Raw genomic sequence first — 112,921 nt, forward strand, 5'->3', positions numbered from 1 at the left:
TTGCCAAGGCCATGGCCCTGGGCGCGGACGCCGTCGCCATCGGCACCGCCGCGCTGATCGCGCTCGGCGACAACGACCCCCGCTACGCCGCCGAATACGCCGCCCTGGGCTCCGCGGCCGGTTTCTACGACGACTTCCAGGACGGCCGCGACCCCGCCGGCATCACCACCCAGGACCCGTCGCTTGCTTCACGGCTGGACCCGGTGGCCGCGGGACGCCGGCTGGCCAACTACCTCCGCGTGCTCACGATGGAAGCCCAGACCATCGCCCGGGCCTGCGGAAAATCGCACCTGCACAACCTGGAACCCGAGGACCTGGTGGCGCTCACCATCGAGGCTTCCGCCATGGCCCGGGTGCCGCTGGCCGGCACCAACTGGATCCCCGGAGCCCAGGGGAGCTTCTGATGACGGACCCGTCCGACTACGTGGTGGTGGGCGCGGGCCTTGCCGGCGCCGCCACCGCCTGGCAGCTGGCGTCCCGCGGCCACCAGGTCACGCTCCTGGAACGCGACGTCCCGGCCGCACATGACGGCAGTTCCCACGGCTCGGCACGCATCTTCCGCTACGCCTACCCGGACCTGTTCTACACCCGTGCCGTCCTGGAAGCGAAGGCACTCTGGGACGGACTCGCCGCCGAGGCCGGCACCGTACTGATCACCCCCGCCGGAGCGGTGGACTATGGCCAGAAGCGGAATCCGGCGCAGCTCGCGGAGGTACTCGGCGCCGCCGGAATCGACCACGAACTGCTGACCGCCGCCGACGCCCGGAACCGCTGGCCGCACATCGCGTTCGACACCGAGGTGCTTTGGCACCCCGGCGCCGGCGTGATCGACGCCGAAACCTCCGTGAACGTGATGGTGGACCTCGCCGTCCGCAACGGTGCCCGGGTCCTCACCGGCTGGAACGTGGCCGGCGTGGAAAACCACGGCACCGGCTACCGCGTGCGCTCGGCGGCCGGCAGGACCATCGACGCCGGCAACATCGTGGTCAGCGCCGGGGGCTGGTTGCCGCAGATGCTGGACTCGCTGCCGCTTCCGGCGGCCTTCCTGGCGGGACTGCCCGAATTCACCGTGCGGCAGGAGCAGGCCTTCCACTTCCGGTACAGGGATGACGACGGCGGCACGGGCGCGGGTGCCCCCGCCTGGCCCACCTTCATCCACAAAGCCTCCGGCATCCAGGCCTACGGGCTGCCCGGCGGGCGGGACGCCGGCTTTGCCGGGCAGAAAGTGGCCGAGTACAACGGCGGCCCGCGCATCCCGTCGGCAGCAGCCCAGACCGGCGCGGTGGACCCGGCCAACCGCGCCCGCGTAACGGAGTACGTCCGCCGCTACCTGCCTGGCCTGGACCCGGAACCGTACGCCGAAACCACCTGCCTGTTCACCAACACCCCCACCGAGGACTTCCTCATTGACCGGGCGGACAACCTCACCGTCGTCTCACCCTGCTCGGGCCACGGGGCAAAATTCGCGCCGGTGATCGGACAGTGGGCCGCGGATCTGGCCACCGGTGCCGGGTCAATTCCGGACCGTTTCCGGAGTGCATCCTCCCCGGCGCTGACCACGTAGAACGGAACATCGTGAGCCTTTTCCGAACAACAACTGAACCAGCCGTCCCCGCCGAAACCAGCGCACCCACCGTTACCGGGCTCCTGCAGGATATCTCCACCATCGGCCGGGACAACACCCGCGGCGGCTACTCCCGCCCTGTGTTCTCCACCGCCGAGACCGACCTGCGGGCCTGGTTCATCGAGCAGGCCGGCCGGCGCGGCCTCGATGTCCAAACCGACCACAACGGGATCATCTGGGCCTGGTGGGACACCGCAACAGGGGTGCGGGAGGACGCCGTCGCCACCGGCAGCCACCTCGATTCCGTTCCCGGCGGCGGTGCGTACGACGGGCCCCTGGGGGTTGCCTCGGCGCTGGTCGCCGTCGACCTTCTCAAAGCCCGGAACTTCCGGCCCCGGCGGCCGCTGGTGATCGCCGTCTTCCCGGAAGAGGAGGGGTCGCGGTTCGGTGTTGCCTGCCTCGGCTCACGGCTCCTTACCGGCCAACTGGACGCCACCAAAGCCCGCAACCTCAAGGACCCGGCCGGCAACACCTATGCCGAGGTGGCCGCCGCGAACGGCCAGGACCCCCGGTTCATCGGAGCGGACCACTCGGCCCTTCAGCGGCTCGGAATGTTCGTCGAGCTGCATGTGGAGCAGGGGAGGGGGCTGATCGACCTCCACCAGCCCGTGGCCATCGGATCATCCATCCTGGGGCATGGCCGCTGGAAGCTGGGCATCACGGGGGAGGGGAACCATGCCGGCACCACGCTCATGGCGGACCGCAAGGACCCCATGGTTGCCGCCGCCAAGGTGATGGTTTCCATCCGGGATACGGCCCGCAAATACCGGGACGCCCGGGCCACCGTGGGCAGGGTGCAGCCCGTCCCCGGCGGCACCAACGTCATCGCGTCCCGGGTGGACCTGTGGATCGACGTCCGCCACCCGGAGGACTCGGTCACCGCCGCACTGGTGGAGGCGATCGGACAGAACGCCCAGGTCCTCGCCGCGGAAGAAGGCTGCACAGCCAGCCTGGGTACGGAGTCGCTGAGTCCCACGGTGCATTTCGACGGCGGCCTCCGGGACCGGCTGCAGCAGCTCCTGCCTGCCGCCCCGGTGCTGGACACCGGCGCCGGCCACGACGCCGGTGTGCTGGCCGCACACCTGCCCACAGCCATGCTGTTTGTCCGCAACCCCACTGGCGTTTCGCATTCGCCGGACGAACTGGTCGACGACCGAGACGCCGAAGCCGGCGCACTTGCCCTGGCGGACTCCCTTGCCGGACTGCTGGGCGAGGCAGCGTGACCGGCCAGGACCGTCGTCGTACGCCGGGCCTCCCGCCGCCCGCCTAAGATGGCAAACATGACCGAAGAGGCCGGGGACCAGGCAGCCGAACAGCCCGCAGAGGACGTTGCCGGCCGGCTGGAGCAGGTCATCGCGGCGCAGGTCCGGCACTACCGCACGTCGGCCGGATTGTCGTCGGCCGAGCTCGCAGCCCGGACCGGCCTGTCCAAGGCCATGATCTCCCGGGTGGAAACCGCCACCACCTCCTGCTCCCTCACCACCTTGCAGCGGCTGGCCGACGGACTGAAGGTTCCCGTCACTGCTTTGTTCCGGGGCGCGGACACCGACCGGGACGCCACCTTCACCAAGAGCGGCCAGGGCAGCCTCACCGTCCGCAGCGGCACCCAGCACGGCCACGAATACCGCGTCCTGGGCACGTTGAAGGGCCGCAGCGACGCCATCGAACCCACGCTGGTGACCCTCACGGACGCTTCCGACGTCTTTCCCCTGTTCCAGCACCCGGGCACGGAGTTCATCTACATGCTCTCCGGCCGGATGGTCTACGGCCACGGGTCCTATGAGTACGTGATGGAGGCCGGGGACTCGCTGCTCCTGGACGGTGAAGGCCCACACGGCCCGCTGGAGTTGCTGGACCTTCCCATTCAGTTCCTGGCGGTCTCCGCCAAATAGCGCCGCCCGTGACGGGTGGCTCCTGCAGTAGCTTCCTGCGTGCTGCGTGACCCCTGAAACTCGCCTGTGGATGACCGAAACGATCATTTAACACACCGGAAACCCACCCGGGAATTGCCGCCATACAGTTGGAATCAGACGGCAACAGCCGCCCCACCCGCTGAACGTGGTTTCTCCGGCCACGTCCCTCCGCAGAGCGGCTCTGACGGCAAACGACCGTTCTCTCTTCGCATCACGAAAGGGGTTTCCCATGGATTCGGGAAATGTCGCTTGGATTTTGGCCAGCTCGGCGCTGGTGTGCATGATGATCCCCGCCCTGGCCCTGTTTTACGGGGGCATGGTGGGGTCGCGCCGCATTCTCAACATGATGATGATGTGCTTCGGCGGCGCCAGCCTGGTGGCCGTCCTCTGGGCCCTGTTCGGCTACTCGATGGCCTTCGGCAACTCCGTGGGCGGCCTGGGCCTGATCGGTGACGTCACCGAATTCCCCGGCATGGGGCAACTGCTGGCCAAGGATGATTCCGCGTCCATCCCCGTCATCCTGTTCGCAGCGTTCCAGCTGTTCTTCGCCTGCGTCACCACCGCACTGGTTGCCGGAGCCGCCGCCGGGCGGATGAAGTTCGGCGCCTGGATGGTGTTCGCCGGCATCTGGGCCACTGTGGTCTACTTCCCCATCGCGCACTGGGTGTTCGCGTTCGACTCTGCGGACGGCAGCACGGTGGGCGGCTGGATCGCCAACGGGATCAAGGCCATCGACTTCGCCGGCGGCACCGCGGTGCACATGAACGCCGGCGCTGCCGCCCTGGCCCTGGCCCTGGTCCTGGGCAAGAGCTCCGGCTGGCCGAAAATGGAACACACGAAGCCGCACAGCCGCCCCTTGGTCCTGGTGGGCGCAGGCCTGCTGTGGGTGGGCTGGTTCGGCTTCAACGCAGGCTCCGCGCTCGCCGCCGGCCAGTCCGCGGCCGTGGTCTTCCTCAACACCGCCGTCGCCGCCTCCGCCGGCCTGCTTGCCTGGGCCCTCGTGGAGCGGGTCCGCCACGGCGCCGCCACCAGCATGGGCGCCGCCTCGGGCCTGATCGCCGCGCTGGTGGCTATCACCCCGGCCTGTGGCGCCGTCAGCCCGCTGGGCGCCCTGGCCATCGGCGCCATCGCCGGGGCCGTCTGCTCGCTGGCCATCGAATGGAAGTTCCGCCTCGGCTTCGACGATTCGCTCGACGTCGTGGGCGTCCACCTGGTCGGCGGCATCCTGGGCACCCTGCTGATCGGCCTCTTCGCCACCGACAAGGCCCCGAACGGCGTCAGCGGCCTGTTCTACGGCGGCGGCTTCGACCTGCTCGGCGTCCAGGCGATCGCCACCGTCAGCGTCCTGGCCTACTCCTTCGGGATCACCTGGCTCCTGGCCAAGATCCTGGACAAGGCCATGGGTGGCCTGCGCATCAAGCCCGAGGACGAATTGCGCGGCATCGACCTCGCAGCCCACTCCGAGCTCGCCTACCTTACGGATGAGGACCCGGTGGAACTGGGCTCGCCGCAGCGGGTGTAACCGCCGCAACGCACCGGGCGCCCGCCTGCTGGGGGCGGCGCCCGGTGGACGCTTCCGCGTCGCGGGTCCCAGCGCACGAGTCAGGGCCAAACCTTGGACCGGTGCCGGCAGCCGCCGGCTTATAGTTCCAGGGTTTGGCCCTTCGGCGTGCCTACTGTTCCGTGCAGGCCAGGATGCCGCCGCGCACTTCGAGCACCGCGGCACGGACGTGGCTGAGGCGCGTGCGCGGGTCCGGCGCCATGGTGCCGATGTCCTCACCGTCCCAGCAGGGATGCGTGAAGTAGACAAGCAGCGCACGGTCCGCGCCGCCGTCGCCCGCGTCCCCGCCCAGCGGCACCACGTCCGCGTGGCGTCCGACGACGGCCCGTCCGTCCCAGGACTCCGGCGCCGTGAGGATCAGCCCGCCCAGGTGCTCCTGCCGGGTCCAGTTTCCGGTGCCGTCCACCGAGCGATATACCGCCTGGCCGCGCCATTCGTCCACGATCATCCAGTACCAGCCGCCCAGCACGAAGACCTTGGGGCCTTCGTGCGGCCGGCCCGGGATGGCCACCCCTTCAAGGACCCACGACGACGGATCATCCGGGGTGTCGCTGACCGCGCTGAAGGTATTGGAGCCGCGGGTTTCGTCCTTGTACCAGAGCCGGTACCGGCCGTCCCCGCACCCGGCGACGGCGGCGTCAATGACCCGCGGTGAATCCAGGTCCACAGCGCCCAGGTACTCCCATTTCTCCAGGTCAGGGCTGGCGAACTGCACGATTTCCGCTTTTCCGGTCCAGTCCGTCCGCCGCCCGCCCAGCACCGTCAGGTACATGATCCACCGGTTGCCGATGCGGACGACGTCGGGGGCCCAGAGGGTTGCCGGGATTTCCGTTCCGGGCGGGATGAGCCCCTCAGCGGTGCCCTGGTAGCGCCAGGTGGCGCCGCCGTCGGACGACCTCGCAACACCGATGCCGGTCCCGTGAACCCACTCGACGCCTGTCAGTCCGGGCGCTGTGGCGCGCCGCTGGGTGTAGAAGAGGACCCACTCGCCGTTGAGGTGGTCGGCCACGAGGATGGGGTCCGTGGGGCCGTCCCACACCGGATCACGGTACGGGAGGGTGAAGGCGTCCGCGCGCAGGGGCGGGGCTTCCGGGGCAACGGTTTCCTGGGCGGCCTGCTGCTGGTGCACGGTTTTCTCCAACGTTGTAGTTTTGCGGTGGAGTCCATCATATGCGTCGCGAAACCGGGCGCTACTCCTTGAACAACCCCGCCAGGTCCTCCGCCGTGATGGCGCCGCCGGCCAGGGCATCGCCCTCCATCACGTCCGCGAACAGCTGGGACTTCCGGGTCTTCAGGGCCATGACTTTCTCTTCGATGGTGTCCTTGGCCACCAGCCGGTACACCATCACGTTCCGCGCCTGCCCGATCCGGTGCGTCCGGTCCACGGCCTGCGCCTCGGAGGCCGGGTTCCACCAAGGATCGAGGAGGAAGACGTAGTCCGCCTCGGTGAGGTTGAGCCCGAAGCCGCCGGCCTTGAGCGAAATCAGGAACACCGGCGCGCTGCCGTTCTTGAATTCGCTGACCACGTCGGCGCGGTTCCGGGTGCCGCCATCGAGGTAGCAGTACTCGATCCCTTCCTCGTCCAGCCGCTCCCGGACCTTGCCCAGGAATCCGGTGAACTGGCTGAAGATCAGGGCCCTGTGCCCCTCTGCCACGAGGTCCTCGAGCTGCTCGAAGAGGACATCCAGCTTCGAGGACCGCACCGCGGACAAGGCAGGATCCACCAGTGAGACGTCCAGGCTGAGCTGCCGCAGCAGCGTCAGCGACTGGAAGATGGTGAACCTGTTCTTGTTGACGTCCTCGATCAGCCCCAAAATCTTCTGCCGCTCGCGCTGCAGGTGCGTCTGGTAGACCTTCTGGTGCCTCGGGTTCAGCACCACTTCCAGGATCTGTTCCTGCTTGGGCGGCAGGTCCTTGATCACCTGGTCCTTGGTGCGCCGCATCATCAGCGGCCGGACCCGCCGCCGGAGCTTCTCCAGCTGCGCTTTGTCGCCGTTCTTTTCCACCGGCTTCTGGTAGTACTCCGCGAAGCGCTTGGGGCTGGAGAACAGGCCGGGCGCCACGATGGACGTCAACGCCCAGAACTCCATCAGGTTGTTCTCCAGCGGGGTGCCGGTGATGGCCAGCTTGAAGACCGCCGGCAGCTTCCGGGCGCACTGGTAGGCCTTGGACTGGTGGTTCTTCACGAACTGCGCCTCGTCCAGGACCAGCCCTGCCCAGGACCGGGAGGCGTAGGCCTCGTAGTCGATGCGGAACAAGGCGTAGGAGGTGATGACGACGTCGGCCCCGCCCAGGGCCTCCGCCACGTCCTGGCCGCTCTTCCCGAACGTCTCGCCCACCGTGCGCACGGTCAGGCCGGGCGCGAAGCGGGCGGCTTCGAGCGCCCAGTTGCCCACCACGCTGGTGGGTGCCACCACCAGGAAGGGCGCGACGCCGGCGGGTTGGGTTCCAGGGCCGGCGGCAGCTCCGCCGTCGTGCCGGTCTCCGGACGGCTGCTCCCCGGACGTAAGCCCATGGTCCTTGGCAGCGCACATCAGTGCCAGGGCCTGCACGGTCTTGCCCAAGCCCATATCGTCGGCCAGGACGCCTCCCAGCCCGTGCTTGTACAGGAAGCTGAGCCAGTTGTAGCCTTCCAGCTGGTAGGGGCGCAGCTCGGCGTTCAGGGACGCCGGCAGCGGCAAACCGTCCACCCCGCCCTCCAGGAGCCCGCCCACGGCCGAGCGCCAGGCGGCGGCCTGCTGGTCCACGATGCCCAGCTGCGCCAGTTCGTCCCAGAGCCCTGCCTGGAAGCGGCTGATCTGCAGCGGCGCATCCTTGTTGTCCTGCAGCGAACGGGCCTCCTCGATCAGTGCCCGCAGCTGGTGCAGTTCCGGCAGGTCGAGCGAGAAGTAGGCGCCGCTGGGCAGCAGCATCTTGGTCTGGCCGGAGGCGAGCGCGGAGAACACTGCTGCGAAGGAGACGGGCTGGCCTTCCAGGGAGATCTGGATGCCGAGGTCGAACCAGTCCCGCTGTTCGGTGGCCTTGGTGGAGATCGACACCACCGGTGCTTCCTCCGCTTCGCGGTAGTCGGCGATCTCGCCCACGGTTTCCACGTCCACGTCCGGGGCTTCCCGCAGCCTGGGCAGCACCTCTTCGGTGAACGCCAGCGTATCCAGGCCCTTGAGTTCCACCGACGCCGCCAGGCGCGGAGTGCCCCAGCCGCCGGTGGCGGACTCGCCCAGGGCGGCCACGGTGTCCCAAGGTTGGCCGATTCCTTCCAGGATGCGGGACTCGGCGGTGTCGTCCCGGTAACCCTGATCGCCGGGATGCCGCCACAGGGGCTGCGCCGTGACCAGTTTTCCGGTGCGGTAGTGCCACTCCCAGTGCAGCCGCACCCGGTGGTCCGCCCCGTAATTGGCCAGCAGGGACAGGGTGGGGACGGCCAGCTCGGGGAGCTCCACGGACTCGTCCCGCGCCGTGACCCGGGCGGCCTGCTTGAGTTTCGGGTAGAAACCCGTGAGGAACCGCGATTCGTCCTTGGCGGGAATATGGAGGGTGCTGCCGGCCGTGACGAATGCCAGGAGCTCTTCGCTCAGCCCGTTCTCCAGCGGCGCCAGCGTTATGGCGCCGTCCGGATCCGGGACGCCCGGCAGTGCGGCCTCACCGGAGGTGAAGAAGAGGCCGTGCGCGGGCCGGCCGATGGTGCCTACCGCTGCCGGATCAACCTCTTCCCCCGCCACGGTGATGGTGGGCGACAACTCCAGCCCGGCGTCGGACACTGGATTTCCGGAGCCGCCGGGATCCGCCGGCGCCCCGAACCTGCTCAGGGAAAGCCCGACGGCGGCGGGGTCCTCCGCGACCCGGACCGGCTCAGCGCCGCGCGAGTGGACCAGGGCCAGCCCGATCTTGCGGGCATCGGAAAGCAGGCCCCACAGGTTCTTCCCGGCATAGGAGTTCAGGCCCAGCCACAGGCCGGAAGAATTGTGCATCCGGCTGGCGGACGGCGAGTGCCCGGCCAGGAACTCCTGCATCCATTCCACGTGCGCGTGGTTCGATTCGCGCCGGAAGTTCAGGTAGCTCAGCGTGTTCCAGGAAACGTCCCCGCGGATCCACTTGCCCTTGGCCCCCATGATGACGGGCCGGACTTTGAGCTGGCGCACGCCGCGCACCGGGTCGCGGCGGCCGGTGTAGGAGAAATGCGGCGGCGGCTCTTCAACCTCGAACTGCAGCGCCAGGGGAACACCGCTGGTCGAAGGCGCGGCGCCGGGCTGGGAAATCAGCGGGCTGAGGGCCTGCTCCCAGTCCGAGAGGGCCGCGGAGGGGGCGCGGGAGACCTGCGTGGCCGTGGACGGGGCCAACAGCTGCATCCGGATGGCCGGGTTGTCCTCCGCCGCGAAGAGCAAGGCAGCCACATGCTTGCAGTCCTTGCGCACGGGGCAGCTGCAGACGCCAACGGTGCAGCTCCAGCCGCCCGCCTTGCGGACCAGCTTGGCGGTAGTGGAATACGGAACTTCCGCGCCGCCCCGGACCTTGCCCAGCATGAGCCCGGTACCGGCGTCGAACGACATGCCCGAAACCCTGCTGGCCATGGCATACGCCAGCCCGGCCGCGAGGGAACGGTCGTTGATGGCGGGTGTCTGTATTGCCAGTGCCGCACTTTCGTCCGGTTGGGATGGCATGGTGCGCGCTACTTTCGGCAGGCCACGGCGGAGCCGGGTCCGGTGGGTGGTTATCTGATCCATCTTAGTTCTCCCGGCAGCAGGCCCATGTCCCGCGCTCTTTCTTGGGCCGCCTCGAAAACTTCGCTTGACGTTCACTTCCTCCTCAATGCTGCCGTGAACTGGCCCCCGTAGCGTGAACAGCGTCCGGAGCACCACCACCCCAGCAGCGAGGAATTCCATGATCACCACGCCCCAGCCCGTCGTCCTGACCAGCAGCAGCATTGAAGCGAGCGATGAGGAAGCGGTCCAGGCCAACGTCACCGTCATCGACGCCATGCATACGGCCCTGCTCCGCACCGAGGAAATGGCGCCGGTGGCTGTCCGCAGCTACTACGTCGATTTCTACCTGACGCAGGCGCTGGAAGGCGGCTTCGCGCAATACGCCTTCCTGGCGCTCGACCGCACCGCCATGGACACGCTCATCCGCGAGGGCATGGCGGGCATGGGGGCCACCGCGCACCTGGAACTGTTCAACCGCGCCGTCGAATGCTACGACGCGCTGTCCGGGGAGGAAACGGAGCTCTACCTCGACGGCAGCGTCGATGACAGCGGCGATGTCCCCGACGCCGTCCTCCGGATGGAGGAGCTGGACGGCGAATTCGAGGAGCTGCTGGAGCAGGAGAACATCACGGCGCTCAACGCCGGCTGGCTCCGCCGCCAGGCAGACCTCGTGGTGCTCGACGACGAGGAGGTGGGGCCATACATCCAGGGCCTGGTTGCGCACACCCCGGACCTGCCGGAACGCCGCGCCCAAGCCGATGCCGAAGCCCTCGAGGACGCGCCGGACTTCGAAGTGATCATCCGCGAACTGTGCGACATTGCCGGCGTCGAGCTCACGAAGATCACCATGGGCGACCCCAACTACATTCACGACGGCGAAAAGACCCTGGCGTGGCACTTCAGCACCGACAACGGCGACTTCCTCATGGTGGAAGAGGAGGACGAGGCTTTCATGATCAATCCCGAGACCCAGGAGATCGTGGCCGCCGTGGAATTCGAGGACGCAGACCTGGTGGAGGCCTAGCAGCGCGGGTGGCCGCTCCGTTCCCGGCGCGGCCACCCGGGGAGGCCGGAAATAAAAAAGCAGACACCCGTAACCTCCGCCACGTCCCCGGCGATGTAGTCACTGATGGGTCCGCCCGCCGGGCCCAATCGGACGTGTTGTCTAGGTTTGGAGAAGTTAAATGTCTGTGTTCACCGTGCTCGCCACCAGCAAAGTCGCCGCCGGAGTCCTGGCTGCAGGAACCCTGGCCGTTGGCGGAACCGGCGCCGCCGCCATCTCGGGCGTCCTGCCCGCCCAGGCCCAGCAGACGGCCCATGAAGTCTTCGGCGCACCGGCCCCCAAGCTCGGCGCCGACGCCGCGGCCAACGGCCAGGCCACCCCGGCGCCCGCCGCCACCGCCGCCGTTTCCGACGCCCTGAAGACCGCTGACGCTTCCGCGGACGCCGGTGCCAAGGCCACCGGCACCGCTGCGGCCGGAGACGAAAAGGTCTCCGCCACCACCACCGCCTCCGCCGACGCCAAGACCGCTGTAGACGCTGCCGGTCCGGCTGCCCTGGGCCTCTGCACCGCCTTCGCCAATGGCGGACTGAACGCGTCCTCGACGGCGTTCTCCTCGCTGTCCATCGCCGCCAAGGGTGACGCGAACATCAAGAGCTACTGCGCTGACGTCGTGGCCAAGGCCGACGTTGCCGCCAAGGCTGCTGCCGCAGCCAAGGGTTCGGCCTCGGTTGAGGCTGAAAAGCCCGCGGTTCCGTCCGTGCCCGCCGTGCCCGCTGTCCCTGCTGTTCCGGGCGCCGAAGGCAACACCACCGTGCCCGCCGTTCCGGCCGTTCCGGCAGTGGGTGGCAACACCGCCCACGCCCCTTCAGTTTCGGTCCGCTAAGGCAGTTGGCTAGTCTGGACTGCGGCTGCGGCCGCAGTCCGGGCACCCGGGCGGGGTGCGCATGCTTGGGACAGCACCCCTGAACCACCCGCAACAAGGCAGCCGGAAGACCACGGAAACTGGCAGTCCAGACCGCAAACCGGGAAAGCCGCGAACCGGATCCCGGGATGGAGGAGCCGCTGGTGCTAGACACTTTGGCCCAAGAAGAGGCCGACATATTCGACAACGCAGCCGGAACGGATCCGGCCGCGTTGTTCGCTGCTGCCTACAGAACCTTTGCGGGGCCGGTGCAGGGCTACCTCAAAGCACGCGGACTTGATGACCCCGAAGCCGTCACCCAGGACGTCTTCATGGCGTTCTATCCCAGGATCGGCAACCTCACCGGCGGGCTGCAGGGCGCCAAGTCGCTGATCTTTTCCATTGCCCACGCCCGCATGGTGGACCACTACCGCCGGCTGGAGCGGCGCCCCCAGCTGACACCGTACGACCCCCAGCACGACGGCCGGACAACCCCGTCCGCGGAGGACCACGCCGTTGAACTGACCGGCGGAGCCGCCGCCATGCTGGAAGGACTCAGCGAAGAACACCAGGAGGTCCTGGCCCTTCGCGTCGTGGCTGACCTGTCCATCGAACAGGTGGCCGCCATCATGGGCAAGAGCGCCGGAGCCATCAAGCAGCTCCAGCGCCGCGCCCTGCAGAACCTTAAGGCCCAAACGCTCAAGAGAAACCAGGCGAATCATGAGTGACACCGCAGGACCCCGCAACGACGGGGTGGTTGACGAACTCCTGCTGGAGGCAGGCCTCGACGACGACGGCCAGCTCCGTGACGCCCTGCTCGACCTGCGTTCGCTGGCAGCCGGGACCCCGGAGCCTTCAGCCGGAATCGCCGCCCTGATGGCCGGCGCGGCAACCGCCGCCCCGGCCACCACCGTGCTTCACGCCGTGGCCCCGGCAACGGCGGCGCTTCCTGCGGCCAAACCGGCAGATGAACTGGCCGCCCGCCGCAGGGCCAAGCGCCGTATTACGCTCACCACGCTCTCCGTTGCCGCGTCCCTCGCGGCCGGCGGCGCGGTCGCCGCCGCCTCCGACCAGGGATTCCGTGATTCGTTCAGCCAGCTGAACCAGGCAGTCACCTCCTTCGTGACCGGTTCCACCGCCGCACCCGCTGGCACCAAGGGCGGGGAAGTGCCGGTGCCTGGCCCCGCGCCGACCCGGCCCGCGGCCGCCAGCCCGGAGGCCGTTCCAGCGGCACCTGCAACCGCTCCGGCACCCGCCGGCGGGGCGTCGTCGTCGGCTGCCTCGCGGCCGGGCAGCACCCCCAGCCACGGATCGTCCGCGTCCCCGGCCCCGAAGCCGGCCGGGGTGCCGGCGGAGCCGTCACTGCCCACGGAGGTCCCCGGGGACGTCAGGAAGGGCCTGGAGCAGACACCGAAACTCCCCGTCCCCGTCCCCACCGGGGTCCCGCTTCCCGGCAAAGCCACAGACGCTCCCCTGAAGTAAGCCGGACTGCCGTCGAAGGCCAATCAGTAGGCCTGCCCCGCCGCCTTGGCCATGGCACCTGACGGATCGGACAGGAACCACACGCCGCCGACGCCCTGGCCGAGGGTGTCTCCGGGTTTGGTGTCCTTGGCGAAGTAGTACAGGGGCATGCCGTTCAAGGTCACCTGCTTCTTTCCGTCCGCGCCCGTGATGGTCCCCAGCTTGCCGGTGACCCCCTCCGCGGTGGGCGTCCCGGATGTGGTGGTCAGCGGCGGCCACTGGACGGCGCAGGAGCCGGTGCACGCGCTGGTGCCGGAATCCTTGGTGTCCTTCGTGAAGAGGTAGAGGCTCATTCCCTTTCCGTCCACCACAATGCTGCCCGCGGCTGAGGAGGACGCCGTCTTAAGCTCGACGGCGGCCCCGGCCGGCGAGGATGATGCGGAGGACGAAGGCGAGGAGGCGGAGGACGCGGAAGCCGCGGTGCCTGTTGCCGGGCTGGTGGCAGCCGGCGCGGTGCCGGAGCTGCTGCCGCAGCCGCTGAGGGCTGCGGCGAGGGCCAGGATGGCGAGGCCCGGCCCGAGATGGTGCTTCATGGTGTGCTCCCTTGGCTGGTTCTTTCCTTGGTAGGGCCCGGCGTCGGATCACCGGACGCTAACCCCTACGACGCCTTCGGGTGAAGAATGGTTCACACGCTGCGCGCGATTGAACCTTTTCCGCCCCGCGGGCGTCGTAACAGCCGGAAGCGCAGGGTTTCGGCGACAAGCCAGGTGACGGGAGGGTGGGATGCCGCTCGATGACGGCGTGGTGGAGGCAATCTACCGCGAACACGGCAGCGCCCTGCGCCGCTTCGTGCTCAGCGCAATCCGGGATCCGCAGCTGGCGGAGGACGTGGTCCAGGAAACTGTGCTCCGCGTCTGGCAGCACGCCCCGGACATCAACGGCAGCTTCCGCAGCTACCTGTACCGCACAGCCAGGAACGTCATGATCGACAACTATCGCCGGAGCCAACGCCGGCCGGCTGAGGCCCTCGGAAGCGGCCTCGCAGATCCCGTCGAGGTGGTGGGACGCGTCGACGACATGCTTAACAGAGTGTTGATGGAGGAAGCGCTGTTGAGGCTGAGCAAGGAACACCGTGAGGTCCTGGTGGCCCTGCACTACCGCCGGTTCACGGTCAACGAGGCGGCCGCCCAGCTCAATATCCCCAGCGGCACGGTCAAGTCCCGCGCGTACTACGGGCTCCGGGCCCTGCGCACCATCCTGGACGAGATGGGGGTGGAACGGTGAGCGCCAACCCGCACCACCTGCTCGGCGCCTACGTCCTGGGCGGGCTCGATCCCCAGGATGTCGCCGTCTTCGAAAGCCACCTCCAGGACTGCGCTGCCTGCCGCAAGGAGCTGGCATCGCTGGAAAAGGTGCCTGTGCTCCTGGACGCCCTTCCCGTCCCTGACGCCCTGGCGCTCACCGCGGTACCCGGTGGGCGCGAGGATGCCGGAAGCAACGTTCCCGCCCGCCTTTTCGAGGAACTGTCCCGCCGGCGTCGGAATGTACGACGGCGGTGGGTGGCTTTGGCGGGCGCCGTTGCGGCCGCGTGCCTGGCAGTGGGCCTTGCGGTGGGGCCCTTGCTGGTCAGGCCGCCGCAGCCGGATGCCACTTACTCCGTGGCTTCCGGGGACGGGCTGCAGGTCCACATCGACATGGCGCGCAAAGCCTGGGGGACCGAGCTCGCCGTGAGCGGCAGCAGCTTGCCCGCGGACGGGACGCTTTCGCTGTGGGTCCGCGACCGCGCCGGGGGCGAGGACCGTGCCTGCGCCTGGTCGGCCACCCCCACGGGGAAGGTCAAGGTCACCGGGGCAACGCCCATCCAGCTGGCCAGCATCTCCAGCGTGGAACTGCGCGACGGCGCCCAGCACGCGGTGGCGGTGATTACGGTTCCGTAGGCCCACCCTGCCCGGCGTTCATCGCCCGGAACTCTGCCACCAGCGCCTCGTCCTCGCAGGCGCGGGCGAAAGCCTCGATCCGCCGTTCGATCTCGTACCCGAGCAGCCGGCTGCCGATCCGCTCCATTGCTGCCCGGAGGACGGCCGGCCGGCAGGAAAAGGTGTACTTCCAGACCGCCCGTGTGCCGCCGTCGTCCGCGGTGAAGCGCCAGCCGCCGCCGAAATTATCGAAGAACCACGGACCGGACACCATGGTCATCCCGACGCTGCGCGGCGGCGCGAACGAGACATACTGGCTGACCATGGACAGGCCCAGCCGCGACCTTGTGCGGGTCCGGACGCCTTTTCCGGGAGCCCGGGCGCCGTCCAGGAACCCCTGCGCGGAAATGAAGGGATCCCACTTCAGCCGGAAGGTCCCGGTGGTTTGGGAGAAGGCAAAGGCAGTATCCGGGTCGATGCGGATGAAACGTTCGGCTCGTACCTGGGGCATGCCCCAACCCTAGCCACCCGCACCGCCGTTTACTTGCTCATTTTTGCCATCCGGGCGCGCATTACCATGTACGCGCCGTAGCAAATCAGTCCCGCCCCCACCGCGGCGAGGAGGTACGGACCCAGAGGCTGGTCGCGGAGGGCGCGCAGGCCACCATCGAGGCCCGTGGAGTCCTCCGGGTGCTGTTTCACGGTGGCCACGACGATCAGCAGGCCGGCGAGCAGCAGCACCGTTCCCTTCGCCAGGTAGCCGGTCACACCCAACGCGGTGACCGCCGTCCTGGCCGGGCCGGGAGCGGGCATCCGCAGCTGTTTCTGGAAGGACTTCTTGGGTCCCCTGATGCCGTACACCACGCCCGTGACCGCCACCGCCACGCCGATCAGCACCAGCAACGCCACACCGCCGGGCGCCACCATCATGGAAACGGTGAAGTCGCTGGTGGCCTTGCGGTTGTCGCCGCCGGAGCCGGTGCCGGTGACGAAGTGCCACAACGTCAGGGCCAGCACGGCGTAGACGATGGCCTGCAGGACGGCTTTGGCCTTGTTCTTCGCTTTGGTCTTGGTGGGCTGGTGGTTGAAGTCGAAGATCGCATCGCTGGTCTGCCACAACGACAGGGCGGCGCACGCGGCGAAGCTGCCCCACAGCAGGAAGGGGCCAACGGGCATGGTGGCCAACTCGGCCACGGCCCCACTGAAATCGGCGCTGCCGGTACCGCCCACGGCGAGCCGGATGGCAATCGCCCCCACCAGCAGGTGCAGGATGCCGCTGACCGCGAAACCCAGCCGGGCAAGAATTTCCAGGACACGCGAATTCGTGACGTCTTCGGCCTTGTCAACGGCCTGCTGCAATTCTTTTTTGATCGTCGTTCCTTTGGCCAAGCGCGGTGGTGCGCTGGTGTGCGTGCCCTTCTTACAAGGGCAATCGTGCCACGCCCGCCCGGTCCGGAACAGCCGGCCCCGCAAGCGTCCGCCGGCCGCCGCACGGCCCACCCGTTGCTCCCGAGTACGGGGATGGGGAGGGATCCCCATCGCCGGGCCCGGCCACCTGTGCAACCATAAGGACCAGCGATTCACACGCACTGCACACTTTCCGGGGGAAACCATGACTTTTTACGGCGCTGACGTCAGCCAGTTGCGGGCTCTGGCCAAGGCAGCGGACCAGGCGGCGTCTCTTTTGAGCAGCCGGGCCGGCACCCTGCACAGCCAGATCCAGTCCGCTCCGTGGAAGGGACGGGACGGTGAGCGCTTCCGCCAGGAGTGGAGCGGGAGCCACCGGCCCAGCCTGGACAAGGTGGTGGCCAGCCTGCGGGAGAACTCAAAGGTCCTGATGCGGCAGGCCGACGAGCAGGAAAAAGCCTCCACCGCGGCTTCCGGCGGTTCCGGGACCAGCACCTGGGACCGGCTGACCTCGCTGGCCGCCCAGGCCCGGGAGTGGCTGAAGGAGAAGGCGGAGGCGGCCAGGGCGGCAGCCGAGCACCGCCAGGAACTCGAAGCCGGGCTGGAGCGCATGGTCAACGCCAGCCCGGAAGAGCAGGCCAAGTGGTGGGACAGCCTGTCAGCGGCAGACCGTAAATACCTGATAGAAGGCGAAGGCAGCGACGGGCCCTTCGCCGAGGACCTGATGCGCATGGACGGCGGCATCCCGGCCGCAGCCCAGCAGTTGGCCAAGCAGCACCTCCAGGAGCTTGCCAAGGCGGATATCCCGATCTACTCGGAGACGGGCAAGGCCTCCATCGAGGCCCGGGTGGCCTGGGTCCACGGCGGCGCCGAAGTGGGCACCGAAGTGGTGGAGAACGCCGACGGTTCCGCCACCATGAAGGTGTACGGAAACATGGGCCTGGGCGTGAACGACACCACCGGCACGGCAGGAGCCACCCTGACCGGGGAAGTATCCCGTGAGTACACGTTCGCCAGCGTGGAGGAAGCCATGGCGGCCCGTGAGCAAATGTACAAGGACCTGCCGCCGGACAGCATCGGCGATATCAAGGACGTGGCCGGAAACCCGCCCGGCTACATCCTGGACACCATCAACGATGCCGCCCACGACAACGGCTCCACCGGCCAGACGGACAAGGCCAAGGGAACGTTCTCGCTGGAGGCCTCGGGCGAATCCGGCCCGGCGTCCGGCTCGGCGAAGCTCGACCTCGCGTACGAGCGCAACCTGACGGACGGAACGTCAACGGCCAGCGGCGAGGTCTCGGCACAGGGCAAGCTCAACCTGGACGGCCGTGTCTTCGAGGCCTCCGGCAAGGGGGGCCTGCAGGTCAATATGGACAAGGGCAACAACATCGATTCGGTGTCCGTCTCCATGGACGGGACCGTGGCCCAGGGCGTCACCGAAGGCGTGGACGGGAAGGCCGCCAAGTTCGACTCGACCGTGACCGCGGGTACCCAGGGAACGGTCAAGATCAACGTGGATTACTCCCCGGAAAACCGGCCCGTCATCGACAGCTACCTTCGCAACGTTGCCCTCGGCAATGAGGCCGGTGCTGCCCGGGACGCCGCCAGGTTGTACGAGGCCGGCTCCGCCACCGTCCAGGTGAACTCCGTGGTCACCGCCACCAACGAGGCGGGGTTCGACGTGAAGCTCGGCGAGGTGGAAGTGAAGACCGAGAACCAGGCCACCACCAACGTCTCCACGTACTATAAAGTCCCCAACGACACCAAGCTCGAGAGGCTCTGAAACCATGTCAGTGCACATCGAATCCCCGCTGGGCTTCACCGCAGACTTCCCCGAGCACACCCAGGTCCTGGACGACTCCACCGCCGGGCCCAACAGCGAGCAGTACGGCCTGCTGGGCGGCGTCCTGGTCACCGTGATCAAGGACGACACCTCCGTCCAGGATGCGCCGCAGGCCAACGGCTGGGCCCACCTGATGTCCGACTTCTACCGCGAGGAGCGCGGCGGCACCCTGCTGGCCGAGGGCGAGCTGAACCTCCCCGGCAAGTCCGCGTATGGCGTGGTGGTGGGTTATGACGACGCCGAAGGGGCGGCCAAGGTGGCAGCCACGGTAGGCGTGTGGGAGGGCGGCCGGTTCATCGGCGTGGTGGTCATCTGGCCGTACCTGAACGCTGAGGCGGAGCCCCGGCTGGACATGCTCAAGGAGATCGTGGCCGCCATTAACGTGGGATAACGCGCCCGCGCTGCAGCAGCCGGGAGGGCCTTGCCGTTCGGCGTGTCAGCGGCGGCGGTAGCAAAGATCGAAGATCAGCCGGCCGGCCTCGTGGGCCTTCGCCTCGAAGCTGGTCCGGATCCTGCCTTCGAACCGTGGCGCCCAGCCGCCGGTTTCGTCCACACCTTCATTGGGACCGGTGTGCCCGGTGCTTACGGGCGCCCGTCCCTCCCTGACCGGTGCACCGCCCACCAGTGATTCGACGCCGGACTGCCACACCTGGGTGAGCGGGCTTTCAGGTCCGCGGCGCTCGCCGGTGTGCAGGTTTTCGAAGTCCGCCGAGCCGGCCATGACGTCCCGGACGTGGATGGCGTAATTGGACCAGTCGGTGGCGATCCGGAACAGGCCGCCTGGTTTCAACGCCTTTGCCGCCAGGGCGGCGAACTCTGGCTGGATGAGGCGGCGCTTGTGGTGCCGCGACTTGTGCCACGGGTCCGGGAAGAAGACCCACAGTTCGCTGACGGAGCCTGCGGGAAGCATGGTGGCCAAAACCTCCGGGGCGTTGGCCTCCACCACGCGGACGTTGGTCAGGCCGCGGCTGTTGATCTTGATGATGGTGTTGGCGAGCCCGGGCGTGTAGACCTCGACGGCCAGGAAGTTCGTGTCCGGGTTCTGTTCTGCCGCGTGGCAGATGGCATCGCCCAGTCCGGACCCGATCTCGACGACCAGCGGGGCCTCGCGGCCAAACTCGGCTGCTGCGTCGAAGGTGTAGTCGGGGTGGACCGAGGTGTTGGCCACGTGCCGGGGAACGTCCACGGCCCACCGCTCCGCATGCTCGGCCCAGGCGGCCTGGCGGCGGCCCTGCAACCGGGTGCCGCGGCGCACGAAACTGACCGGCCGGCCGCCGTAGGTACCGAAGGAGGCTTGGGTTCCGGGCGTGACGGGCCTGGGGACATGCGGCTGCTGGGGGTTTTCAGGGGATTCGCTCATCCCTTCCAGAATAGCGCCGCGAAGGGAACGGCGGTCAGGGCATCATTCGGGCAGCCCGGCGCAGCGCGCTCCTGCAAGAATGGGCGGATGACGGACGCAACGAATGCCGACGCAAGGAAGCAACGGCGAGGGGCTGTCTCCGAAGAAAGCCAAAGACGTCCCAGGACGGGCAGCAGCCTGGTGGATCCGGGTACTTTGGTGGACGCGGAGGTTGACGAACTTCCCGCGCCCGGGCCCACCCGTGTGGGCGGCCGCCGCGACTTGGCTTATCTGGGTGTGTGCCTGGTGCTGATCGGCTTGAACCTGCGGAGTGTCTTTTCCAGCCTGTCTGCTGTGTTGCCGGAGGTGACCGCGCAGGCGGGGCTGCCTGGCTGGTCCGTGGTGGTGTTAACCACGGTTCCGGTGACGTTGCTGGGTGTCTTTGCCCCGGTGGCCCCGGTTTTGGCGCGCCGGTTTGGTGCTGAGCGGGTGCTGTTGGGGGCCATGGCCTTGCTGACGGCGGGCTTGTTGTTGCGGCCTGTGGACGCCGGGGCTGGGATGGGTGGGGCCGGGCATTTGCCTGCGCTCCTGGCCGGCACGGCGGCGTGCGGTGTGGCGATCGCGTTGTGCAACGTGCTCCTGCCGGGCCTGGTGAAGCGGGACTTCCCGCACCGCCTGGGCCTCATGGGCGGCCTGTACACCACCGCCATCTGCGCGTCCGCGGCGCTCGGGGCCGGGTTCACCTACCCGGTCTACACGGCGACGGGGGAGTGGACCAGGGCGCTGTGGGTCTGGGCGGTGCCGGCCGCCGTCGTGCTCCTGCTGTTCCTGCCCGTTGCCGTGCGGCAGGGGACGGTCCGGCACCAGGTGGTCAGGGACGGGGTGAACGTGTGGCGGTCGCCGGTGGCGTGGCAGGTGACGATCTTCATGGTGCTGCAGGCCATGATGTCCTTCAGCGGTTTTGCGTGGCTGGCGCCCATCCTCCGGGAAAGAGGCGTTGACGGGGCCACGGCTGGATTGATCGTTGCCGTGTGCATCGTGCTGCAGATGCTGGGGTCCCTGTTCGCCCCTGCGCTGGCCGCGCGGTTCCGCGACCAGCGGGCCATCAATACCGTGGTGGCGTTGATGACCGGGAGCGGGTTCGTGTTGAGCATTGTGGGCCCGCTGGATCTGGTCTGGGTCTGGGCGGGGCTGCTGGGACTGGGCCAGGGAAGCCTGACCGCCTGTGCGCTGACCCTGATCATGCTCCGGACCCGGGACGGGCACACCGCCGCGCACCTGTCGGGCATGATGCAGGGCGTTGGCTACGGGGTGGGTTCCACCGGAACGCTCCTGGTGGGTCAACTCCACCAGGCCACCGGGTCCTTCGTTCCCGCCGGCGTCCTGTTCACGGTGGTGGGCCTGCTCGCGGCCGTCTTCGGCTACCGCTCCGGCCGAAACCGGTATGTGGGCGAGGAAACGTAATGCAGGACCCCACGCTTCCGGCCGTCCACCATGCCACCGGAATCTTCCGGCCACCGTATTTCTGGGTGACAGTGGGCACCTGCGCCCTGGTGTTCCTGGCCGCCTTCGAATCCCTCGCCGTAACCACCATCATGCCGCTGGTCAGCAGGGAACTGAACGGCGGAAACCTCTATGCGCTGGCCTTCGCAGGGCCCCTGGCCACCGGTGTCATCGGCATGGTGGGCGCCGGCAACTGGTCCGACAGGCGCGGGCCCGCCCTGCCGCTGTATGCCTCCGTAGCGCTGTTCGTGGCCGGCCTGCTGGTCGCGGGCACCTCGGTTTCCATGCCCATGCTGGTCTCGGGCCGCCTGGTCCAGGGCTTCGGCGGGGGCGCCCTCACCGTGGCCCTCTACGTCCTGGTGGCGCGGTTCTACCCGGGCACCCTGCATCCCCGGATTTTCGCGGCGTTTTCGGCCGCCTGGGTGGTGCCCTCACTCGTGGGGCCCGTCGCGGCCGGTGTGGTGGCGCAGGTCTTCAGCTGGCACTGGGTGTTCCTGGGCGTGGTGGGGCTGGTCATTCCGGCGCTCGCGATGATCGTGCCGGTCCTGCGCGGACTGGACCCGCCGGAACCAGCCGGCGGAGCGGAAGGAAACCTCCCGCCGTGGGCTCCGGCCAGGCTCGGCTGGGCGGCGCTGGCAGCCCTTGCCGTCCTGGGGCTCAACCTCTCCGCCGGCCTCAGCATCCCCGCCTTCCCGCCCGCCAAGGCACTCCTGGCCGTTGCCGCCGTCGTCCTTGCCCTGGCAGCGGTCCGGCCGCTGGTGCCCGCCGGGACCCTTAGGGCACGGCGGGGACTGCCCAGCGTGATCCTGTCCCGCGGCCTCGCCTCGGCGGCCTTCTTCGGGGCGGAGGTCTACCTTCCCTACCTGCTGATCGACCAGTTCGGCTTCCCGCCCACCTTGGCCGGTGTCACCCTCACCGGCGGGGCGCTGGCGTGGGCCGGTGCCGCGGCGGTCCAGGGCCGCATGGGCCCGCGGCTGGAGCACCGGAGGGCTGTGCGGGTGGGCTCGTTGATGGTGCTCGCTGCCATCCTCCTGGCCCTGGCCACGGCGGGACTGCACTGGCCGGCCGCCGTCGCCATCGCCGGGTGGGTGCTGGCCGGCGGCGGGATGGGCCTGCTCTACCCCCGGCTGAGCGTGATGACACTGGCACTGTCCAGCAAGGACAACGAGGGCTTCAACAGCTCCGCCATGTCAATCGCCGACTCGCTGGGCGGGGCTCTTTCGCTCGCCGCCACCGGGATAGTCTTCGCGGCATTTACCACGGCGGTCCAGTCCTTTGCCGGCGTCTTCGCCTTCACCGCGGCCCTCGGGCTGGCCGCGGTGCTGGTGGCGCCGCGGGTCACCGGCAGGCAAGGTGCGGCGGGCTAGGGAAGGCGGGTGGCGCGCAGGACGACGTCGGCAATGGTCGCCTCCTGCCCGTCCGGCCCGGTGACAGGACGCGCCCGGCTGGTGAGGACCTCCAGCTGCCAGCCGGGGCCGCCCAGGGCCAGTTCACGGACCAGCTGGTCTCCGGTGTAGAACAAGTCCAGGTGCTGGTGGTGGTCGTTGCCCCATGGCGGCAGCCGGTCCGGGTGGTGGCCCACCACCAGCAGGGTCCCGCCGGGTTTGACGGCAGCGGCGGCTGCGCGCAGCGGGACCCGCCAGTCGAGTTCCCGGGAGTGCAGGAACTGTGAGGTCACGAGGTCGTAGGAACCCTCGGGCTGCCACGTCGTGAGGTCCGCTTGGTGCCACGTGATCCGGCTGCGGATGTCCCCGCTGGATGTGTTCACGCTTTCGCGTGCCAGCTCGGCCAGTTCGTGCGAGTGGGCCCGTTCCAGCGCCACGGCGGAAACATCGACGGCGGTGACGGACCAGCCTTGCCGGGCAAGCCAGATGGCGTCGGCGCCCTCGCCGCACCCGAGTTCCAGTGCCTTGCCGGGGCGCAGGCCGCCGGCCTCATGGACCAGTTGGGGGTTCGGCTTTCCGCTCCAGAGCCGGGCTTTGCTCCGGTACCGCTCGTCCCAAACCGCCCCGGGATCGACGCCGCTGCCCGCTTCCGGCGCCCCGCCGGCGTCGTGCGCGTGCTGCCGGTGCGCTTCCTCCTGGCGCGTGTCCTGGCCCTGCCCCGGGTGTTCACTCATGCTCCAACACTGCCCCGCCATGTCCCCGTTGGCAACGCCGCGGACGGCCGCCCGGTCTCGGGATGCTAGACTGGAGGAACTTGATGTGCAGTGATGCCGCCTGCTCCGGATCTGGAGTTCCTTCCAGGGAGTGGGCTTTCTTCATGTGAGAGGCACATCCTGCGTCGATGAACGCGTTCCATTTGGTCCCGGCCGGCTGTCCCTATGTGCAGCGCCCGGTTGATCACCTGACTTTTCTTCGGCGAAACCCCTGGGCCAACCGGCACCGGGGGCCGATATCCGCCCGGATACCGCCAGAAAGACCGTAAAAAACTACATGACTACTTTTGCTGCCCTCGGTACTCCCAAGGCCCTTGCAGACACCCTCACCGCGCAGGGAATCGTTGAACCGTTCCCCATCCAGGTGAAGACCCTCCCGGACACCTTGTCCGGCCGTGACGTCCTTGGCCGTGGCCGGACCGGATCCGGTAAAACCATTGCTTTCGCTATCCCGCTTGTAGCAAGACTCGCTGAGCGGGAAGCCAAGTACTTCCGCAAGCCCGGCCGCCCCATGGGCCTGGTCCTGGCACCCACCCGTGAACTGGCGACCCAGATCAACGCCACCATCGAGCCGCTGGCCAAGGCCGCCGGTTTGAACACCACCGTGATCTACGGCGGCATCTCCCAGGCCCGGCAGGAGAAGGCGCTGCGCGCCGGTGTCGACATCGTCATCGCCTGCCCCGGCCGCCTGGAGGACCTGATCCGCCAGCGCATCCTTACCCTCGAAGGCGTGGAGATCACGGTCCTGGACGAGGCCGACCACATGGCGGACCTCGGCTTCCTGCCCGTGGTCAAGAAGCTCATGGACATGACCCCCAGCCAGGGCCAGCGCCTGCTGTTCTCCGCCACCCTGGATAACGGCGTGGACAAGATCGTCCAGCGCTACCTGTCCAACCCGCTCACCCACTCGGTGGACGACCCCCAGGCGGCCGTGACCACCATGGAGCACCACGTGCTGGTGGTCAACGACCAGACCGTCAAGAAGCAGCTGATCGTTGAGCTCGCTTCGGGTGCCGGCCGCCGCGTCCTGTTCATGCGGACCAAGCACCATGCCCGCAAGCTGGCCAAGACCCTTACCGACGCCGGGATCCCCGCCGTGGACCTGCACGGCAACCTGTCGCAGAATGCCCGTGACCGCAACCTCGCCGAGTTCTCCAACGGCGACGTCCGCGTCCTGGTGGCCACCGACGTCGCCGCCCGCGGTGTGCACGTCGATGACGTCGAGCTGGTGATCCACGTGGATCTGCCCACCGAGCACAAGGCGTACCTGCACCGTTCCGGCCGCACCGCGCGCGCCGGCTCCGACGGTACCGTGGTCACCCTGACCCTGCCGGAGCAGCAGTCCGACGTGAAGAAGCTCATGAAGGCCGCCGGCGTGGACGTCAGCTTCGAGCGCGTCACCGCCAGCTCGCCGATCGTGGCCGAGCTTGTTGGCGATATCGCCGAAAAGGTCGATCCCCGCACCCGCGCCGCACTGCTGGCGGCCAAGGCCCCCAAGCAGGGCGCCGGAACCTCCACCGGTGCCAACGCCGAGCGCAAGCGTGCACGCCGCCAGGCTGCCCCGAGTGCCGGTGGCCGTGGTGGCCGCGGTGGACGTGGCAAGGTTTCGGCCGAGCCCGCCCGCAGCGACGCCCCCCGTGCTGAGCGCCGCGCAGCAGCCTTCGAAGGCCGGACCGAAGCCCGCGCCGCCTTCGACCGGAACGCGGAGCAGAACGAGGACCGCGCTGTGGCAGCTGCGGCTGCCCGCCGCAATGCCCGCGGCCGCGGCACCGCCTCAACCCACCGCAACGACGTTCCCGCAGCAGGTGGCCGCTCATCGGCCGGCCGCGGTTCCGACGGCCGTGCAGCGGAGGGCCGCGGGGATTCCCGGATCACCCGCAGTGATGCCCCGCGCGGCGGCTCCGGCCGCCCGGCCTCAGGCGGACGCCCCGCGTCCGGCGGGGGCCAGCGCAGCGGGCGCCCGGCAACCGGCCAGCGTGCAGCGGCAGGTTCGTCCGGCCAGCGTTCTTCAGGCACCGGCGGCAGCAAGGCCGTCTGGTCCTCCAACACCGGCGGAACCTCAGGCGGATCCTACGGCTCCGGCAGCGGTGGCAACGGCGGCTCGGGCCGTCCCGCCCGCAGCGGCCCCCGCCGCGCATCGGCTCCGGCGTCGAACGAGCGCCGCGGCCGCTAGAAGCGCTCCTTAAAGTACAGCGGTGGTTGAGCTTGTCGGTTCCGACAGGCTCAACCACCGCTGTGTTTAACCCGAATCGCCGCCTGGTTTTACCAGCCGCGGGCACGCCATTCGTCCAAGTGCGGACGTTCGGCACCAAGCGTCGTCGGCTTGCCGTGGCCGGGGTGCACGACGGCGGAGTCCGGGTAGGCGTCGAACAACCGCTCCGTGACGTCGGACAGGAGCTGGGCGAACCGTTCCGGGTCCTTCTCCGTGTTGCCCACCCCGCCGGGGAACAGCGAGTCGCCTGAGAAGATGTGCGCCGGTCCTTCCGGGTCCTGGTACACAAAGGCGATCGAGCCCGGCGTGTGGCCCCGCAGGTGCACGGCGGTGACGTCGAAGCCGTCGAAATTCCCGACGTCCCCGTGGCTTAGCCGGACGTCCACCGGAACCGGCAACGCATCGGCGTCGTCCGCTCCCGCCGCTGTCCTGGCCCCGGTGGCGTCCACCAGTTCCTTCAGCGCCCGCACGTGGTCCCAGTGCTGGTGCGTGGTGGCGATCAGGGCCAGCCGCGGAGCCGCGGCTGTGTCCGCGGCGCCGTCCGCGAGCAACTGCCGGATGGCCGGAAGGTCGTCAGCGGCGTCAATGAGCAGCTGCGCGCCGCTTTCCTTGGCGGTCAGCAGGTACACGTTGTTGTCCATTGCGCTGACGGAGATGCTGCGGATGGTGACGGCCGGCAGGTCGTAGAGAAGTGAGTCCATGGCTTCAGTCTAGGGACGGGCTACAGGCCCAGCGGCAAGGCAGTGGAGTAGACCTGCTTGGACGGCGGGCCGGCCAGGATTTCGTGCAGCGCGTTTTTTCCTTCGGGTGTAGTGCGCCAGGCGGCGTAGTCGTCGTGGTCCTGCGTGGTGGCCCAGGTTTCCACGACCAGGATGTGGCAGGGGTCCGCGTCATCCACCAGCGCCTCGATGCCCTGGTTACCAGGCCACGCGCGGGTGGCCGCGAGCGTTTCGGACAAGTACTTTGCGGCGTCGTTGCGGCGGGCGGGGTCGATCCGGACTTCGAAGTGGACGATGGCAGGCATGAGGCTCCTTGGCATGGGCGTGGCACGGCCGGCTGACCAGTACCCACTGCGTGCAACACGGCTGCGGACCGCTTTCTTCCCGCCCTTGCCGGACCCAAATCCCGGTGTGACCTGCGGCTGCATCCGCCGTGAGGAGATTCATAAAAGTGGGCCTTCTGCGGTTCCGGTTGTTAGCGTCGGAAGTCAAGCCAGACTCTTTGCGACGCCGGCTGAGTGCTTTTCCCCAGTCAGTACCAAGCACGTGGAACCGGCGTCCGGACCGCAGCCTCAAAACTGAAATGGGATCCAATGAGCCAAAAAGCAGCACCCCCCATGGGCACCGCGGGGCGTGAAACATCGGAACAGAGGCCGCCGGCGGTGGCCGGAACAGGCAGCCCGGAGGCCAGGACCCGGGTCAACAAAACTGTCTTCCTCGGCTCCGCCATCGGCGTGGTGGGCATCGCGCTCTGGGCGATTCTTGCCAAGGACAACGCCGACGCCGTCATCGGGTCCATGGTGGGCTGGGTGTCCACCAACATGGGCTGGTACTACTTCCTGATCGTCACCGCCGTGGTCATCTTCGTCCTGGTCGCCGCACTGTCCCGGGTGGGCAAGACCAAGCTCGGGCCGGACCACTCCAAGCCACAGTTCGGGATGTTCACCTGGGCGGCCATGCTGTTCGCGGCAGGCATCGGCATCGACCTGATGTTCTTTTCCGTGTCCGAACCCGTCAGCCAGTACCTTGCCCCGCCGCAGGGCGAAGGGGGTACCGCGGAAGCCGCCCGCCAGGCGCTGGTGTGGACGCTGTTCCACTACGGCATCACCGGCTGGGCCCTGTACGCCCTGATGGGGCTCGCCCTGGGCTACTTCTCCTACCGCCACAACCTGCCGCTGAGCATCCGCTCCGCGCTCTACCCCATCTTCGGCAAGAAGATCGAGGGGCCCATGGGGCACGCGGTGGATATCGCCGCCCTGCTCGGCACCATCTTCGGCATCGCCACATCCCTGGGCATCGGCGTCGTCCAGTTGAACTACGGGCTGAACTTCATGTTCGGCATTCCGGAGAACCTGGCCGTGCAGATCGGGCTGATCGTGCTGTCCGTGGTGATGGCAACGGTCTCCGTGGTGTCCGGCGTCGAAAAGGGCATCCGGCGGCTCTCGGAACTGAACGTCATCCTGGCGGTGGCGCTGATGCTGTTCGTGCTGGTAACCGGGAAGACCAGCTTCCTGCTGGACGGGATCGTCCAGAACGTCGGCGACGTCATGAGCCGGTTCCCGGGCATGACTTTGGATACCTTCGCCTATGACCGTCCCACCGACTGGATGAACGCCTGGACCCTGTTCTTTTGGGCGTGGTGGATCGCCTGGGCCCCGTTCGTTGGCTTGTTCCTGGCCCGGATCTCCCGTGGCCGCACCATCAGGCAGTTCGTCCTGGGCACCATGACCGTTCCGTTCATCTTCATCGTGCTGTGGATCTCCATCTTCGGAAACTCCAGCCTCGACCTGATTATGAACGGCAACGCAGCGTTCGGCGAGGCGGCCATGAGCCACCCGGAGCGCGGCTTCTACAGCCTGCTGGAGCAGTTTCCGGCCGTCCCGGTTACCGCCGCCGTGGCCACGTTCACGGGCCTGCTGTTCTATGTGACCTCCGCCGATTCCGGCGCCCTGGTCATGTCCAACTTCACCTCGCACCTGAAGGACGCGGACTCGGACGGTCCCGAGTGGATGCGCGTGTTCTGGGCCGTGGCCACCGGCTTGCTGACCCTGGCCATGCTGACCGTTGGCGGCGTGACCACGCTGCAGAACGCCACGATCGTCATGGGGCTGCCGCTGTCCCTGCTGCTGGTGCTGATCATGCTGGGCCTGTACAAGGCCCTCCGCGTGGAGAACTCGCTCAACGACAGCTACCGGGCGAGCCTGCCCGGCATCATTACCGGCCGGGCGGCGGACCAGCGTGCCGGCCGGACCTGGCGGCAGCGGCTGGTCCGGGCCATGAACTATCCCGGCCGCAAGCAGACCATCCGGTTCGCCGAAACCGTGGCCATTCCGGCGCTGGAGGAAGTGGAAGCGGAGCTGCGCGAGCAGGGCGCCGAAACAACCCTGGCCATCACCACGGTGGAGGCCTGCGGGATTCCGAGCATCGACCTGCAGCTGGCCATGGGGGAGGAACGGGCGTTCAAATACCAGATCTACCCGGTCCGGTACGAGACCCCCAGCTACGCCACCCGCCGGGCGGATCCGGATGACCACTACTACCGGATGGAAGTGTTCGCACAGGAGGGAAGCCACGGCTACGACCTCATGGGCTACACCAGGGAACAGGTCATCACGGATGTCTTGGACCACTACGAACAGCACCTCGAATTCCTGCACCTGAACCGTGCAGCGCCCGGAATCACCCTCCTCGTGGAGGACCAGGTGGCAAAAGACAATTGGGAATCCGACTTCGACATGCAGGAGGAAACTAAGTGAGCACGTCAACGCTTTTCATCGGCGGCAGTTGGGTTGCAGCGTCCGACGGCGGCACCCGGGACATCCACTGCCCCGCGGACGGGCAGCTGGTCGGGACCGTTGCGGAAGCAACAGCAGGGGACGCCGAGCGCGCCGTGCACGCGGCCAGGACGGCGTTCGACGCCGGGGAATGGGCAGGCACCTCGGCACTGGAGCGGGGCTCGTTCCTGCTGGGGGTCGCCGCCAGGCTGCGGGAACGGAAGGATGACTTCGCCCGCGCCGAGACGCTGGACACCGGCAAGCGACTGGTGGAAAGCGAAATCGATATGGACGACATCGCCAACTGCTTTGAGTACTTCGGCAAGCTGGCCGGCCAGGACTCCGGACGGGTGGTGGACGCGGGCAGCCGCACCGTGGTCAGCCGGATCGAATACGAGCCCGTGGGCGTGTGCTCGCTGATCGCGCCGTGGAACTACCCGCTGCTCCAGGCCGCCTGGAAAATTGCGCCCGCCCTGGCCGCCGGCTGCAGCTTCGTCCTCAAACCCAGCGAACTGACGCCGCACACCTCCATCCTGATGATGGAAGTCCTGCAGGAACTGGGCCTGCCCGCCGGCGTCGCGAACCTTGTCCTGGGCGACGGCAAGATCGTGGGGCCCGTCCTCTCCGGCCACCCTGAGGTTGACCTGGTCTCCTTCACCGGCGGCCTGGAGACCGGGAAAGCCATCGCGGCCTCGGCAGCCGCCACCGTCAAGAAGGTGGCGCTGGAACTGGGCGGCAAGAACCCGAACATCATCTTCGCGGACGCCGACTTCGACGCCGCCCTGGACAACGCGCTCAACGCCGCGTTCGTGCACTCCGGGCAGGTCTGCTCCGCCGGTGCACGCCTGGTGGTTGAGGAGTCCATTGCGGAGAAGTTCGTGGCCGAACTGGTCCGCCGGGCCGAAAAGATCCGGCTGGGTGGTCCGTTCGATCCCGACGCCGAGACCGGCCCGCTGATCTCTGCCGCGCACCGGGACAAGGTCACCGCCTACGTGGAGAAGGGCATCGCCGAAGGCGCCCGGCTGCGGTGCGGCGGCGCCTGGGGCGGCGGGGAGCTCGAAAAGGGCTTCTACTACCTGCCCACCGTCCTGGACCAGGTCAAGAGCGGCATGTCCGTGGTGGTTGACGAGGCGTTCGGGCCGGTGGTCACGGTGGAAACCTTCAACACCGAGGCGGAGGCCATCAAGATCGGCAACGACACCCACTACGGCCTGGCCGGTGCCGTCTGGTCCCAGGATGCCGGGAAGGCCCAGCGGGTTGCCCGGGCGCTGCGCCACGGAACCATCTGGATCAACGATTTCCACCCCTACCTGCCGCAGGCGGAGTGGGGCGGCTTCGGCCAGTCGGGCGTGGGCCGCGAACTGGGCCCCACTGGCCTGGCCGAATACCAGGAAGCCAAGCACGTCTACCAGAACATCGATCCGCAGGTCACCGGCTGGTTCAGCGACCATGCCGCCGCTGCAGAGGGGAAGTAGGACACATGGCAAGCGAAGCAAAGACAGAGTTCGACTACATCGTGATCGGCGGCGGTTCCGCTGGCGCCGCCGTGGCATCCCGCCTGAGCGAGGACCCGTCGGTGGACGTTGCCCTGGTGGAAGCCGGCCCGGATGACCGCAACATTCCCGAGATCCTGCAGCTGGACCGCTGGATGGAGCTGCTGGAATCCGGCTACGACTGGGACTACCCCATCGAGGAGCAGGAGAACGGCAACTCCTTCATGCGGCATGCCCGCGCCAAGGTGATGGGCGGGTGTTCCAGCCACAACTCCTGCATTGCGTTCTGGGCGCCCCGGGAAGACATTGACGAGTGGGAGAAGAAGTTCGGCGCCGCCGGCTGGAACTCCGAGACGGCCTACCGGCTGTACAAGCAGCTGGAAACCAACGAGGACGCCGGCCCGGACGCGCCGCACCACGGCGACAGCGGCCCCGTCCACCTCATGAACGTTCCGGCCACGGACCCCACCGGCCGCGCCATGCTGGAAGCCTGCGAACAGGCGGGCATCCCCAAGGCACACTTCAACACCGGCGACACCGTGATCAACGGCGCGGGCTTCTTCCAGATCAACCGCCGCGCCGACGGCACCCGGTCCTCCAGCTCGGTGTCCTACATCCACCCGATCATGGACCGGAAGAACTTCACCCTGCTGACCGGTCTGCGCGCCAAGGAACTGACGTTTGACGGGACCAACCGCTGCACCGGCGTGGCCGTGGTGGACAACGCCTTCGCCAAAACACACCAGCTCACCGCAAGGTCCGAAGTGATCGTCTCCACCGGCGCCATCGATTCGCCCAAGCTGCTTCTGCTGTCCGGGATCGGCCCGGCCGCGCAGCTGGAAGAGTTCGGCATCCCCGTTCGCGTTGATTCCCCCGGCGTGGGCGAGCACCTGCAGGACCACCCCGAGGGCGTCATCCAGTGGGAGGCCAAGCAGCCCATGACCAAGACGTCCACCCAGTGGTGGGAGGCCGGTATCTTCACCACCACCGAAGAGGGCCTGGACCGGCCGGACCTGATGTTCCACTACGGGTCGGTTCCGTTCGACATGCACACCCTGCGCCAGGGCTTCCCCACCACGGAGAACGGCTTCTGCCTGACCCCCAACGTCACCCACGCCCGATCCCGCGGCACGGTGAAGCTGCGCAGCAAGGACTTCCGGGACAAGCCCAAGGTGGATCCGCGCTACTTCACCGATCCGGAGGGCCACGACATGCGCGTCATGACCGCGGGAATCCGCAAGGCCCGCGAGATCGCCGCGCAGCCTGCACTCGCCGACTGGGTGGGCACCGAGCTGTACCCGGGCGACGCCATCCAGACCGACGAGGAGATCGCCGACTACATCCGCAAGACCCACAACACCGTGTACCACCCCGCGGGGACGGTGCGGATGGGAGCGGCCGACGACGACATGTCGCCGTTGGATCCCCAGTTGCGGGTCAAGGGCGTCACCGGCCTCCGGGTGGCCGATGCGTCCGTGATGCCCGAGCTGACCACCGTGAACCCGAACATCACCACGATGATGATCGGCGAACGCTGCGCGGAGTTGGTCCGCGCGGCACGCACCGCCTGATCCACACGGCCTGGCCAAAAGGGCGGCTCCCTCCGGGGGAGCCGCCCTTTGCCGTATCCGGCCGGCCGGCTATTCGCGCCCTTCGGACACCCAGGTGGGGTTCGCGGACCGGGACCCGACGACGGCGTCCGACGCCGCGGCAAGGACGGCCAGGTGGGCCGGGGTAAGGTCCAGGCCCAGGGCGCCAAGGTTCTCGTCGATCCGGGCCGCCTTCCGGGTCCCGGGGATGGGGACGACGGGCAGGCCAAGCTGCTTGCCTTGGGCGAAGAGCCACGCCAAGGCAACCTGCGCCGGCGTGGCATTCAACTGTTCCGCGACGGACCGGACGGTGTCCACCACTGCCTGGTTGGCGCTTGCGGCATCGGGGGCGAAGCGCGGGATATTCCGGCGGAAATCCTTCTCGCCCAGGCTTGACGTATCCACGGTGCCGGTGAGGAAGCCGCGGCCCAGCGGGGAGTAGGGGACAAAGCCCACACCCAGCTCTGCTGCGGCAGGAACCACGTTGCGTTCCACATCCCGGCTCCAGATGGACCACTCGCTCTGGACTGCGGAGATCGGGTGGACGGCGGAGGCGTCCCGGAGTTCCTGCGCCGTCACCTCGGAGAGGCCCAAGTGCTTGACCTTGCCCTGCTGCACCAGCTCCGCCATGGCGCCCACGGTTTCCTCGATGGGGACCCTGACGTCGCGGCGGTGCATGTAGTAAAGGTCGATGACGTCGGTGCCCAGCCGCTGCAGGCTGCGGTCCACAGCCTGGCGTACGTATTCCGCGTCGCCCCGGATGTCCGTGTAGCCGTCCGCGGGGGTGCCCACCAGCGCGAACTTGGTGGCCAGCTGGATCTCGGCCCGCCGCTCCTTGAGGAGCTGGGAGATCAGCTCCTCGTTGCTGCCTCCGCCGTAAATGTCCGCGGTGTCGATGAAGCTGACACCGGCATCGACGGCGTGGTGCAGCGTCCGGAGCGCCTCAGCGGGGTCAACGTCGCCGTAGACCGGGGTGAGGGCCATGCCGCCGAAGCCCAGGGGGCTGACGGCCAGGCCGTCGCCGAGCTGGACCGGGTGGCCGTGGTCAGTGGGGGTGTGTGCCATGGGTGCTCCTGTTCGGTTCCTGCAGTGTGGAGTGGTGGTCGTTTACAGCCAGGGGATGATCCGGTCGGCCGCCTGCCGGCCGGCCTGGATCAGCCGAGCGTTTGCTTCATCGGGTCCGGTGGCCCAGGCCAGGGCGGCCGCACGGTCCATGCCGAATGACACGTGCCGGTCCACCAGCCGCTGCAGGCGGAGTGCGGGCGGAGTTTCAAGGAACCATACTTCGTCCAGCTGCGCCCGCACCTCCTTCCACGGCTCCTGCCCGGCCAGCAGGTAGTTGCCCTCGGTGATGACCAGCGGGACGTCCGCGGGCACCGCAATCGAGGCAGCCACCGGCTCGTCCAGGGTGCGGCGGAACTCCGGTGCGTACACTACGGCCTCGTCCCGGCGCGCCAACCGGCGCAGCAGCGAAAGGTAGCCGCCGCCGTCGAACGTATCAATGGCGCCTTTGCGCTCCCGCAGCGGCGTCCCCTCGATGATCGCGTTGCCCAGGTGGAAGCCGTCCATCGGGACCACCACCGCCGTGCCGGGGCTGAACTGCTCCTGCAGCCACGCGGCAAACGTGGACTTCCCGGATCCCGGCGCGCCGGCGATGCCCAGGATGGTGCGCGTCTCCGGGGCCAGCCTGCGCCGGAGCGCATCGACTGCCTGCACGATCTCGGGGGAGTCCATGGCAAGAGCCTAGTCACTGCTGCGCGCGGCCGCCTGGTCCTTCGCGGGAAGCGCCTTCAGGCCGGCGGCACAACCCACGATGCCGGCAATGAACAGGAGCTTCAGGACGCTGAAGGGCTCCACGCCCGTGATCATCGCCCAGCCGACCGTCAATGAAGCACCGATGCCCACCCAGACCGCGTAGGCCGTGCCAAGTGGAATGCTCCGGATGGCCATGCCCAGGCCCAGCATGCTCAGGGCCGCCGTGACGGCGAAAACGACGGTGGGGAGGGGCTTGCTGAAGCCCTCGGACAAGCCCAGGGCGGTGGCCCAGACAGCCTCCAGGACGGCGGAGGCCAGAAGGACCAGCCAGGGAACTGAGCGTTTCACGGTTACGCCACCACCTTCAGGCCGACCACGCACGCGGCGATGCCGGTGAGCAGCGCCAGCCGGGCCGCCGTCGGGCGTTCAACCCTGGTGGTCATGGCGTAGGCGGAGGTCAGGACCACGCCGACCCCTACCCAGACGGCGTAGGCCGTTCCGGTGGGGATGGACTGCATGGCGATGGCGAGGCCGCCGGTGCTCGCCGCGACGGCCAGCAGGAACACGGCCGCGGGCGCGATGCGGCGGCGGCCGGAAACCTGGGCGGACCGGTGCAGGGCGGCTGCCCAGACGGCCTCGAGGGCGCCGGAAAGAAGAAGGATTATCCACGACATGACCAGATCCTTTGGCCAGTCTTGTCGCGTGCCGGGTACTGAACCGTCGTCCGGAGGCTCTGGTGCGGAGCCTTGGATTCCAGCGTAGCAACGCACGACGCCGGGGGGCCAGTGATGGTGCCCAACCTCACCATGCGGGGGAGGGGGGCTTTACCCGGCGGGCTCCAGCGGGTCGACCGACACCACTGCCAGGAAGCCCCGGCCCAGGATCTCCGGGCTGTTGTCGTCCGAACCGGCCACGGCGTCGTAACGGCCCAGTTCCACCGGGTTGGTGTCCGCCTGCCCGCTGCCGCCTTCACTCACCACAGCCTGGCCCTGCAGCAGCACCGCCAGTTGGCCATCGAACACCGGATGCGCCCGCTTCTTGGACAGCTCGATGATGGAGGTGTACCCCTTGTATGCCGCGGCGCGGGTGATGACGTTCAGGTCGCGGATGTCTCCGGTGGGCAGTGACCCTGTCGTGGCCGCGCCGCCGTCGAACCGGAAGGGACGGTATTTCTCCAACGGCTGCTCTGCTCCGTCCACCGTGAGCAGCAGCAGTTCACCCTCGATCACGGTCAGGACCCGTTCCATGCCGGGGAACGCGGAGAAGTCACCTGCCTTGGTGACGTCCGCGATGCTCACCCGCCAATCCCAGCCGGCGTCGGACGAGCCCTGGCGCGCGATTTCCCTCGTCACCCCGCCCCCGTTGCGCCATGGTTCGGCCTTGAGCCCTGCGAAGCGGATGATCTGCATCCGCCCAGCCTAGTTCCCAAGCCCGGCAGGTTCAGGGTCCGGCGTCGCAGGTTGCGTCCCGTCCTGCTAATCTCCTCCGGGGGGTCATCACGAAAACAGCCTGAAGGAGCCGGGAATGTTCGTCAAAGTGTGTGGTCTCAGTACGCCCGAATCGGTCCGCGCGGCGGTGGAAGCAGGGGCCGACGCCGTAGGTTTCGTGCTCACCGCCAGCCCCCGGGTGGTCTCGCCCTCCCAGGCCGCCTCCCTCTTGTCGGAGGTGCCCGCTGGAGTTCGCCCGATGGGCGTGTTCCGCGACGAACCCGTGGTGGACGCCGTCGCCATTGCCCGGGCGGCGGGCCTTGAATGGATCCAGCTGCACGGGAACCGTTCCCGGGCGGACGTGGCAACGGTGCATAATGCCGGCATGAAGCTGGTCCGGGCCATCACCATGGGTGCCTCCGACGATGAATTCGAAGACTGGGGCGAGGACCTGCTCCTGATCGATGCGGCGGCGCCGGGCTCCGGCGAGTCCTGGGACTACGCCTCCGTGGCGGCGTTGCCGGTGCTGCAGGGCCGGGACTGGCTGCTTGCCGGCGGCCTGGACGCGGCCAACGTTGGCCAGGCCTCGGCCGCTGCCCAGGCCTGGGGCGTGGACGTCTCCTCGGGCGTCGAAGCGACCCGCGGCGTGAAGGACCTGGCGAAGATCCGCGCCTTCGTGCAGGCCGCCAAGGCAACCGCCGCCGTGTAGTCGCCCGGCTCAGGGCAAGATCAGGGGAGTCCCCTACCTTTTTGCCGGAGGTCCGGGGGCAGAATGGGTGCATGAAGACACTTCTGAACGTTATCTGGCTGGTTTTTGGCGGCTTCTGGCTTGCCCTGGGCTATTTCCTCGCGGGCGTGGTCTGCTGCCTGCTGATCGTCACCATCCCCTGGGGCATCGCGTCCTTCCGGATCGCTGCCTACACGCTCTGGCCCTTCGGCCGGATGGTGGTTGACCGGCCCGGCGGCAACGGTGTCTTCTCGCTGCTGGGCAACGTGATCTGGCTGCTCGTTGCCGGCATCTGGATCGCCATCGGCCATGTGCTCACGGCGTTCGCCATGGCGGTGACCATCGTGGGCATCCCGCTGGCCATCGCCAACCTCAAGCTGATCCCGGTGTCCCTGATGCCGCTGGGCAAGCAGATCGTGCCGTCGAGCAGGCCGTTTGCCAGCAACTACCGCTGAGGGTCAGTGCGCCGGCGCCAGGAGCCGGAACGCCCCGTCCCGCAGGATGGCCACGGACCCGCTGTCGTCCAGTTCGGCCGCGATGTCCACGTCCTCCGTGTAGCCGGCACCTGTCAGTTCGCGGCCGCTGGAACACCGTAACAGCACCTCGCGCAGCCGCGGCTCGGCGGCTTCGAAAACGGCCATCGCCGCCACGGCTTCCGGCGCATAGCCGTGCCTGCCGTCGCCGGCTTCGTAGCCGCCCTTCCCGGCGGCCGCCAGCCCTGCGATGAAAGCCCCGGCCCCGATCTGGTCTTCGACGGCGGCCCGAAGGGTACGGTCATGCCACCGCTCGCCGGCCGCAACCACCGCCACCACCGCGTCGCCGGGAAGGTTGGCCGTAACCCAGTCCGCCGTGGCCGCGGCGTTGCGGAGGCACACCGCGGCCACCAGTGGAACCTCTCCCGCCAGCTCGTGGCACAGTTCAGAGCCGTTGGGGGATGGCAGGACAATCCGGTCCAGCGTTGCTGCGCTGCGCAGGCTTGCCGGGGAGAGGCTCAGCCCACCGCCGTCGCGGGGGCCTGCCAGCTGGGCGTGGTGATGGGCGGCGAAGTCTTCGGCCCGGGTATCGCGCCACGGAAAGGGGAAGACCTCCGCGTTCCGGTCCAGCGCCACGCTGACGCAGGTGCTGAAGGACAGGACGTCCACCACCACCGCGATGTCCGCACCCGGGGCCACGGTCCTGGCGCCGTTCAGTCCCCAGTCAAGCCGAACCTCGAACGGGAGCTGCCGGTGCGCGGCGTTCGCTGAGTGCGTGTGCCGCGGCGTGGAACGGGGAGCGTTCATGCCAGTTCGCCTTTCAGGTTGCGGTGCGCGGCGTCCAGCCACAGTTCCTTGGCGCGGCGGTGGCGGAAGAGCGGGTCCAGTTCCAACAGGTGACGCACGACGGCGGCCCGGCCGGCAGCGAAGTCGGCGTCACCGACGTGCGCGTAGTCCTTCCTGACGGCCGCGACGTAGCGGGCGTACTCCTCCGGTTCCCCGCCCAGGACGGACAGGTCCGCGTCGCTCAGGAGGGCGCCGTCGTCGTCACCGGGTTCGGGCCGGTGGTCCGATGTCACCAGGACCAGCCGGACCACCTCTGCCACGTCCGCCTCCGGCAGGCCGGCCGCGGTGAGCCGGTCCTCGGCCAGCCGGGCGGATTCTTCCTCGTCCTGTCCCGCCGTGCCCCGGTACACGGCGTCGTGGAACCACGCTGCCAGCAGCACGGTCCGTGGTGCCCCAGCCGGCTCGGTAAGCAGGTCCAGTGCTTCCAGGACGGAGAGCAGGTGGGTGCAGCCATGGTAGTGGCGGTGGGGTTCGCTCCAGCGGTCCAGCAGGTCCAGGAAGAGGGCATCGTGCCCGGGCATGATGGCTTCCCAGCGGTTCAGCAGCGGAACTTTCAGCGATTTGTTCCGCCGGCGTGCCGGTATCCGCAGCCCGCTGGCGATCAGCTTGCGGACCAGGAGCCTGGCTTCGACCGGGACGGCCCCCGCCGCGACCAGCTCATCGAAGCGGCGCTCCGGCACGTCGTAGTGGTCGCCGTCGAACGCCCGCTCAGGGATTTCCGCTGCGGCAGCGAACGCGTGCAGCTCGTCCAGCGACGTATCGGACACCAGGTGGGAGAAGTGCGTACCGTGAGCAGGCCACAATGGCGGGTCGATGTAGATGGCCATGGAAGGAGTCTAGTGCTGCCACTGGGCGGTCTCCTGGCGGCCCGGCGGTCCAGTTCCTGCCAGCCCGGCGCTCCAGTCGCATTCCTCATTTGCGCAGTAAAGACGTCCCGACGGTTGCATTTGCGGATTAGGATTGCCGCATGGCCCTTATCCGCGTTTCAGAAGCCGCCCGATTCCTGGGCGTGAGCGACGACACCATCCGCCGGTGGACCGATCACGGAACACTGACGCCGTTCCGCGACGAGTCCGGCCGGCTGGCCGTCGACGGGCTGGAGCTCGCCACGCATGCCCGGAAGCTGGCCCAGCTCCCGGATGATCCGCAACGCGGCGGCAGTTCGGCCCGAAACCGGTTCGTCGGCCTCGTCACGAACGTCGTCGCCGACAAGGTCATGGCCCAGGTGGAGCTGCAGTGCGGGCCTTTCCGGGTGGTGTCCCTCATGAGCAGCGAAGCCGTGCGCGATCTTGGGCTGGAGCCCGGTGCCGTCGCCACCGCCGTGGTCAAGGCAACAACAGTCATCATCGAATCCCCGAAAGGCCGGGCCACCGCATGAGCAGGCAAGCTGTCCGCCCCGCCGGGTCCACCGTCCGGGCTGCCGTCCTCCCGCTGGCGGTACTCTTACTGGCCGTCCTCTCCGGCTGCGCGCCGGCAGGCGGACCGGCCGCGGGCACCACTTCCGCTGCGGGCGCAGGCTCCGGTGCGCCAACAGGAACCATCACGGTCTTCGCGGCAGCCTCCCTCAAGGCCACCTTCACCGAACTGGCGCACACCTTCGAAGCAGGGAACCCCGGAACCACAGTCACGTTGAGCTTCGCGGGATCCTCGGACCTTGCCGGCCAGATCAACCAGGGCGCACCCGCGGACGTCTTTGCCTCGGCGGACACGGCCAACATGAAGAAGCTGCAGGACGCCGGCCTGGTCGACGGCACACCCCGCAACTTCGCCACCAACACCCTGGCCATCGCGGTTCCACCGGGCAATCCGGCCGGCATTTCGGCGCTGAAGGACCTGGCGCGGCCGGGCGTCAAGCTGGTGGTCTGCGCCAAGCAGGTCCCGTGCGGGGCCGCGGCGGCAAAGGTGGCGGGCACGGCAGGGATTTCGCTGGCTCCCGTCAGCGAGGAAAATGCCGTCACCGACGTTCTGGGCAAGGTCGCCTCCGGGGAGGCCGACGCGGGCCTGGTGTACGGCACGGACGTCCGGGCGACCGGCGCCAAGGTGGCGGGCATCGAATTTCCGGAGTCGCAGGGCGCCGTGAATACCTACCCCATCGCCGGCATGGCCAGTGGCCGGAACACGGCGGCCGCGCAGGCCTTCATTGCGCTGGTGACCGGCGCGGAAGGGCAAAAGGTCCTGGCCGGGGCGGGATTTGGACCCGGTGGACAATAGAGGTCTTCCTCAGCGGACCTCGCTGAGGGAGGCATACACGAAAGGTACCAAAGTGGTGGGGCAAGGCTATTCCGGCGTTCCCGGCTGGGTCCGCGCACTGGCTGTTGTTGCCGCCGTCGTCGTGCTGCTCCCGCTGCTCGCCATGGTGCTGCGGGTGGACTGGACCCGGTTTATTCCGCTCGTGACCTCGGACTCGTCCCTGACGGCGCTGGGACTGAGCCTGCGGACCTCCGCGGCCAGCACGCTGCTGTGCATTGTGCTGGGTGTCCCGTTGGCGCTGGTCCTCGCCCGGGATTCTTTCCGGCTGCAGGGGCTGCTGCGTTCGCTGGTGCTCCTGCCGCTGGTGCTTCCGCCCGTGGTGGGCGGCATCGCGCTGCTTTATACGTTCGGCCGCCAGGGCCTGCTGGGGCGGGCCTTCGACATGCTGGGCCTGCAGATTGCTTTCTCCACCACCGCCGTGGTCCTGGCCCAGACGTTCGTGGCGCTGCCCTTCCTGGTGGTCAGCCTGGAGGGGGCCGTGCGCACCTCAGGCTCCCGCTATGAGGCCGTGGCCGCCACCCTCGGCGCGCGCCCGGGCACCGTCTTCCGGCGGGTCACGCTTCCCCTGGTCCTGCCCGGCCTCGCTTCAGGCGCTGTCCTCTCGTTCGCCCGCAGCCTGGGTGAGTTCGGTGCCACACTGACGTTTGCAGGCAGCCTGCAGGGGGTGACCCGCACCCTGCCGCTGGAAATCTACCTGCAGCGGGAAACAGACCCGGACGCGGCCGTCGCCCTGTCGCTGGTGCTGGTGGCCGTCGCCGTGGCGGTGGTGGCGCTCGCGTACCGCCGGCCCGCAGCGCGCAGTGGAGCAGGAAAACGGCCGACGACGCCGGTACCGGCAGGAGGGAACAGCAAGTGACGTTGTCCTTCCAGGCAGCCGTGGCCGGGCGTGGATTCGACGTGTCCCTGACGGTGGGGCCCGGTGAAACCGTCGCCGTGATGGGGCCCAACGGCGCCGGGAAGTCCACCCTGCTCTCCAGTATTGCCGGGCTGTTGCGGCCGGACAGCGGCAGGGCGGAACTCAACGGAAAGACCCTGTTCGACCTCGACGGCGGCAACCGCACCTGGGTGCCGCCGCACCATCGCGGAACCGCCCTGCTCGCCCAGGAACCCTTGCTCTTTCCGCACCTGAGCGCGGTGGACAATGTCTCTTTTGGGTCCCGCAGTGCCGGCATTCCCAAACGGGAAGCCCGGCAGCGTGCCCTGGGCTGGCTGGCTGACGTTGAAGCTGAAGCCCTGGCCGGTCGCCGCCCCGCCGAACTCTCCGGCGGCCAGGCCCAGCGCGTTGCCGTGGCACGCGCGCTTGCCGCGGATCCCTCGCTCCTCCTGCTGGACGAGCCCCTCGCTGCCCTCGACATCCACTCAGCCCCGTTGTTGCGTCGACTGTTCAAGCGCGTCCTCGCGGGGCGGCAGGCCATCATCGTCACCCATGATGTCCTTGATGCGCTGATCCTCGCGGACAGGGTGGTCATCCTGGAGGACGGCAGGATTGCCGAGGACGGTCCAACCCGGGAGGTGCTGGAACGCCCGCGCAGTGCCTTTGCGGCCGGCCTGGCCGGGCTGAACTTCGTCCCCGGAACGTTGGACGGGGCCGCCGTGCGCACGGAGGAAGGCCTGCGGATCGCCGGCCATGGCGGGGATCCGGAAGCCGACGGGCAGCAGGCGGCGCCCGGAAAGCCGGGCGCGCAGCCGGCGGCGCCCGGGCAGCCGGGCAGGTCCGGGGAACCCGCCCCGGTGGCCGGGTCCGGGAGCCCCGGGGTGGCCGTGTTCCCGCCGTCGGCCGTTTCCGTGTTCCTCACCGACGCGCACGGCAGCCCCCGCAATTCCTTCGCCGTTACCATCAGCGACCTTGAGCCGCACGGCGACCAGATCCGCGTCCGGGCCGGAGGCCTGGCAGCCGACATTACGCCGGCCGCGTCCGCGGACCTGGGCCTGGTGCCGGGGCTGGCCGTGCACTTCGTGGTCAAAGCAGCCGCAGTTTCCGTCTACGGGACCTAGCGCGGTGTGGCGGGACCTCCGGCTCTGGACAGCGGTTTCGCCGTGGGCAAACATGGCTTAAGAACCTCGTCCTAAAAAGTTGAGCGTAGTACACTCAACTTAGTTATCAAGCCCCCGAAAGGAGCCCTCTTTGGACGTCAAATTCACCACCAAGAGCCAGGAGGCTCTTTCCGCTGCGGCAATGAATGCCTCCACCGCCGGCAACCCCCAAGTGGAGCCGGCCCACCTGCTCAAGGCGCTGATGGACCAGCGGGAGGGTGTCGCCGTCGCGCTCCTCCGCGCCACCGGCGCCGATCCCGATGCCGTCAGCGTCCAGGCCAGCAGCGCCATCAAGGCCCTGCCCGCGACGTCGGGGGGCTCCAGCCAGCAGGCGCAGCTGAGCCGGCCCGCCCTGCAGGCCATCCAGAACGCGAAAGAGGAAGCGGACCGGCTGGGCGACAGCTTCGTGTCCACCGAGGTGCTGCTGCTGGGCCTCTCGGCCGGCAACGACGCCGCCGCCCGGCTGCTCCGGGACGCCGGTGCGTCCCGTGAGGCGCTCCTTGCGGCTTTGCCCGGGGTCCGGGGGGACCGCAAGGTGGACAGCCCCGACCCCGAAAACACCTTCCAGGCGCTCGAAAAATACGGAACGGACCTCACTGCCATGGCCCGGGCCGGGAAGCTTGACCCGGTGATTGGCCGCGACTCCGAGATCCGGCGCGTGGTCCAGGTCTTGTCCCGGCGGACCAAGAACAACCCGGTACTGATCGGCGAACCCGGCGTCGGAAAGACTGCAGTGGTGGAAGGGCTGGCCCAGCGGATGGTGGCGGGCGATGTCCCCGAAAGCCTGCGCGGCAAGACGCTCATCTCCCTGGACCTCGGGTCCATGGTGGCCGGGGCGAAGTACCGTGGTGAGTTCGAGGAGCGGCTCAAGGCGGTCCTTGAGGAGATCAAGGGCTCCGACGGCCAGATCGTCACCTTCATCGACGAGATCCACACGGTGGTGGGCGCCGGCGCTACCGGCGATTCCTCCATGGATGCGGGCAACATGCTCAAGCCCATGCTGGCCCGTGGCGAGCTGCGCCTGATCGGCGCCACCACGCTGGACGAATACCGCGAAAACATCGAAAAGGATGCCGCCCTGGAACGCCGCTTCCAGCAGGTCTACGTCGGCGAACCCAGCGTGGAGGACACCATTGGCATCCTTCGCGGTCTCAAGGAACGCTACGAGGCGCACCACAAGGTGTCCATCGCGGACTCCGCCCTGGTGGCCGCGGCCACCCTGTCCAACCGCTACATTTCGGGCCGCCAGCTGCCGGACAAGGCAATCGACCTGGTGGATGAAGCCGCGTCCCGGCTGCGCATGGAGATCGACTCCGCTCCGGAGGAAATCGACCAGCTGCGTCGCCAGGTGGACCGGCTCACCATGGAGGAGCTTGCGCTGGAGGGCGAGACCGACGCCGCTTCGGTGGAACGGCTGGCAGCGCTCCGTGCCGACAAGGCGGACAAGGAGGAGGAACTCTCGGCGCTGAACGCGCGATGGGAGGCCGAGAAGGCCGGGCTCAACCGGGTGGGCGACCTGAAGGCCAAGCTGGACGAGTTGCGCTCCGCAGCGGACAAGGCCCAGCGTGAGGGTGACCTGGAGACCGCATCGCGGATCCTGTACGGGGAAATTCCTGCGCTTGAACGCGAGCTGAACGCCGCTGCCGAGGCGGAGGCAGCCGTGACGGACAAACCGGCTCAGATGGTGGCTGAGGAAGTGACGGCGGAGGACATCGCCGAAGTCATCTCGGCGTGGACCGGCATTCCCGCCGGCCGGATGCTGCAGGGCGAAAGCCAGAAGCTGCTCCACATGGAGCAGGAGCTGGGCAGGCGGCTGATCGGCCAGTCCAAAGCCGTGGCTGCCGTCTCCGACGCCGTCCGCCGCGCCCGCGCCGGAATCAGCGACCCCAACCGCCCCACCGGCTCCTTCCTGTTCCTCGGCCCCACCGGCGTGGGCAAGACCGAACTCGCCAAGGCCCTGGCGGACTTCCTGTTCGACGACGAACGCGCCATGGTGCGCATCGACATGTCCGAGTACGGCGAGAAGCACAGCGTGGCCCGGCTGGTCGGGGCGCCTCCGGGCTACGTCGGCTACGAGGAAGGCGGGCAGCTCACCGAGGCGGTCCGCCGCCGCCCGTACTCCGTGGTGCTGCTGGACGAGGTGGAGAAGGCGCACCCCGAGGTGTTCGACATCCTCCTGCAGGTGCTCGACGACGGCCGCCTCACCGACGGCCAGGGCCGCACCGTGGACTTCCGGAACGTCATCCTGGTGCTGACCTCCAACCTGGGCAGCCAGTTCCTGGTGGACCAGACCCTGGACCCCGAAGCCAAGCGCCATGCCGTCATGGCCACCGTCAACGCGTCCTTCAAGCCCGAGTTCCTTAACCGGCTCGACGAAGTGGTCCTGTTCGACGCCCTCACGGTGGAGGAGTTGGCGCACATCGTGGAGTTGCACGTGGCCGAACTGGGCCGCCGTCTCTACGAACGCCGGCTCACCCTCGAGGTCACCGACGGCGCCAAGGCGTGGCTGGCCCTGTCCGGCTACGATCCGGCGTACGGTGCCCGCCCGCTGCGCCGGCTGGTGCAGCGCGAGATCGGCGACCGGCTGGCCAAGGCCATCCTGGCCGGGGATATCAGCGACGGCGACACCGTCCTGGTTGATACCGCGGCGGACCTTGGCGAACTGACCGAGGGCGCCGTGGACACGCTGACAGGCGCCCCCAGCTCGGGTTTGTCCGTTCGGCGGAAAGACTAGCGGCCAAACTCACGCCCCAGGCGTGCTGCCCGGACGGACGGACCGTCAGGGCAGCACGCTGGCGGTGATCACGTTGCCGGAATCGGCCGTGACGTAGCAGTCCACCCGGCGGTCGCCCGAATCCCAGCTGGTGCTGCTGGGGAAGCTGCGCTGGTAGTTGAGGTGGAACTGGTTGGCTGCCGGACCGAGGGTGGCCGCCTGGCATGCCTCCAGGGCCTTGGCTTTCAGTGGATCAGCCCCCGGGTAGGCGGCTCCGGCGGGGTAGCGGTATGTTGCCACCAGCTGTGCCGAATGGCCGGTATCGCAGGCGACGACGGTGGACGCCAGGGCTTCCGGATCGAAGTCCTTGAAGCAGTCGCCCACCGCATAAGCGGCAGGTGCCACCCCGTTGCGTGGAAGCGGCTGGGGAGTGGCCGGCGCGGTGGCGGTGGTCTCCAGCATTCCGGGCGCGTCGGCCGCGGACTTCTCCGCGCCGGAGGATGAGTTCAACCACACGGCAAGCCATGTCAGTGAGCCGGCGACGGCCGCGATCACGACGATGAGGAACACCTTCCAGGAGGCGGCCCTGTTGGCTGCCCGTCGCTGCGGGGGATCCGGGACCCGCTGGGACCAGGTCACAGCTTCCGGGGCGGGCGCCGAACCGCTGCCCCCGCGTGGGACCGCCGGCAGGCTGCCGGTGCGCGGCGGCGAGGCAGGCTTGGGTGGGATGTCCTGGTGGTTCACGGGTGCGCATCCTCCTGGGTTTGTGTGCCGCGGCTCGCCAACGGCCGGGCGAAACAGCCACTTCTTAAGTGACTCTAGCGAAGAAAAATCCCGTGTTCCTGCGGCTCGAAGTGCATCATGGTACCCCACGCCCCGTCCCGGGGCCCTGGGCGGCAAGCAGGGGCAGCCGAAAGCATGTAATCTAGGTGTACGACAAATTGACCAAACATTCCGGGGCCTCACCGATCGCCAAGGTGACCACCTCCGGTCCAAGTACAAAAGGGGGTCACGCCATGGGGCGCGGCCGTCAAAAGGCAAAAGCTACCAAGCAGGCTCGGGACATCAAGTACTACTCCCCGAACACTGATTACTCGGCACTTCAGCGTGAGCTGACGGGCCCAGGCAGTCGTTCAACGAGCCATTACTCGAATGAACCGGTCGAGCCGGACTATTCGGCTTATGTGGATAAGTACGCGGATGATTTGGATGACGATGACGACGAGGTTGACAGCCGTCGCATCGGCTAGTTGTCGTAAAGCCGCCGTGCCCCCCGGTTTTCCAGGCCGTACCGCAGCTACGCGCTAACAAGCTCCGCAGGTGCCTTCCCGCAGCGTTGGGATGGCACAGGACCTCCTTTTTAGTACCCGTTTTCGGGTGACCGCTGACACGAGGAAGCCCGCTGCTTTCCGGGATGCCCGGTGGCAGCGGGCTTTCCCGCGTTGGTACCCTGACCGGATGACTGTTCGGACGACTTACGCCAATGGCGAGCCATGCTGGGCGGATTTGCAGACCCCCGATGTCGCCGCCGCCAAGGACTTCTACGCCAGGGTGTTCGGCTGGACCTACCAGGACTTTCCTACTCCGGACGGCCGCAGTTACGCGCAGGCCTTCATGAACGGCCGGTTGGTCGCCACCATCGCGCCGCAGGGCCCGCTGCAGCCGCCCGGCACGCCGGCCCGGTGGAACATCTATTTCGCGGCGTCGGACGCCACAACGCTCCTTGACGATGCCGCTTTTGCCGGCGGGACCGTCGAGTTCGGGCCGGAGCAGGTGGGCGCTACCGGCGTGCTGGCGTTCCTCGCCCCGCCCGGCGGCGGCACCACCGGGATCTGGCAGGCCGGAACCCATTACGGGAGCCATCTCTTCAACGAGCCGGGGGCGCTGGCCTGGGCCGAACTGTCCACGCCCGGGCCGCAGGCCGCGGTCGGCTTCTTCCAGCAGCTGTTCGGGCACGAGGTCACCGAATATCCCCAGGACGACGGCGGCAGCTACAGTACGCTGCTTGTCGACGGTGCCGAGGTGGCCGGCGTCGTTCCTGCCGAAGAAGGCTGGGACGCAGCCTGGCAGGTCTACTTTGGCGCCGCGGACGTCCGTGCTGCGGCGGCGGCAACGGTCCAGGCCGGGGGAGAAATCATCGTTGAGCCGGACGAGCATGCCGCTGACGGTTCACTGACCACCATCCGGGACCCGCAGGGCGGCATCCTCAGCCTCATCCAGGTCAGTTAAGACCATTGGGGTCCCCACCGTGCGGTGCGGGACCCCAATGGTTGGTGGCTCTAGGCGTAGGCGTTGACCATGCGGACGGCGCCGCCATCCACGCCCTTGGCGCCCTGGACGTAATCGGGGCCGGACTTGGAAATGGCATCCGAGTCCTCCGTGACCGCGCCCATGATCCAGGACGGCAGGCCCCGGTCGTTCAGGCGCGCCACTGCGGCGTCGGCGGCGTCGGGGGACACGATGGCCACCATCCCCACGCCGAGGTTCAGGGTGCGCTCGAGGTCGGGCAGCGGGACATTTCCCAGTTCGGACACGAGCTTGAAGATCGCGGGCAGTTCCCAGGTGGCGCGGTCCACCGTTGCCACCAGGCCCTGCGGGAGGACCCGGGCCAGGTTGGCGGCCAGGCCGCCGCCGGTGACGTGGCTGAAGCCGTGGACGGCGGCGCCGGCGCTGACCGGGAAGGTGCGGGCCAGGTCCAGGCAATCGGCTGCGTAGACGCGGGTGGGCTCAAGGAGTTCCTCGCCCAGCGTGCGCCCCAGTTCGGATACCTGGCGGTCCAGTGCCCAGCCGGCGTGGTTGATGACGCGGCGGACCAGCGAGTAGCCGTTTGAGTGCAGGCCGGAGGAGGCCATGCCGATCACCACGTCGCCGGCGCGGACGCGGTCCGGGCCGAGGAGGGCGTCGGCTTCCACGACGCCGGTGGCGGCGCCGGCGACGTCGTATTCATGTTCGCCCAGCAGGCCCGGGTGCTCGGCGGTCTCGCCGCCCACCAGGGCAGTGCCGGCCACGGAGCAGGCTGCGGCGATGCCGCGCACGATGTCCGCGATGCGTTCGGGGACCACCTTGCCGCAGGCGATGTAGTCGGTCATGTACAGCGGCTCGGCGCCGACCACCACGATGTCGTCCACCACCATGCCTACCAGGTCGAAGCCGATGGTGTCGTGGATGTCCATGGCCTGGGCGATGGCCACCTTGGTGCCGACGCCGTCCGTGGAGGTGGCCAGCAGCGGCTTCTTGTAGGTCAGGAGCCTGGAGACGTCATAGAGGCCGGCGAAGCCGCCCACCCCGCCGATCACCGAGGAGTTGTGGGTTGCCTTGACGGCATCCTTCATGAGCTCGACGGCGCGGTCCCCGGCTTCAACGTCCACGCCGGCGGAGGCGTAGGTGATGCCGGAGTTTTCTGCGGCGGTGTTGGCGGAAGTCATACGGAGTCCTTCTTGTCGGCGCTGGTGGCGGCGTGTACGTCGGGCACGAGGTCGGCTTCGGTCAGCAGGTTTTCGAATTCGGCGTCCGGTCCGGGATCGCAGCCGGTGGCGCCGGCTTTCTCAGCCGGGTCCTCCGCGGCATCAACGGCCAGGGCGGCCGTCTCGCCGGGAAGCGCGGCCGGGGACGGCTTGAGGCCGCCAAGGTCGGTGCGCTCCAGCAGGTTCTTGCCCAGCTTGTCGGCGTCCGGCAGCTTGATGGGGTACTTGCCGGTGAAGCAGGCGGTGCAGAGCCGTTCGCGGGGCTGCCGGGTGGCCCCGATCATGCCGTCCTCGGAGATGTAGGCCAGTGAGTCCGCACCGATGGCCTGGGAGATTTCCTCGATGGTGGCGCCGTTGGCGATGAGCTCCGCGCGTGAGGCGAAATCGATGCCGTAGAAGCAGGGCCACTGCACCGGCGGGGAGGAGATTTTGACGTGGACGGCTGCGGCGCCGGCTTCCCGGAGCATCCGCACAATGGCGCGCTGGGTGTTGCCGCGGACGATCGAGTCATCCACCACCACAACCCGCTTGCCGCGGATCACGGACTCGAGGGCGTTGAGCTTGAGGCGGATGCCGAGCTGGCGCAGGGTCTGCGACGGCTGGATGAACGTGCGGCCCACGTAGGAGTTCTTGACGAAACCGTGCGCAAAGGGGATGCCGGATTCCTCGGCGTAGCCGACGGCGGCGGGGGTACCGGATTCCGGTACGGGAATGACGATGTCCGCCTGCTGCGTGTTTTCCCGGGCCAGCTGGCGGCCCATCTCCACGCGGGACTCGTAGACGGAGCGGCCGGCGATGGCGGCGTCCGGGCGGGCGAGGTAGACGTACTCGAAAACGCAACCGGCCGGCGTCGGCTCCGCGAACCGCTTGGACCGCACGCCGTCCTCGTCGATGGCAATGAACTCGCCCGGCTCGATCTCCCGGATGAAGCTGGCGCCGACGGTGGCCAGGGCGGACTGCTCGGAGGCCACCACCCAGCCGCGCTCCAGCCGGCCGAGGACCAGCGGACGGATCCCGTAGGTGTCGCGTGCGGCGTAGAGGGTTCCTTCGTCCATGAAGACGAAGCAGAAGCCGCCCTTGATCTTGGGCAGGAGTTCCGTGGCGGTTTCTTCGAGGGTCTTGCCCGGCTCGCCTTCAAGCAAAGCGGTGACCAGGGCGGTGTCGGAGGTGTTGCCCTGCTTCATTTCGCCGGTGAGCTGGCCGCCGTTGCGTTCGTTGATCATGGCGTTGAGCTCGGCGGTGTTGGTCAGGTTGCCGTTGTGTGCCAGGGCAACCGTGCCGGTGGAGGTGGCTCCGAGGGTGGGCTGCGCGTTGGCCCAGTGGCTGGCGCCGGTGGTGGAGTAGCGGCAGTGGCCCACGGCCAGATGCCCCGTCAGGGTGTTCAGGGTGGTCTCGTCGAAGACCTGGGAGACGAGTCCCATGTCCTTGTAGACGTTGATCCGTTTGCCGTCGCTGGTGGCTATGCCAGCCGACTCCTGACCGCGGTGCTGCAGTGCATACAGCCCGTAATAGGTAAGTTTTGCTACTTCTTCGCCTGGTGCCCAAACGCCGAAGACGCCGCAAGCGTCCTGCGGGCCTTTTTCGCCGGGGAGAAGATCATGGGAAAGTTTTCCATCGCCGCGTGCCACTGATCGATTATCGCACGATATGGGGTACGACTTTTCCGGCTGCCCGATTGTGACCTGCTAGGCCTGGGGGTCGGTATCCGGTTCGGAATCCGGCACGGCTTCCACCACTGCCCGCTGCTGGCGCTTCACGCTGCGGCGGTCCAGCACGAGCGCCAGCCCGGCGCCCAGGATGGCCCCTGCGGCCGCGAACATCACCAGGAAGAAACCGAACACCGCCCCGGGGTCGAAGGTGGTGTCCCCCGGCACCCCGTACGCCACCACCGCGGCAGCGACGGCTCCCAGCAGCGCCCCGACCACCAGGAAGGGAACGTACTTGGGTGCCCGGCGGACGGTAACCTCGCGCCGCTCGGCGGGGGTTTCTTCAAAAGACATGCCATCCAGCCTACTGCCCACTGTTTTGCTCCGGGAAACGGGTATCTGGGGATGCCTGGCGCTCCCGGCCCGGAGAGGCGGGAGTGGCACACTGGTAGGCAACTGCTCGGAGACTGATATATCTATTGACATGGAGTCTTGTCGCTGCCATATTCTGCTGTAGGCACTATGTGCATTCTGTTGTTTATTATGCAACTCATTGCGCTTCGAACGCTGAGGCGCCGTGGTCCCCGGTCCGGGCCTGTCAGTTAGATTGGCAGTTGGTGCCGACTCACGGGTCCGGGCGGATCCAGGAAAGGAACACAAGAACCATGGTTCACAAAGTTCAAGCAGTTGTTGTCCGGGAGAAGAACGCCCCTGTGTCGTTGGAGACCATCCTGGTCCCGGATCCCGGGCCGGGGGAGGCGCTGGTGGACATCCTGACCTGCGGTGTCTGCCACACGGATCTGCACTACAAGCAGGGCGGTATCGGTGATGACTTCCCTTACCTGCTCGGGCACGAGGCCACCGGGGTTGTCAGTGCCGTTGGCCCCGATGTGACCCAGGTGGCCCCGGGCGACCGGGTGATCCTGAACTGGCGCGCGGTCTGTGGGGAGTGCCGTGCGTGTGCCAAGGGCCAGCCGCAATACTGCTTCAATACGCACAACGCCACGCAGAAGATGACCCTTGAGGACGGCACCGAGCTTTCGCCTGCCCTGGGCATCGGTGCTTTCGCGGAAAAGACCCTGGTGGCAGCCGGGCAGTGCACCAAGGTGGACCCGGAGGGTGATGCTGCCGCGGTGGGCCTGCTGGGCTGCGGCGTGATGGCAGGCATCGGTGCCGCGATCAACACCGGAGAGGTCAAGCGTGGCGAGTCCGTGGCAGTGATTGGCTGCGGCGGCGTGGGGATCGCCGCGATCGCGGGCGCGAAGCTCGCGGGGGCGACGACGATCATCGCCGTGGACATCGACGACAACAAGATCGACATGGCCAAGTCCCTCGGCGCCACCCACGGGGTCAACTCCAAGCAGGAGGACGCCGTGGAAGCCATCCGGGCCCTCACCGGAGGCAACGGGGCGGACGTGGTGATAGACGCCGTCGGCCGGCCCGAAACGTACAAGCAGGCCTTCTACGCCCGCGACCTTGCCGGCCGCGTGGTGCTGGTGGGTGTTCCGACGCCGGAGATGACGCTTGAACTGCCGCTGCTGGACGTCTTTGGCCGCGGCGGCTCGCTGAAGTCCTCCTGGTACGGCGACTGCCTGCCCTCCCGCGACTTCCCCATGCTCGTCTCGCACTACAAGCAGGGCAACCTGGACCTGGACGCGTTCGTGTCCGAGCGCATCACGATCGACCAGGTGGAAGAGGCCTTCGAGCGGATGCATGGGGGCAAGGTGCTGCGCTCCGTCGTCGAGGTCCAGCCTGCCGGGGCGTCCGCATGAGCGTCACCATCGAGAACCTGGTCACCTCGGGAACTTTTTCGCTCGACGGCGGCACCTGGGACGTTGACAACAACGTCTGGATCGTGGGCAATGACGAGGAATGCATCATCATCGATGCGCCGCACGACGCAGCGGCGATCATCAACCAGGTCCGCAGCCGGAAGGTGAAGGCCATCCTGCTCACCCACGCGCACAACGACCACATCGGTGCCGCGCGTGAGGTGGCGGACGCCTTGGAGGCACCGATCCTGCTGAATCAGGAGGACCTGGTGCTTTGGGAGCAGGTATACCCGGACGCGAAACCGGACCGCTACCACTCCGACGGTGACGTGTTCGAGGTGGGCGGGGCGGCCCTGCGTGCGATCCACACTCCGGGACACTCGCCCGGGTCCACTTGCTTCTACCTGGAAAGCGAGGGAACGGTGTTCACCGGCGACACCCTGTTCAACGGCGGCCCGGGTGCCACCGGGCGGTCCTACAGCGACTACCCCACCATCCTGGCGTCCATCCGTGAACGGCTGCTGACACTGCCCGCCGACACTGTGGTCCGCACCGGCCATGGGGACAACACCACCATCGCCGCCGAGCAGGAAACGCTGGCGAAGGTGACGCAGTAACCAGAAGTCAAGAAAGCGCCCGGCGGAGGCGCGCTGGGAGGACCCGGCGCGCCTCCGCCGGCGATCCATCAGCACAAGCCGGTTAGGAAGTTGGAACGATGAAGTTCGGCAAGCAGCCCGCCCCCGTTGCGGACATCAATGAGGACGATCTTTCGGTCCACAAACCCAAAACGGAGGCGGCCGGGGTCAAGGCCGTCATGGTTGCGCTCGAGCGTGCGGTGGCGCAGGCGGGTGTGACCCGGACGGCGCAGTCGCTGCTGCGGCTGAACCAGCGGGGCGGTTTCGACTGCCCCGGCTGCGCGTGGCCGGAATCGGACAAGAAGCGAAAAGCAGCCGAGTTCTGCGAGAACGGCGCCAAGGCGGTGGCCGAGGAGAACACCTTGCGTACAGTCGGCGCGGAGTTCTGGGCCCAACACTCCATCGCCGAACTCTCGGAGAAGACCGAGTACTGGCTGGGCAACCAGGGCCGGTTGAGCGAACCGGTGGTGATCCGCGAAGGGGAGACGCATTACTCGCCGATCTCATGGGCTGACGCGTTCGAGCTGATCGGTGAACACCTCCGGGCGACCACCCCGGAGCGCAGCGTCTTCTACACCTCCGGCCGCACCGCGAATGAGACCGCATTCCTGTACCAGCTCTTCGCACGGTCCCTGGGCACCAACAACCTCCCCGACTGCTCCAACATGTGCCACGAGTCCTCCGGCTCGGCTTTGAACCCGACCATCGGCATTGGCAAGGGCACGGTCTCCCTGGATGACATCCACGACGCCGAACTGATCTTCGTGGTGGGCCAGAACCCCGGCACCAACCATCCACGGATGCTGTCCGCGTTGAAGGAGTGCAAGGACAAGGGCGGCAAGGTGGTGGCCGTGAACCCGCTGCCCGAGGCCGGCCTGTTCAACTTCAAGGACCCGCAGACCGTTTCCGGGGTGGTGGGCGGCGGGACGCCGTTGGCCGATGAGTACTTGCAGATCAAGGTGGGCGGGGACTTGGCGCTGTTCCAGGCGCTCGGCCACCTGCTGCTGGAGGCCGAGGCAGCCAACCCGGGGACCGTCGTCGACCATTCCTTTATTGCCGCCCAGACGGACGGGTTCGATGCCTACCGCGACGCCCGGCGCACCTTGGACTGGGATGAAACCGAGAAGGCCACCGGCCTCACCCGGGGCCAGATTGAGAAGGTCGCGGCGATGCTGGTGGCGTCCAAGGCCTCGATCTTCTGCTGGGCGCTGGGCGTGACGCAGCAGCCGCATTCGGTGGACACCATCAAGGAAATGGTCAACGTCCTGCTGCTGCAGGGCAACTTCGGCAAGCCCGGCGCCGGCGCCTGCCCGGTCCGCGGACACTCGAATGTCCAGGGCGACCGGACCATGGGCATCTGGGAGAAACCCAAGGAGTGGCTCCTGCAGGCCTTGGACGCCGAGTTCGGCATCACGTCTCCGCGGCACCACGGCTACGACGCCGTGGAGTCGATGGAGGCATTCGAACGGAACGAGGTGGACGTATTCGTGTCCATGGGCGGAAACTTCTCGCTCGCCTGCTCTGACACCGAGGCGCTGGAAGCGGGCATGCAGCGGATCGGGCTGACCGTGCACATCAGCACCAAACCCAACCGCTCGCACGTGGTGCACGGCCGCACGTCACTGATCCTGCCCACCCTGGGCCGCACCGACAAGGACGACAAGCATCCCAACGGCGCACAGTTCCTCTCCGTGGAGGACTCGATGTCCGTGGTCCACTCCACCCAAGGCCGCCTCACCCCAGTCTCCGAGCACCTGCTGGCTGAGCCCGTCATCGTGGCACGGATGGCGGAGGCCACCTTTGGCCCGGACCACCCAGTGGACTGGAAGGCAATGGCCGAGGACTATGACGTGATCCGCGACCACATCGCCCGGGTCCTGCCCGGCTTCGAGGACTTCAACGCGCGGGTGCGGAGCAAGAACGGCTTCGTGCTGCCCAACCCGCCCCGCGACACCCGCTCCTTCGCCACCGACATCGGCCGCGGCCGGTTCACCGTCAGCCCGCTGGAATACCTCACCCCGCCGCCGGGGCACCTGGTGCTGCAGACCATCCGCAGCCACGACCAGTACAACACCACGTTCTACGGCCTGGACGACCGCTACCGCGGCATCTCCGGCGGCCGCCGCGTGATCCTCATCCACCCTGAGGACCTCGCCGAGCAAGGATTCCAGGGCCGGGAACTCGTGGACGTCGTCAGCACCTTCCAGGGCGTGGACCGCCGGGCAGACAAGTTCCGGCTGGTGGCCTATCCCACCGCCAAGGGCTGCGCGGCCGCGTACTTCCCCGAAGCGAACGCGCTGGTCCACAAAGAAAACGTGGCCCGCGTATCCAACACCCCCGGCTTCAAGGCCATGTTCGTCAGGTTCGAGCCGCACCGGGGAGAGCCTGCGGTTGCCGGGGAATCTGCAGGGGAGCTGGCCGGAACGCACGCCTAGCCCCACCGGATGGGTAAGGTGCGCCGGTGCGGGCAATGACGACGGCGGCAGTCCGGCAGGTGCCGGGTGCCGCCGTCGCCGTTCCCCACACAGGTTTTTATGCCGGGTGGTTCCCGTCGGGACCGGCTTTCGGGTCAAGGTCCTTGCCACGAGCGATCGCGGTGAGCCGGTTCCACCCCGCCAGGGCCTGGTCCGCGGGAAGAAACGCGGAGAGCCAGGCCATCCCGTCCTGGTCCGCCCGGAATTCTACCCGCCGATCTGACACCCCCTCGACGTGGCGTTTCTCGATGCTCTCGGCGTGGTGGCGTTCCCGCCAGGTCCGGGCCTTGGCTTTGAACCGGTGCGCCGGCAACCGCCCCACCGGTCATCCCCGCACCGGGTCCGGGGCGTCATGGTCCAGGAAGTGGGCTTCCAACCCGGCCGCCCCCGCGGCATCAAGGTACGCGTCTCATCCGCCATCACCACCGCATGCTGCCACGACAGGGTCCCGGCCTGCAGCCCTTCCAATGTCCTCGGCAATGAGGTAACTACGCCGTGCGAGGCCGTCAGGAACGACGACACGGCGCGCGGACCCAGGGCCAAACACACCCGATCTCCGCCGCGACCGCCATCTCCTGCGCCTGCACCGGCGCATCCGGCCCCGCAACCATGTCGGCCATGCTTTTTCGTCATATCCGAAATTGATTGACAGTGAGCGTGGCTGGAGTCACACTGTTGCATATGGTGATCGTTGTTGCGTTAGGCGCTTCAGTTTTATTCCGGAGTTGTCGCTTCTGTTGCTGATGAACCTCCCCACATTCGTTGACAGAACGTCTTGAACACCCCTTGTGCCCCACCTGCACCGTATCCACCCACAAATCGCCCCATGCCCAGCCCTATCGGGAGGAAACACATGACTACCTCAGTGAATGCGCCCCTCAGCGCACGCGGAAAGCTCGCCTCAACATTGCCTGCCGAGCAGCTGGCCGAAATTACCGAGTTGTTTGCTTTGCGGCGCACCGGCTACTCCCTTGATGCCCCGTTCTACACTGACCCGACAATCTTCAAGCTCGACATGGAAGCCATCTTCGGCCAGCACTGGATCTTTGCCGGCAGCGTTGCCGAGTTGCCGGAGCCGGGCGACTACATCACGGTCGACTACGGACCCTACTCCCTGATCGTGCTGCGCACCGACGAGGGCGGCGTCAATGTCCTGCACAACGTCTGCCGCCACCGCGGTGCCCGCGTCCTGACCGAAGCCGCCGGTTCCACCGGAAACCTGGTCTGCGGCTACCACTCCTGGACGTATTCCCCCGAGGGCAACCTGATCCACGCATCCGCCCCCGGCGAAGCCAAGTTCGACAAGAACTGCTTTGCCCTCAAGCGCGCCCACAGCCGGGAGGTTGCCGGGCTCATCTTCGTCTGCATTGCTGACGAGCCACCCGCAGACTTCGACGAAACCGCCAAGATTTTCGAGCCCTACCTCGCGCCCCACGACCTGTCCAAGACCAAGATTGCCTACCAGCAGAACATCATCGAAGAGGGCAACTGGAAGCTCGTCATGGAGAACAACCGTGAGTGCTACCACTGCGACGGCCACCCGGAACTCGCCTGCTCGCTCTTCCCCACGTGGGGCCTGACCGAGGGACTGATCCCGGCCCACCTGGAAGAGGTCTGGGACCGCAACAAGGAAGCCCAGTCCTCCCTCGAGGAGCGGTGCCGCCGCTACGGCCTGCCCTACGAGGTGGTGGAGGAACTCGACACCCGCATTGCCGGTATCCGCATCTCGCGCGAATCCCTGGACGGCGAAGGCGAATCGTTCTCCGCAGACGGCCGCAGGCTCTCGAAGAAGCTGCTCGGCGACCTTCGGGACTTCCGCCTGGGCCGCTGCTCGATGCACCTGCAGCCCAACAGCTGGTTCCACTTCCTGGGTGACCACGTCATCACGTTCGGGGTTTTCCCCATCAACGAGCACCAGTCCTTGGTCCGCACCACCTGGCTGGTGGCTGACGACGCCGAGGAAGGCGTTGACTACGACCTCGAAAAGCTCACCTACACCTGGAAGCAGACCAACCTGCAGGACAAGGCGTTTGTTGAGCTGTGCCAGCAGGGTGCTGCCAGCCCCGCGTACGAGCCCGGCCCTTACATGAAGAGCGAATACCAGGTGGAGGCCTTCATCAATTGGTACGTCCAGCGCGTGCAGGAGCACTTGGCATGATTGACGTCCTCACTCAGGCGCCGGTCCGGGAACCGCAGCGCATCCGCGGCCTTGAAATGCCGTGGAACCGGGTGATGGGCAGCATGGAAGGCCCGGCCAGTGCAGCCAAGGCGCTGGGCCCGTGGCATCCGCAGGAGTTCATGGCCGAATGCGTCGAAACCGTTCCCGAAGCGGGCGGCATGATGACCTTCGTCTTCCGCCGTTGTGACGGTGCGCCCCTGGCGTTCCGCGCGGGCCAGTACGTGAATATCGCTTTCCCCGTGAACGGCGAGGACCAGGAACCGGTGGACCGCAGCTACTCGCTGTCCAGTTCACCCACGGAACCGTGGACTTTCAGCGTCACCGTCAAGCGCGACCCGGGCGGACTGGTTTCCCCGTGGGTGCACGGGAACGTCAGGCCCGGAACTGTCCTGGACATGCTGGGACCTGTCGGGGCATTCCACCTGCCTGACGCCGATCGGCGGGCACGGTACCTCTTCCTGGCCGCCGGCGCAGGCATCACCCCCATCATGTCGATGCTGCGCACCATCCACTCGTTGCCCGGAACCGCCGATGTGGTGGTGCTTTACCACGGCGCGGAAGCCGGCGGCTTCGCCTTCCACCGGGAATTGGCCTACATCGCGTCGGTGGACTCGCGCGTCAAGGTCTTCTACGCCCTGGGCGACCGCGGCAGGCCCGAGGACTGGGAGGGCTTCACCGGACGGCTGACGGCGGCCATGATCGACGAGGTGGCGCCGGACGCCAACGGCCGGCAGGTGTACGCCTGCGGACCCGAGGGGTACTTGAACACCGCCACTGAACTGCTCAAGAACGTGGGCGTCGACGATACCTCCATCTACATGGAGTTCTTCTCCGGCGACCGGCAGACCCTCCTCGAATACCAGGCCGAGCTCGCCCTGGCGGCGGACATCGCCGAGGAAATCGCGGACGAGATCGCGGAGTCCGCCGAGGACTACTTCGAGGGCCAGCCGGCGGCGTTCGGGATCTATGAGCCCGGCTACGACGAGGATGGAACCCTGCAGGCCACGGGGCTGGCGCTGGAAGCTGCAGCCCCGGCCTCCGCGGAAGCCGCGTCCGTGGAAGCCGCCGAAGCCGCAACCGAAGCCGCCACCCCGGATGCGTCAAGCTTCGACACCGTGGGAACTGGCAGCCTCACCCTGTCTTTCATGCGCACCGGAATCAATGTGCGGATCGACCCGCAGGAACCCATCCTGGGTGTGGCCCAGCGGGCCGGTGTCCGGATCGGCGCCAACTGCAAGGAGGGCATGTGCGGCTCCTGCAAGGTGGTCAAGCTGTCCGGGGAGATCGACATGAACCACCAGGGTGGAATCCGCAAACGGGAAATCGATGCCGGCAAGTTCCTTCCCTGCTGCTCCACCGCGCGCACCGACATGGTGATCGACGCTTAGCCGCTTCCCTGAGCCGCCGGCACCGCGCCGTCCCACGTTTCACCGCAGGTGAAAGTGATAACCACACGGAGGGTCTGATGCAGCCGGCGTCAGGCCTTCCGTGGCAATTGAACCCTAACCATAGGAGCCACGCCCATGTCAGGTAACAAAGCCGTTGCGTACAAGGAGCCCGGGGTTGTCGAGGTCATCGATACCCCGTATCCGTCGTTTGAACTGAAGGCCGGCCCCGGTGTCAATCCCGCCAACGTCGGCCGGAAGGTGCCGCACGGGGTCATCGTGCGCACCGTGAGCACCAACATCTGCGGCTCGGACCAGCACATGGTCCGCGGCCGGACGACGGCCCCTGCCGGCCTCGTCCTGGGCCACGAAATCACCGGCGAAGTCATTGAGACCGGACCCGACGTCGAATTCATCAAGGTGGGGGACATCGTCTCCGTCCCGTTCAATATTTCTTGCGGGCGCTGCCGGAACTGCAAGGAGCGCAAGACCGGGATCTGCCTGAACGTGAACCCGGACCGTCCCGGCTCTGCCTACGGCTATGTCGATATGGGCGGTTGGGTGGGTGGGCAGGCGGAATACGTCTTGGTTCCCTACGCCGATTGGAACCTGTTGCGGTTCCCGGACCGGGACCAGGCCCTGGAAAAGATCATGGACCTGACCATGCTTTCCGACATCCTCCCCACCGGCTTCCACGGCGCAGTCACGGCAGGCGTCGGCGTCGGGTCCACCGTCTACGTTGCCGGTGCCGGCCCCGTCGGGCTTGCCGCGGCCGCCAGCGCCCAACTGCTGGGAGCTGCGGTGGTCATCGTGGGCGACCTCAACGAAGACCGCCTGGCCCAGGCCCGGTCCTTTGGCTGCGAAACCGTAAATGTGGCCAACGCTGACCCGGCAGACCAGATCGAGCAGATCCTCGGCGTCCGGGAGGTCGACTCCGGCATCGACGCCGTCGGCTTCGAGGCACGCGGCCACGGCCACGGCGCCCAGGAAGCACCTGCCACCGTGCTGAACTCGCTGATGGACCTCACCACCGCCGGTGGCTCCGTGGGTATCCCCGGCCTCTACGTCACGGGGGACCCGGGAGCCGCGGATGAAGCCGCACGGAAGGGCAGCCTGTCCCTGTCCCTGGGAACCGGTTGGGCGAAGTCCCTGTCCTTCACCACGGGCCAATGCCCGGTGATGAAGTACAACCGGCAGCTGATGATGGCCATCCTCCATGACCGGATCCAGATCGCCAAGGCGGTCAACGCCAAGGCCATTTCGCTCGACGACGCCCCGCGCGGGTACGCGGAGTTCGACGCCGGCGCGGCAACGAAGTACGTCCTGGACCCGAACGGCTACCTCAACAACTGATGCGCGGTTCCCGTTTGTGAAGAACGGCAAGGTTCCAATGGCGGCGCCCCGCTCAGCAGGGGTGCCGCCGTTGGCATGCCGGGGTGGAACAGCGCGCGCTCCGCGGGCAACAAAAGAGGCGGTTGGGCCTGCCGGTCTCAAGCAAGCCCAACCACCTTGTGATGGATGGGCAGATCAGCCGCGGAGGCGCTCCATGCCCGGGTCAAAGAGCGGCTCGGCGCAGACGGTGGCGGCTACGCGCCGGCCGAAGTACTCGATCTCCACGGCGTCCCCCTCGGACACTGACGAGGGCAGCCAGGCGTAGGCAAGGGGCTTGCCGATGGTGAAGCCATACGCCGCGCTCGTGACGTAACCAGCGGCTTCCCCGGCCACGTACACAGGTTCCTTGCCCAGCACCACTGACGTGCCGTCGTCGACCGTCAGGCAGCGCAGCATCTTCGCCGCCGGCTGCTCGCGGAGCGACGCCAGGGCCTTGGCGCCCACGAATCCGGTCTTGTCCTTGGCCACGGAGAAACCGAGGCCCGCTTGGTACGGGTGGTGCTCGGACGTCATGTCCGTGCCCCATAGCCGGTAGCCCTTCTCAAGGCGCATGCTGTTGAAGGCGCCGCGGCCGGCAGCGATGATGCCGTGCTCCTGGCCCGCCTCGAACAGCAGGTCCCAGAGCTTCAAACCGTACTCGGCGGTGGTGTAGAGCTCCCAGCCGAGTTCGCCGACGTAGGAGAGCCGCATGGCCGTGACGGGGATGCCGCCCACGGAGATCTCCTTGGTCCGGAAGTACTTCAGGCCGTCATTGGTGAGGTCGTCGGTGCTGACCTTGCCAATCACTTCGCGGGCCAGCGGACCCCACAAACCGATGCAGCAGGTGCTGCCGGTGATGTCGGTGACGTGGACCCACTGGCCGGGGTCGGCGGCGGACTGCCGGCGGGCTTCCACCCGGAGGTAGTCGAAGTCGACGTTGCTGTTGACGCCCAGCTGGAACTCATCCTCGGCCAGCCTTGCCACGGTCACGTCACTGCGGATGCCGCCGTCGTCCGCCAGCAGCAGGCAATAGGTCACGGCGCCCTGCTTCTTGGCGATGTTGCCCGTGCTGAGCCGGTGCAGGAGTGCCTGCGCGCCCGGGCCGGCGACGGAGAGGCGCTTCAGCGGCGTCATGTCGTAAAGTCCGACGGCGGTGCGCGTCTTCCACGCTTCGGCTGCGGAGATGGGGGAGTGGAACATTGCGGACCAGGAGTCCCGCTCCGGGGTCTGCCATTCGGCCGGGAGTTCTTCGAGGAGCGCGCGGTTGGCTTCGAACCAGTGCGGGCGTTCCCAGCCGGCGGATTCCAGGAAGAACGCGCCCAGTTCCCTTTGGCGGACGTTGAAGGGGCTGACCCGCAGGTCGCGCGGGGATTTACGCGGCTGCAGCGGGTGCATGACATCGTAGATCTCCACGAAGTTCTGTTGCGAGGTTTCGCTGACGTAGGCGTCCGAGGTCTGCACCTTCTCGAAACGGGTCAGTTCGCAGCCGTGCAGGTCTGTCTGCGGCTGGCCGTCGATGATCAGCTCTGCCATGGCCTTCGCAACGCCGGCGGAGTGCGTGACCCACACGGCTTCGGCCACGAAGAAGCCCTCGAGGTCCGGTGCTTCGCCCATGAGCGGGCCGCCGTCGGGGGTAAAGGAGAAGATGCCGTTGAAGCCATCCTGGATTTCGGTGCTGCGCAGTGCCGGCAGCAGGTCCTGGCTGTCCTCCCACGCGGGAACGAAGTCTTCCAGGGTGAAGTCCAGCCGGGAGGGCATGCGGTGGTCGGACATCTCCCCGGCCGGGACCTTCGGCAGCGCGGACATGTCCACCGGCATCGGCCGGTGGGCGTAGCTGCCGATGCCGATGCGGTCGCCCCATTCGCGGTAGTACAGGTCCTTGTCCTGGTAGCGAAGGATGGGCTTGCCGGCGCCGTTGGGAAGCTCGTTGACGCCCTCAAGTTCGGCGAGGGGCGTGGTGACCGCGTACTGGTGGGCCAGCGGCAGCAGCGGCACCTCCAGGCCCACCATCTTGCCGAGCTCACGACCCCAGAACCCTGCGCAGGACACCACGATATCGGCAGGAATGAGTCCGGCGGAGGTCTCGACGCCGGTGACCTTGCCGCCCTCACGGGCGATGCCGGTGACGGTGGTGGACCCGCGGTAGGTGACGCCGTGTTCGCGCGTGCGCTCGATCAGCAGCTGGACGGCGCGGGCCGCCAGGGCGAGGCCGTCGGTGGGGATGAGCAGGCCGCCCAGGACTTCCCGGCCGCCGCTGAGCTTCCCTGTGGTCAGCAGGGGGTAGATCTTTTCGCACTCGTCGGCATCCACGATCCGGCTTTCGACGCCCCAGGAGGTCATCACGCCCATCTTGCGTTTGAGGTCCGCCAGGCGCTCCGGAGTCGTTGCCAGTTCAAGGCCGCCCACCTGGTTGAAGCAGGACTGGCCATCCTTGCCCAGGGCGAGCAGCTTGTTGACGGTGTAGGTCGCGAATTCCGTCATGGTCCTGGACGGGTTGTTCTGGAATACGAGGCCCGGAGCGTGCGACGTGGAGCCGCCTGCCAGCTCCAGCGGGCCCTGTTCGACGACGGTGATGTCATTCCAGCCGCGGCTTGCCAGCTCGTCGGCGAGGTTGGTGCCGACAATGCCGGCTCCGATGATGACGACGCGGGGTGATGCGCTCATGGTTCGTGGTTCTCCTGGTTGGTGCGTGGCTCCGCGCTTCGCTATAAGCAACGCGCAGCACTATATGCAACACGGTGGCGTAGCTCACAAGGAATGTCAAGGGTTTCCGGCATTGTTGCTGCGGCTGCCGTCACTGTTTCAGCGGGCCCAGGCTGGCTCCGGGAAGGGCGGGCAGGACGAAGGCCTCCGCCGCTGGTGCGGCGAAGGCCTCCTGTGGGTTGCGGCCGGTTGCCCGGTGTCAGTGCGAGAAGTTGGATGAGATCTCGGCGAGGGTGCGCCCCTTCGTCTCAGGCGCGAGCCATTGCGAGAGTATTGCGCCGAGTAATGCGACGGCGGCTGCCACGACCATGCTTGGGCCCATGCCGATGTTGCTGATCGCCCACGGCAGGGCGAAGGTGCCGAGTGCGGCTCCGATGCGGCTGAAGGCCGCGGCGAAGCCCATGCCTATGCCGCGCAGGTCGCCGGGGAATACCTCGGCCGGATAGACCTGGGTCAAGGTGGTGTAGCCGGCATTGAAGAAGGAGAAGGCGAGGAACAGGGCCAGCACCAGGATCGCCGGCGCGTCAGCCCAGACCCCGATGACCAGCAGGATGCCTGCGCAGAGCCACTGCCCGGGCACGGTGAGGATCCGGCGGCCGAGCCTGTCAATCAGAAGCACGCTGGTGACGACACCCGCGGCCGCAAGGGCGGACAAGCCCACTCCACCGGCCCAGCCGCCGCCGAAGCCGAACTGCGTGAGCACGTCGTCGGCGAAGGTCGCGATCGCGAAGTACGGAGTGACCGCGCAGAACCAAAAACCGGAAGTGAAGACGGTGGCGCGCCAGTGTTCCTTCGAGAACAGCATTCCGAAGGAGGCGTTCTTGATTTTGGTCCTGCCCTTTGCGGCCTGGGCCTCCTGGATCATCCGCAGGTCGATCTCTTCGGTGATGCTGTCGTGCATCTGCGGCGATTCGACATACTTGTGGGCGATCGCCAGTGCTTCGTCACGCCGTCCCTTGGTGATGAGCCAGCTTGGCGATTCGGGGAGGCCGATGCGGGCGAGGAACAGGACGAACGCGAGGATGGTGCTCGTCCCGATGACTAGGCGCCAGGGGGTGCCGGCCTCGTGCAGGAGCGTGCCGATGATGAATGCCATCATGAAACCGACGTACCAGGCGATCAGGGTCAGCCCGAGCAACCGCCCGCGGAGCTTTGGAGGAGAGAACTCCGACAACAAGGGGCCGCCAATCGAGTACTCGCCGCCGATCGCGACACCCATCATGAACCGGATGATGGCCAGCTGGATCACGGCACCGTCTCCGGAGGTTACGAAGAACTGGGCCGCTGAGGCAACCAGGAACAGGCCCATGTCCACGAGGAACATGGGCTTGCGTCCGAACTTGTCAGTAGCCCAGCCGGCCAGCGGGGAGCCGACGAAGATACCGGCCAGCGGGCCTGCGGCGATCATGCCCAGGGACAGTGCGTCGAGCTGGAGGTCTGACCGCATGGGGCCGGTGACGGGTCCGATGATTCCGAGGATGTAGCCGTCGAGGAACATCCCGCCGATGAAGACAGCGACGAGCCGCACCATGAAGCGGCGTTTGAACTTCGAGCTGGTCCCTTCGGCACTGCTTTGATCGATGGTGCTGGCACCTTTGATAGTCATAAACAGTTTCCTTTAGTGATCTGGCGCTGCCGCGTGGATGCGGCCGAGTTGCGGGCCGGGCTCCCCCTCGGATCGGCCTTCATAAATTCTGTCCGGCTGCTTCCATGCCATCGCGGGTGGCCTCGGAAGGGCGGGAGGAGCATATCCAGGTGAGTTACGTTCCGTGATGATCAACAACGTTCGCTGTATGCAACAAAATCGTGCGCTAGCTCACACCCAATGTCAAGAGTGTGTCCTGAGAAAGACGTAGCCCGTAAGCGTTCCTGTTGCGGGCTCCGGGGCACGGCTGTTGCGGGGTCCCGTTCTCCGAAAACGGTGCTTCGATGAGGAATACCTCCCCAGGTCTTAGGCCCATCGAAGCACCTTTCACGGAGAACGGGACGCCCGTTGCCAACGCTGTGGCGTTCCTAGCCTGCGGCTTCCAGGACCTGGAGCTCCGGGGCCTCGGGCGCCATCGGCGGGGATGACACTTGCCTGCGTGCTGCCTCTACGGTGTGAAGGAGCAGCAAAACCGTGGTCACTGAGCCCACGCCGCCGGGAACCGGAGTGAGCGCCGCTGCTGTCCCGGTGACGCTGGCTTCGTCTACGTCACCCACCAGCGAGCCGTCGGGAAGGACGTTCGTGCCGACGTCGACCACCACTGTTTGGGAGGAGACGTCGCTGCCTCCCAGCAGTCCGGCGCGGCCGGCGGCGACCACCACCACATCGGCATCCTTCGTATAGCGCGCCAGCGGCCCGGACCTGGAATGGCAGACCGTCACGGCGGCGTCGCGTGCCAGCAGCAGGAGGGACAATGGTTTGCCCACCACGGCGGACCGGCCCACCACCACAACGCCCTTGCCCGCCAGCGGAATCCGGTAATGCTCCAGGATTTCGACGACGGAGCGCGCGGTAGCGGGTGCAAAGGCCGGCTGGCCGACGGCAAGGCGTCCCAGGCTCAGTGGATTGGCGCCGTCAATGTCCTTTTCCGGGGCGATGAGGCCCACCAAGTTGTCGGTCCGGACTCCCGGAGGCAGGGGTGTTTGCAGGATGATGCCGTTGACGGAGGGTTCGGCGCTGAGGTCCCGCAGGACGCCGGCCAGGACCGGCTCCGTTGCGTCGTGGCCAAGGTCGATGATCCGGCAGCCGACTCCGGCGCGCTCTGCTGCCCGCTCGATGGAACGGACGTACCAGTGCGTTGATTCGTCGCCGGTTGCCATGACCACTGCCACGACCGGGCGGACGCCCTCAACTTCCAGCGACCTGACCTGTGCCTGGACCTCCTGGTGGAACAAACCGGCCAACGGCTTCCCGGAAAGTACTGTGGTGCTCAAGTATGGATCCTTTCGCGCACGCGGGCCGAGAGGGCATCTGCCGCCAAGACCACCTTTTCCTCAATGCCGTCCGTCTGCCGCGCAAGCCGGGCGCGTGCCTCCGGGTCCTTGACTGCCACAACGTTGATGTCGATGTTCACGCGTGCAGTAGTGGCGGCTGCCCTGGCGGCATCTGCGGCCGCTGCGACGTCGCTGATGACGTTGGCGTTGGCGACGTCGTACAGCTCCGTGGCCAGGTCCACGATCTCGCCGGACAACGTGACCAGCCGGGCGGGTGTTTCAGCCGCCTGGATGAGTGCTGACTGGATCACGGCTGCGCGGGCGGCCTTGAGCTCAGCCGTGCCGGACGGCAGTTTGTAGGAATCGATGACTGCCTGGAAGGCCACTTCGTCCGCCTCGGCCAGGTGCAGCGCTTCGTCGATAAGGCCGTCGGCTGCCGCCGTAATGCGCTGCACCAGGGGTGCGTGCGGCTCATACTTGGCGCCGGTGGTGTAGCGCGCCACCATGGCCACCAACGCTGCACCCTGGGCCGCGTGCAGCGCCGCGGCAGCACCGCCGCCAGGCGTCGGCTGCTTGGCGGCCAGCCTAGTGAGGTAGCTGCCGATTGACTCCGAGCTGATCATGGCCCTACCCGCGGAGCCGGGTCATGGTGGGGTCGTACAGGGGGTCCTGCGTGACCGTGGCGACGATCCGGCGCCCGAAGTATTCGATCTCCACGGAATCGCCGATCGAAACGTCGGCGGGCAGGTAGGAGTAGGCGATCGGTTTCCTGACCGAGTAGCCGTAGGCGGCGCTGGTCACGTAGCCAACTGCCTGGTCCTTGTAGAACACCGGTTCCTTGCCAAGCACCAGGCTGCGGCCGTCGTCGACCGTCAGGCAGCGCAGGCGCCGCGCTGAGTTCTCTTCGGTGCGGCGTTCCAGGGCAGCCTTCCCGACGAAGTAGTCCTTGGCCATCTTCACCGCGAATCCCAGGCCGGCCTCGAAGGGGTCGTGCTCGGTGGTCATGTCCGTGCCCCAGGAACGGTAGCCCTTTTCCAGGCGGAGCGAGCTGAACGCTGCCCGCCCGGCTGCGATGACGCCGAACGGCCGGCCCGCCTTCCACAGTGCATCCCAGAGCCGCTGGCCGTTGTCGGCGCTGGTGTACAGCTCCCAGCCCAGTTCACCGACGTAGGACAGGCGCATGGCAGTGACCGGCACGCCGCCGATGACCACTTTCTTGGCGCGGAAATACTTCAGGCCGTCGTTGGTGAAGTCGTCGCTGCTGACGGTGCTGACCAGGTCCCGGGCCAGCGGGCCCCACAGGCCGATGCAGCAGGTGCCGCCGGTGGTATCGCGGACCTGGACCCAGTCCCCGGCGCCGCCGCTTTCGGTCTGGTGCCGGGCGGCGCGTTCGAAGTAGGCGGTGTCGACGTTGCCGTTGGCGCCCAGCTGGAAGGTGTCCTCGGACAGGCGGGCCACGGTGATGTCGCTGCGGATGCCGCCGGCATGGTCGAGCAGCAGCGTGTAGGTGACCGCGCCGGGTTTCTTGTTCAGCTCGGCGGTGGTGAGTTCCTGCAGCAGCTTCAGGGCGCCGGGGCCGGAGATTTCGAGGCGCTTCAGCGGAGTCATGTCGTACATGGCGACGGCGGTGCGCGTCTTCCAAGCCTCGGCCGCGGCGATGGGGGAGCTGAACATCCCGGACCAGGCATCGCGTGCCGGGGGCTGCCAGTCGGCGGGCATTTCCTTGAGCAATTCGGCATTGGCCTCGAACCAGTAGGGCCGTTCCCAGCCGGCGCCTTCGAGGAAGTAGCCGCCCAGTTCCTTGTGCCGGGCGTGGAAGGGGGAAACGCGCAGGTTGCGCGGGGAGAGCTTGGGTTGCAGCGGGTGCAGGACGTCGTAGATCTCCACGAAGTTCTGCTGCGACGTTTCGCTGACGTATTCGGGCGTCAACTGAACGTCCTCGAAGCGGTGGATGTCGCAATCGCCCAGGTCGATGGAGGATTTGCCGTCCACCAGGAGTTCGGCCACAGCGCGCGCGATGCCGGCGGAGTGGGTCACCCAGACGGCTTCGGCAACGAAGAAGCCGTCGAGTTCCCTGGACTCGCCAACGAGGGAGCCGCCGTCAGGGGTAAAGGAGAAGATGCCGTTAAAGCCGTCTTCGATTTCGCTTTGGCGCAGGGCGGGGAGCAGCTGTTTGGTGGCCTCCCAGGCGGGGAGGAAGTCCTCCACCGTGAAGTCCAGCCGGGACGGCATGTTGTGCTCGCTGATTTCGTCCGGCTTGAAGGTGCCGAGTTCGTCCAGGTCCACGGGCATGGGCTTGTGGGCGTAGGAACCGATGCCGTACCGGTCCCCGTGCTCGCGGTAGTAGAGGTCCTGGTCCTGGTGGCGCAGGATGGGCAGCGATGCGCCGTTGGGCAGCTCGTTCTTGCCCTGCTGATCCGGGACCGGGGTGGTCTTGACGTACTGGTGGGCCAGCGGGAGCAGCGGGACGGTCATGCCGATCATTTCGCCGATCTTTGCACCCCAGAAGCCGGCGCAGGAGACCACGATGTCTGCCGGGACCACCCCGTCGGAGGTCTGGACGCCAGTGACGCGGCGGCCGGACTGTTCGATGCCGGTGACGGTGGTGTTGCCTTGGTACTTCACGCCGGCAGCCTCGGTGCGCTTGATCAGCAGCTGCACGGCCCGCGCCGCGCTGGCCAGGCCGTCGCTGGGGACGTGCAGCCCGCCCAGGATCTCCTCCTCGTTAATGAGGGGGTACAGTTCCTTGCACTCCGCCGGGGAGAGGATCCGGCCGTCGATGCCCCAGGCGGCGGCGTAACCGAGCTTGCGCTTCAGGTCCGAGAGGCGGGTTTCGGTGGTGGCAACTTCCAGGCCGCCCACCTGGTTGAAGCAGCTGGTCCCGTCCTCGGTCAGGGACAGCAGCTTTTCCACGGTGTACTTGGCGAACAGGGCCATGGACTTGGAGGGATTGGTCTGGAAGACCAGTCCCGGAGCGTGCGAGGTGGAGCCGCCGGGCATGGTGAGGGGCCCTTGGTCCAGGACTGTGATGTTGTTCCAGCCCCGCGTGACGAGTTCATCCGCGAGGTTGGTGCCGACGATGCCGGCTCCGATAATGACAATGCGTGGCGACGATTCCAAGGTAGTCTCTCCTGCTGCTTTACGGATTGTGCCTGGGTAAGGGCCGGTGCTCACCGGAACACCACGGTGCTGGTCTGGTCCAGCAGCACACGGTGCTGGCAGTGCCAGCGGACGGCGCGGGAGAGGGCCAGCGCTTCGGCGTCCTGGCCCACGGTGGACAGTTGCGCCGGACCATAGGTGTGGTCCACGCGGATGACTTCCTGCTCGATGATTGGACCCTCATCCAGGTCCGCCGTGACGTAGTGGGCGGTGGCACCCACCAGTTTGACGCCGCGGTCGTAGGCCTGGTGGTAGGGACGTGCGCCCTTGAAACCGGGGAGGAACGAGTGGTGGATGTTGATGGCCCGTCCCTCCAGTGCCCGGCAGAGGTCGTCCGAGAGCACCTGCATGTAGCGGGCCAGGACCACGAGGTCGGCGTTGTACTCATCCACCAGGTCCAGGAGCCGGCGCTCGGCATCGGCCTTCGTGTCCGGGGTGACAGGGACATGGATGAAGGGCAGTCCGGCGGCTTCCGCCATGGCGCGGTGGGTTTCGTGGTTGGAAACGACCGCTACCAGCTCTGCGCCGAGGCTGCCGCCGCGCCAGCGGAAGATGAGGTCGTTCAGGCAGTGGCCGAACTTGGACACCATGACCAGGACCCGCTTGGGGGTCTGGTCGTGGAAGCTGGATTTCATGTCGAAGCGGCTGGCGATGCCGGCGAACTCTTCCTCGAGCATCGCCGACGTGTAGCCGTGGGAGCCGGAGAACGCGGTGCGCAGGTGGAGTGTCTCACGCAGGCTGTCATCGAACTGCTGGTGTTCGTCGATGTTGAAGCCACGCTCAAAGAGGAATGTGGTCACGGCCTGCACGATTCCGGCCTGCTCGCGGCAGGACAAGGTCAGAACGAACTTCCGTGCCGGCTCTTCCTTGAGCGCTGGCAGGGTAGCGGTTGCTGAAGCTGTTGCGATGAGGGTCATGTCCCTCCTCCTTCTACTAGATATATTCAAAAGCTGCGGACTGATATATTAGATTGGATGCCAGCGTATACTGGGCCATAGGCGAGGTCAATAGTTTTTCCCAAGTTGCGAAGAAGGGGCTCAGCATGGCAATTGGAGCTTTGGCGGTGGGGGACGACGACGCCAGGAAGTCGCTGGCAGATGTCGCCTATGAGAGCATCCGCGACTGGTTGCTTATGCTGGAAATCAAACCCGGCGAGCTGCTCAACGACGAACTCCTTGCCAAAAACCTGGGCATGGGGCGGACTCCGGTGCGCGAAGCCCTGAAGCGGCTGGAGCTGGACCGGCTGGTGAAGACCTACCCGCGGCGGGGCACTTTCGCCACCCGGGTGGACGTGACGGACCTTTCCTTCATCTCGGAGATCCGTGCCCAGCTTGAGCCCCTTGCGGCCGCCCGGGCCGCACGGGTGGCCTCCCCTGCGATCCGGGACAGGTTGCGGGCCACACTCGAGAAGGTCGAGGCGTTCGACGTTGCCGCGGCAACCGTAACCGAGACGCTGCAGCTGGATGCCCGGGTGCACCAAGGCATCTATGCCGCCGCCGCCAACCCGCACCTGGAGGACATCCTGATCCGGTACGACAACCTGGCAACGCGGATCTGGTGCATGGTGATCGACCGCCTTCCGGACCTGTCGCACCACGTGCGCGAACACCTCGATCTGCTCCGGGCCGTTATCGACGGCGACGAGGAGCGGGCTTCCGAGCTAGCCAAGGTGCACGTGAGCGGATTCGAACATGCGGTGCGCGAGGCACTCTTCAACGCCTAGCTTTTTGGTGGCCGCAGAGCCCCACCGGCAGGGCCAGTGAAGGATTGGCCCCGGCGCATGCTGCGCCGGGGCCAAATTCGGTTGTTTCCCTACGGTGCGGCTGCCTTCTCCAGATCCGGCCCCTTGCCTTGGCACGGCTGGCCGTCGGCGCATCCGTCCGGGCACTCGTGCTTTGTCACAAAGTCGAACTGCGCGCCCCGGTGTTGCTCCACTCCGGTCCGGATAGCCCGCTCCACCACAGAGTCCGCCAGCCGGCGGCGCAGGGAAAGGGGGTCTCTGCGCAGGTCCTTGGTGAGGGCGAAGCAGAGCAGCAGCATCACGATGACAAAGGGCAGGGCCGCGACGATGGTGATCCGCTGCAGGCCCGACAATGCTTCGGAGGGTTGGTCGCCGCCGGCCAAAAGCATGACGGCGGCCACGGCGCCGGTGAGGGCACCCCAGAAGATGACCAGGGCACGTTTGGGTTCGGAGCTGCCGTTGGAGCTCAGCGACGCCATGATCAGGGAGGCGGAGTCGGCGCCGGTAACGAAGAAGATTGCAACCAGGACCATGGCCAGGACAATCACGGCCGCAATCATCCACCCCGGCAGGGGGAGAATCTTCACCAGGTTGAACAAGGCCCCATCAAAATCGATGGTTGCTTTGCCGTCGGTGACGGTCATCAGGCCCGGCGTACCGGCTTTGTCGGCTTCCTGCTGGATGTGGAAGGCCGTCCCTCCGAAGATGCCGAACCAGATGACACTGACGAGGCTGGGCACCAGCAGAACGCCGGTGACGAATTGCCGGATGGTCCGGCCGCGGCTGATCCGTGCGATGAACATGCCCACGAAGGGCGTCCACGAAATCCACCAGGCCCAGTAGAAGATCGTCCAGCCGGACATCCAGGTCCGCAGCGCCTCGTCGCCGACGGCCTCGGTGCGGGAGGACATCTCGGCCAGGTCGCGCAGGTAGTCGCCAATCGCCGAGGGGATGAGGTTAAGGATGAAGAGAGTGGGGCCCGCCACGAACACGATGACGGCGAGGACCACGGCAAGGACCATGTTGACGTTGGACAGCCACTGGATTCCGCGGCTGATGCCGGATACGGCGGAAGCGATAAAGCATGCTGTCAGGATCGCCACGATGGCCACGAGTACAGGTGTTCCGACCTCGCCTGTCCAGCCGTTCGACGTGAAGCCGCTGCCAATTTGCAGGGCGCCGAGACCCAGTGACGCGGCCGTGCCAAAGAGCGTAGCGAAGATGGCAAGGATGTTGATGACCTTTCCCACCGGCCCCTCAACGGTCCTGATGCCGAACAGCGAGGTGAAGGCGGCGGAGATCAGTTGCCTGCGTCCCAGCCGGTAGGTGCCGTAGGCCATGGCAATGCCCACCACTGCATACATGGCCCAAGGGTGCAGGGTCCAGTGGAAGATGGACGTGGCCATGGCCGTCTGGATGGCTGCGGGGGTACGCCCGTCAACGGTTCCGGGCGGCGGCGAGACGAAGTGGTACAGCGGCTCGGCCACCCCGTAGAACATCAGGCCGATGCCCATTCCGGCGGCGAACATCATGGCGATCCATGACACCGTGCGGAACTCGGGTTTTTCGCCGTCCTTGCCCAACGGAATGTTGCCGAACTTGCCCAGGGCCAGCCACAGGACAAACACGACGAACAGGGACGCGAGGACCATAAAGAGCCAGCCGGTGTATTCCATGACCCAGGCCAGGGCGTCTTTGGACGTGGTGGCCAGGCTGTCCTTGTCGGCAAATCCCCACACCACGAAGGCGAGGGCGATGGCGCCGGTGATGCCGAACGTGGCCTTGTCCAGCGTCAGCTTCCGGTCGCGGCGCTGGGAGACGGCCTGCTCCCTGTTACTCTGCCGCAGTTCCTCCAGTATCTGCTGGTGTTCGTTGACGGCGGGAAGGGCCGTCGATTCCTCGTGGCCGGCGCCCGGAGGCTCGGCGGGAATTCCATCGGAAGGCGGCACTTTTGGCTTGGCGGAGGTGAGATCACTGTTAATGGCCACGAAAGCGGGTCCTTTGGCTAGTCCATGGGCTTGCGTTCAGTGCTGGGCATCGGGCAGCGCAATCCGGGGATGAATCGCCGCCTGGCCGTTGGCCAGCGGTGGCAGGGCATTGGGCCCTATGGGGAGGTGTTCCGCAAAGATCAACAGAGTTCGCGCTAAGCAACAAGAGTGCTGTACGTCACTTTGAAAGTCAAGGGTGTTACGGGGTGCGGAGTCGCTGCTCACCAGGCGAAGCGAGGGACTCGTTGCATAAAAAAATGACCCCCGGTCCAGCCGGGGGTCACTCATTTTCCTAGTGGCCGTGGTAGCCCATGTTGGCGCTGACCTTATGGCCTGCTTCCTTCAATGTATCCAGCAGGCCTGGAATCCCCTCCGGGTCGAAGCGGAATGCCGGCCCCGAAATACTGATGGCGCCAATCACGGTTCCCTGGTGGTTGCGCACGGGAACCGCAACGGCATTCAGGCCGATCTCGAACTCCTCGCGCACCACGGCATACCCGTCGGCCGCTGCTTTGAGCAACTGAGCGTCCAGTTCCTTGCGGCTGGTGATGGTCCGGGCGGTCCGGGCGGCCAGGCCGGTCTCCTTCAGGATGCGGTCCCGGTCGTCGGCCTCCAGCGCGGCCAGGAGGACCTTGCCACTGGACGTGGCGTGCAGCGGCGTCAGGCTCCCCACCCAGTCGTGGGTGGCCAGCGTTGAGGGTCCCATGGCCTGGTCAACGTTAACGGCGTAATTCGAACGCAGCACCGCCAGGTTGACGGTCTCCTTGAACTCGTCCGCAAGGCTTTCCAGGACCGGCCTTGCCTCGTGGACCAGGCTCAGCCGCCCGGGAATGGAGCTGGCCAGCCGGAGGATCCCGAAGCCAAGCTGGTACTTGCCCCGTTCGCTGTTCTGGTGGACCATCTGGCGGGTCACGAGCGAACCCATCAGCCTCGAGACGGTGGACTTATGGATCCCCATTTCCTCGGCGATCTCGCTCACGCCCGCATGGCCGTCCCGGGCCAGGATCTCCAGCACGGTCAGGGCGCGCTCCACGGATTGCACCCCGCCGGACTGGCCGCCCTCGGCGTCGGTATCGGATTCCGGGTCTCTATTCGAAGCCATACCTCCAGATCCTATGCCGGAACTGTGACCGCCGTGACATTCGGTTTACCTGCTTGACGCGCCGACCCTGACGTCCGCGCTAGCTCCCGCGGTACGTTGAGTAGGCAAACGGGCTCAGGAGCAGGGGGACGTGGTAGTGCTCAGGGCCGGTCACTTCGAAGACCAGGTCAACCTCGGGGAAGAAGGTGGCTGTCTGCAGCCCGGCGTAGTACTCTCCCGTGGCGAAGTTCAGTTTGTACTGCCCGGGTTCCAGTTGCTCGGGGCCCAGGTCCTTTGCCCGGCCGTCGGCGTCGGTGCTGGAAGCGGCCAGCTCGCGCCAGGTGCCGGCGTCGTTCTTTGAAAGGACCACGGCGACCCCCGCCGCCGGGCGTCCGGCGCCGGTGTCAAGGATGTGGGTGGTGACGTGGGAAACGCTCATTCGCTGATCAGTCCTTCAAGCCGCAGCACGGCAATCTCGCGCAGCTGCTGGGCCACGATGGTGTCTTCTTCTTCGGGGGAGTTGGCGAGCCGCCGGTTCAGTGCCTGCAGGATTTCCGGTGCGGTGCGTCCGGCGGCCCGGATCAGGAAGACCCGGCCGAATTTTTCCTCGTACTCCCGGTTCCCCCTGGCGAGGGCCTCTGCGGCCTCAGTATCTGCCGGGTCAACCCCGGCCTGCTCGGAACGGGACATGGACGCCTCGGTGCCGGCCGTCGTCGGGCGTTCCCCGATCCGCGGGTGGTGGGCCATGGCGGCTTCGACTTCGGCGGGAGTGAACGGCTTGGCTGCGTCCGCGGCGAACGCCAGGAGCCCGTCCCGGCTGGCGAACGGCCGGGCTGCAGCCACTGCCTCCACCCAGCGGGTGACGTCGATGCAGGGCCGGAGGGTGGCCTGGGCCGTGGCGGGCTCCGCGGTGTTGAATTCGGCAAGCTTCATGCTGGCGTATTCCTTGGTGGTCATGCTGGCATCCATGGTGACGGCTATGCGGATGCCGGTTGCCCCGGCGCCGATCGTCCGAGCGGCTTCCGCATCATGGAACTGTTATTTCAGCATACGTAATATCTAAGGACAGGCCGGCGCCCGTGTCAAGAGCGTCCATCAGCCATTTGGGCCAGCCGGTAGGATCGCGGAAGGGCCACGGGCCCACGCTGATGATACTGGGGGCACAAGGGAATTATGGACGGGGCGGCTATGCAAGTGCTGACCGATCAGGATGCAGGACGCGACGCGGGCCTGCGGGCCTACGGACTGCTGCCATTGGCAGCGGGGGACACAGCGGGCCTGATTGATGACGGGGCGCAGGAGGCGCTCGAGAACCTGGTCCGCCTCGCCGCCTCCCTGTGCGGGGTGCCCTACAGCGTGGTCAACATCATCACGTCCAGTGAACAGGTCCAGATTGCTGCGTATGGCATCGACCCCGGGGTCTGCGCCCGCGAGGATTCCATGTGCGCCGTGGTCTTCCTCGACCACAGCACCACGGTGGTCCGGGACGCTTCCCGGGATCCCCGGTTCGCCGCCAACCCGTTCGTCACCGGCCGCATCGCCGACGTCCGCTTCTACGCATCCGTGCCGTTGGAGACATCCTCGGGACTGGTCCTTGGGTCACTGTGCGTGTTCTCCGATGAGGCGAGACTCCCTGCTCCGGAGCAAATCGAACTGCTGGAGGTGTTGGCCCACCAGGTGGTCGAACTCCTGGAACTGCAGCACCGCACCCTCCAGCTCAACGACGCCCTGGCCGAACTGCGGCGCAGCAACGATTTGCTCTCCGAATTCGCCGGCCGGGTCAGCCATGACCTTCGCACTCCACTGACCACCATCCTGGGATATGTGGAGCTGGCACAGGATGATCCCGGAATCACGCCGTCAGACCCATCCGCGGAATACCTGGACCTGATTGGCACCGGCGGCCGGCGCATGCTGGGCATGCTGGAAGAGGTGCTGTCCTATGCCAGGGTGGACGGCGAAATCCGTCCGGAACGGGTATCCCTGCTGGCCGTCACCGCCGAGGCCGCGCAGGACCTGGGGGTGGATCTGGGCTACGGCAGCGGCATCTCGTGCGAGGACGCGGAAATCTTCGCGGACCGGGCCCAGTTGCGGACGCTGGTGCAGAACCTGTTGGCGAATTCCTTGAACTATGGCCGCGCCGACCGTGCACTGCGAATAACCGTCGGCGCCAGCGAAGGACCCCAAGGCGCCACCCTTACCGTGGCCGACAACGGCAAGGGGATCCTGCCCGCGGACCGGGAACGGGCGGTCCAGCCGTTGGTCCGCCTGAACCGCCCCGGCGACGGGCCCGGGACCGGGCTGGGGCTGGCGACGTCCCGGCGCATCGCCCAGGCGCACGGCGGCGAACTCGCCATTGGTAACACACCAGGCGGTGGCGCGACGGTATCGGTGCTGTTCCCCGCCCGGCCGTAGCCGGCCCCGAACCTAGTCCTGGGAGGACGTCCGGGACAGCACCCACGTGTTGGTGCCGTCCTGGCGTTCAAACGTCACGGTGGTAACCAACGCTTCGATCAGCGCCAGGCCCCGCCCTGATTCGGCGTCCTCGTCCGGGGTGGAAGCCTCCATCGGACCGAACGGCGGCTTGGCGTAATAGGCACTGACGCGGGCCTGCAGCAGCGCGGGCTGCACGGTGGTTTCCACGCCCAGCTCCACGTCCCGTTCACCGGCGGGCTGGGCGTGCTGGACGATGTTGGACGCAGATTCGATGACCGCGGTGGTGAACGTCATCTGGTCCATGTCGTTGACGAATGGAACATCCAGCCACAGGCTGTCGAGGTCGTTGTGGACCGCTTCGATGGCATCCTCGGCGGCCGCCCCCCGGAAGCTGCGCGAGGCCAGGACCTCAGTCATTGCCGAACGCCTCTTCGGCCGTGGTGTACGCCGTGAGGACCTTGTCCATGCTGGTCAGCTTCAGGACCATGTTCACCTGCGGCTGCACCGCGGCGATCCGGAGGTCGCCGCCTGCCTGCCGTGCCGCCTTCAGGCACCCGATCAGCGCGCCAAGGCCCGAGGAGTCCATGAACGCGGTGTTTTCCAGGTTGACCACGATCCGGTTCGACCCACCGGCGATCACGTCGGTGACGAACTCGCGCAGCTTCGGGGCGGAGACCATGTTCAGCCGTCCGTCCGCTTTGACCTCCGCGTATGAGTCCTTGACCTCATAACTGAACTCCATCAGGATTCCTCTCTTGTTGCAGGTTCTGCGGCCGGTTCGTACCCCTTGTAGAGCACGGCGCGGACCAGGATGCTCATGACCACCAGGTCAAAGACCACCCAGATGACATTGACCAGGGTGCCCAGCGGTTCCGCCAGCCCGGTGGCCAGGCGGATGATGCCGACGACGGCGGCGACGGCCAGCAGGACGGACACCACGATCTGGGGCCGGATCAGGCTCCAGCTGGGTCCGCCGCTTTGGCGCGCCTTGGGGGTGACCGCAAACCCGAGGGGACGGCCGAACCATACGTTGCGCGCCGCCGTCGTGCATGCCTTGATCCACGTGGGGAACAAGGCAAGGCTGTACTGCTGGCCGCGCCAGGTGGGGATGCCACGGCCGGCCACCGCGAACAGCAGCTGGTTGACCACCATGAACGGGATGAACCGGATGAAGAAGTCCCAGCTCAGGCTGCTCACCGGCAGGATGCCCAGCAGCAGGTAGATGATGGGGGCGGCGAAGTAGATGACGGCCGCGAACCCGCTCAGGTACGTCCACATGGTGGCGAAGTACATCAGGCGCTGGCCCAGCTTCAGGCCCTTCTGCACCAGCGGGTTTTCACGGAGCAGCACCTGGATGGTTCCCTGCGCCCAGCGCAGCCGCTGGGTGAGCATGGTTTTCAGGTCCTCCGGCGCCAGGCCATAGGCCAGGATTTCGTGATGGTAGACGCTCTCCCAGCCCATCGCGTGCATGCGCATGGCGGTGGCCATGTCCTCGGTCACGGAAATGGTGGCCAGCGGCATGACCGGCTGGGCCTCGCCGGTCCGCTCCACGGTCAGGGCGTCCAGCACGGCCTGGACAGATTCCAGCGCGCCCAGCGGCGACCAGTCGCGGGCGGACATGCGCTGGACAGCGTCGTCCGCCACCACGGGCACGCCGGATTCACCCACGTGCGCCAGCTCCATGGCGGCGATCTCTTCGAGGTCTGCCTGCAGCGCTGCGACGTCGGCCTGGACCAGGGTCTGCACCGCGGCGTCCACCCGGCGGCGTACCCGGTAGGTGACTTCGGCCAAGGGCTGGCCGGCGTCCACTTCCTGCTGGGCTTCCCGGGTGGCGGCCTCCACCTCGTCCAGCACCTCGGCCACCAACGGCGAGTCGATATCAGTGGACTTGCGGGCCTGCCGGATGGCTGCGCGCGATGCGGCCAGGGCGCGGCGGATGCTCTTTTCGGTTTCCTTGACGTAGCCCACCAAGCCCAGCTGCATCAGGGCTTCGCGGCGGAGGATCGCGTTGGAGCCGCAGAAGAACGCGGCGTTCCAGCCGTCCTTGCCTTGCTGGATGGGGCCGTAGAACAGGGGCGCCTGGCTGCCCAGGGGGTCGCTGGCCGGGACGTTGCTGAAGTACTGGGGAGTCTGGACCAGGGCCACGCGCCGGTTGTTGAAGTAGCCCAGGGTCTTTTCCAGGATGTCCGGTTCGGGGATCTGGTCCGCATCCAGGATCAGCAGGAATTCGCCGTCGGTGACCATCAGCGCGTTGTTGAGGTTTCCTGCCTTGGCATGGCGGGGGAGGTCCTCGGTCCAGTCCTCGCTGCGGGTGACGTAGCCCAGGCCGTGCTGTTCGCACAGGGCCTTGAGCTCGGGCCGGGCGCCGTCGTCCAGGATCCAGGTGCTGTGCGGGTGGCGGATCTTCTGGGCCGCCAGCGCCGTGGTCAGGACCATGTCCAGGTCCTCGTTGTACGTGGTGATGAAGACGTCCACGGTGGCGTCATGGGGCGGTTCGGGGGCGCCCTTGCGGATCTTCAGGTTCCACACGGTCATCCCGAAGAGCATGACGTCGATGAGGCTGTAGGTTTCTGCGGCCACCAGCGGCAACGCGATCCACCACGCGTCCCAGTTCAGGGAGGACATCCAGCGCCAGGCGATGTAGTTCAGGCCTGTCAGGACGGTGAGGACCACCACCAGGCGGGTCCAGAAACGGGTCATGCGGCCGCGTCCTCTGCGGGCAGCCGGCGGACCACGACCACAGTGACGTCATCCTCCGCGGTGTCGGCCGGCGCCAGGGCCAGGATGGCGTTGCTGGCCTCATGCGCGGAGCCGGCGGACTGCGTGGCCGCCCGGACGGCGTCGGTGAAGTCCTCCACCGATGCGAAGACGTCCAGGACGCCGTCACTGACCACCACCAGGGTGTCCCCGGGGGCCAGCTCCAGTTCCGCATGCGGCCACTGTGTCCCGGGCCATGCGCCCACCGGTGGTCCGCCGGAAGGAAGGCGTGCCGCAGGCCCAACGGGCTGAACGTGCAGCGCCAGGCCGTGTCCGGCGTCGACGTAGCTGACCTTTCCGGAGGATGCGTCGAGCCGGGCATGGAACAGGGTCACGAATGAGTTGGAGGAATCCAGGTCCGTGGCGATCGCCTTGCTGGCGGAGGCGAAACCGGCGTCGAGGTCCTGCCGCTGGCCGGTGGAGCGCATGACGGCCCGGACGGTGGCCGCGATCAGGGCGGCGCCCATCCCCTTGCCCATGGCGTCCGCGAACGTCAGGTGGAGACCTTCGGGCGTCTGGTACCAGTCGTAAAAGTCGCCGCCCACGTTGCGCGAGGGGCGGAAGATGCCGGCCACGTCATAGCCGTCCATCCGGATGTCCTCCTTGGGCAGCAGGCTCTGCTGTACCTCGGTGGCGCGTTCCAGCTCGCCCCGGGCCGCGAATTCGGCGGCAGCGGAGGGCCGGCGCCGGAACAGTGCGTTGATGCGGGACTGCAGCTCCCGCGGACTGAACGGCTTGCTGATGTATTCATCGGCGCCGTTGTCCAGGCCTGTCAGCTTGTCCAGTTCGTCGGCCCGTGCCGTGAGCATCACGATGAATGCGTCGGAGAATTCGCGCAGGAGTTTGCACACTTCCAGACCGTCGAGGTCGGGGAGGTTCAGGTCCAGGGTCACCAGATCGGGCTTGCGGAGGCGGACTTCTTCCACCCCCGGCAGGCCGGCTCCGGCGTGGGTGACATCGAAGCCCTGCTTCGCCAGGACACGGACCAGCAGGCCGCGAATGTCCGGGTCATCTTCGATGACCACCGCACGGCGGGATTCGGAGGGAGAGACCATAGCTCTACTTAACCGTATTAAGCCGCACAGGGCATGTCTTATGCTTCACAGTTTCCGGTGACTTGGCTGACAGGGCGGTTTCCGGTCCTTCCACCCCAGCCGCGGGGCACCCGGCAGATCTTGCGGAAATCTTGGCACCTGCTTGCCGAGACGTTGAGGAAGCCCGCGCACACTCGAAGGAACGCAGCAGCTTCCGGGCATCAGGATACGACGACGACCGCGCGGAGACTGTACAGCTTGCGGAAGGCGGGGAAGCCCATGGAAGACGTCAGGAACAGAGGGGCGGACAAGGCCAGGGCCCTGATCCGGCTGTACTTCCACGCACGGAAAGTGCGGGCCGCGGCCAAGGACCTGGAGCAGGCGCTCGCCGAATCGCGGGAAGTTTCGAGCTGGCCCGGCGACCGCCTCCCCGTGGGGGAGGAGATGTCCCGGCACGTGGAGAAGCTGACCCGGCGGCTCAAGGTGGAGACCGAGGCCCACAGCAGGTTCGCGAATCTTTTAAAGACTGCGGGAAGCGGGCATTCCTTAGCGGCGCTGTAGGTGCCAGACTTAGCAGCAATCGATTGGCTGGGGATAGTCAGGAGATTGCAGTGGGCGTGTTGGCAGGCTGGGCGTACCTTTTGGCGGGACTCATGACCATGGACGCGCTGTTGTTGGCGTTGTGGGCCATGGAGGTTGACTGGGGGAAGTACTGGCGCCGCAAGTAGCACTTGCCACTTCCGGGTCCCGGGCCGGGAAAGGTTCAGGGCAGCGCCAGCCTCATCAGGACACGAGGGAAGCCATTGAGCACCGAGTCCGTTTCCGCGGCCTTGGCGAACCCGGCGTCTTCGAAGAGTTTGCGGGTGCCCACGTAGGCCATGGTGAGGTCCACTTTGCTGCCGCCGTTGTCCACCGGATACCCCTCAATGGCGGGCGCCCCGTAGGAGCGGGCCATTTCCACCGCCCCGGCCAGGAGGACGTGCGAGATGCCCTTGCCGCGGTGTCCGGGACGGACTCGCAGGCACCACACGGACCAGGCGTCCAGTCCGTCCACGTGCGGAATTTTCCGGTTCCGGGCGAAGCTGGTGTCCGCACGGGGGTGGACCGCGGCCCATCCAACCACCTCGCCGCCGTCGTACGCCAGGACCCCCGGCGGCGGGTCCTGGGCCACCAATTCCTTGACCAGCGCGCCACGTTCCTCAGCGCGCAGCGCGACGTTCTGCTGGGACGGGATCCGGTAGCTCAGGCACCAGCAGACCGTCGCGTCAGGGCGCTTGGGCCCCACCATGGTCCTGACGTCCTCGAAAACCGTTGCCGGGCGTACCTCGATGGCCATCCCGCCATCCTTCCACCGGCTGCCGGCCGCAGGCAACGCACCCGGGGAAGTGCCGTCCCGGGAACGCCGAACGCCCTTGCACCACGTGCAGGGGCGTTCGGGAACAGCTGCGGGAAGCGGAGGCAGGTCTAGATGCCGAGGGCTTCTTTCAGGCGGGCGACGTGCCCGTCGGCCTGCACCTGGTATTGGGCCAGGGTGACCTTGCCTTCGGGGTCCACCACTACGGTGGAGCGGACGATTCCTTCGTGGATTTCGCCGTTGACCAGCTTCTCGCCCCAGGCTCCGTAGGCCAGGGCGACAGTGTGGTCGGGGTCTGAGAGCAGGGGGAAGGTCAGGGAGAAATCACCGGTGAAGCCGGCCAGGGCCTCCTGGGCGTCGGGGGAGACGCCGACAACCTCGTAGCCCTTGCCCTGCAGGGAGGACAGGCTGTCGCGGAAGTCGCAGGCCTCGGTGGTGCAGCCGGGAGTGGCGGCTTTGGGGTAGAAGTACACGATGACGTTCTTGCCACGGTAATCGGCCAACGAGGTCTCCCGGCCTTGGGCGTCCCGGAGGGTGAACTCAGGAGCCGGCGTGCCGGGCTGAAGCTTGGTGGTCAGGGTGGGGCTCATGGCGTTCCTTTGTAAGACTGGTCAGTGATGGCCAAACATCCAGTGAAGCGGTTTGCCGCTTGGTGATACAACTCCTGCGTCATATGCAGTATTCCGCTGGACCCCGAACGGTTGCGTGCGGACCGGCAACAAACTGGTAGCCGCCGCCGCGAACGGTGGCCACGGCATGGCGGGCATTGCCCAGTTTCCTGCGGATCCTCCCCACGTACACGTCGATGGACCGTGCAGTGGCGCCGGGAAAGGCCAGGGACTCCAGGAACTGTTGCAGTTCCTCCCGGCCTACCGTGCGGGACAGGTGGGTCACCAGGTAGTGCAGCACCTTGTATTCGACGCCGGTGAGGGCCACCGGCGTCCCGTCCAGCAGGACGGCATCGGCCGCGAGGTCAACGGCCACCCGGCTGACGGGCCCGGCCGACGGCGGGAGCAGGGTGCCGTCGTCGTCCCCCGGCTGTGCCGGGCACGGGTCCTCCGCCGCGGAGGGAGTGCGGGAGGAGTGGTTTGCGGCTCCCTCCGCGGCGGACGTGGGGGCTCCGGCGGCAGGCCAATGGACTTCCGCCTCCGGAGCAGTTTGCAGGGCTTTGGCGAGGACCATGCGGGCGGCGTGGCGCAGGAGTTCCGGGCTCGCGCCCTCAGCTGGAACCACCCACAGGGCCAGCCCGTAAGCGGTGGCCCGCCTGGCTGGAACCTGGTGCGCGGCCGCCGGCCGCGGATGATGGGCTTCCACTGCCATGGCCGGTCCTTATACGCCGCCGCGGCGGATCAGCTTGCCCGTGGGGGTCTGGCCGTCCACCACGGCGCCGCGGAGGAAGGTCTTGCGGACCACGCCGGACAGGGCCTTGCCGTCATAGGGAGTGATGGGGTTCTTGTGCTTGAGCTTGGAGACGTCCACCACGAAAGCCTCGTCCGGGGCGAAGACGGCGAAGTCGGCGTCGTAGCCAAGGGCCAGCTGGCCCTTGTTGCCGAGGCGGGCCAGGTTGGCGGGCTTTTCAGCCATCCAGGACACTACCTGCTCCAGCGGGATGCCGCGCTGCCGCGCCTCGGTCCAGATCAGGGACAGGCCCAGCTGCAGCGAGGAGACGCCGCCCCAGGCGACGGCGAAGTCGCCGTTCTCCAGGTCCTTCAGGTCCAGGGTGGAGGGGGAGTGGTCAGAGACGATGCAGTCGATGGTGCCGTCCTGCAGCCCCTCCCAGAGCAGCTCGCGGTTGGAGGCCTCGCGGATGGGCGGGCAGCACTTATAGGCGGTGGCGCCGTCCGGGATTTCCTCCGCCATCAGGGTCAGGTAGTGCGGGCACGTCTCCACGGTGAGCTTGACGCCGTCGCGCTTGGCGCTGGCGATCATGGGCAGGGCATCCGACGACGACAGGTGCAGGATGTGCGCCCGGGCTCCGGTCCAGCGGGCCCGTTCGATGACCTCCGCGATGGCCTTGTTCTCGGCGCCGCGGGGGCGCGAGGCCAGGAAGGTGGAGTAGTGGTCGCCGCCGGGGTGCGGGGCACGGTCGATGGCGTGCGAGTCCTCGGCATGGACGATCATGAGCGAGTCGAAGGACTTCAGCTCGGCCATGTCCTCTTCCATCTCGTCCGCGTCCAGGTGCGGGAACTCGTCCACGCCGGAGTGCAGGAGGAAGCACTTGAAGCCGAAGACGCCCTCATCATGCAGGGGGCGCAGGTCGGCCTTGTTGCCGGGGATGGCGCCACCCCAGAATCCGACGTCGATGAACGCCTGGTCCTCGGCCACCTCGCGCTTGAGCTTGAGGTTTTCCACCGTGGTGGTGGGCGGGACGGAGTTCAGCGGCATGTCGATGATGGTGGTCACCCCGCCGGCTGCCGCGGCCCGGGTGGCGGACGCGAAGCCCTCCCATTCGGTGCGGCCGGGCTCGTTGACGTGGACGTGCGTGTCCACCAGGCCCGGGAGCAGCGTTTCGTCATCAGCCAGTTCGATGACTTCGGCGCCGGCAAGGCCGTTGCCGAGCGGTTCGAGGGCCACGATCCTGCCGTTGCGGACGCCCACCTCGCGTGGGGCAATCCCGGCGGTGGTCAGGATGCGCCGGCCCCGGATGACGAGGTCAAAACGTTCTTCAGACACGGAGGTCCTCCTTGGTACTTGCGGTGGCAGGCCTGTTGGCCGCCAGCCCCGCACTGATTTGGGTGCCCAGCTGCTCCAGCAGCGGCCCTGCCTCTGCTATGCACCTGTTTACATCTGATTCGAGCGCCGTCAAAGCGTAAACATCGTCGAATCCTGCGGCCGACGCCTGCCCGTGGTCCAGGGTGGTCCGGCCGCAGACGGCGACGACCGGAACGCCTTGCGCCGCCGCGGCCCGGGCAACACCCATGGGGGTCTTGCCGAGCAGGCTTTGTTCGTCCAGGCTGCCCTCGCCGGTAATGACCAGGTCGGCGCCGGCCAAGCGGTCCGCCAGTCCCGTGAATTCGAGGACGACGTCGATGCCCGGCCTCCGCGTTGCGGCCAGGACGGCGATGGCGGCGTAGCCCACGCCGCCGGCCGCCCCGGCTCCGGGAGCCTCGGCGGCCTTGACGGCGCGGAATCCGATTTCCCTGGCCAGGACTTCGACAAACCTGGCCAGGGCGGCGTCGAGCATGCCGACGTCTTGTGGGGTGGCACCTTTTTGCGGGCCGAAGACCGCCGCGGCGCCCTGGGCGCCCAGCAGCGGGTTGTCGACGTCGGAAGCCAGCACGAAGCGGGTGTCCACCAAGCGCGGTTCAAAGTGGGTGAAATCGATGCTGTGCAGGTTGGCGAGGGCTGCGCCGCCGGGTGGGAGTTCGTTGTTCCTGCTGTCCAAGAGACGGGCGCCGAGTCCCTGCAGGAGTCCCGCGCCGCCGTCGGTATTCGCGCTGCCCCCAACGCCGAGTAAGATGCGGCGGCAGCCGGCGTCCAATGCTGCCCGGATCAGCTGGCCGGTCCCCAGGGACGTCGCCGTGGTGGCTGCTGCCGCGTCCGGCCGGGCGCCCTTGCTGGTCCGCGGTACCAGGGCGAGCCCGGATGCGGTGGCCATCTCAATGACCGCTTCGTGCCCGCGGACGGCGAAGTCCGCTTCCACCGGCTGGCCGGTGGGACCGGTGACCGTTGCCGTCCGGCGGGTGAAGCCGGAGCCGACGGCGGCGTCGAGGGTGCCCTCGCCGCCGTCGGCCACCGGAATCCGGACGACGTCAAGGTTGCCGCCTGTGCCTCGCTGCAGGCCCTTTTCGAGGAACCTGCACACCTCCGGGGCGGACAGGGATCCCTTGAACTTGTCCGGGGCAATCACGATCCGCATGGTTACGCCTGCAGTGCCAGGATGGCGGTGGGCGCGTCAGCGGCGGACTCTGCCAGTTCCTCGAACTCGTTCACGGCGTTGATTTCCATGCCCATGGAGATGTTGGTGACCTTCTCGAGGATCACTTCCACCACCACGGGAACCTGGAACTCGCCCATCAAAGCCTTGGCCTTGTCGAAGGCGGCGGCGAGGTCGCTGGGATCCTCCACGCGGACGGCCTTGCAGCCCAGGCCTTCGGCCACCTTGAGGTGGTCCACGCCGTAGCCGCGGGTGTCCTCGGAAAGGTGCGCGCTGTTGATGTTCTCGAACGCCAGGGAGACGTTCTGCTCCATGTTGAAGCCGCGCTGCGACTGCCGGATCAGGCCCAGGTAGGAGTTGTTCACCACCACGTGGATGTATGGGAGGTTGAACTGCGCGCCCACGGCCAGTTCCTCGATCATGAACTGGAAGTCGTAGTCGCCGGACAGGGCCACCACGGTCTGCTCCGGGTTGGAACGGGCGACGCCGAGGGCTGCCGGGGCGGTCCAGCCCAGGGGCCCTGCCTGGCCGGCGTTGATCCACTTGCGCGGGCCGAACACGTGCAGCATCTGCGCGCCGGCGATCTGCGAAAGCCCGATGGTGGATACGTAGACGGTGTCGCGGCCGAAAGACTTGTTCATCTCCTCGTACACGCGCTGCGGCTTGATGGGGATGTTCTCGAAGTGCGTCTTGCGGTGCAGGGAGGCCTTGCGGTCCTGGCATTCGGCAACCCAGGCGCTGTAGTCCGGCAGGGACGCGGCGGCCTTGCGCTCCTTGGCGAGCTCTACCAGCCCGGCCAGCGCCGCACCGGCGTCGGACGCGATGCCCAGGTCAGGGGAGAATACGCGGCCGATCTGGGTGGGTTCGATGTCGATGTGCACGAACGTGCGGCCGGCGGTGTAGGTTTCCAGGCCGCCGGTGTGGCGGTTGGCCCAGCGGTTGCCGATGCCGATCACGAAGTCGCTCTGCAGGTAGTTCTCGTTGCCGTAGCGGTGGCTGGTCTGCAGGCCCACCATGCCGGCCATCAGCTGGTGGTCATCCGGAATGGTGCCCCAGCCCATCAGGGTGGGGATGACCGGCACATTCAGGGTTTCCGCCAGCTCCACCAGCTGCGCGGAGGCGCCGGCGTTGATGATGCCGCCGCCGGCCACGATCAGCGGGTGCTTGGCGGCGAGGAGCATGTCCAGGGCCTTTTCCAGCTGCTTGCGGGAGGCCTTCGGCTTCTCGACAGGCAGCGGCTCGTAGGTATCGATGTCGAACTCGATCTCGGCCATTTGCACGTCGATGGGCAAGTCCAGGAGAACCGGGCCGGGGCGGCCGGAGCGCATCAGCTGGAAGGCCTTCTGAAAGGCGCCCGGAACCTGGCCGGGCTCCAGGATGGTCATGGCCATCTTGGTGACGGGCTTGGCGATGGACTCGATGTCCACGGCCTGGAAGTCTTCCTTGTGCAGCTTGGCCACGGGTGCCTGGCCGGTGATGCAGAGCATGGGGATGGAGTCGGCCCAGGCGGCGTAGAGGCCGGTGACCATGTCGGTGCCGGCGGGGCCGGAGGTGCCGATGCAGATGCCGATGTTCCCGTCCTTGGCGCGGCTGAAGCCGTCGGCCATGTGGCTGGCGCCTTCGACGTGGCGGGCAAGGGTGTGGCGGATGCCGCCGTGGGCGCGCATGGCCGAGTAGAAGGGGTTGATGGCAGCGCCTGGCAGGCCGAACGCCTCGATGGCGCCTTCCTTTTCCAGGATGGCTACCGCTGCATCAACGGTACGCATCTTGCTCATGGGGTGCTCCTTGAAAGCTTGTGGTCGGGCCCGGTGGTTGAGCCTGTCGAAACCTGTTTTTGGGTGTGATGGGGGGACCGCCGTCGTAATCCACGACGGCGGGCTCCCCGCTTAAGTGCTTGTTTCCGCGCTTTTTGTCCCGGCTGCGCGGGGAGTGGCTACTTCCGGCCGCTGAGCTGGAGGACCTGCTTGAAGAGTCCGGAGTGGTCCAGTGCGCCGTCGCCCTGGTTGACGGTGGCGGCGACGAGCTGGGCGGCGATGGCGCCGAGCGGGATGGCCACGTTGGCTTCGCGGGCGGCGGAGGTGACGATGCCCAGGTCCTTGTGGTGCAGGGCCAGGCGGAAGCCGGGGTCGAAGTTGCGGTCCAGCATCTTGTGGCCCTTCTGCTCCAGGACTTTTGAGCCGGCCAGGCCGCCGCCGAGGACCTTGAGGGCGGCGTCGGTGTCCACGCCGTAGGCCTCGAGGAAGGCGATGGCTTCGCCGAGGACCTCGATGTTGACCGCGACGATCAGCTGGTTTGCAGCTTTGACGGTCTGGCCGGAGCCGGAGGGTCCCACGTGCACGATGGTCTTGCCGACGGCGTTCAGGACGTCCTGGGCGTCGTCGAAGTCTGCCTTGTCGCCGCCCACCATGATGGAGAGGACGGCGTCGATGGCGCCCTGTTCGCCGCCGGAGACCGGGGCGTCGAGGGGGCGGATGCCGGCTTCCTTGGCGTCTGCGGCGAGGCGGACGGCGACGTCGGGACGGATGCTGGAGGCGTCGATCCACAGGGCGCCCTGCTTGGCGTTGGCGAAGACGCCGTCCTTGCCGCTGACCACACCTTCAACGTCGGGGGAGTCCGGCACCATGGTGATGACGACGTCGGCATCCTTGACGGCGTCCGCGATGCTCGAGGCGCCCGTGCCGCCCTCGGAGACCAGTTTGTCAATCTTGTCCTGGCTGCGGTTGAAACCGGTGACGGAGTGGCCGGCCTTGACCAGGTTGATGGCCATGGGCAGGCCCATGATTCCGAGTCCGATGACTGCGACGTTGCTCATGATGGTTCTCTTTCTGAAGTCTTGGGGGTCTTGCGTGTGTGCGGCGGTGGTTACCGGGCGACGTGTTCGCGGATGGCCCAGCTGAAGGCGGTTTCCTGTGGTTCCTTGTACTCGAGGCCGATGTACCCCTGGTATCCGAGTTCGCGGCTGCGGGCGATCCATTCCCCCAAGGGGAGGGTGCCGGTGCCCGGGGCGCCACGGCCGGGGTTGTCAGCGATTTGGATGTGGCCGAAGTCCTTGGCGTGCTTTTCGATGACGGATTCGACGTCGTCGCCGTTGACGGCCAGGTGGTAGAAGTCGGCGAGGAGCTTGATGTTCCCGGTGCCGGTCTCTTCCTTGACGCGGGAGATGACGTTGAGTGCGTCGTTGGCGGTGAGGAGCGGGTATTTGGGTGCGCCGCTGACCGGTTCTAGGAGGACGGTGCCGCCGATGCGGGCGACCCCTTGGGCTGCCGCCGCCAGGTTCTTGACGGCGAGCTCGTCCTGCTCCTCAGGGGTGAATTCGTCCTGCCGGTTGCCATAGAGGGCGTTGAAGGCCTTGCAGCCCAGGCGTTCGCCGATGCCTGTGACGACGTCGATGTTGTCCTTGAACTCGGAGCAGCGTCCCTTCCAGGAAACCAGGCCGCGGTCACCGGCGGGCATGTTGCCGGCGTTGAAGTTCAGGCCGGTGAGCTGGACGCCGGCATCCGTGATGGCGTTCTCGAACTTCGTGATCTCGCTGTCGGCCGGGACGGAGGTTTCGAAGGGCCACCAGAATTCGACGGCGTCGAAGCCGGCTGCCTTGGCGGCCGCCGGGCGCTCGAGCAGGGGCAGCTCCGTAAGGAGGATGGAGCAGTTCACTGTGTACGTCATCGTAGGTCCTTCCGAGGAGGGGCTTTGATCTATCTTCCCTTGCTTCCCGGTCTTCACCGTTTCCGCTTTGTGGAATTTAGATTCTGCTTTATGAAAAGTGTAGGGATCCTGGGGTGGGGTAGTCAAGGGGCGCCATGGGCAGGACACTGGAGGGAGGTAAGCCCGCTCCTCAGGGATGGAGTCAATCGATCATGGCCGGTGCCCGCCTGCGCGTTTTGGCTTGGGTGGTCGCCCTGGCCGGATTCCTTACGGCCTGCACGCCGACGACGGGCCTTCCGGAGGCGGCTACGGAGCCTGTGTCAACGGCTGCACCATCCGGAACGGCGTCTGCCGGCCTGGCGGTGGCGGAGGCCGGCGACGCCCTGACTCCGCCGCCTGCGCCCGCGACGGCATCGACGCCTGGTTCTTCACCGGCTGCCGAGCCGACCCCGGCTCCGCCCGCACCGGCTCCGCAGCCCTTCGCCCTGAACCTGTACCGGGAGGGTGACTTCGTTCCCCAGTACACCTTCGACTGGTGTGTTGCCGCGAGCATCCAGATGGCCCATAACCTCATCGACGACACCGGGGGAAGCGGCTGGGCTGACAGGGCGCAGCAAAGCGATTTGTGGGAGATGGCCCGCGCCCGCTCGTCCGACTCGTTCAATGGCGCCAACCCCTATGGCTGGGCGCAAGTGCTGACCGAATCGGGAATGGGTCCGTATCGGGTGGTCAGCATCCCGGACTATGGCGAGGCGCTCCGCACTGCCGCGCGCGCCATGGCCGAGACGGGAAGGCCGGTGGGGCTGGTCATGTGGAGTGGCCGCCACGCTTGGGTGATGAGCGGCTTTGAGTCGCTGGGCGACCCCCGGCAGTTCGCCGACTTCTCCGTCACGGGCATCCACGTCCTTGATCCCCTCTATCCCTACGGCGGCACGCAGTGGGGGCCATCGCCGGCGCCCAACAGCCTGCTCAGTCCCGAGCAGCTGGCGACGCAGTTCGTGATTCGCGAGCCGCGGCGCTGGAGCAGCGGACTGCCGGCCGGGTACCTCCTCGTGTTGCCGGTCGCTGCCTGACGGAGCTTCCATGTGGGCGCGTCTTTGGTAGTTGACGTGCGCTGCAGCCGACCTGCCAACGCACGCCAAAACGATTCTTCTCGGCAGTGAGAACCACACCAGGTCCGGATCCCGAGCTGCGTCAATGGCCGAATTTCCAGCTGGTGTGACACTTGACACTCCACGGAATGGGGTCCTACAGTGTTGCCAAGTCGTTTTGGCAAAACGATTTTTCACCCCAAGCTCATTCTCACCATTCCGTTCGAGAGAAAGTGAGTCGACAGCGATGTCCACTCGTAAATTCATCAACAGGCTCGCCATCGGCGGCATCTGCACCGCTGTCGCCCTGGTCGCCTCCGGGTGCGGCGCAGGGGGCCCGGCCGCCACGTCGGGAAGTGCCGGCACCAACACGGTCAACGTCCTGGTCGAAGCCGGCGGCCACGCAGAGCTGACCGGCGTCGCCGAACAGTGCAAGAAGGAAGCCGGCGTCGACGTCAACTTCGTCGAACTGCCCTATGACGGTATGTTCAACCGGCTCTCCAGCGAATTTTCCTCCGGCAACGTCTCCTTCGACGTCGCCGCCCTGGACTCAGTCTGGCTCCCCAGCTTCAAGGACGCGGTCCAGCCCATCGACGAACTCTTTACCGATGAAGCCAAGAAGGATATCTTCCCGGCGTTGGTGAAGGAAGCCAACGTTGACGGCCACTTCATCGGCATGCCCGCCTGGACGAACGCCGAGATCATCCTTTACCGCAAGGATCTTTTCGAAGATGCCAAGAACAAGGCCGATTTCAAAGCGAAGTACGGTTACGACCTGGCGGCCCCCACCACCTGGAAGCAGTACCAGGACATTTCCGCGTTCTTCACCAAGGACGGCATGTTCGGTACGGACGTGAAGGGCGGCGTGGAAACCGAGTGGCTCGCCCACGTGCTGCAGGCCGGCTCGCCCATGGTGCTGGACGCTAACAACAAGGTGGTCATCGACAACGCCGCCCACAAGGAAGCCCTGGACTTCTACACCAGCCTGGTCAAGGACGCCCCGTCCGGGGCCGCCCAGGTGGACTGGGCTGCCGCGCAAAACCTGTTCAACCAGGGCAAGACCGCCATGACCCGGTTCTGGGCCCACGCCTACCGCCAGATCCCCAAGGACTCCCCGGTTGCAGGCAAGGTTGGCGCTGCCCCGATGATCGCCGGCTCGGCCGGCATCGGCGGCGTCCCCGGACCCTGGTACCTGACCGTCCCGAAGGCCACCAAAAACGCGGACGCCGCCAAGAAATTCGTGAAGTGCGCCTACGACTACAACGACAAAGGCATCGAATCCAACCTGGGCCTGGCCGCGCGCATCTCTGCCTTCGAGAAGTACCAGGACATGCCCGGCTACGAGAGCTTCAAGCCACTGATTGAAACCCTCAACGGCAAGGCCACTGCCACGCGACCTGCTACCGAGAAGTGGCAGCAGATCGTGGACACCGTTCTGGTTCCCATGCTTCAGAAGGCTGTTGCCGGTGGTGACTCCGCAACCCTCCTCGCCGATGCCAAGAAGCAGATCGAGGATCTCCTTAAGTAAGACCCCCGCGGCCGGCGCCTGAACTACCGGCGCCGGCCGCGGCCCCAACCAGCGGAAGAGAAAACCGTGCGTATCTCCGATCGCCGCTTCGCATTGTTCCTGATGACACCAGCGGCGCTGTTCCTGGCAGTTTTTGTTGCCTTCCCGCTGTTCCGCCTTGTCGCGGACAGCTTTTTCAAGATCTCCCCGATCGCCGGCGGCCCCCGCGAATTTGTGGGCCTGGACAACTACGTCCGGGCCTTCGCCTCCGAGGCCTTTACCGGCGCCGGATGGCGGACGCTGGCCTACACACTGGTTGTGGTCACGCTCGAATTCGCACTTGGCCTAGGCATGGCACTGCTCTTCACCATGCTGGGCAGGAGCTCCCAGATTTGGCGGACCGTATTCATGTATCCGCTCATGATCGCCCCGATCGTGGCCGGCCTGCTGTGGAAGTTCCTGATGATCGACAACTTCGGGCTCATTGGCACCCTCCTGCACCAAGCGGGCATCCTCTCCGACCCCAACCAGATCGGCTGGCTGTCGGACCCAAACATCGTGCTCTTTTCGGTGGCGATCCCGGACATCTGGCTCACCACGTCGTTCATGTGCCTGGTGCTCTTCGCCGGACTGCAAAACATTCCCGGGGACCTCATCGAGGCGGCCCGGCTGGACGGTGCCCGCGCCCCCGCGCTCCTGTTCCGGATCATTCTTCCCCTCCTCCGGCCGGTCATCGCCGTGGCTCTCGTGGTCCGGGGCATTGACGCTGCCCGGGCCTTCGACACCATCCTCATCCAGACCAACGGCGGCCCGCAGTCGGCCTCGGAGACCATGAGCCTGTTGATCTACCGCACCATGATCCGCTTTGGCGATCCGGGCCTGGCCAGTGCCATGGGCACCATCTACCTGCTGGCGATGCTCGCCGTCGCATTCTTCGCGGTGGCCACCATCTGGCGGCCCGGAAAGGACACCTGATGAGCACCGCAGAACGAATCACGTACGACGGCGGAACGCGGCACAAGGCGGCGCCGGCACCTTCGGCGCAGACCGGCACCGTCCAGCCCCGCAAACGGCGCGGCGTCAACCGGGAAGGACTGGAAGCCGGCAGGCGAGGGACCCGCACCCTGCTCTGGATCCTGCTCGCGGCGGCCATGGTGCTGTACGGCTTCCCCTTCCTGTATCTGCTGTTCACGTCGTTCAAGACCCCCATCGACACCATTGCGGTTCCACCCACGATCCTCCCCAGGGAGTGGACCCTGGAGAACTACGCCAATGCCCTGGGCCGGAACGGAGTCCCGGCCTCGTTCATCAACAGCATCCAGACCGCGGTGATCAGCACGCTGCTTTCCCTTGTGCTGGCGGTACCGGCGGCCTATGGCATCACCCGGTACAAGACCCTTAGCGGCCGGATCTTCATCATGGCCGCGCTGGTGACCCGGATGGTGCCCCCGGTGGCCATCGGCATCCCTCTGGCGTCCATGATGGCGTCAATGGGCCTTGCCGATACCCCCATCGCCCTGTCCATCGCGCACACCACCATCTCGCTGCCGCTCTCGATCTGGCTCATGTCCAGCTTCTTCGAGGCGGTGCCCAAAGACCTGGAAGAAGCTGCCACGGTGGATGGCTGCAGCAGGCTGGGCGCGTTGTGGCGGGTAGTGATCCCCGTGGTGTCCGGCGGTGTCGCCGTCACCGCGATCTTCGCCTTCCTGGCGTCCTGGAACGAGTTCCTTTTCGCCCTGTTGATGACGGCCATCCGCTCCCAGACAACGCCCGTGGTCATCGCGAACTTCCAGACCCAATTTGGCCTGGACTGGGGTTCCATGACGGCTTTGGCCGCCGTCTACTCCATCCCGGTCATCCTTTTGACCCTGCTGCTGCAGCGCAAGATCGTGGCGGGCATGACGCTCGGCGCCGTCAAGGGTTAGACCACCAGCAACGAGTAGCCTACTGGTAACCCCCAGGGGCATCACCAACCATAAGGACGTGGGACGCAGATGAGTAACAGGAACATCGGGATCAAGGACGTGGCCGTAGCCGCCGGCGTGTCCGTGACGACTGTTTCCCACGTCCTCAACGAGGTTTCCTATGCCCGGATCAGCCCCGAAACCAGGGACAAGGTCCGGTCCGCCGCCGAGCAGCTGGGTTATGGCCCCAACCGGCTTGCGCAGGCCCTCCGGACCCAGCGGACCGGGATGCTGGGGCTGGTGAGCGAGGATATCGCCACCACGCCCCACGCCGGCCGGATCATCCTGGGTGCCGATGAGGCCGCGAAGGCCCGGGGGTACAACCTCATGATCATCAACACCTCCGGTTCCGCCAGCCTCGAATCGAGGCAGGCGGATGTTGAGGCCCTCCTGGAGCGCCGGGTGGACGGGATCCTCTACGCCACCATGTACCACCGCACCGTGAAACTGCCGGCGAACCTGGGCAGCGTGCCCTCCATCCTGGTTGACTCGGTGGCCACGGACGGCAACATCACAGCCGTGATTCCGGACGAAGAAGGTGGCGCACGCGCGGCTGTGGGTGCGCTCCTCGAGGCCGGCCACACGCGCGTGGGCTTCCTCAACAACACCGACGATGTCCCGGCGACACGGCAACGGCTCCACGCCTTCCGGGCCGCACTGGATGAGGCAGGGCTCGATGGCGGCACGGCGCCCGTGGAGGCGGCGGCCTCGGAGGTCCAGGGCGGTTACGAAGCGGCCCTGCGCATCCTGGCCCGCGACGACCGCCCCACCGGGCTCTTCTGCTACAACGACCGCATGGCGATGGGCGCCTACCGGGCCGCCGCGGAGCTGGGACTTTCCATCCCGTCCGACCTCTCCGTGGTGGGCTTTGATGACCAGGAACTCATCGCCGCGAACCTGCACCCGGGCCTCAGCACCGTCGCACTGCCCCATTACGAGATGGGCGCCTGGGCAACCGAACACCTGATTGACGCCGTCGAGGGGAAGACGGACCTTTCCCTCATGGCACTGCATCCGACCATCCTGGGCTGCCCGCTGGTACGCCGCGATTCCATCGCGGCCCCACGCCACTGAGCAGCCAGCCCTTCCACTTCCCGGAGGACCGCACCAACATGTCCACCTTCCTTGATGCCGCACGCCCGGAAACACCGGCCGGAACCGCCAGGTTCCGTCCAGCCATCCATTTCACGGCGAGGGACACTTGGCTGAACGATCCCAACGGCCTGGTGTTCCACGACGGCAAGTACCACCTCTTCTTCCAGAACAATCCGTTCGGCAACGTCTGGGGCAACATGTCCTGGGGCCACGCCACCTCTACCGACCTGCTGCACTGGACTGAACACCCGGTTGCCATCGCCTGCGACGACGAGGAGGATATTTTCTCCGGCAGCGTCGTGGTGGACGACGGCAACACGGCCGGCTTTGGCTCTGCCGAGCAACCCGCACTCGTGGCCATCTACACCAGTGCCTTCAAAGCCGCCTCAGAACTGAACGGCACGCAGGCCCAGTCCCTTGCGTACAGCACCGACGGCGGCATGACGTGGCAGAAATACGACGGAAACCCTGTCCTCACCAGGAATTCGGCGAACTTCAGGGATCCCAAGGTGTTCCGCTACCAAGGGGACCAGGGCTCGTACTGGGTCATGGTCGCCGTCGAAGCGCATCACCAGCAAGTGGTCTTCTACCGTTCGGACGACCTCAAGTCGTGGGATTTCCTGAGCGATTTCGGCCCGGCCAACGCCGACGCCGGTGACTGGGAGTGCCCCGATCTCTTTCCCCTCGCAGTAGACGGGGATCCGGGCAACACCAAATGGGTCCTGATCGTCAACGTCAACCCCGGCGCAGTGGCAGGGGGGTCCGGCGGCCAGTACTTCGTGGGCCAGTTCGACGGCGCCCGGTTCGTTCCGGACGCAGGTTCCCTCGTGGCTCCGGCCGGGCTGCGTACCGTCCCGGACCCTTTGGAGGCTGCGGCGGCGCTGCGGGAATGCCTCTGGCTTGACTGGGGACGCGACTGCTACGCCTCTGTCTCCTTCAGCAACGCCCCGGACGGCCGCAGCATCGTCATCGGCTGGATGAACAACTGGGATTACGCCAACGAACTGCCCACCGCACCCTGGCGGTCGTCCATGACCCTGGCCCGCGAATTGCGGCTCGCCACGTTCAACGGCTCCGCCCGCCTGGTCCAGCAACCAGTCCTGGCAGGGCGAGGCCAGGAGGGAAGGCTCCCGCGTGCCACAGAACTGACGGACGCGGGATTGCGTGAGCTGAACGCCGCAGGCCTGCGGCTGCCGGACGCAATCCCCGGCGCCGCCCAGATCATCGAGGCCGAGCTTGCTCCTGGCGGTGCTGACCGGATCGAGGTCCGGATCTTCGGCAGCAGCGACCGGACAACGGGCGCCGTCCTGAGCTACGACACAGCCAGCGCCCGGCTCAGCCTTGACCGCCGGCACTCAGGCGACACCGGCTTCCATGCCAAGTTCGCCTCGGTCGAATCAGCCCCGCTGGTCCTGGAAGACGGTGTCCTCAAGCTGCAGATCGTCGTCGACCACTGCTCCGTGGAGGTCTTTGCACAGGGGGGCAAGGTGGTGATGACCGACCTCGTCTTCCCTGGCGCCGGGCACCTGCAGACCTGGCTCTCGGCCGACGGGGGCCAGGCAACCGTGCTGCACCTCGCGGTTTCATCACTTACCTAAGGAAGGGTCCAGAATGTCAACAGCCCCGCACCTCCCCGGTGGTTCCGGTCCGGACGTGATCGTGGTCGGTGAAGCCTTGGTGGACATTGTCGCCTCAGCCCACGGCACGGCTGAACATCCGGGCGGATCACCGGCAAACGTCGCCTACGGACTCGGCCGCCTGGGCGTCGATACCGCACTCCTCACCTCGATCGGCGTGGACCGCCATGCAACGGCCATCGAAGAACACCTTCGAAGCGCCGGCGTACGCCTCCTGCCCGGTTCCAGGCGGCCGGGCACGAGCGCTACCGCCACCGCCGTCCTGGCTGCGGATGGATCAGCCCGGTATAACTTCGACATCCACTGGGACCTGCCACGAACGGCGCCTGCCACGCTGCCCAAAATCCTGCACACCGGTTCCATCGCCTCCTTCCTGGCGCCGGGGGCGGCAGCAGTCCGGGACCTCCTTGAGCAATCACACCGGCGCTGCGTTGTGACCTACGACCCCAACATCCGCCCCGCGCTGCTCGGCAGCCACGTCCAGGCGAAGACCACCTTCGAGGAACTCATCCCGTTCACCGACGTGGTCAAGCTCAGCGACGAGGACGCCCACTGGCTCTATCCGCGGTGGCCACTGGAGGAAGTGTCACGCCATCTCCTGGCCTTGGGCGCCGGGCTTGTCGCCATCACCAAGGGATCGGACGGCTCCATGCTGGCAACACGGGACGCCCAAGTGCTGGTCCCCCCGGTCACCGCCGCGGTGGCTGACACCATCGGGGCCGGCGACTCCTATATGTCCGCCCTGATCTACGGGCTCCTGATGCGCGGCGCAGACGGACTGGCGCCGTCAGTCCTCGAAGCGCTGGGACGGATGGCGTCAAAGGCCGCCGCCATCACGGTTGGCCGCCCCGGTGCCCAACCGCCAACATTGGATGAACTGCAGTCAGACGCGCCTCAACACCAGCCGGCGAACCAGTGAGAACACCAAGGAAAGAAGCTATGTCCAGCAGCAACTACTACGACGTGACGGCGTGGCCCATCGGAAACCCGGCCCAGGACGTCGGGGAAGTCATCAACAGCATCATCGCGGACGTTAAGGAACGGCAGACCGCCACCGATGTGGACCACGGCGGAAAGCCGGGCGCGGTGATCTACCTGCCGCCCGGAGACTACCGGCTCCGTACCCAAGTGGTGATCGACGTCAGCTTCCTCAAGATCCAAGGTTCGGGACACGGCTTCACGTCATCGAGCATCCGATTCAATGTTCCCGAAGACGAATGGCCCGACCTGCACGAACTGTGGCCGGGAGGCAGCCGGATCCTCGTGGACCTCGTTTCCGGTGATGAGGCAGGGGACGCAGCGGGGGCCGCCTTCCTCATAAAGCGGGACGGCAGCCCGCGGATCAGCTCCGTGGAGTTCTCCAATTTCTGCATCGACGGCCTGCACTTCGTTCAGGACGGTTCGGGCCTTCACCCGGAGAACACCTACGTCAACGGCAAAACCGGCATCTACGTGGCGAGCGCCAACGATTCATTCCGCATCAACGGCATGGGGTTCGTCTATCTCGAGAACGCACTGACCATCCACAAAGCGGACGCACTGTCCATCCACGACAACTTCATCGCTGAATGCGGAAGCTGCATCGAACTGCGCGGCTGGGGACAGGCATCGAAGATCACGGACAACCTGGTGGGAGCCGGCTTCAAGGGCTATTCAATCTATGCCGAGAACCACGGCGGACTGTTGGTCACTGCCAACAACGTCTTTCCCCGGGGTGCGAGCAGCGTCGAGCTCAGGGCGGTCACGCGGTCGAGCGTGAGCAACAACCGGCTGCATTCCTTCTACCCCGGGATGGTGGTCCTTGCGGAAGGCAGTTCCGAGAACCTTGTGGCCACCAACCATTTCCTGCGCGACCACGAGCCCTGGACGCCTTTCCTGGGGATCGGCAACGGGCTGGATGACCTCCACGGGCTGCTGTCCGTCAGTGGCAACAACAATTCGATTATCGGCAACCATTTCTCCGAAGTCATCGATTCGCAGACCATCCGGCCGGAGGGCGCCACCCCGGTGATCATTCGGCTGGTGGAAGGGTCAGCCAACTTCGTCTCCAACAACCATGTGGTTGCCCTCGACGTCAATGCCACCTCGAGCGACTCCTGCTTTGAGGCGCAGGTGGACGCCCTCCTGGCCACGGACGCTGCCGACGGGCTCGCCGTCACGGCCGTACAGGTCGATGCCGGATCCACCCGCAATACGATCCTTGACTCCGGAACCGAAGCCCAGGTGGCCGCCGACAGGGCAGCCAACGCTGTCAGGGCAACCCCGTCAGTAGGTGTCCGGGCTGTTACGGGGCCGGCGGGCCAGTAGGGAAACGACCGGTGCAGCACAAGGTCCCCGGTGCCGGTACCGGCCACCGGGGACCTTCCGCCGGGATTCTAGTGCGTCAGGTCCTTGCCCTTGGTTTCGGGGATGGTGAACACGAAGGCCGCACTGATCACCAGCAGGAGCACCGCATAGACGTTGAACACCTGCGGTGCGCCCAGCGAGGACCCCAGCCACTGCTGCAGGTAGGGGGCGGTGCCGCCGAAGACCGCCACGCAGATGGAGTAGGGGACGCCCACCCCCACGGTGCGGATCGACGTCGGGAACAGCTCGGCGTAGACCGCCGGGACGATTGCTGCGCTCGCCGCCACGAAAATCAACATCACCGACATGCTCACCGCCAGCTGCCAGGCGGAGTCCTTCAACAGCCAGGTCATGGGGAAGTGCAGCACGGCCGAGCCGATGGCGCCGGCCCAGAGGACTTTCTTGCGGCCGATCCGGTCTGAGAGCTTGCCCCAGACCGGCAGCGCCGCGATGAAGACGATGTTGGCGGCCACGCCTGCCCAGAGTGCCTCGCCGCGGTCGATCTTCAGCGCCGTGGTGGCGTAGCTTGGCGCCACCACACCCCAGATGTAGTAGATCACCGTAAGGCCAACGGTCAGGCCGACCACCTGCAGCGCCTGCTTGCGGTAGCGGACAATCTGCGGCCAGATCGCAGCCCGCTTGGCCGTGGCTGCCCCCTCAAACGCTTCGGTTTCATGCAGCCGTGACCGCATGATCAATGCGTACAGGCCCAGGGCCGCGCCGATCAGGAACGGGATCCGCCAGCCCCAGGCGTTCATCGCCTCCGTGGTCAGCGCCATGTTCAGGACAGCCCCCAGGAGGGTGCCGAACAGGATTCCCACGGTTCCGGACGTGTAGATCAGCGTGGCCCAGAATCCGCGGTGCTCCTTGGGTGCCATTTCGGACAGGTACGTTTGCGACGACGGCAACTCCCCGCCGTGGGCCAAGCCCTGGACCAGCCGTGCCACCAGGAGCATGAGTGACGCGAACGCGCCGACGCTGGCGAAGGTTGGCGCAACACCGATCATCAGGCTGCCCAGCGAGGCAAGGCCCACGGCGAGCGTCATGGAAGTCTTCCGGCCCACCCGGTCGCCGATCCAGCCGAACAGGAACCCGCCGAACGGCCGGGCCACGAAGCCGACGGCGAAGATCGCCAGGGTGGACAACACGGCCGATGCCGGGTCTTCCTTGCTGAAGAGCTGGCTGGCGATGAAGGGGGTGAACGTGGCATAGATTGCCCAGTCGTACCACTCAACGGCGTTTCCGATGCCGGTGCCAACGATGGTTTTCGCGGTGGACATGCGTCCAGTCTGGGGCTTGCTTAATGCGACGGACATGGTGTTCTTCCTGGTCGGTTGGGTTTGGGGGAGGCAGGTTGCGCTGGTGTCGGAGCCTAGGAGGCCGGGGCGAGGGCACCCAGCCGCGACATGGCGAGTTCCGCGTACAGCGCGGCCCCGTCAGCCAGCACGCCGTCGTCGAACGTTGCGTACGGTGAGTGGTTGAACGGTGAGGTGGCCGGATTGCCGCCGGGGGCCACGGCGCTGAGGCCCACGAAGGTGCCGGGCACCTCGGCCAGCACCCTGGAGAAGTCCTCGGAGCCGCTGAGCGGGGTTGCCCAGCGTGAGAGCCGGCGCTCGCCGAACAGTTCGGTGATCACCTTCTCGGCCGTGCGTGTTTCGTCCTCGCTGGTGATGGTGAGGGGGTATTCCTGCAGGTAGTCGACGGCCACCTCCACCCCGTGCGCTGCCGCGATCCCCTTCAGCAGGCGCGGGACCGCGTCCATCATCTTGTGGCGTGACGCGTCGGAAAAGGTCCGGATGGTGGCCTCGATGCGGGCCGATTCGGGGATGACGTTCCGTTTGGTGCCGGCATGCAGCACGCCCACTGACAGGACCACGGGATCGAACATGTTGAACTGCCGGGTGACCATCACCTGCAGGGCGGTCACCATCTCGGCGGCAACGGTGACCGGGTCCTTGGCCGAATGCGGCGCAGAACCGTGGCCGCCGGCTCCGAGGACCGTGACTTCCAGCCCGTCCGAGGCGCTGAGCATGACGCCGGGCTTGGTGCAAAAGGTGCCATGCGGCTCCAGTGCGGAGAACACGTGCATTCCGTAGGCTGCCTGGACGCGGGTTCCGGCGGCGTCCAGGACGCCTTCGCGGATCATGTAGCTTGCGCCGTCGAACCCTTCCTCGCCCGGCTGGAACATGAGGACGACGTCGCCGCCGAGCAGGTGCTTCTTGTCGGCCAGGAGCGTTGCGGCTCCCACGAGCATGGAAGTGTGCAGGTCGTGGCCGCAGGCGTGCATGGCCCCGTCCGCCTGCGACGCAAAGTCGACGCCGGTCTTCTCCTGCACCGGCAGTCCGTCCATGTCGGCGCGCAGCAGGACTGCGGGGCGGGGGCCAACGGACTCCCCTCCGGGGTGCCCGCCGCGCAGGACTGCGGTGACCGACGTCGTGTCCTTGCCCAGCGTGATCTCAAGGGGGAGTCCGTCCAATGCCTGGAGCACCTTCTCCTGGGTGCGGGGGAGTTGGAGCCCGATTTCCGGTTGGCGGTGAAGGTCGTGGCGCAGGCGGATGAGCGCTTCCTGCAGGTCCGTGGCGTCGGCGGTCGTGGGCACGTGGCACTCCTTGGCAATTGGCATTCGGGCTTGTGGACTATTCTGGAGTGGCGTGGTTCACACTCAGCGAAACCGCTGGAATTATGCTCGAAGCCGCGCTTTGGAACAGGATTCACGCAAAGGAAGAGCTGTGTCGGAAGAGCTGAGCGAAGACGATCTTGCCCTGATCCAGGTCCTGCAGGCCTCCCCGCGGCTGGGCTGGGCGGATGCTGCCAAGGTCCTCGGCGTACACCCCACCACGTTGGCCGCGCGCTGGGAGCGGCTGACGTCGAGCGGCGCATCGTGGGTTACTGCCCACCTTGCCGGGGATCCGAAGCAGATGCTCCTGGCCTACGTTGCGGTGGACTGCGAGATGACCCGGCGCGAAAGCGTCACAGCCCAGCTGGCAGCCGTCCCGGAGATCGTCACCGTGGAAGAGGCGGCCAGCAACCGGGACCTGATGCTGACCGTCATCACCCGCTCGCTGGAGGAATTCAGCGCCAAGATCATCTCCAGGCTCAAGGCCATCGAGGGCCTGACCAAGTACCAGGTGGCCCTTTGCACGCGGCTGCACAGCAGCGGGGACGACTGGAGGCTGAACGTCCTGAGCCGGTCTCAGCTGGCTGCACTCCGGGCGCTCGGTACCCAGCCCGGGTCCGAACCGGGTCCGGCCGCGGGCCGGCTGCCGGAGAGCCACCTCGACCTCCTGCCGTTCCTGGCCAGGGACGGCCGCGCCACCGCCGCGGACATTGCCCGCGCGCTGGGCCGCCACCCGGCCACGACGCAGCGCCAGCTGAACCGGGTGCTGGCCAGCGGCATCCTGTCCTTCCGCTGCGAAATCGCCCAGCGCTATTCGTCGTTCCCGGTGACGTGCCAATGGTTTGTCAACGTACCGGCCGGCGGCCACGATGCGGCGGCGGCGGAAATCCGGACCATCAGCAACGTCAGGCTGAGTGCCTCAACCACGGGACCGACCAACTTCGTGATCATCATGTGGCTGCACTCGCTCGCCGACATCATGTCGGCCGAGCTGGCGCTGCAGCAGAAGGTGCCCGGCATCGAGATCGTCGAAAGCGCGGTGATGCTGCGGACGGTCAAGCGGGTTGGTTGGATGCTGCGGGAAGATACGACGGCGACCGGTGCCGTGGTGCATGAAGCGAGCCTGGGCGCTGCAGAGTGAGGGCGCGGTGCGCTACGCCGTGCGGCCGTCGCCGGCCTCGCTGTTTGCCTGCCGCACGTTCTTCCTGTCCCGGATGCTGAGGAGCACTGCTCCGGCGGTCCCGATGCCCAGGGCCACGAGGATACTGGGCCCGGCTCCGCCCGCCGGCCCGAGGGTAGCCGCCAGGATCTGGCGCGACAGCATGGCCATCTCCTGGAAGTCGCCAAGGTAGACGCGGGTCCCGAGGACGTAGTTCACGCTGGTGAAGAGCGCTGGAACAAGCCAGAGCAGGGCTGCGTCGGCTGCCCACACCAGGAGCCGGACGAGCGGCCTGAATCCACACCACGCCAAGGCCACGCCAACCAGGACCGCCGGAAGCCAGCGCCACGCCATGCTGATCGGGGCGGGGACGGCGTCCGCGCCCGCCATGAAGGTGGTGGCGGCGGCCAGCCAGGAGGCGAAGGGCACGGCCATGAAGCCGACGCCCAGCGCGGCCACGGCGCGGGATCTTGCGGCGAGCATCAGCAGCGCCAAGACGCCGGCAGCTATGGCTGCGATGGTGCCGCCCAGCAGGCCGGCGAAGTACAGGGCTGAGCTGGATCCGGGCGCCAATCCACTGTTGAGTGCGCTGAATGACTGGATGGTGGCACTTGTATGGACCAGCAGCACGCCGGACAGGGCGCCGGCCGTAGTGAGGCCGCGGCGGCCCGGTTTCCACACGCGGAGGGCCAAGCCCGCGGCCGCGGCGCCAACGGTCAAGAGCGCCACAATGGTTGTACCCCGGTATTGGCTCAGCGGCAGGAACGTGAGGGGCATGTCCGCCGGAAGGGCGTCGCTGGCCCACAGATTCTGCAGCGGGAGCCGGGCTCCCGTAGCCAGCCACGGAGCGAGTCCCACGAGTGCGGCAGCGATGCCGAGCAGGACGGCGATGCCGGTTTCCGCGGCCGGAGTCCGGCCTGCGGGCGTGCGGTCGGTCCGGCCGCGGCGCCGGGAGGCTGGGTCCGTGACGGATGTTCCGGTGTCCTGCGGCGGGCGGGTCGTGTCCTGCGCGGGGTCTTCCATGGGGTCCCTTTGTTCGCCGACGTTGCTGGTCCGCCGGTGCGGCCTTGGCTGGTTGGACTATAGCCGCAGCAATAATACAGCGTGTGGAATAAATACTTTAATATTTCCGCATTACGGATTTATCTTTCCGGAAACATGGGTTACCTACGTTTGGGATGACCCTGCGGCGTTCTGGCGCCGCCATCCGAAGCAGGCGCCGCTCCCGTATGGCGTCCTTCCCAACGAACAGGCACACAGCATGAAGATCACCGCCTCCACCACGCCGCTGCCGCCGGCCCAGGATGCACTCAGGAAGCCGTTGTACAGGTCCCTTTTCATCCAGATCCTCGTGGCGGTGGTGGCGGGCATCCTCATCGGCCACTTCTGGCCGGACCTCGGCGCAGGACTCCGCCCGCTCGGCGACGGCTTCATCCAGCTGATCAAGATGATCATTGCGCCGCTGATCTTCCTGGTGATCGTCACCGGCATCGCTGCGGTCAGCGACGTCAAGGCCGTGGGCCGGGTGGGTGTCAAAGCCTTGGCGTACTTCACCGGCGCCACGCTGTTCGCCTTGGTCTTCGGGCTCGTCGTCGCCAACCTGGTGCAGCCGGGCGCCGGCCTCAACATCGATCCCGGCACGCTGTCCCAGGACGCACTCAACGCCAAAACCTCCACCGCCCCGCCCAAGGATGCCGGCGCTTTCCTGCTCGGCATCATCCCCACCAGCGTCGTTGGCGCCTTTGCCGGCAACAACCTCCTCCAGGTCCTCTGTTTCTCCGTCTTCTTCGGCGCGGCGATCGTCGTCGTCGGCCGTGAACGCTGCCTGCCGGTGATCACCCTGATGGAAACCGTGCTGGAACTGTTCTTCAAGATCATGGGCTGGGTGATGCGTGCCGCGCCGGTGGGAGCGTTTGGCGCCATGGCCTTCATCATCGGCCAGTACGGCCTCGATTCCCTCGGGACCTACGCGGTGCTGATCGCCGCCTGCTACGGCGCCGCAGCAGTGTTCATCGGGCTCCTCTTCGTGGTGGCATGGGCCTACCCCAGGGTGCCGTTGTGGCAGTTCCTCAAGTACACCCGGGAGGAATTCCTGCTGGCCCTGGGCACGGCATCCACCGAGTCCGTCCTGCCGCGGATCATGACCAAACTGACCAACGCGGGCTGCTCCCGCGCCACTACGGGCCTGGTGGTTCCCACCGGCTACTCGTTCAACCTGGACGGAGCAGCCATCTACCTCTCCATCTCCCTGCTCTTCCTGGCCCAGGCCTTTGGCTACAACCTTGACCTGGGCCAGCAGCTCGCGGCCCTGGGCATCCTGATGCTGACGTCCAAGGGCATGGCCGGAGTTCCCGGATCTGCCTTCCTTGCCTTGTCCGCAACCGCTGGTGCGCTGGGCATCTTCCCGGTAGCCGGCGTCGCGCTCCTCCTCGGCGCCGACCGACTCATGGATTCCATGCGTGTTGTGGTGAACCTGCTGGGCAACTGCGTGGCTACGTTTGTGGTGGCCAAATGGGAAGGACAGTTCGATCGCGAGGCCATGCTCCGGGCGTTCGCCGGCCGGGACGCTGCGACGGAATCCGTCGGTGGAGGCACGACGATGGCAGCCGAGGGACAGCCGGACGTTGCCGCGGTGCCGCAGGGGGAGGCAGCGGGACCCGGCGCCGAGTTCACGCACCCGGGCGCAGTGACTGCACAGCCGGCAAGCGCTGCGTCGGCGGCAGTCCGGTAGGTACGCGCCTCCCGGCCGCCTGTCCTGCCTTCCGCGCCCACCATGTTGCCCCCGCCCGGCGGTCCGTCCCCCTGAGACTGTTGTCCGGCCCGTGTTGCACACTGTCCCTATGACTTTTGCCAATGTGGGAATGCTCGGAACCAAGCCCGGCCAGCGCGATGCCCTGGTGGCCATCCTGCTCCGGCCCAAGCCCGGGATGAGGGAGGCCGGCTGCCTGCTGTACGAGGTGGGGGTGAATGACGAGGTTCCGGACACGGTTTTCGTCTCCGAACTCTGGGAATCCGCCGAGGCGCACCAGGCATCACTGCAGTTGGACAGCACGCGCGCAGCCATCGCTGAGGCCATGCCGTTGCTGTCCGGGGAAATGGCCGGCCACCGGTTCACGGTGTTGGGCTCGCCGCTGGAGTAGGCCGGTGCGCGCCACTCGTTGAAACGCCCGGATTCCGGAGCGGGAATTTTGTTCCGGGATCCGGGTACCGTTCCAGCCTGAGTGGACTACGGTAATCGGGGTAAGGAGGACACATGAAACCGCTGCCCGCACTTGAACTTGTCACCCGCCTCGAGGACGCCGACTGGCTTGATCCCCTGGCCAAGAGTGTCCGGAAAGCCGTAAAGAAGGTCATCCCGGCCCGTTGGGCCCGCGATGTCCTGCACGGCGTCCCTGTCGGCCACCCGGTCCATCCCCTCGCCGTCCAGGTGCCTATTGGCGCTTGGCTTTCGGCCGGCGTGCTTGATGCAGTTCCGGGAGGCGAGAAGGCCGCCAGGCTCCTGATTGGAGTCGGCGCGGCCAGCGTGGTTCCGTCCGCCCTGGCCGGGTTCACCGACTGGTCGCAGCTGCACCCGCAGCAGCAACGGGTGGGGCTGGTGCACGCAGCGGCCAACGTCACGGCCACCGGGCTTTACCTTGCCTCGATGGTGCAGAGGGCAAGGGGCAGCCAAGGAAGCGGCAAGGTGCTGGCGTACCTGGGGCTGGCCACGGTGAGCGCCGGCGGCTTCCTGGGCGGCCACCTCACGTACCGGCAAGCCGCCGGGGTGAACCACAGCGAGGAAATCCCGCACCGGTTCCCGTCCGGCTGGCATCCCTTGGCTCCGTTGGTTGACCTGCCCGAAGGCGGCCTCCACAAGCGCGACGCGGCCGGGATCCCGCTGCTGGTCCACCGCGAGGGTGACACCGTCAACGTCCTGTCCGACGTTTGCAGCCACCTTTCCGGACCGCTTCATGAAGGCAAGGTCAAGGACGACGGCGGGGACCCGTGCGTCGTCTGCCCTTGGCACCGGAGTACCTTTTCGCTGCGGACCGGCGAGGTCAAGGCCGGGCCTGCCACCGCCCGCCAGCCGGTCTTCGAAACGCGCACCAATGGCGGCCTCGTGGAGGTGTGCCTGCCCGGGGCTGACTGAGCGGGGAGCCCCGGCCTGCGCGCGAAGGCCGTTCGGCCCTACTGCGCGGTACGGAACGACGAAAGAATTGGCCCATGGCGGGTGCCGGCGGAGTGGAACCATGAGTCAACGCCGCAGCGTCAACATGGAGCTGCGTTCGGTGATACGCCACGCGGGGGTGCGACTGGACGATGCGTGTTTCTGAACCCCGGGAGATCGCTTCCGGCCTCCTGCTCCTGACCTCCGGCAGCGGGCCACTGGCTTCGAACTTCTACCTTGTCCGGACCGGGCCGGCCTGGGTGCTGGTGGACTGCGGTTGGGGAAGCGGCGCGGAACCAGCACGCATCGCCGTTGAGCGCGTCCTCGGGCCGGGGGCGAAACCTGACGCGATCTTCCTGACCCACATCCACCCGGACCATTCCGGCGCCGCGGGCGCGTTGGCCCGCGCGTGGGAGGTGCCGGTGTACGCCCACCAGGCCGAGTTGCCCATGGCTGCCGGAAGATATGTCCCCGCGCGGTCCATGCCGCTGGACCGGTGGATTACAGCCCCGCTGATGTGGTCGCTGCCGGCCCGTGCGCGTCGCAGGATTGAGGCCGCGGGTGACATTTCGGACCTCGTGCGGCCCCTTCCCCGCAGCGGCGAGGCGCCGGGCATGTCCGGATGGGTGGCGGTGCCCACGCCGGGCCATACCGCCGGGCACGTTGCCTACTGGCGCGCAGGCGACGGCGTCCTCATCACCGGCGACGCAATCGTCACGGTGAACCTGAACTCCCTCGGCGGGATTCTGCTGGGATTGCCCGACCTGTCCGGGCCGCCCTGGTACACCACGTGGAACATGGACGTGGCCAAGGCCTCGGTCACGCGGCTTGCCGGACTGGGGCCCCGCCTGCTGGCGCCCGGGCACGGGCAGCCGCTGACTTTCGGGATCGCTCCCCGGTTGCGTGCACTGGCCGCGAAGGAGCCAAGGCAGCGGACCGCATTTCGGCGGCGCGCCGCGGGAGCACCCGGGGCTGTCTAATGTGCGGCGATCGAAGCGTCGCCGCTTTGCGGCCGCGGTTCCTCCGGGGCTGGTCAGGCCTAAGGTTCTCAGTCAGCACGGGAACCACAACAAAATACTCAAACGGAGGCCATCATGACGAGCGATAAGAACCGGCCTGACGTCTTTACGCGTTTTACCACCAGGACGGCCAAGATACTCGGACACGCCTGGGTATTCGTCCTCGCCGTGGCTGTACTCATTGTGTGGGCCTTGACCGGTCCGCTGCTGGGGTTTTCAGACACCTGGCAGCTGGTCATCAATACCAGTACGACCATTGTGACGTTCCTGATGGTCTTCATCATCCAGAACACCCAAAACAGGGACACCGCCGCCCTGCATGTGAAGCTCGATGCGCTGATGCTCGAACTCAAGATCAGCAACGCGAAGCTGTACGAGGCCGAAGAGGAAGGCGAAAAAGAAATTGAGCGGCAGCGCCGACGGATCGAGGAAGCAGCCGAAGACGGCGGATAGCGGGGTACCTAGCGTAGGTGCTGGACGATCCGGCGGCGGCTGCATAGCCTGAAATTGACCGCACCAACGGAACTGCGACAGGGCGGAGGTCCCCTCATGACCATCAAGCTGAACGACGCCGGACTTCGTCAGGCCCGGAAGCTGATCAAGGACTCCAGAATCACGCGCGATGCCCGCGACGACTGGAGCGAACATGCCCCGGACACGGAGCAGGAAAATGCGTACATAGACAAGCACGGCTACACCGAATACGGCACCTGGCACCTGGGCGAAGACAGCGACAAAACCCCCGAAACGAAGGGCCGGTACAGCTTTCCCTTCGGGGATTTCCGCCGGCTGCACAGGTGCGCCGTGCTGGCCATCGAAAGCCGGGCCGCCCAAAACAACTACGACGACATCGCCAAGGCGGCAAAGTCGCTGCTTGAGGAACTCGACAAGGACTAGTCGGCCCGGCCAGATCTGCCATGAACGCAGGTGATGAGCCCGGGACCATGCTGGACCGGGCCCAAACACCCGCGGAGCCTGCCCCGATTGCTCAGCTGGGTGCGCTGGCCCATTGGCCCCTGCGCAGCACTGCCGCCAGGCTCAGGTCGTGGTCAAGGACCACGACGTCGGCCTGCATCCCGGCGCGCAGGTCACCGGCCTGCGCCGAGAGACCCAACAATGATGCGGGGACGGCGGAGGCGGAGGTGACGGCATCCCGCAAGGGAACGCCGGCAGCCACGCAGGAGCGGATGACATCCAGCAACGTGCTGGTACCCCCTGCAATGGCACCCGTGGCGTCAACCCGGGCTACGCCGCCGGCAACCGTCACGGCGAGGGAGCCCAGCATGTACTGCCCATCCTCCAGGCCGGTGGCGGCCATCGAGTCGGTCACCAGCGTGATGTTCTCCGGCCCCACGAGGTCAAACACCAACTTCACGGTTTCCGGGGCAAGGTGAACGCCATCGGCAATCAGCTCCACCACGGCCTGCCCGGCCTTGGCCGCACTGAGGCTCGCCGATACCGGCCCGGGCGAGCGGTGGTGCAGTGGCGGCATGGCATTGAACAAGTGGGTCACCGTTGGGCGGTTCCTCCCGGTCGCGTTGCCGGCCGAATCCAAGGCCTCCGCCGCGCGTGCCAGGAAGGCTGCCGCCGTCGCATGGTCCGCGGCGGTGTGGCCCAGGGACGGAATGATCCCTTGGGCCGCAAGCCGGACCGCAAGTTCGGAGGCACCCGGCAGCTCTGCCGCGAGGGTCATCGATACCAGGGATTTCCCCGCCGTGGCCAGCATGCGGGCCACCAAATCCGGATCGGGTTCCAGGAGCAGGCCGGGATCGTGCGCACCGCACTGGTGGCCCGAGAGGAACGGACCTTCCAGGTGCGAGCCGGCAACCAGCTCCTGGCCCGCCAGCTCCCTTAGCATTCCAAGGTTCCGCACCAGGTCCCCGGGCTTTCCGGTGACCAGGCTTGCCACCAGCGTGGTGGTTCCACGGCTGTGCAGGTAGTGCGCCGCCCGCGCCGCGCCATCGGGATCGCCCTCCGAGAAATCCGAACCATAGGCGCCGTGGCAGTGCACGTCCACGAGGCCCGGCATCAAGACCCGGCCGGCGGGTGCCTCGGGCGGAAGAACCCCGGGGAAGCCCCGCGCCGGCCCGGCGAAGGTGACCAGGCCGCCGTCGGACGCCACCACTCCATCCGCAACATCCAGCGAGGCGGTGACTATGCGGCCGCGAAGAACGACGTCATCGCCCATGGTTCAAGGTCCTTTGTTCGGTGCAACCATCGATGGAAACAGCAGCGGCAATGCGTGCTGCCAGTGCGGGGTCCGCGGCGCCGGACCGGTCTCCGCCGCCCGCAGCGCCGGCGTGCCGGGGCCGCGCCGAGGTGTGCACGGCATGGACCCCCGCTTCAAGGAGTGACGGTACCAGCGCCAGGGTGACGCCCCCGCCGGCCATGACCTGGACCGATGGCGCACTGTGGCGTCCCTGCTGCACAAGCCGGCCCAGCATCTCCAACCCCGCGGCGCAGTCGGGACCGCCCCCACTGGTGAGGACGCGGTCCACTCCGGCGTGCTCCAGTAAGGAGAGCACCTCGGCCGGGTCGGCACCAGCTGCCAGGGCTGCGTCGAACGCGCGGTGGAACGTGATTTCGGCTTCCGGTTTCACGGCCCGCGCAGCAGCAACGATGCGGCCGATCGCCGGGATGTCCGGGCTGCCGTCCGGGGACAGGACACCAACCACCACACCCGCGGCTCCGGCGGCCAAAGCCGCGGTGGCATCGTGCTCGATGACATCGAGCTCTTCCGGCGAATAGCTGAAGTCGCCGGGCCGCGGACGCACCAGGACATGGACGGGAAGTCCCAGGCCGCAGGCCTGCCCGATGGTGCCGATGCTCGGCGTGATGCCCTCTGTTTCCGCCAGGGCGGCGCACAGTTCAACGCGGGCAGCGCCCACGGCAGCGGCCAGCCGGACGCCGCCGGCATTCTCCACCGCCAACTCCAACTGCACGGTCCCGGCCCTGGGCACCCGCCTGGAGCTCAGAGTCCCTGCCATGCCGGCTTCCGGCCGAAGGTGTCCTGGTAGTACTCGCGGTGGGCGAGCCGTGAGGCAGCCGCCTCGTCCACGAGCACCGACACGTGCGGGTGCAGCTGGAGGGCCGACGCCGGGCAGACCGCCGCGACGGGACCTTCAACGGCGGCCGCCACGGCCTCTGCCTTGGCCTCGCCCATGGCCAGCAGCAGCAGGTGCCGGGCCTCCCGGATGGTGCCCAGGCCCTGGGTCAGCACATGGTCCGGGACCTCCTCCGGTGCAGCAAAGAAGCGCGCGTTGTCCTGGCGGGTCTGCCGGGTGAGCGTCTTGATCCGAGTGCGGGAGGCGAGCGAGGACATGGGCTCATTGAAGCCCACATGGCCGTCGGTGCCGATGCCCAGGATCTGGATGTCCACCCCGCCGGCGGCGGCGATCCGGGCTTCGTACGCGGCGGCCTCCGCCTGCGGATCCCGGGCCATGCCGTCCAACCCGTGGACCGCACCGGCGCCGAAGTCCACGCTTGCCGTGAATTCGTCCCGGATGACCGAGTGGTAGGACTGGGGATGCCCGGCAGGCAGGCCCACGTACTCGTCCAGCAGGAAGGCCTGGGCCGAGGCGAAGCTCAGCCCGCCATTCCGGTGCCGGTCGATCAGTTCGCGGTAGGTACCCAGGGGTGTGGAGCCCGTGGCCAGTCCCAGGACGGACGGGCCGCGGCGGACCTGTTCCTCGATGGCATCCGCGGCCGTGCGGGCGACGTCGTCAGGGGTGGGCAGAATGATGATTTCCATGCGGTGTGTTGCTTTCGGCTGGAGGGTGCAGTTGGTGGGCGGTCTACTTTGCGGCTTCGGTTTCCACCGTCACTTCGTCGTCCTCACGGCCAGGCGTGCGAAGGTTCCAGCGCTTGATGACGAACGAGAAGAGGAAGTAGTAGATGGCCGCGTAGCCCAGGCCGATCGGGATCAGCATCCACGCGTTCTGTGCTTTGCCGAAGTTGAGGACGAAGTCGATCAGGCCGGCTGAGAACGTGAAGCCGTCGTGGATGCCCAGTGCGTTCACCAGGGCCATGGAGGTTCCGGTCAGGGCGGCGTGGACGACGTAGAGCGGGAACGCGACGAACATGAACGAGTACTCAAGGGGCTCGGTGATGCCGGTGAAGAACGCCGTGAGTGCGGTGGAGAGCATGATGCCGCCCACGATCTTCTTCTGCGACGGCTTGGCGTGGCGCCAGATGGCAAGGGCTGCGGCGGGCAGGCCGAACATCATGATGGGGAAGAAGCCGGTCATGAAGGTGCCTGCGGTGGGGTCCCCGGCGAAGAAGCGGTTGAGGTCCCCGCGGACCAGGTGGCCGGATGCGTCCGTGTAATCGCCGATGAGGAACCAGACGCCCGAGTTCAGGATGTGGTGGAGCCCTGCAGGGATGAGCATGCGGTTGGCGAAGCCGTAGATTCCGCCGCCGAGTACCGCGTTGCCCGCCACAGCCTGTCCCACTGCGGAGAGGCCTGCGTTGAAGAGCGGGTACAGCAGGGCCAGGACGACGCCGGCCACCAGGCTGGTGACGGACGTCAGGATGGGGACCAGGCGCCGGCCGCTGAAGAAGCCAAGGAAGTCGGGCAGCTTGGTGCGGTAGAACCGCTGCCACAGGCCGGCGGACAACAGGCCCACCACGATTCCGGCGAGGACGCCGTAATTGATCATGGCCGGCTTCCCCGCGGGGTCCAGCTGGCCGTCCAGGACCAGGGGAGACATCGCCTTGAAGACGCCGTCGATCACCATGTAGCCCACCACCGCCGCGAGTGCGGTGGAGCCGTCTGCCTTCTTGGCCCAGCCGACGGCGATGCCCACCGCGAAGATGAGGGGCAGCCAGGTGAAGACGGCGTTGCCTGCGGCGGAGATGACGGACGCGCCGCCTTCGAAGCCGGGGATGGCGCCGAGCAGGTCGGCCTGGCCGATGCGCAGCAGGATACCGGCGGCGGGAAGGACGGCGATGGGGAGCATCAGGCAGCGGCCCAGCCGCTGAAGGGTGGCGAAGGCCCGGTTTGGCTTCTTCTCTGGGGCCAGTGCGGTGGTCTCGGATGTTGGCATGGTTGCACCTCTGCGGGGTTCGGGTGGGGGCTTGTGAAGAATGGGTTCCAGCCGGTACTGTCTGGTTATGACCAGTTCAGTGTGATTCATCCCACGGTCCGGTGTCAAGGAAGGAAAAATCCCTCCAGGACGGGCCGCCCGTGGCGAAAGAAGCCAGCATTGGTCGTACCTGGGCCGCCGGCCCAGGTGGAGGAAGATGTGCTCCGTGCGGGCACCGTCAGAAAGGGCAGCCATGTCCAAAGCAGAAAAAATCATCGAAGGCCTGGGCGGAGCCGGCAACATCGTGGAAGTGGAAGCGTGCATCACGCGGCTGCGCACCGAGGTGAAGGACTCCTCACTGGTCAATGAGGCCTCGCTCAAGGCTGCGGGAGCCCATGGCGTCCTGGCCGCCGGCACCGCCGTGCAGGTCATTGTGGGCCCGGAGGCGGACACACTGGCCGAAGACATCGAGGACCTCCTCTAGTGGCGCAGTCCTTGCCGGTCCATGCCCCCATCGGCGGGTCGGTCATTCCGCTGGCCGACGTGCCGGACCCCGTCTTCGCAGGCCAGATGGTGGGTTCCGGCGCGGCCGTGGAGCCGCCCGCCGGAGAGGCGTTCGACGTCGTGTCCCCCGTGGCGGGGAAAGTGGTCAAGATGCTGCCGCACGCCTTCGTGGTGGTCGAGCCGTCAGGCCGCGGCGTCCTGACACACGTAGGCATCGACACCGTCAAGCTCAAGGGCGAAGGCTTCAAGGTGCTGGTGGCGCAAGGAGACGTGGTCGAGGCCGGCGAGCCGGTCATGCACGTCGATCCCACGGCAGCCTTGGCTGCGGGCTACTCAATGGTGAGCCCCGTCGTCGTCCTGGATACCAAGCCGGACACTGCCACCTTGGTGGAGGCCGGGACCGTCAGTGCCGGCGAGCTGCTGTTTACGCTCGGCTGAACCGACTCACAAGCGGACCTCCATGCTGAGGGAATAGCGGTCCGAGCGGTACCAGGAGCGCGAATGCTCGATGGCCAGCGCGCCCGAATAGGACACGCGGTCAAACGCCAGCACCGGCGCTCCGGTGCCCGTCCCCAGGAGTGCCCCGATGTCGGCCGGGGCGCCCTCGGACCGGACGCTTTGGCGCGCCCGGTCGATCTGGTGGCCGAACTGCGCGGCCAGGGCCTTGTAGACGGAGCCGGTGAGGTCGATGCCCAGCAGTCCCGGCGCATGCTGGGGGTTGTACCAGGCGTCGTCCACGCTCACGGGCCGGCCGTCCGCAAGGCGGAGCCGCTTCAGATGGAACGCCTCCGCGCCCGGGGCGAGGCTGAGTGCGGCGGCCGTGTCCTCGGGGGCCGGGACTTGTTCGGCC

Annotated in this window: 104 protein-coding genes, 1 pseudogene and 1 riboswitch (2 of these 106 cut by a window edge); of the genes and pseudogenes, 54 read left to right on the forward strand and 51 right to left on the reverse strand. The window is 67.1% G+C overall.

Going from position 1 to position 112,921, the window contains the following annotated elements; translation table 11 throughout:
- The 5 genes from AC4EEO_RS00715 to AC4EEO_RS00735 all read left to right on the forward strand — a co-directional run.
- Positions 1–404, forward strand: partial view of an FMN-binding glutamate synthase family protein gene (locus AC4EEO_RS00715; RefSeq protein ID WP_285320265.1) — the 3' portion only. It extends 967 nt beyond the left edge of the window; the window shows 404 of its 1,371 coding nt (coding positions 968–1,371); its start codon lies off the left edge, out of view; it ends in the stop codon at positions 402–404.
- Positions 404–1,564: an FAD-dependent oxidoreductase gene (locus tag AC4EEO_RS00720; RefSeq protein ID WP_285320266.1), complete on the forward strand. Its 1,161-nt coding sequence runs from the start codon at positions 404–406 to the stop codon at positions 1,562–1,564. The genes AC4EEO_RS00715 and AC4EEO_RS00720 overlap by 1 nt, the downstream gene beginning before the upstream one ends.
- An 11-nt stretch (positions 1,565–1,575) precedes the next feature.
- A complete protein-coding gene (locus tag AC4EEO_RS00725) occupies positions 1,576–2,847 on the forward strand; it encodes an allantoate amidohydrolase (RefSeq protein WP_285320267.1) in 1,272 nt (423 codons plus the stop codon).
- A gap of 57 nt (positions 2,848–2,904) precedes the next feature.
- Complete coding sequence (locus AC4EEO_RS00730) at positions 2,905–3,516, forward strand: helix-turn-helix domain-containing protein (protein WP_285320268.1); 612 nt, start codon at positions 2,905–2,907, stop codon at positions 3,514–3,516.
- 250 nt (positions 3,517–3,766) lie between these two features.
- On the forward strand, positions 3,767–5,059 hold the full coding sequence (locus tag AC4EEO_RS00735) for an ammonium transporter (RefSeq protein ID WP_018760789.1): 1,293 nt from the start codon (positions 3,767–3,769) through the stop codon (positions 5,057–5,059).
- A 151-nt stretch (positions 5,060–5,210) separates the two neighbouring features.
- On the opposite strand, the gene AC4EEO_RS00740 is transcribed toward AC4EEO_RS00735, so the two are convergent.
- Complete coding sequence (locus AC4EEO_RS00740; RefSeq protein WP_491339643.1) at positions 5,211–6,227, reverse strand: glycoside hydrolase family protein; 1,017 nt, start codon at positions 6,225–6,227, stop codon at positions 5,211–5,213.
- 61 nt (positions 6,228–6,288) lie between these two features.
- Positions 6,289–9,756, reverse strand: a complete 3,468-nt coding sequence (locus AC4EEO_RS00745) for a DEAD/DEAH box helicase (protein ID WP_491340378.1) — start codon at positions 9,754–9,756, stop codon at positions 6,289–6,291.
- 220 nt (positions 9,757–9,976) lie between these two features.
- Here AC4EEO_RS00745 and AC4EEO_RS00750 point away from each other — a divergent pair, with 220 nt between their 5' ends.
- The 4 genes from AC4EEO_RS00750 to AC4EEO_RS00765 all read left to right on the forward strand — a co-directional run bounded on the left by AC4EEO_RS00750 (position 9,977) and on the right by AC4EEO_RS00765 (position 13,184).
- A complete protein-coding gene (locus tag AC4EEO_RS00750) occupies positions 9,977–10,822 on the forward strand; it encodes a DMP19 family protein (RefSeq protein WP_491339644.1) in 846 nt (281 codons plus the stop codon).
- A 160-nt stretch (positions 10,823–10,982) separates the two neighbouring features.
- Positions 10,983–11,684, forward strand: coding sequence for a protein tyrosine phosphatase (locus tag AC4EEO_RS00755; RefSeq protein ID WP_285320270.1), 702 nt, complete (start codon positions 10,983–10,985; stop codon positions 11,682–11,684).
- A 167-nt stretch (positions 11,685–11,851) separates the two neighbouring features.
- Positions 11,852–12,430: an RNA polymerase sigma factor gene (locus AC4EEO_RS00760; protein ID WP_285320271.1), complete on the forward strand. Its 579-nt coding sequence runs from the start codon at positions 11,852–11,854 to the stop codon at positions 12,428–12,430.
- Complete coding sequence (locus AC4EEO_RS00765) at positions 12,423–13,184, forward strand: hypothetical protein (RefSeq protein ID WP_285320272.1); 762 nt, start codon at positions 12,423–12,425, stop codon at positions 13,182–13,184. The genes AC4EEO_RS00760 and AC4EEO_RS00765 overlap by 8 nt, the downstream gene beginning before the upstream one ends.
- Before the next feature lie 23 nt (positions 13,185–13,207).
- Here the strand turns inward: AC4EEO_RS00765 and AC4EEO_RS00770 are convergent, their stop codons facing one another.
- Positions 13,208–13,756: a COG4315 family predicted lipoprotein gene (locus tag AC4EEO_RS00770; protein ID WP_018760796.1), complete on the reverse strand. Its 549-nt coding sequence runs from the start codon at positions 13,754–13,756 to the stop codon at positions 13,208–13,210.
- Between the two features lie 190 nt (positions 13,757–13,946).
- On the opposite strand from AC4EEO_RS00770, the gene AC4EEO_RS00775 reads away from it, so the two are divergent.
- Positions 13,947–14,447 (forward strand): sigma-70 family RNA polymerase sigma factor, encoded by a 501-nt coding sequence (locus AC4EEO_RS00775; RefSeq protein WP_018760797.1) that lies wholly within the window; start codon positions 13,947–13,949, stop codon positions 14,445–14,447.
- Positions 14,444–15,100, forward strand: coding sequence for an anti-sigma factor family protein (locus AC4EEO_RS00780; RefSeq protein ID WP_018760798.1), 657 nt, complete (start codon positions 14,444–14,446; stop codon positions 15,098–15,100). Before AC4EEO_RS00775 ends, AC4EEO_RS00780 begins: the two co-directional genes overlap by 4 nt.
- Here AC4EEO_RS00780 and AC4EEO_RS00785 read toward each other — a convergent pair.
- Both AC4EEO_RS00785 and AC4EEO_RS00790 read right to left on the reverse strand, forming a co-directional pair.
- Positions 15,087–15,590, reverse strand: coding sequence for an SRPBCC family protein (locus AC4EEO_RS00785; RefSeq protein ID WP_018760799.1), 504 nt, complete (start codon positions 15,588–15,590; stop codon positions 15,087–15,089). The two genes, AC4EEO_RS00780 and AC4EEO_RS00785, sit on opposite strands and share 14 nt — an antisense overlap.
- A 29-nt stretch (positions 15,591–15,619) precedes the next feature.
- Positions 15,620–16,438 carry a DUF1206 domain-containing protein gene (locus AC4EEO_RS00790; protein ID WP_018760800.1) on the reverse strand — a complete coding sequence of 273 codons (819 nt, stop codon included), beginning with the start codon at positions 16,436–16,438 and terminating at the stop codon, positions 15,620–15,622.
- A 253-nt stretch (positions 16,439–16,691) separates the two neighbouring features.
- Here AC4EEO_RS00790 and AC4EEO_RS00795 point away from each other — a divergent pair, with 253 nt between their 5' ends.
- Both AC4EEO_RS00795 and AC4EEO_RS00800 read left to right on the forward strand, forming a co-directional pair.
- Positions 16,692–18,272: a fimbrial protein gene (locus AC4EEO_RS00795; protein WP_491339645.1), complete on the forward strand. Its 1,581-nt coding sequence runs from the start codon at positions 16,692–16,694 to the stop codon at positions 18,270–18,272.
- Between the two features lie 4 nt (positions 18,273–18,276).
- Complete coding sequence (locus AC4EEO_RS00800; RefSeq protein WP_491339646.1) at positions 18,277–18,723, forward strand: hypothetical protein; 447 nt, start codon at positions 18,277–18,279, stop codon at positions 18,721–18,723.
- Positions 18,724–18,768: 45 nt separating this feature from the next.
- Here the strand turns inward: AC4EEO_RS00800 and trmB are convergent, their stop codons facing one another.
- Complete coding sequence (trmB, locus tag AC4EEO_RS00805; protein ID WP_109045562.1) at positions 18,769–19,692, reverse strand: tRNA (guanosine(46)-N7)-methyltransferase TrmB; 924 nt, start codon at positions 19,690–19,692, stop codon at positions 18,769–18,771.
- 87 nt (positions 19,693–19,779) lie between these two features.
- Between trmB and AC4EEO_RS00810 the strand changes: the two genes are divergently transcribed.
- Positions 19,780–21,135 (forward strand): MFS transporter, encoded by a 1,356-nt coding sequence (locus AC4EEO_RS00810; RefSeq protein WP_491339647.1) that lies wholly within the window; start codon positions 19,780–19,782, stop codon positions 21,133–21,135.
- A complete protein-coding gene (locus AC4EEO_RS00815) occupies positions 21,135–22,541 on the forward strand; it encodes an MFS transporter (RefSeq protein ID WP_491339648.1) in 1,407 nt (468 codons plus the stop codon). Before AC4EEO_RS00810 ends, AC4EEO_RS00815 begins: the two co-directional genes overlap by 1 nt.
- Here the strand turns inward: AC4EEO_RS00815 and AC4EEO_RS00820 are convergent.
- On the reverse strand, positions 22,538–23,293 hold the full coding sequence (locus AC4EEO_RS00820) for a class I SAM-dependent methyltransferase (RefSeq protein WP_491339649.1): 756 nt from the start codon (positions 23,291–23,293) through the stop codon (positions 22,538–22,540). The genes AC4EEO_RS00815 and AC4EEO_RS00820 overlap by 4 nt on opposite strands.
- Positions 23,294–23,609: 316 nt before the next feature.
- Here AC4EEO_RS00820 and AC4EEO_RS00825 point away from each other — a divergent pair, with 316 nt between their 5' ends.
- On the forward strand, positions 23,610–25,505 hold the full coding sequence (locus AC4EEO_RS00825; RefSeq protein WP_491339650.1) for a DEAD/DEAH box helicase: 1,896 nt from the start codon (positions 23,610–23,612) through the stop codon (positions 25,503–25,505).
- Between the two features lie 89 nt (positions 25,506–25,594).
- Here the strand turns inward: AC4EEO_RS00825 and AC4EEO_RS00830 are convergent, their stop codons facing one another.
- Both AC4EEO_RS00830 and AC4EEO_RS00835 read right to left on the reverse strand, forming a co-directional pair.
- Entirely contained in the window at positions 25,595–26,245 is a 651-nt protein-coding gene (locus tag AC4EEO_RS00830; protein WP_491339651.1) for an MBL fold metallo-hydrolase, read from the reverse strand.
- A 20-nt stretch (positions 26,246–26,265) separates the two neighbouring features.
- Entirely contained in the window at positions 26,266–26,568 is a 303-nt protein-coding gene (locus tag AC4EEO_RS00835; protein WP_133831870.1) for a putative quinol monooxygenase, read from the reverse strand.
- 288 nt (positions 26,569–26,856) lie between these two features.
- Between AC4EEO_RS00835 and betT the strand changes: the two genes are divergently transcribed.
- From betT to AC4EEO_RS00850, 3 genes are read left to right on the forward strand one after another with little or no spacing between them, the layout of a single operon-like run.
- Positions 26,857–29,019: a choline BCCT transporter BetT gene (gene betT / locus AC4EEO_RS00840; RefSeq protein WP_491339652.1), complete on the forward strand. Its 2,163-nt coding sequence runs from the start codon at positions 26,857–26,859 to the stop codon at positions 29,017–29,019.
- A complete protein-coding gene (locus AC4EEO_RS00845; protein WP_018760811.1) occupies positions 29,016–30,512 on the forward strand; it encodes an aldehyde dehydrogenase family protein in 1,497 nt (498 codons plus the stop codon). The genes betT and AC4EEO_RS00845 overlap by 4 nt, the downstream gene beginning before the upstream one ends.
- Before the next feature lie 5 nt (positions 30,513–30,517).
- Entirely contained in the window at positions 30,518–32,101 is a 1,584-nt protein-coding gene (locus AC4EEO_RS00850) for a GMC family oxidoreductase (RefSeq protein WP_491339653.1), read from the forward strand.
- A 69-nt stretch (positions 32,102–32,170) separates the two neighbouring features.
- Here AC4EEO_RS00850 and AC4EEO_RS00855 read toward each other — a convergent pair whose 3' ends face one another.
- The 5 genes from AC4EEO_RS00855 to AC4EEO_RS00875 form a co-directional block, all read right to left on the reverse strand.
- Entirely contained in the window at positions 32,171–33,184 is a 1,014-nt protein-coding gene (locus AC4EEO_RS00855) for an aldo/keto reductase (RefSeq protein ID WP_018760813.1), read from the reverse strand.
- 42 nt (positions 33,185–33,226) lie between these two features.
- Positions 33,227–33,853 (reverse strand): nucleoside/nucleotide kinase family protein, encoded by a 627-nt coding sequence (locus AC4EEO_RS00860; protein ID WP_491339654.1) that lies wholly within the window; start codon positions 33,851–33,853, stop codon positions 33,227–33,229.
- A 9-nt stretch (positions 33,854–33,862) separates the two neighbouring features.
- Entirely contained in the window at positions 33,863–34,222 is a 360-nt protein-coding gene (locus AC4EEO_RS00865; RefSeq protein WP_018760815.1) for a DMT family transporter, read from the reverse strand.
- A gap of 2 nt (positions 34,223–34,224) precedes the next feature.
- Positions 34,225–34,548, reverse strand: a complete 324-nt coding sequence (locus tag AC4EEO_RS00870; protein ID WP_491339655.1) for a DMT family transporter — start codon at positions 34,546–34,548, stop codon at positions 34,225–34,227.
- 10 nt (positions 34,549–34,558) lie between these two features.
- Positions 34,559–34,624: riboswitch (guanidine-III (ykkC-III) riboswitch) on the reverse strand.
- A gap of 74 nt (positions 34,625–34,698) precedes the next feature.
- Positions 34,699–35,283, reverse strand: a complete 585-nt coding sequence (locus AC4EEO_RS00875) for a HutD/Ves family protein (RefSeq protein WP_491339656.1) — start codon at positions 35,281–35,283, stop codon at positions 34,699–34,701.
- A 115-nt stretch (positions 35,284–35,398) separates the two neighbouring features.
- Here AC4EEO_RS00875 and AC4EEO_RS00880 point away from each other — a divergent pair, with 115 nt between their 5' ends.
- Both AC4EEO_RS00880 and AC4EEO_RS00885 read left to right on the forward strand, forming a co-directional pair.
- The gene (locus AC4EEO_RS00880) at positions 35,399–36,010 is read left to right on the forward strand and encodes a phosphoribosylanthranilate isomerase (RefSeq protein ID WP_133831866.1); all 612 of its coding nucleotides are present in this window, start codon (positions 35,399–35,401) and stop codon (positions 36,008–36,010) included.
- A 71-nt stretch (positions 36,011–36,081) separates the two neighbouring features.
- Entirely contained in the window at positions 36,082–36,483 is a 402-nt protein-coding gene (locus AC4EEO_RS00885) for a YccF domain-containing protein (protein ID WP_018760819.1), read from the forward strand.
- A gap of 3 nt (positions 36,484–36,486) precedes the next feature.
- Here AC4EEO_RS00885 and AC4EEO_RS00890 read toward each other — a convergent pair whose 3' ends face one another.
- Positions 36,487–37,308, reverse strand: coding sequence for a 2-phosphosulfolactate phosphatase (locus AC4EEO_RS00890; protein WP_491339657.1), 822 nt, complete (start codon positions 37,306–37,308; stop codon positions 36,487–36,489).
- Complete coding sequence (locus AC4EEO_RS00895) at positions 37,305–38,174, reverse strand: DUF4031 domain-containing protein (RefSeq protein ID WP_133831865.1); 870 nt, start codon at positions 38,172–38,174, stop codon at positions 37,305–37,307. The genes AC4EEO_RS00890 and AC4EEO_RS00895 overlap by 4 nt, the downstream gene beginning before the upstream one ends.
- A gap of 140 nt (positions 38,175–38,314) precedes the next feature.
- Here AC4EEO_RS00895 and AC4EEO_RS00900 point away from each other — a divergent pair, with 140 nt between their 5' ends.
- The 5 genes from AC4EEO_RS00900 (at position 38,315) to clpB (ending at position 44,365) form a co-directional block, all read left to right on the forward strand.
- A complete protein-coding gene (locus tag AC4EEO_RS00900; RefSeq protein ID WP_109045578.1) occupies positions 38,315–38,725 on the forward strand; it encodes a TOBE domain-containing protein in 411 nt (136 codons plus the stop codon).
- Positions 38,722–39,558 (forward strand): molybdate ABC transporter substrate-binding protein, encoded by an 837-nt coding sequence (gene modA, locus AC4EEO_RS00905; protein WP_491339658.1) that lies wholly within the window; start codon positions 38,722–38,724, stop codon positions 39,556–39,558. The genes AC4EEO_RS00900 and modA overlap by 4 nt, the downstream gene beginning before the upstream one ends.
- A gap of 52 nt (positions 39,559–39,610) precedes the next feature.
- Entirely contained in the window at positions 39,611–40,453 is an 843-nt protein-coding gene (locus AC4EEO_RS00910; RefSeq protein WP_018760824.1) for an ABC transporter permease, read from the forward strand.
- The gene (locus AC4EEO_RS00915; protein ID WP_491339659.1) at positions 40,450–41,592 is read left to right on the forward strand and encodes a sulfate/molybdate ABC transporter ATP-binding protein; all 1,143 of its coding nucleotides are present in this window, start codon (positions 40,450–40,452) and stop codon (positions 41,590–41,592) included. The genes AC4EEO_RS00910 and AC4EEO_RS00915 overlap by 4 nt, the downstream gene beginning before the upstream one ends.
- A 130-nt stretch (positions 41,593–41,722) precedes the next feature.
- Positions 41,723–44,365, forward strand: coding sequence for an ATP-dependent chaperone ClpB (clpB, locus tag AC4EEO_RS00920; RefSeq protein ID WP_133831861.1), 2,643 nt, complete (start codon positions 41,723–41,725; stop codon positions 44,363–44,365).
- A gap of 45 nt (positions 44,366–44,410) precedes the next feature.
- Here clpB and AC4EEO_RS00925 read toward each other — a convergent pair whose 3' ends face one another.
- Entirely contained in the window at positions 44,411–45,088 is a 678-nt protein-coding gene (locus AC4EEO_RS00925; RefSeq protein ID WP_133831860.1) for a septum formation family protein, read from the reverse strand.
- A 272-nt stretch (positions 45,089–45,360) separates the two neighbouring features.
- Between AC4EEO_RS00925 and AC4EEO_RS00930 the strand changes: the two genes are divergently transcribed.
- Both AC4EEO_RS00930 and AC4EEO_RS00935 read left to right on the forward strand, forming a co-directional pair.
- The gene (locus AC4EEO_RS00930; RefSeq protein WP_018760828.1) at positions 45,361–45,594 is read left to right on the forward strand and encodes a DUF3073 domain-containing protein; all 234 of its coding nucleotides are present in this window, start codon (positions 45,361–45,363) and stop codon (positions 45,592–45,594) included.
- Positions 45,595–45,802: 208 nt separating this feature from the next.
- Complete coding sequence (locus tag AC4EEO_RS00935; protein ID WP_491339660.1) at positions 45,803–46,573, forward strand: VOC family protein; 771 nt, start codon at positions 45,803–45,805, stop codon at positions 46,571–46,573.
- A gap of 50 nt (positions 46,574–46,623) precedes the next feature.
- Here the strand turns inward: AC4EEO_RS00935 and purM are convergent, their stop codons facing one another.
- Genes purM through AC4EEO_RS00950 form a run of 3 tightly spaced genes read right to left on the reverse strand, consistent with a single transcriptional unit; the run spans position 46,624 to position 49,808 of the window.
- Positions 46,624–47,769: a phosphoribosylformylglycinamidine cyclo-ligase gene (gene purM / locus AC4EEO_RS00940; RefSeq protein WP_109045583.1), complete on the reverse strand. Its 1,146-nt coding sequence runs from the start codon at positions 47,767–47,769 to the stop codon at positions 46,624–46,626.
- Entirely contained in the window at positions 47,766–49,436 is a 1,671-nt protein-coding gene (gene purF / locus AC4EEO_RS00945) for an amidophosphoribosyltransferase (protein ID WP_109045584.1), read from the reverse strand. Before purF ends, purM begins: the two co-directional genes overlap by 4 nt.
- Before the next feature lie 57 nt (positions 49,437–49,493).
- Positions 49,494–49,808: a hypothetical protein gene (locus AC4EEO_RS00950; RefSeq protein ID WP_018760832.1), complete on the reverse strand. Its 315-nt coding sequence runs from the start codon at positions 49,806–49,808 to the stop codon at positions 49,494–49,496.
- Positions 49,809–50,119: 311 nt separating this feature from the next.
- Between AC4EEO_RS00950 and AC4EEO_RS00955 the strand changes: the two genes are divergently transcribed.
- From AC4EEO_RS00955 to AC4EEO_RS00965, 3 genes are all read left to right on the forward strand, one after another.
- Positions 50,120–51,226: an S-(hydroxymethyl)mycothiol dehydrogenase gene (locus AC4EEO_RS00955; RefSeq protein ID WP_491339661.1), complete on the forward strand. Its 1,107-nt coding sequence runs from the start codon at positions 50,120–50,122 to the stop codon at positions 51,224–51,226.
- On the forward strand, positions 51,223–51,843 hold the full coding sequence (locus AC4EEO_RS00960) for an MBL fold metallo-hydrolase (protein ID WP_109045586.1): 621 nt from the start codon (positions 51,223–51,225) through the stop codon (positions 51,841–51,843). Before AC4EEO_RS00955 ends, AC4EEO_RS00960 begins: the two co-directional genes overlap by 4 nt.
- A gap of 98 nt (positions 51,844–51,941) precedes the next feature.
- Positions 51,942–54,296, forward strand: coding sequence for an FdhF/YdeP family oxidoreductase (locus tag AC4EEO_RS00965; protein ID WP_491339662.1), 2,355 nt, complete (start codon positions 51,942–51,944; stop codon positions 54,294–54,296).
- 145 nt (positions 54,297–54,441) lie between these two features.
- Here AC4EEO_RS00965 and AC4EEO_RS00970 read toward each other — a convergent pair.
- A pseudogene (locus tag AC4EEO_RS00970) lies at positions 54,442–54,952 on the reverse strand (HNH endonuclease signature motif containing protein); the annotation flags it as partial.
- 236 nt (positions 54,953–55,188) lie between these two features.
- Between AC4EEO_RS00970 and AC4EEO_RS00975 the strand changes: the two are divergent.
- The 3 genes from AC4EEO_RS00975 to fdhA all read left to right on the forward strand — a co-directional run bounded on the left by AC4EEO_RS00975 (position 55,189) and on the right by fdhA (position 59,252).
- Entirely contained in the window at positions 55,189–56,493 is a 1,305-nt protein-coding gene (locus AC4EEO_RS00975; RefSeq protein ID WP_109045588.1) for an aromatic ring-hydroxylating oxygenase subunit alpha, read from the forward strand.
- Positions 56,490–57,902, forward strand: coding sequence for a ferredoxin reductase (locus AC4EEO_RS00980; RefSeq protein ID WP_491339663.1), 1,413 nt, complete (start codon positions 56,490–56,492; stop codon positions 57,900–57,902). The genes AC4EEO_RS00975 and AC4EEO_RS00980 overlap by 4 nt, the downstream gene beginning before the upstream one ends.
- 135 nt (positions 57,903–58,037) lie before the next feature.
- On the forward strand, positions 58,038–59,252 hold the full coding sequence (fdhA, locus tag AC4EEO_RS00985; RefSeq protein WP_491339664.1) for a formaldehyde dehydrogenase, glutathione-independent: 1,215 nt from the start codon (positions 58,038–58,040) through the stop codon (positions 59,250–59,252).
- A 174-nt stretch (positions 59,253–59,426) separates the two neighbouring features.
- On the opposite strand, the gene AC4EEO_RS00990 is transcribed toward fdhA, so the two are convergent.
- The 6 genes from AC4EEO_RS00990 to purU form a co-directional block, all read right to left on the reverse strand.
- Positions 59,427–61,934, reverse strand: a complete 2,508-nt coding sequence (locus AC4EEO_RS00990; RefSeq protein WP_491339665.1) for a GcvT family protein — start codon at positions 61,932–61,934, stop codon at positions 59,427–59,429.
- 238 nt (positions 61,935–62,172) lie between these two features.
- Positions 62,173–63,579: an MFS transporter gene (locus AC4EEO_RS00995; protein ID WP_285320292.1), complete on the reverse strand. Its 1,407-nt coding sequence runs from the start codon at positions 63,577–63,579 to the stop codon at positions 62,173–62,175.
- A gap of 407 nt (positions 63,580–63,986) precedes the next feature.
- Entirely contained in the window at positions 63,987–64,892 is a 906-nt protein-coding gene (locus tag AC4EEO_RS01000) for a bifunctional 5,10-methylenetetrahydrofolate dehydrogenase/5,10-methenyltetrahydrofolate cyclohydrolase (RefSeq protein WP_491339666.1), read from the reverse strand.
- Positions 64,889–65,515: a cyclodeaminase/cyclohydrolase family protein gene (locus AC4EEO_RS01005; RefSeq protein ID WP_491339667.1), complete on the reverse strand. Its 627-nt coding sequence runs from the start codon at positions 65,513–65,515 to the stop codon at positions 64,889–64,891. Before AC4EEO_RS01005 ends, AC4EEO_RS01000 begins: the two co-directional genes overlap by 4 nt.
- Positions 65,516–65,519: 4 nt before the next feature.
- Positions 65,520–68,012 carry a GcvT family protein gene (locus tag AC4EEO_RS01010; RefSeq protein WP_491339668.1) on the reverse strand — a complete coding sequence of 831 codons (2,493 nt, stop codon included), beginning with the start codon at positions 68,010–68,012 and terminating at the stop codon, positions 65,520–65,522.
- A 50-nt stretch (positions 68,013–68,062) separates the two neighbouring features.
- Complete coding sequence (purU, locus tag AC4EEO_RS01015; RefSeq protein ID WP_491339669.1) at positions 68,063–68,968, reverse strand: formyltetrahydrofolate deformylase; 906 nt, start codon at positions 68,966–68,968, stop codon at positions 68,063–68,065.
- Between the two features lie 125 nt (positions 68,969–69,093).
- Between purU and AC4EEO_RS01020 the strand changes: the two genes are divergently transcribed.
- Positions 69,094–69,774 carry a GntR family transcriptional regulator gene (locus AC4EEO_RS01020; RefSeq protein ID WP_491339670.1) on the forward strand — a complete coding sequence of 227 codons (681 nt, stop codon included), beginning with the start codon at positions 69,094–69,096 and terminating at the stop codon, positions 69,772–69,774.
- An 89-nt stretch (positions 69,775–69,863) separates the two neighbouring features.
- Here AC4EEO_RS01020 and AC4EEO_RS01025 read toward each other — a convergent pair whose 3' ends face one another.
- The 4 genes from AC4EEO_RS01025 to uraD all read right to left on the reverse strand — a co-directional run bounded on the left by AC4EEO_RS01025 (position 69,864) and on the right by uraD (position 73,794).
- On the reverse strand, positions 69,864–71,780 hold the full coding sequence (locus tag AC4EEO_RS01025; protein WP_491339671.1) for a BCCT family transporter: 1,917 nt from the start codon (positions 71,778–71,780) through the stop codon (positions 69,864–69,866).
- Positions 71,781–72,072: 292 nt separating this feature from the next.
- The gene (locus tag AC4EEO_RS01030; RefSeq protein WP_018760848.1) at positions 72,073–72,882 is read right to left on the reverse strand and encodes an IclR family transcriptional regulator; all 810 of its coding nucleotides are present in this window, start codon (positions 72,880–72,882) and stop codon (positions 72,073–72,075) included.
- A gap of 79 nt (positions 72,883–72,961) precedes the next feature.
- Positions 72,962–73,300, reverse strand: a complete 339-nt coding sequence (uraH, locus tag AC4EEO_RS01035) for a hydroxyisourate hydrolase (RefSeq protein WP_018760849.1) — start codon at positions 73,298–73,300, stop codon at positions 72,962–72,964.
- A complete protein-coding gene (uraD, locus tag AC4EEO_RS01040; protein ID WP_133831968.1) occupies positions 73,297–73,794 on the reverse strand; it encodes a 2-oxo-4-hydroxy-4-carboxy-5-ureidoimidazoline decarboxylase in 498 nt (165 codons plus the stop codon). Before uraD ends, uraH begins: the two co-directional genes overlap by 4 nt.
- Positions 73,795–74,049: 255 nt before the next feature.
- On the opposite strand from uraD, the gene AC4EEO_RS01045 reads away from it, so the two are divergent.
- Positions 74,050–75,276 carry a sensor histidine kinase gene (locus AC4EEO_RS01045; protein WP_491339672.1) on the forward strand — a complete coding sequence of 409 codons (1,227 nt, stop codon included), beginning with the start codon at positions 74,050–74,052 and terminating at the stop codon, positions 75,274–75,276.
- 12 nt (positions 75,277–75,288) lie between these two features.
- Here AC4EEO_RS01045 and AC4EEO_RS01050 read toward each other — a convergent pair whose 3' ends face one another.
- The 4 genes from AC4EEO_RS01050 to AC4EEO_RS01065 are packed head-to-tail and all read right to left on the reverse strand — an operon-like array spanning position 75,289 to position 79,109.
- On the reverse strand, positions 75,289–75,714 hold the full coding sequence (locus tag AC4EEO_RS01050; RefSeq protein WP_018760852.1) for an ATP-binding protein: 426 nt from the start codon (positions 75,712–75,714) through the stop codon (positions 75,289–75,291).
- A complete protein-coding gene (locus AC4EEO_RS01055) occupies positions 75,707–76,039 on the reverse strand; it encodes an STAS domain-containing protein (RefSeq protein WP_018760853.1) in 333 nt (110 codons plus the stop codon). Before AC4EEO_RS01055 ends, AC4EEO_RS01050 begins: the two co-directional genes overlap by 8 nt.
- Positions 76,039–77,997, reverse strand: coding sequence for a glycosyltransferase family 2 protein (locus AC4EEO_RS01060; RefSeq protein ID WP_491339673.1), 1,959 nt, complete (start codon positions 77,995–77,997; stop codon positions 76,039–76,041). Before AC4EEO_RS01060 ends, AC4EEO_RS01055 begins: the two co-directional genes overlap by 1 nt.
- On the reverse strand, positions 77,994–79,109 hold the full coding sequence (locus tag AC4EEO_RS01065; RefSeq protein ID WP_491339674.1) for a PP2C family protein-serine/threonine phosphatase: 1,116 nt from the start codon (positions 79,107–79,109) through the stop codon (positions 77,994–77,996). Before AC4EEO_RS01065 ends, AC4EEO_RS01060 begins: the two co-directional genes overlap by 4 nt.
- 258 nt (positions 79,110–79,367) lie before the next feature.
- Between AC4EEO_RS01065 and AC4EEO_RS01070 the strand changes: the two genes are divergently transcribed.
- Complete coding sequence (locus AC4EEO_RS01070; RefSeq protein WP_240617774.1) at positions 79,368–79,649, forward strand: hypothetical protein; 282 nt, start codon at positions 79,368–79,370, stop codon at positions 79,647–79,649.
- Positions 79,650–79,851: 202 nt separating this feature from the next.
- On the opposite strand, the gene AC4EEO_RS01075 is transcribed toward AC4EEO_RS01070, so the two are convergent.
- From AC4EEO_RS01075 to AC4EEO_RS01110, 8 genes are all read right to left on the reverse strand, one after another.
- On the reverse strand, positions 79,852–80,424 hold the full coding sequence (locus AC4EEO_RS01075; protein ID WP_018760858.1) for a GNAT family N-acetyltransferase: 573 nt from the start codon (positions 80,422–80,424) through the stop codon (positions 79,852–79,854).
- A 128-nt stretch (positions 80,425–80,552) separates the two neighbouring features.
- On the reverse strand, positions 80,553–81,032 hold the full coding sequence (gene bcp, locus AC4EEO_RS01080) for a thioredoxin-dependent thiol peroxidase (RefSeq protein ID WP_018760859.1): 480 nt from the start codon (positions 81,030–81,032) through the stop codon (positions 80,553–80,555).
- A 79-nt stretch (positions 81,033–81,111) separates the two neighbouring features.
- Positions 81,112–81,762, reverse strand: coding sequence for a winged helix-turn-helix domain-containing protein (locus tag AC4EEO_RS01085; protein WP_018760860.1), 651 nt, complete (start codon positions 81,760–81,762; stop codon positions 81,112–81,114).
- Positions 81,763–81,771: 9 nt separating this feature from the next.
- A complete protein-coding gene (allB, locus tag AC4EEO_RS01090; RefSeq protein WP_109045606.1) occupies positions 81,772–83,115 on the reverse strand; it encodes an allantoinase AllB in 1,344 nt (447 codons plus the stop codon).
- On the reverse strand, positions 83,108–84,301 hold the full coding sequence (locus AC4EEO_RS01095; RefSeq protein ID WP_491339675.1) for a glycerate kinase: 1,194 nt from the start codon (positions 84,299–84,301) through the stop codon (positions 83,108–83,110). The genes allB and AC4EEO_RS01095 overlap by 8 nt, the downstream gene beginning before the upstream one ends.
- A 2-nt stretch (positions 84,302–84,303) precedes the next feature.
- Positions 84,304–86,094 (reverse strand): glyoxylate carboligase, encoded by a 1,791-nt coding sequence (gene gcl, locus AC4EEO_RS01100; RefSeq protein ID WP_491339676.1) that lies wholly within the window; start codon positions 86,092–86,094, stop codon positions 84,304–84,306.
- A 158-nt stretch (positions 86,095–86,252) separates the two neighbouring features.
- The gene (locus AC4EEO_RS01105) at positions 86,253–87,131 is read right to left on the reverse strand and encodes a 2-hydroxy-3-oxopropionate reductase (RefSeq protein ID WP_491339677.1); all 879 of its coding nucleotides are present in this window, start codon (positions 87,129–87,131) and stop codon (positions 86,253–86,255) included.
- 50 nt (positions 87,132–87,181) lie between these two features.
- Positions 87,182–87,982, reverse strand: a complete 801-nt coding sequence (locus tag AC4EEO_RS01110) for a hydroxypyruvate isomerase family protein (protein ID WP_491339678.1) — start codon at positions 87,980–87,982, stop codon at positions 87,182–87,184.
- Positions 87,983–88,173: 191 nt separating this feature from the next.
- Between AC4EEO_RS01110 and AC4EEO_RS01115 the strand changes: the two genes are divergently transcribed.
- The 8 genes from AC4EEO_RS01115 to AC4EEO_RS01150 all read left to right on the forward strand — a co-directional run bounded on the left by AC4EEO_RS01115 (position 88,174) and on the right by AC4EEO_RS01150 (position 97,562).
- The gene (locus tag AC4EEO_RS01115) at positions 88,174–89,034 is read left to right on the forward strand and encodes a hypothetical protein (RefSeq protein WP_491339679.1); all 861 of its coding nucleotides are present in this window, start codon (positions 88,174–88,176) and stop codon (positions 89,032–89,034) included.
- A gap of 265 nt (positions 89,035–89,299) precedes the next feature.
- Entirely contained in the window at positions 89,300–90,580 is a 1,281-nt protein-coding gene (locus AC4EEO_RS01120; protein WP_491330705.1) for an ABC transporter substrate-binding protein, read from the forward strand.
- Positions 90,581–90,646: 66 nt separating this feature from the next.
- Positions 90,647–91,534, forward strand: a complete 888-nt coding sequence (locus AC4EEO_RS01125) for a carbohydrate ABC transporter permease (protein ID WP_109045611.1) — start codon at positions 90,647–90,649, stop codon at positions 91,532–91,534.
- Positions 91,534–92,484, forward strand: coding sequence for a carbohydrate ABC transporter permease (locus AC4EEO_RS01130; protein ID WP_109045612.1), 951 nt, complete (start codon positions 91,534–91,536; stop codon positions 92,482–92,484). The genes AC4EEO_RS01125 and AC4EEO_RS01130 overlap by 1 nt, the downstream gene beginning before the upstream one ends.
- Positions 92,485–92,553: 69 nt before the next feature.
- Positions 92,554–93,597 carry a LacI family DNA-binding transcriptional regulator gene (locus AC4EEO_RS01135; protein WP_018760869.1) on the forward strand — a complete coding sequence of 348 codons (1,044 nt, stop codon included), beginning with the start codon at positions 92,554–92,556 and terminating at the stop codon, positions 93,595–93,597.
- A gap of 38 nt (positions 93,598–93,635) precedes the next feature.
- The gene (locus AC4EEO_RS01140) at positions 93,636–95,216 is read left to right on the forward strand and encodes a glycoside hydrolase family 32 protein (RefSeq protein ID WP_491339680.1); all 1,581 of its coding nucleotides are present in this window, start codon (positions 93,636–93,638) and stop codon (positions 95,214–95,216) included.
- 13 nt (positions 95,217–95,229) lie between these two features.
- Positions 95,230–96,174, forward strand: coding sequence for a carbohydrate kinase family protein (locus AC4EEO_RS01145; protein ID WP_491339681.1), 945 nt, complete (start codon positions 95,230–95,232; stop codon positions 96,172–96,174).
- Between the two features lie 20 nt (positions 96,175–96,194).
- A complete protein-coding gene (locus AC4EEO_RS01150; protein ID WP_491339682.1) occupies positions 96,195–97,562 on the forward strand; it encodes a NosD domain-containing protein in 1,368 nt (455 codons plus the stop codon).
- A 68-nt stretch (positions 97,563–97,630) separates the two neighbouring features.
- Here AC4EEO_RS01150 and AC4EEO_RS01155 read toward each other — a convergent pair whose 3' ends face one another.
- The gene (locus AC4EEO_RS01155) at positions 97,631–98,881 is read right to left on the reverse strand and encodes an MFS transporter (protein WP_491339683.1); all 1,251 of its coding nucleotides are present in this window, start codon (positions 98,879–98,881) and stop codon (positions 97,631–97,633) included.
- Between the two features lie 92 nt (positions 98,882–98,973).
- The gene (locus tag AC4EEO_RS01160; protein WP_491339684.1) at positions 98,974–100,200 is read right to left on the reverse strand and encodes a M20 metallopeptidase family protein; all 1,227 of its coding nucleotides are present in this window, start codon (positions 100,198–100,200) and stop codon (positions 98,974–98,976) included.
- A gap of 130 nt (positions 100,201–100,330) precedes the next feature.
- On the opposite strand from AC4EEO_RS01160, the gene AC4EEO_RS01165 reads away from it, so the two are divergent.
- The gene (locus AC4EEO_RS01165; protein WP_491339685.1) at positions 100,331–101,359 is read left to right on the forward strand and encodes an Lrp/AsnC family transcriptional regulator; all 1,029 of its coding nucleotides are present in this window, start codon (positions 100,331–100,333) and stop codon (positions 101,357–101,359) included.
- A 12-nt stretch (positions 101,360–101,371) separates the two neighbouring features.
- On the opposite strand, the gene AC4EEO_RS01170 is transcribed toward AC4EEO_RS01165, so the two are convergent.
- Positions 101,372–102,400: a hypothetical protein gene (locus AC4EEO_RS01170; protein ID WP_491339686.1), complete on the reverse strand. Its 1,029-nt coding sequence runs from the start codon at positions 102,398–102,400 to the stop codon at positions 101,372–101,374.
- 238 nt (positions 102,401–102,638) lie between these two features.
- Between AC4EEO_RS01170 and AC4EEO_RS01175 the strand changes: the two genes are divergently transcribed.
- The 6 genes from AC4EEO_RS01175 (at position 102,639) to AC4EEO_RS01200 (ending at position 107,440) form a co-directional block, all read left to right on the forward strand.
- Positions 102,639–104,108 (forward strand): cation:dicarboxylate symporter family transporter, encoded by a 1,470-nt coding sequence (locus AC4EEO_RS01175; RefSeq protein WP_491339687.1) that lies wholly within the window; start codon positions 102,639–102,641, stop codon positions 104,106–104,108.
- Between the two features lie 109 nt (positions 104,109–104,217).
- Positions 104,218–104,517: a putative quinol monooxygenase gene (locus AC4EEO_RS01180; RefSeq protein WP_018760878.1), complete on the forward strand. Its 300-nt coding sequence runs from the start codon at positions 104,218–104,220 to the stop codon at positions 104,515–104,517.
- Between the two features lie 113 nt (positions 104,518–104,630).
- Positions 104,631–105,506, forward strand: a complete 876-nt coding sequence (locus AC4EEO_RS01185; RefSeq protein ID WP_491339688.1) for a Rieske (2Fe-2S) protein — start codon at positions 104,631–104,633, stop codon at positions 105,504–105,506.
- A gap of 170 nt (positions 105,507–105,676) precedes the next feature.
- Complete coding sequence (locus tag AC4EEO_RS01190) at positions 105,677–106,504, forward strand: MBL fold metallo-hydrolase (protein ID WP_491339689.1); 828 nt, start codon at positions 105,677–105,679, stop codon at positions 106,502–106,504.
- Positions 106,505–106,618: 114 nt separating this feature from the next.
- Positions 106,619–106,996 carry a low affinity iron permease family protein gene (locus tag AC4EEO_RS01195; protein ID WP_018760881.1) on the forward strand — a complete coding sequence of 126 codons (378 nt, stop codon included), beginning with the start codon at positions 106,619–106,621 and terminating at the stop codon, positions 106,994–106,996.
- A gap of 96 nt (positions 106,997–107,092) precedes the next feature.
- Positions 107,093–107,440, forward strand: coding sequence for a hypothetical protein (locus tag AC4EEO_RS01200; RefSeq protein WP_018760882.1), 348 nt, complete (start codon positions 107,093–107,095; stop codon positions 107,438–107,440).
- A 91-nt stretch (positions 107,441–107,531) separates the two neighbouring features.
- On the opposite strand, the gene AC4EEO_RS01205 is transcribed toward AC4EEO_RS01200, so the two are convergent.
- From AC4EEO_RS01205 to AC4EEO_RS01220, 4 genes are read right to left on the reverse strand one after another with little or no spacing between them, the layout of a single operon-like run.
- Complete coding sequence (locus AC4EEO_RS01205; protein ID WP_491339690.1) at positions 107,532–108,731, reverse strand: N-acetylglucosamine-6-phosphate deacetylase; 1,200 nt, start codon at positions 108,729–108,731, stop codon at positions 107,532–107,534.
- Entirely contained in the window at positions 108,721–109,530 is an 810-nt protein-coding gene (locus AC4EEO_RS01210; protein WP_491339691.1) for a copper homeostasis protein CutC, read from the reverse strand. Before AC4EEO_RS01210 ends, AC4EEO_RS01205 begins: the two co-directional genes overlap by 11 nt.
- Positions 109,515–110,294, reverse strand: a complete 780-nt coding sequence (gene nagB, locus AC4EEO_RS01215) for a glucosamine-6-phosphate deaminase (protein WP_491339692.1) — start codon at positions 110,292–110,294, stop codon at positions 109,515–109,517. The genes AC4EEO_RS01210 and nagB overlap by 16 nt, the downstream gene beginning before the upstream one ends.
- Positions 110,295–110,337: 43 nt before the next feature.
- Positions 110,338–111,588 (reverse strand): PTS transporter subunit EIIC, encoded by a 1,251-nt coding sequence (locus AC4EEO_RS01220; protein ID WP_018760886.1) that lies wholly within the window; start codon positions 111,586–111,588, stop codon positions 110,338–110,340.
- A gap of 232 nt (positions 111,589–111,820) precedes the next feature.
- Between AC4EEO_RS01220 and AC4EEO_RS01225 the strand changes: the two genes are divergently transcribed.
- The gene (locus AC4EEO_RS01225; protein ID WP_018760887.1) at positions 111,821–112,051 is read left to right on the forward strand and encodes a PTS sugar transporter subunit IIB; all 231 of its coding nucleotides are present in this window, start codon (positions 111,821–111,823) and stop codon (positions 112,049–112,051) included.
- Positions 112,051–112,509 carry a PTS sugar transporter subunit IIA gene (locus AC4EEO_RS01230; RefSeq protein ID WP_491330695.1) on the forward strand — a complete coding sequence of 153 codons (459 nt, stop codon included), beginning with the start codon at positions 112,051–112,053 and terminating at the stop codon, positions 112,507–112,509. The genes AC4EEO_RS01225 and AC4EEO_RS01230 overlap by 1 nt, the downstream gene beginning before the upstream one ends.
- Before the next feature lie 6 nt (positions 112,510–112,515).
- Here AC4EEO_RS01230 and AC4EEO_RS01235 read toward each other — a convergent pair whose 3' ends face one another.
- Positions 112,516–112,921, reverse strand: the 3' portion of a protein-coding gene (locus tag AC4EEO_RS01235; protein ID WP_018760889.1) for a GntR family transcriptional regulator. 347 nt of this gene lie beyond the right edge of the window; the window shows 406 of its 753 coding nt (coding positions 348–753); its start codon lies beyond the right edge, outside the window; its stop codon occupies positions 112,516–112,518.

It is taken from the genome of Pseudarthrobacter sp. MOO13 (genome assembly GCF_058267655.1).

Coding starts and splice junctions, on each gene's coding strand:
- AC4EEO_RS00955 (WP_491339661.1), top strand. CDS start 50,120: ATGGTTCACAAAGTTCAAGCAGTTGTTGTCCGGGAGAAGAACGCCCCT.
- AC4EEO_RS00870 (WP_491339655.1), bottom strand. CDS start 34,548: ATGTCGTGGATAATCCTTCTTCTTTCCGGCGCCCTCGAGGCCGTCTGG.
- AC4EEO_RS00860 (WP_491339654.1), bottom strand. CDS start 33,853: ATGGACTCCCCCGAGATCGTGCAGGCAGTCGATGCGCTCCGGCGCAGG.
- AC4EEO_RS01085 (WP_018760860.1), bottom strand. CDS start 81,762: ATGGCAGTGGAAGCCCATCATCCGCGGCCGGCGGCCGCGCACCAGGTT.
- bcp (WP_018760859.1), bottom strand. CDS start 81,032: ATGAGCCCCACCCTGACCACCAAGCTTCAGCCCGGCACGCCGGCTCCT.
- AC4EEO_RS00730 (WP_285320268.1), top strand. CDS start 2,905: ATGACCGAAGAGGCCGGGGACCAGGCAGCCGAACAGCCCGCAGAGGAC.
- AC4EEO_RS00750 (WP_491339644.1), top strand. CDS start 9,977: ATGATCACCACGCCCCAGCCCGTCGTCCTGACCAGCAGCAGCATTGAA.
- AC4EEO_RS01170 (WP_491339686.1), bottom strand. CDS start 102,400: ATGGAAGACCCCGCGCAGGACACGACCCGCCCGCCGCAGGACACCGGA.
- AC4EEO_RS01110 (WP_491339678.1), bottom strand. CDS start 87,982: ATGACGTACACAGTGAACTGCTCCATCCTCCTTACGGAGCTGCCCCTG.
- AC4EEO_RS00775 (WP_018760797.1), top strand. CDS start 13,947: ATGCCGCTCGATGACGGCGTGGTGGAGGCAATCTACCGCGAACACGGC.
- AC4EEO_RS00935 (WP_491339660.1), top strand. CDS start 45,803: ATGACTGTTCGGACGACTTACGCCAATGGCGAGCCATGCTGGGCGGAT.
- AC4EEO_RS00900 (WP_109045578.1), top strand. CDS start 38,315: ATGGCCCTTATCCGCGTTTCAGAAGCCGCCCGATTCCTGGGCGTGAGC.
- AC4EEO_RS01060 (WP_491339673.1), bottom strand. CDS start 77,997: ATGACCCGTTTCTGGACCCGCCTGGTGGTGGTCCTCACCGTCCTGACA.
- AC4EEO_RS01095 (WP_491339675.1), bottom strand. CDS start 84,301: ATGCGGATCGTGATTGCCCCGGACAAGTTCAAGGGATCCCTGTCCGCC.
- AC4EEO_RS01220 (WP_018760886.1), bottom strand. CDS start 111,588: ATGCCAACATCCGAGACCACCGCACTGGCCCCAGAGAAGAAGCCAAAC.
- AC4EEO_RS00880 (WP_133831866.1), top strand. CDS start 35,399: ATGTTCGTCAAAGTGTGTGGTCTCAGTACGCCCGAATCGGTCCGCGCG.
- AC4EEO_RS00755 (WP_285320270.1), top strand. CDS start 10,983: ATGTCTGTGTTCACCGTGCTCGCCACCAGCAAAGTCGCCGCCGGAGTC.
- AC4EEO_RS00800 (WP_491339646.1), top strand. CDS start 18,277: ATGTCAGTGCACATCGAATCCCCGCTGGGCTTCACCGCAGACTTCCCC.
- AC4EEO_RS01105 (WP_491339677.1), bottom strand. CDS start 87,131: ATGAGCAACGTCGCAGTCATCGGACTCGGAATCATGGGCCTGCCCATG.
- AC4EEO_RS00890 (WP_491339657.1), bottom strand. CDS start 37,308: ATGAACGCTCCCCGTTCCACGCCGCGGCACACGCACTCAGCGAACGCC.
- trmB (WP_109045562.1), bottom strand. CDS start 19,692: ATGAGCGAATCCCCTGAAAACCCCCAGCAGCCGCATGTCCCCAGGCCC.
- AC4EEO_RS00995 (WP_285320292.1), bottom strand. CDS start 63,579: ATGACTATCAAAGGTGCCAGCACCATCGATCAAAGCAGTGCCGAAGGG.
- uraD (WP_133831968.1), bottom strand. CDS start 73,794: ATGAAGCTTGCCGAATTCAACACCGCGGAGCCCGCCACGGCCCAGGCC.
- AC4EEO_RS00825 (WP_491339650.1), top strand. CDS start 23,610: ATGACTACTTTTGCTGCCCTCGGTACTCCCAAGGCCCTTGCAGACACC.
- AC4EEO_RS00980 (WP_491339663.1), top strand. CDS start 56,490: ATGATTGACGTCCTCACTCAGGCGCCGGTCCGGGAACCGCAGCGCATC.
- AC4EEO_RS00950 (WP_018760832.1), bottom strand. CDS start 49,808: ATGTCTTTTGAAGAAACCCCCGCCGAGCGGCGCGAGGTTACCGTCCGC.
- AC4EEO_RS00855 (WP_018760813.1), bottom strand. CDS start 33,184: ATGGCACACACCCCCACTGACCACGGCCACCCGGTCCAGCTCGGCGAC.
- AC4EEO_RS01200 (WP_018760882.1), top strand. CDS start 107,093: ATGACCATCAAGCTGAACGACGCCGGACTTCGTCAGGCCCGGAAGCTG.
- AC4EEO_RS00960 (WP_109045586.1), top strand. CDS start 51,223: ATGAGCGTCACCATCGAGAACCTGGTCACCTCGGGAACTTTTTCGCTC.
- AC4EEO_RS01190 (WP_491339689.1), top strand. CDS start 105,677: ATGCGTGTTTCTGAACCCCGGGAGATCGCTTCCGGCCTCCTGCTCCTG.
- AC4EEO_RS00965 (WP_491339662.1), top strand. CDS start 51,942: ATGAAGTTCGGCAAGCAGCCCGCCCCCGTTGCGGACATCAATGAGGAC.
- betT (WP_491339652.1), top strand. CDS start 26,857: ATGAGCCAAAAAGCAGCACCCCCCATGGGCACCGCGGGGCGTGAAACA.
- AC4EEO_RS00770 (WP_018760796.1), bottom strand. CDS start 13,756: ATGAAGCACCATCTCGGGCCGGGCCTCGCCATCCTGGCCCTCGCCGCA.
- AC4EEO_RS01050 (WP_018760852.1), bottom strand. CDS start 75,714: ATGACTGAGGTCCTGGCCTCGCGCAGCTTCCGGGGGGCGGCCGCCGAG.
- purU (WP_491339669.1), bottom strand. CDS start 68,968: ATGACCCTCATCGCAACAGCTTCAGCAACCGCTACCCTGCCAGCGCTC.
- AC4EEO_RS00990 (WP_491339665.1), bottom strand. CDS start 61,934: ATGAGCGCATCACCCCGCGTCGTCATCATCGGAGCCGGCATTGTCGGC.
- uraH (WP_018760849.1), bottom strand. CDS start 73,300: ATGAGCGTTTCCCACGTCACCACCCACATCCTTGACACCGGCGCCGGA.
- AC4EEO_RS00735 (WP_018760789.1), top strand. CDS start 3,767: ATGGATTCGGGAAATGTCGCTTGGATTTTGGCCAGCTCGGCGCTGGTG.
- AC4EEO_RS00895 (WP_133831865.1), bottom strand. CDS start 38,174: ATGGCCATCTACATCGACCCGCCATTGTGGCCTGCTCACGGTACGCAC.
- AC4EEO_RS01070 (WP_240617774.1), top strand. CDS start 79,368: ATGGAAGACGTCAGGAACAGAGGGGCGGACAAGGCCAGGGCCCTGATC.
- AC4EEO_RS01140 (WP_491339680.1), top strand. CDS start 93,636: ATGTCCACCTTCCTTGATGCCGCACGCCCGGAAACACCGGCCGGAACC.
- AC4EEO_RS00720 (WP_285320266.1), top strand. CDS start 404: ATGACGGACCCGTCCGACTACGTGGTGGTGGGCGCGGGCCTTGCCGGC.
- AC4EEO_RS01005 (WP_491339667.1), bottom strand. CDS start 65,515: ATGATCAGCTCGGAGTCAATCGGCAGCTACCTCACTAGGCTGGCCGCC.
- AC4EEO_RS01205 (WP_491339690.1), bottom strand. CDS start 108,731: ATGGGCGATGACGTCGTTCTTCGCGGCCGCATAGTCACCGCCTCGCTG.
- AC4EEO_RS01180 (WP_018760878.1), top strand. CDS start 104,218: ATGACTTTTGCCAATGTGGGAATGCTCGGAACCAAGCCCGGCCAGCGC.
- AC4EEO_RS01115 (WP_491339679.1), top strand. CDS start 88,174: ATGGCCGGTGCCCGCCTGCGCGTTTTGGCTTGGGTGGTCGCCCTGGCC.
- AC4EEO_RS00795 (WP_491339645.1), top strand. CDS start 16,692: ATGACTTTTTACGGCGCTGACGTCAGCCAGTTGCGGGCTCTGGCCAAG.
- AC4EEO_RS00785 (WP_018760799.1), bottom strand. CDS start 15,590: ATGCCCCAGGTACGAGCCGAACGTTTCATCCGCATCGACCCGGATACT.
- AC4EEO_RS01150 (WP_491339682.1), top strand. CDS start 96,195: ATGTCCAGCAGCAACTACTACGACGTGACGGCGTGGCCCATCGGAAAC.
- AC4EEO_RS00830 (WP_491339651.1), bottom strand. CDS start 26,245: ATGGACTCACTTCTCTACGACCTGCCGGCCGTCACCATCCGCAGCATC.
- AC4EEO_RS01185 (WP_491339688.1), top strand. CDS start 104,631: ATGAAACCGCTGCCCGCACTTGAACTTGTCACCCGCCTCGAGGACGCC.
- fdhA (WP_491339664.1), top strand. CDS start 58,038: ATGTCAGGTAACAAAGCCGTTGCGTACAAGGAGCCCGGGGTTGTCGAG.
- AC4EEO_RS00975 (WP_109045588.1), top strand. CDS start 55,189: ATGACTACCTCAGTGAATGCGCCCCTCAGCGCACGCGGAAAGCTCGCC.
- AC4EEO_RS00885 (WP_018760819.1), top strand. CDS start 36,082: ATGAAGACACTTCTGAACGTTATCTGGCTGGTTTTTGGCGGCTTCTGG.
- AC4EEO_RS01045 (WP_491339672.1), top strand. CDS start 74,050: ATGCAAGTGCTGACCGATCAGGATGCAGGACGCGACGCGGGCCTGCGG.
- modA (WP_491339658.1), top strand. CDS start 38,722: ATGAGCAGGCAAGCTGTCCGCCCCGCCGGGTCCACCGTCCGGGCTGCC.
- AC4EEO_RS00875 (WP_491339656.1), bottom strand. CDS start 35,283: ATGCAGATCATCCGCTTCGCAGGGCTCAAGGCCGAACCATGGCGCAAC.
- AC4EEO_RS00765 (WP_285320272.1), top strand. CDS start 12,423: ATGAGTGACACCGCAGGACCCCGCAACGACGGGGTGGTTGACGAACTC.
- AC4EEO_RS01195 (WP_018760881.1), top strand. CDS start 106,619: ATGACGAGCGATAAGAACCGGCCTGACGTCTTTACGCGTTTTACCACC.
- AC4EEO_RS01135 (WP_018760869.1), top strand. CDS start 92,554: ATGAGTAACAGGAACATCGGGATCAAGGACGTGGCCGTAGCCGCCGGC.
- gcl (WP_491339676.1), bottom strand. CDS start 86,094: ATGAGCAAGATGCGTACCGTTGATGCAGCGGTAGCCATCCTGGAAAAG.
- AC4EEO_RS00815 (WP_491339648.1), top strand. CDS start 21,135: ATGCAGGACCCCACGCTTCCGGCCGTCCACCATGCCACCGGAATCTTC.
- AC4EEO_RS01145 (WP_491339681.1), top strand. CDS start 95,230: ATGTCAACAGCCCCGCACCTCCCCGGTGGTTCCGGTCCGGACGTGATC.
- AC4EEO_RS01075 (WP_018760858.1), bottom strand. CDS start 80,424: ATGGCCATCGAGGTACGCCCGGCAACGGTTTTCGAGGACGTCAGGACC.
- AC4EEO_RS00810 (WP_491339647.1), top strand. CDS start 19,780: ATGACGGACGCAACGAATGCCGACGCAAGGAAGCAACGGCGAGGGGCT.
- AC4EEO_RS01130 (WP_109045612.1), top strand. CDS start 91,534: ATGAGCACCGCAGAACGAATCACGTACGACGGCGGAACGCGGCACAAG.
- AC4EEO_RS01225 (WP_018760887.1), top strand. CDS start 111,821: ATGTCCAAAGCAGAAAAAATCATCGAAGGCCTGGGCGGAGCCGGCAAC.
- AC4EEO_RS01055 (WP_018760853.1), bottom strand. CDS start 76,039: ATGGAGTTCAGTTATGAGGTCAAGGACTCATACGCGGAGGTCAAAGCG.
- AC4EEO_RS00850 (WP_491339653.1), top strand. CDS start 30,518: ATGGCAAGCGAAGCAAAGACAGAGTTCGACTACATCGTGATCGGCGGC.
- AC4EEO_RS01030 (WP_018760848.1), bottom strand. CDS start 72,882: ATGGCTTCGAATAGAGACCCGGAATCCGATACCGACGCCGAGGGCGGC.
- AC4EEO_RS01020 (WP_491339670.1), top strand. CDS start 69,094: ATGGCAATTGGAGCTTTGGCGGTGGGGGACGACGACGCCAGGAAGTCG.
- AC4EEO_RS00835 (WP_133831870.1), bottom strand. CDS start 26,568: ATGCCTGCCATCGTCCACTTCGAAGTCCGGATCGACCCCGCCCGCCGC.
- AC4EEO_RS01065 (WP_491339674.1), bottom strand. CDS start 79,109: ATGGTCTCTCCCTCCGAATCCCGCCGTGCGGTGGTCATCGAAGATGAC.
- AC4EEO_RS01210 (WP_491339691.1), bottom strand. CDS start 109,530: ATGGCAGGGACTCTGAGCTCCAGGCGGGTGCCCAGGGCCGGGACCGTG.
- AC4EEO_RS01120 (WP_491330705.1), top strand. CDS start 89,300: ATGTCCACTCGTAAATTCATCAACAGGCTCGCCATCGGCGGCATCTGC.
- AC4EEO_RS00745 (WP_491340378.1), bottom strand. CDS start 9,756: ATGCCATCCCAACCGGACGAAAGTGCGGCACTGGCAATACAGACACCC.
- AC4EEO_RS00930 (WP_018760828.1), top strand. CDS start 45,361: ATGGGGCGCGGCCGTCAAAAGGCAAAAGCTACCAAGCAGGCTCGGGAC.
- AC4EEO_RS01175 (WP_491339687.1), top strand. CDS start 102,639: ATGAAGATCACCGCCTCCACCACGCCGCTGCCGCCGGCCCAGGATGCA.
- AC4EEO_RS00760 (WP_285320271.1), top strand. CDS start 11,852: ATGGAGGAGCCGCTGGTGCTAGACACTTTGGCCCAAGAAGAGGCCGAC.
- AC4EEO_RS00820 (WP_491339649.1), bottom strand. CDS start 23,293: ATGAGTGAACACCCGGGGCAGGGCCAGGACACGCGCCAGGAGGAAGCG.
- AC4EEO_RS01155 (WP_491339683.1), bottom strand. CDS start 98,881: ATGTCCACCGCGAAAACCATCGTTGGCACCGGCATCGGAAACGCCGTT.
- purM (WP_109045583.1), bottom strand. CDS start 47,769: ATGACTTCCGCCAACACCGCCGCAGAAAACTCCGGCATCACCTACGCC.
- nagB (WP_491339692.1), bottom strand. CDS start 110,294: ATGGAAATCATCATTCTGCCCACCCCTGACGACGTCGCCCGCACGGCC.